114 protein-coding genes, 1 tRNA gene, 2 pseudogenes and 1 riboswitch (1 of these 118 cut by a window edge) are annotated in these 111241 nt (G+C 74.7%); of the genes and pseudogenes, 52 read left to right on the forward strand and 65 right to left on the reverse strand.

Annotated features, from left to right (window positions below):
• On the reverse strand, positions 1–230 hold a 230-nt coding region (locus MY526_RS05705), incomplete at its 3' end, for an alcohol dehydrogenase catalytic domain-containing protein (RefSeq protein ID WP_436703433.1).
• A gap of 207 nt (positions 231–437) precedes the next feature.
• Between MY526_RS05705 and MY526_RS05710 the strand changes: the two genes are divergently transcribed.
• Both MY526_RS05710 and MY526_RS05715 read left to right on the forward strand, forming a co-directional pair.
• Positions 438–1853: an OFA family MFS transporter gene (locus MY526_RS05710; protein WP_436695265.1), complete on the forward strand. Its 1416-nt coding sequence runs from the start codon at positions 438–440 to the stop codon at positions 1851–1853.
• Positions 1850–1999 carry an MFS transporter small subunit gene (locus tag MY526_RS05715; RefSeq protein WP_436695266.1) on the forward strand — a complete coding sequence of 50 codons (150 nt, stop codon included), beginning with the start codon at positions 1850–1852 and terminating at the stop codon, positions 1997–1999. Before MY526_RS05710 ends, MY526_RS05715 begins: the two co-directional genes overlap by 4 nt.
• Positions 2000–2032: 33 nt before the next feature.
• Here the strand turns inward: MY526_RS05715 and MY526_RS05720 are convergent, their stop codons facing one another.
• The 7 genes from MY526_RS05720 to purB all read right to left on the reverse strand — a co-directional run bounded on the left by MY526_RS05720 (position 2033) and on the right by purB (position 8706).
• Complete coding sequence (locus tag MY526_RS05720; protein WP_436695267.1) at positions 2033–2410, reverse strand: sterol carrier family protein; 378 nt, start codon at positions 2408–2410, stop codon at positions 2033–2035.
• A complete protein-coding gene (gene purL, locus MY526_RS05725; RefSeq protein ID WP_436703434.1) occupies positions 2410–4776 on the reverse strand; it encodes a phosphoribosylformylglycinamidine synthase subunit PurL in 2367 nt (788 codons plus the stop codon). The genes MY526_RS05720 and purL overlap by 1 nt, the downstream gene beginning before the upstream one ends.
• Entirely contained in the window at positions 4773–5444 is a 672-nt protein-coding gene (purQ, locus tag MY526_RS05730) for a phosphoribosylformylglycinamidine synthase subunit PurQ (protein ID WP_436703435.1), read from the reverse strand. The genes purL and purQ overlap by 4 nt, the downstream gene beginning before the upstream one ends.
• Before the next feature lie 11 nt (positions 5445–5455).
• Entirely contained in the window at positions 5456–5695 is a 240-nt protein-coding gene (gene purS, locus MY526_RS05735; RefSeq protein ID WP_436695270.1) for a phosphoribosylformylglycinamidine synthase subunit PurS, read from the reverse strand.
• A 62-nt stretch (positions 5696–5757) separates the two neighbouring features.
• Positions 5758–6519, reverse strand: coding sequence for an alpha/beta fold hydrolase (locus MY526_RS05740; RefSeq protein ID WP_436695271.1), 762 nt, complete (start codon positions 6517–6519; stop codon positions 5758–5760).
• A 1-nt stretch (position 6520) separates the two neighbouring features.
• A complete protein-coding gene (locus MY526_RS05745) occupies positions 6521–7384 on the reverse strand; it encodes a phosphoribosylaminoimidazolesuccinocarboxamide synthase (RefSeq protein WP_436703436.1) in 864 nt (287 codons plus the stop codon).
• Positions 7381–8706: an adenylosuccinate lyase gene (gene purB, locus MY526_RS05750; RefSeq protein WP_436695273.1), complete on the reverse strand. Its 1326-nt coding sequence runs from the start codon at positions 8704–8706 to the stop codon at positions 7381–7383. Before purB ends, MY526_RS05745 begins: the two co-directional genes overlap by 4 nt.
• Before the next feature lie 86 nt (positions 8707–8792).
• Between purB and MY526_RS05755 the strand changes: the two genes are divergently transcribed.
• Positions 8793–10217 carry an AI-2E family transporter gene (locus tag MY526_RS05755; protein ID WP_436703437.1) on the forward strand — a complete coding sequence of 475 codons (1425 nt, stop codon included), beginning with the start codon at positions 8793–8795 and terminating at the stop codon, positions 10215–10217.
• A gap of 79 nt (positions 10218–10296) precedes the next feature.
• Here the strand turns inward: MY526_RS05755 and purD are convergent, their stop codons facing one another.
• Both purD and rsgA read right to left on the reverse strand, forming a co-directional pair.
• Positions 10297–11553, reverse strand: a complete 1257-nt coding sequence (gene purD, locus MY526_RS05760; RefSeq protein WP_436703438.1) for a phosphoribosylamine--glycine ligase — start codon at positions 11551–11553, stop codon at positions 10297–10299.
• Between the two features lie 21 nt (positions 11554–11574).
• Positions 11575–12597 (reverse strand): ribosome small subunit-dependent GTPase A, encoded by a 1023-nt coding sequence (gene rsgA, locus MY526_RS05765; protein WP_436703439.1) that lies wholly within the window; start codon positions 12595–12597, stop codon positions 11575–11577.
• 104 nt (positions 12598–12701) lie between these two features.
• On the opposite strand from rsgA, the gene MY526_RS05770 reads away from it, so the two are divergent.
• Entirely contained in the window at positions 12702–13745 is a 1044-nt protein-coding gene (locus tag MY526_RS05770; RefSeq protein ID WP_436703440.1) for a glycerophosphodiester phosphodiesterase family protein, read from the forward strand.
• A gap of 3 nt (positions 13746–13748) precedes the next feature.
• Here the strand turns inward: MY526_RS05770 and MY526_RS05775 are convergent, their stop codons facing one another.
• Positions 13749–15038, reverse strand: a complete 1290-nt coding sequence (locus tag MY526_RS05775) for an adenylosuccinate synthase (protein ID WP_436703441.1) — start codon at positions 15036–15038, stop codon at positions 13749–13751.
• Positions 15039–15105: 67 nt separating this feature from the next.
• On the opposite strand from MY526_RS05775, the gene MY526_RS05780 reads away from it, so the two are divergent.
• The 3 genes from MY526_RS05780 (at position 15106) to MY526_RS05790 (ending at position 17674) form a co-directional block, all read left to right on the forward strand.
• The gene (locus MY526_RS05780) at positions 15106–15720 is read left to right on the forward strand and encodes a hypothetical protein (RefSeq protein ID WP_436703442.1); all 615 of its coding nucleotides are present in this window, start codon (positions 15106–15108) and stop codon (positions 15718–15720) included.
• An 89-nt stretch (positions 15721–15809) separates the two neighbouring features.
• A complete protein-coding gene (locus MY526_RS05785) occupies positions 15810–16871 on the forward strand; it encodes an ABC transporter permease (protein ID WP_436703443.1) in 1062 nt (353 codons plus the stop codon).
• On the forward strand, positions 16868–17674 hold the full coding sequence (locus MY526_RS05790) for an ATP-binding cassette domain-containing protein (protein ID WP_436695281.1): 807 nt from the start codon (positions 16868–16870) through the stop codon (positions 17672–17674). Before MY526_RS05785 ends, MY526_RS05790 begins: the two co-directional genes overlap by 4 nt.
• A 61-nt stretch (positions 17675–17735) precedes the next feature.
• On the opposite strand, the gene MY526_RS05795 is transcribed toward MY526_RS05790, so the two are convergent.
• From MY526_RS05795 to clpB, 12 genes are all read right to left on the reverse strand, one after another.
• The gene (locus MY526_RS05795) at positions 17736–17879 is read right to left on the reverse strand and encodes a GPGG-motif small membrane protein (protein WP_436703444.1); all 144 of its coding nucleotides are present in this window, start codon (positions 17877–17879) and stop codon (positions 17736–17738) included.
• Between the two features lie 161 nt (positions 17880–18040).
• Positions 18041–18634 (reverse strand): hypothetical protein, encoded by a 594-nt coding sequence (locus tag MY526_RS05800; RefSeq protein ID WP_436703445.1) that lies wholly within the window; start codon positions 18632–18634, stop codon positions 18041–18043.
• Between the two features lie 82 nt (positions 18635–18716).
• Entirely contained in the window at positions 18717–19139 is a 423-nt protein-coding gene (locus MY526_RS05805; protein WP_436695284.1) for a DUF3151 domain-containing protein, read from the reverse strand.
• Positions 19139–20173 (reverse strand): class II fructose-bisphosphate aldolase, encoded by a 1035-nt coding sequence (gene fbaA / locus MY526_RS05810; protein ID WP_436695285.1) that lies wholly within the window; start codon positions 20171–20173, stop codon positions 19139–19141. Before fbaA ends, MY526_RS05805 begins: the two co-directional genes overlap by 1 nt.
• Before the next feature lie 61 nt (positions 20174–20234).
• Positions 20235–20861: a pentapeptide repeat-containing protein gene (locus MY526_RS05815; RefSeq protein ID WP_436703446.1), complete on the reverse strand. Its 627-nt coding sequence runs from the start codon at positions 20859–20861 to the stop codon at positions 20235–20237.
• Positions 20862–20864: 3 nt separating this feature from the next.
• A complete protein-coding gene (locus MY526_RS05820; protein WP_436703447.1) occupies positions 20865–22217 on the reverse strand; it encodes an FAD-dependent oxidoreductase in 1353 nt (450 codons plus the stop codon).
• 12 nt (positions 22218–22229) lie between these two features.
• Positions 22230–22499, reverse strand: coding sequence for a hypothetical protein (locus tag MY526_RS05825; RefSeq protein ID WP_436703448.1), 270 nt, complete (start codon positions 22497–22499; stop codon positions 22230–22232).
• A gap of 4 nt (positions 22500–22503) precedes the next feature.
• A complete protein-coding gene (locus tag MY526_RS05830) occupies positions 22504–23895 on the reverse strand; it encodes an FAD-binding oxidoreductase (protein WP_436703449.1) in 1392 nt (463 codons plus the stop codon).
• Positions 23896–23970: 75 nt separating this feature from the next.
• Positions 23971–24525, reverse strand: a complete 555-nt coding sequence (gene pyrE / locus MY526_RS05835; protein ID WP_436695290.1) for an orotate phosphoribosyltransferase — start codon at positions 24523–24525, stop codon at positions 23971–23973.
• A 71-nt stretch (positions 24526–24596) separates the two neighbouring features.
• Positions 24597–25232 (reverse strand): fasciclin domain-containing protein, encoded by a 636-nt coding sequence (locus MY526_RS05840; RefSeq protein ID WP_436703450.1) that lies wholly within the window; start codon positions 25230–25232, stop codon positions 24597–24599.
• Between the two features lie 82 nt (positions 25233–25314).
• Positions 25315–25968, reverse strand: a complete 654-nt coding sequence (locus MY526_RS05845) for a hypothetical protein (protein ID WP_436695292.1) — start codon at positions 25966–25968, stop codon at positions 25315–25317.
• A gap of 151 nt (positions 25969–26119) precedes the next feature.
• Positions 26120–28705, reverse strand: coding sequence for an ATP-dependent chaperone ClpB (clpB, locus tag MY526_RS05850; RefSeq protein WP_436703451.1), 2586 nt, complete (start codon positions 28703–28705; stop codon positions 26120–26122).
• 188 nt (positions 28706–28893) lie between these two features.
• Here clpB and MY526_RS05855 point away from each other — a divergent pair, with 188 nt between their 5' ends.
• Both MY526_RS05855 and MY526_RS05860 read left to right on the forward strand, forming a co-directional pair.
• On the forward strand, positions 28894–29337 hold the full coding sequence (locus tag MY526_RS05855) for a MarR family winged helix-turn-helix transcriptional regulator (RefSeq protein ID WP_436703452.1): 444 nt from the start codon (positions 28894–28896) through the stop codon (positions 29335–29337).
• A 63-nt stretch (positions 29338–29400) separates the two neighbouring features.
• Positions 29401–29838, forward strand: a complete 438-nt coding sequence (locus MY526_RS05860) for an OsmC family peroxiredoxin (RefSeq protein ID WP_436703453.1) — start codon at positions 29401–29403, stop codon at positions 29836–29838.
• Between the two features lie 60 nt (positions 29839–29898).
• On the opposite strand, the gene MY526_RS05865 is transcribed toward MY526_RS05860, so the two are convergent.
• The 7 genes from MY526_RS05865 to dnaK all read right to left on the reverse strand — a co-directional run bounded on the left by MY526_RS05865 (position 29899) and on the right by dnaK (position 36929).
• The gene (locus MY526_RS05865) at positions 29899–31503 is read right to left on the reverse strand and encodes an MDR family MFS transporter (protein ID WP_436694341.1); all 1605 of its coding nucleotides are present in this window, start codon (positions 31501–31503) and stop codon (positions 29899–29901) included.
• A 52-nt stretch (positions 31504–31555) separates the two neighbouring features.
• A complete protein-coding gene (locus MY526_RS05870; RefSeq protein WP_436694342.1) occupies positions 31556–32032 on the reverse strand; it encodes a MarR family winged helix-turn-helix transcriptional regulator in 477 nt (158 codons plus the stop codon).
• Between the two features lie 117 nt (positions 32033–32149).
• Positions 32150–32632, reverse strand: a complete 483-nt coding sequence (locus tag MY526_RS05875) for a MarR family winged helix-turn-helix transcriptional regulator (RefSeq protein WP_436694343.1) — start codon at positions 32630–32632, stop codon at positions 32150–32152.
• Entirely contained in the window at positions 32629–33087 is a 459-nt protein-coding gene (locus MY526_RS05880) for a heat shock protein transcriptional repressor HspR (protein WP_436694344.1), read from the reverse strand. The genes MY526_RS05875 and MY526_RS05880 overlap by 4 nt, the downstream gene beginning before the upstream one ends.
• Positions 33084–34298, reverse strand: a complete 1215-nt coding sequence (gene dnaJ / locus MY526_RS05885) for a molecular chaperone DnaJ (protein WP_436694345.1) — start codon at positions 34296–34298, stop codon at positions 33084–33086. The genes MY526_RS05880 and dnaJ overlap by 4 nt, the downstream gene beginning before the upstream one ends.
• 19 nt (positions 34299–34317) lie before the next feature.
• Positions 34318–35049, reverse strand: coding sequence for a nucleotide exchange factor GrpE (gene grpE / locus MY526_RS05890; RefSeq protein ID WP_436694346.1), 732 nt, complete (start codon positions 35047–35049; stop codon positions 34318–34320).
• Positions 35046–36929 (reverse strand): molecular chaperone DnaK, encoded by a 1884-nt coding sequence (gene dnaK, locus MY526_RS05895; RefSeq protein ID WP_436694347.1) that lies wholly within the window; start codon positions 36927–36929, stop codon positions 35046–35048. Before dnaK ends, grpE begins: the two co-directional genes overlap by 4 nt.
• A 214-nt stretch (positions 36930–37143) precedes the next feature.
• Between dnaK and MY526_RS05900 the strand changes: the two genes are divergently transcribed.
• From MY526_RS05900 to MY526_RS05910, 3 genes are all read left to right on the forward strand, one after another.
• Positions 37144–38142: a type IV toxin-antitoxin system AbiEi family antitoxin domain-containing protein gene (locus tag MY526_RS05900; RefSeq protein WP_436703454.1), complete on the forward strand. Its 999-nt coding sequence runs from the start codon at positions 37144–37146 to the stop codon at positions 38140–38142.
• Between the two features lie 210 nt (positions 38143–38352).
• The gene (locus tag MY526_RS05905) at positions 38353–40644 is read left to right on the forward strand and encodes a heterodisulfide reductase-related iron-sulfur binding cluster (RefSeq protein ID WP_436694350.1); all 2292 of its coding nucleotides are present in this window, start codon (positions 38353–38355) and stop codon (positions 40642–40644) included.
• An 84-nt stretch (positions 40645–40728) separates the two neighbouring features.
• Positions 40729–42063: a CynX/NimT family MFS transporter gene (locus MY526_RS05910; RefSeq protein WP_436703455.1), complete on the forward strand. Its 1335-nt coding sequence runs from the start codon at positions 40729–40731 to the stop codon at positions 42061–42063.
• Here the strand turns inward: MY526_RS05910 and dcd are convergent.
• Positions 42029–42619, reverse strand: coding sequence for a dCTP deaminase (gene dcd / locus MY526_RS05915; RefSeq protein ID WP_436694352.1), 591 nt, complete (start codon positions 42617–42619; stop codon positions 42029–42031). The two genes, MY526_RS05910 and dcd, sit on opposite strands and share 35 nt — an antisense overlap.
• 293 nt (positions 42620–42912) lie before the next feature.
• Between dcd and MY526_RS05920 the strand changes: the two genes are divergently transcribed.
• The 5 genes from MY526_RS05920 to MY526_RS05940 all read left to right on the forward strand — a co-directional run bounded on the left by MY526_RS05920 (position 42913) and on the right by MY526_RS05940 (position 48975).
• Positions 42913–45540 (forward strand): ATP-binding protein, encoded by a 2628-nt coding sequence (locus tag MY526_RS05920; protein ID WP_436703456.1) that lies wholly within the window; start codon positions 42913–42915, stop codon positions 45538–45540.
• Between the two features lie 59 nt (positions 45541–45599).
• Positions 45600–45670: transfer RNA gene (locus MY526_RS05925), tRNA-Gly, on the forward strand.
• An 86-nt stretch (positions 45671–45756) separates the two neighbouring features.
• On the forward strand, positions 45757–46536 hold the full coding sequence (locus MY526_RS05930; protein WP_436694396.1) for a putative protein N(5)-glutamine methyltransferase: 780 nt from the start codon (positions 45757–45759) through the stop codon (positions 46534–46536).
• A 221-nt stretch (positions 46537–46757) separates the two neighbouring features.
• On the forward strand, positions 46758–47255 hold the full coding sequence (locus MY526_RS05935; RefSeq protein WP_436694354.1) for a universal stress protein: 498 nt from the start codon (positions 46758–46760) through the stop codon (positions 47253–47255).
• Between the two features lie 97 nt (positions 47256–47352).
• The gene (locus tag MY526_RS05940) at positions 47353–48975 is read left to right on the forward strand and encodes a GAF domain-containing protein (RefSeq protein ID WP_436694355.1); all 1623 of its coding nucleotides are present in this window, start codon (positions 47353–47355) and stop codon (positions 48973–48975) included.
• A gap of 6 nt (positions 48976–48981) precedes the next feature.
• On the opposite strand, the gene MY526_RS05945 is transcribed toward MY526_RS05940, so the two are convergent.
• The 3 genes from MY526_RS05945 to MY526_RS05955 all read right to left on the reverse strand — a co-directional run bounded on the left by MY526_RS05945 (position 48982) and on the right by MY526_RS05955 (position 51510).
• Positions 48982–49614 carry a response regulator transcription factor gene (locus MY526_RS05945; RefSeq protein WP_436694356.1) on the reverse strand — a complete coding sequence of 211 codons (633 nt, stop codon included), beginning with the start codon at positions 49612–49614 and terminating at the stop codon, positions 48982–48984.
• A gap of 95 nt (positions 49615–49709) precedes the next feature.
• Positions 49710–50738: a type III polyketide synthase gene (locus MY526_RS05950; protein ID WP_436694357.1), complete on the reverse strand. Its 1029-nt coding sequence runs from the start codon at positions 50736–50738 to the stop codon at positions 49710–49712.
• A gap of 73 nt (positions 50739–50811) precedes the next feature.
• Positions 50812–51510 carry a methyltransferase domain-containing protein gene (locus MY526_RS05955; RefSeq protein ID WP_436694358.1) on the reverse strand — a complete coding sequence of 233 codons (699 nt, stop codon included), beginning with the start codon at positions 51508–51510 and terminating at the stop codon, positions 50812–50814.
• A gap of 74 nt (positions 51511–51584) precedes the next feature.
• Between MY526_RS05955 and MY526_RS05960 the strand changes: the two genes are divergently transcribed.
• From MY526_RS05960 to MY526_RS06015, 12 genes are all read left to right on the forward strand, one after another.
• A complete protein-coding gene (locus tag MY526_RS05960; protein WP_436694359.1) occupies positions 51585–52061 on the forward strand; it encodes a DUF6328 family protein in 477 nt (158 codons plus the stop codon).
• Between the two features lie 22 nt (positions 52062–52083).
• Positions 52084–53010, forward strand: a complete 927-nt coding sequence (locus MY526_RS05965; RefSeq protein WP_436703457.1) for a ribokinase — start codon at positions 52084–52086, stop codon at positions 53008–53010.
• A gap of 55 nt (positions 53011–53065) precedes the next feature.
• Positions 53066–53212: a hypothetical protein gene (locus tag MY526_RS05970; RefSeq protein WP_436694361.1), complete on the forward strand. Its 147-nt coding sequence runs from the start codon at positions 53066–53068 to the stop codon at positions 53210–53212.
• A gap of 43 nt (positions 53213–53255) precedes the next feature.
• On the forward strand, positions 53256–54269 hold the full coding sequence (locus MY526_RS05975; protein WP_436703458.1) for a TIGR03617 family F420-dependent LLM class oxidoreductase: 1014 nt from the start codon (positions 53256–53258) through the stop codon (positions 54267–54269).
• Positions 54270–54378: 109 nt separating this feature from the next.
• On the forward strand, positions 54379–54519 hold the full coding sequence (locus tag MY526_RS05980; RefSeq protein ID WP_436703459.1) for a hypothetical protein: 141 nt from the start codon (positions 54379–54381) through the stop codon (positions 54517–54519).
• A 171-nt stretch (positions 54520–54690) separates the two neighbouring features.
• A complete protein-coding gene (locus MY526_RS05985; RefSeq protein WP_436694364.1) occupies positions 54691–55317 on the forward strand; it encodes a TetR/AcrR family transcriptional regulator in 627 nt (208 codons plus the stop codon).
• Positions 55318–55353: 36 nt separating this feature from the next.
• Positions 55354–55779, forward strand: coding sequence for a hypothetical protein (locus tag MY526_RS05990; protein ID WP_436703460.1), 426 nt, complete (start codon positions 55354–55356; stop codon positions 55777–55779).
• Between the two features lie 54 nt (positions 55780–55833).
• Entirely contained in the window at positions 55834–55998 is a 165-nt protein-coding gene (locus MY526_RS05995) for a hypothetical protein (RefSeq protein ID WP_436694366.1), read from the forward strand.
• Positions 55999–56035: 37 nt separating this feature from the next.
• Entirely contained in the window at positions 56036–56410 is a 375-nt protein-coding gene (locus tag MY526_RS06000; protein WP_436694367.1) for a lipopolysaccharide assembly protein LapA domain-containing protein, read from the forward strand.
• A gap of 117 nt (positions 56411–56527) precedes the next feature.
• Positions 56528–58402, forward strand: a complete 1875-nt coding sequence (locus MY526_RS06005) for an acyl-CoA dehydrogenase (RefSeq protein ID WP_436694368.1) — start codon at positions 56528–56530, stop codon at positions 58400–58402.
• 108 nt (positions 58403–58510) lie between these two features.
• Positions 58511–58726, forward strand: coding sequence for a hypothetical protein (locus MY526_RS06010; protein ID WP_436694369.1), 216 nt, complete (start codon positions 58511–58513; stop codon positions 58724–58726).
• Between the two features lie 31 nt (positions 58727–58757).
• Positions 58758–58949, forward strand: coding sequence for a hypothetical protein (locus tag MY526_RS06015; protein WP_436694370.1), 192 nt, complete (start codon positions 58758–58760; stop codon positions 58947–58949).
• An 11-nt stretch (positions 58950–58960) separates the two neighbouring features.
• Here MY526_RS06015 and MY526_RS06020 read toward each other — a convergent pair whose 3' ends face one another.
• From MY526_RS06020 to MY526_RS06040, 5 genes are all read right to left on the reverse strand, one after another.
• A complete protein-coding gene (locus MY526_RS06020) occupies positions 58961–59566 on the reverse strand; it encodes a response regulator (protein ID WP_436694371.1) in 606 nt (201 codons plus the stop codon).
• Positions 59563–60768 carry a sensor histidine kinase gene (locus MY526_RS06025; RefSeq protein WP_436694372.1) on the reverse strand — a complete coding sequence of 402 codons (1206 nt, stop codon included), beginning with the start codon at positions 60766–60768 and terminating at the stop codon, positions 59563–59565. The genes MY526_RS06020 and MY526_RS06025 overlap by 4 nt, the downstream gene beginning before the upstream one ends.
• Positions 60769–60815: 47 nt before the next feature.
• On the reverse strand, positions 60816–61616 hold the full coding sequence (locus tag MY526_RS06030; protein ID WP_436694373.1) for an ABC transporter permease: 801 nt from the start codon (positions 61614–61616) through the stop codon (positions 60816–60818).
• A 39-nt stretch (positions 61617–61655) separates the two neighbouring features.
• Entirely contained in the window at positions 61656–62642 is a 987-nt protein-coding gene (locus MY526_RS06035; RefSeq protein WP_436703461.1) for an ABC transporter ATP-binding protein, read from the reverse strand.
• 172 nt (positions 62643–62814) lie between these two features.
• The gene (locus tag MY526_RS06040) at positions 62815–64176 is read right to left on the reverse strand and encodes an MFS transporter (protein WP_436694375.1); all 1362 of its coding nucleotides are present in this window, start codon (positions 64174–64176) and stop codon (positions 62815–62817) included.
• Between the two features lie 251 nt (positions 64177–64427).
• Between MY526_RS06040 and MY526_RS06045 the strand changes: the two genes are divergently transcribed.
• Together MY526_RS06045 and MY526_RS06050 are read left to right on the forward strand one after the other, a co-directional pair.
• A complete protein-coding gene (locus MY526_RS06045; protein WP_436703462.1) occupies positions 64428–65183 on the forward strand; it encodes a 3-hydroxybutyrate dehydrogenase in 756 nt (251 codons plus the stop codon).
• Complete coding sequence (locus tag MY526_RS06050; protein ID WP_436694377.1) at positions 65183–67093, forward strand: helix-turn-helix domain-containing protein; 1911 nt, start codon at positions 65183–65185, stop codon at positions 67091–67093. The genes MY526_RS06045 and MY526_RS06050 overlap by 1 nt, the downstream gene beginning before the upstream one ends.
• A gap of 9 nt (positions 67094–67102) precedes the next feature.
• Here the strand turns inward: MY526_RS06050 and MY526_RS06055 are convergent, their stop codons facing one another.
• Positions 67103–67267, reverse strand: a complete 165-nt coding sequence (locus tag MY526_RS06055) for a hypothetical protein (protein ID WP_436694378.1) — start codon at positions 67265–67267, stop codon at positions 67103–67105.
• A gap of 82 nt (positions 67268–67349) precedes the next feature.
• Here MY526_RS06055 and MY526_RS06060 point away from each other — a divergent pair, with 82 nt between their 5' ends.
• The 3 genes from MY526_RS06060 (at position 67350) to MY526_RS06070 (ending at position 71296) form a co-directional block, all read left to right on the forward strand.
• Positions 67350–68255: a 3-methyladenine DNA glycosylase gene (locus MY526_RS06060; protein WP_436703463.1), complete on the forward strand. Its 906-nt coding sequence runs from the start codon at positions 67350–67352 to the stop codon at positions 68253–68255.
• A gap of 93 nt (positions 68256–68348) precedes the next feature.
• The gene (locus MY526_RS06065; RefSeq protein WP_436703464.1) at positions 68349–70241 is read left to right on the forward strand and encodes an ATP-binding protein; all 1893 of its coding nucleotides are present in this window, start codon (positions 68349–68351) and stop codon (positions 70239–70241) included.
• A 209-nt stretch (positions 70242–70450) separates the two neighbouring features.
• Positions 70451–71296 carry a tyrosine-protein phosphatase gene (locus MY526_RS06070; protein ID WP_436694381.1) on the forward strand — a complete coding sequence of 282 codons (846 nt, stop codon included), beginning with the start codon at positions 70451–70453 and terminating at the stop codon, positions 71294–71296.
• Positions 71297–71308: 12 nt separating this feature from the next.
• Here the strand turns inward: MY526_RS06070 and MY526_RS06075 are convergent, their stop codons facing one another.
• On the reverse strand, positions 71309–73363 hold the full coding sequence (locus MY526_RS06075) for a diguanylate cyclase domain-containing protein (RefSeq protein ID WP_436694382.1): 2055 nt from the start codon (positions 73361–73363) through the stop codon (positions 71309–71311).
• Positions 73364–73580: 217 nt separating this feature from the next.
• Here MY526_RS06075 and MY526_RS06080 point away from each other — a divergent pair, with 217 nt between their 5' ends.
• The gene (locus MY526_RS06080) at positions 73581–74057 is read left to right on the forward strand and encodes a DUF4396 domain-containing protein (RefSeq protein ID WP_436694383.1); all 477 of its coding nucleotides are present in this window, start codon (positions 73581–73583) and stop codon (positions 74055–74057) included.
• Positions 74058–74165: 108 nt separating this feature from the next.
• On the opposite strand, the gene MY526_RS06085 is transcribed toward MY526_RS06080, so the two are convergent.
• Together MY526_RS06085 and MY526_RS06090 are read right to left on the reverse strand one after the other, a co-directional pair.
• Entirely contained in the window at positions 74166–74315 is a 150-nt protein-coding gene (locus tag MY526_RS06085; RefSeq protein WP_436694384.1) for a hypothetical protein, read from the reverse strand.
• Positions 74316–74449: 134 nt separating this feature from the next.
• Positions 74450–76159, reverse strand: coding sequence for a phosphoenolpyruvate--protein phosphotransferase (locus tag MY526_RS06090; protein ID WP_436694385.1), 1710 nt, complete (start codon positions 76157–76159; stop codon positions 74450–74452).
• 161 nt (positions 76160–76320) lie between these two features.
• On the opposite strand from MY526_RS06090, the gene MY526_RS06095 reads away from it, so the two are divergent.
• Genes MY526_RS06095 through MY526_RS06110 form a run of 4 tightly spaced genes read left to right on the forward strand, consistent with a single transcriptional unit; the run spans position 76321 to position 80563 of the window.
• Positions 76321–77088, forward strand: a complete 768-nt coding sequence (locus MY526_RS06095; RefSeq protein ID WP_436703465.1) for a DeoR/GlpR family DNA-binding transcription regulator — start codon at positions 76321–76323, stop codon at positions 77086–77088.
• A complete protein-coding gene (locus MY526_RS06100; protein WP_436703467.1) occupies positions 77085–78122 on the forward strand; it encodes a 1-phosphofructokinase family hexose kinase in 1038 nt (345 codons plus the stop codon). The genes MY526_RS06095 and MY526_RS06100 overlap by 4 nt, the downstream gene beginning before the upstream one ends.
• A 22-nt stretch (positions 78123–78144) precedes the next feature.
• Positions 78145–80253, forward strand: coding sequence for a PTS fructose transporter subunit IIABC (locus tag MY526_RS06105; RefSeq protein WP_436703469.1), 2109 nt, complete (start codon positions 78145–78147; stop codon positions 80251–80253).
• Between the two features lie 49 nt (positions 80254–80302).
• The gene (locus tag MY526_RS06110; protein ID WP_436694389.1) at positions 80303–80563 is read left to right on the forward strand and encodes an HPr family phosphocarrier protein; all 261 of its coding nucleotides are present in this window, start codon (positions 80303–80305) and stop codon (positions 80561–80563) included.
• A gap of 112 nt (positions 80564–80675) precedes the next feature.
• Here the strand turns inward: MY526_RS06110 and MY526_RS06115 are convergent, their stop codons facing one another.
• The 5 genes from MY526_RS06115 to pdhA form a co-directional block, all read right to left on the reverse strand.
• The gene (locus tag MY526_RS06115; protein ID WP_436694390.1) at positions 80676–81143 is read right to left on the reverse strand and encodes an SRPBCC family protein; all 468 of its coding nucleotides are present in this window, start codon (positions 81141–81143) and stop codon (positions 80676–80678) included.
• A gap of 94 nt (positions 81144–81237) precedes the next feature.
• Positions 81238–82404: an AGE family epimerase/isomerase gene (locus MY526_RS06120; protein ID WP_436703470.1), complete on the reverse strand. Its 1167-nt coding sequence runs from the start codon at positions 82402–82404 to the stop codon at positions 81238–81240.
• A gap of 4 nt (positions 82405–82408) precedes the next feature.
• Positions 82409–83896 carry a dihydrolipoamide acetyltransferase family protein gene (locus MY526_RS06125; protein ID WP_436694392.1) on the reverse strand — a complete coding sequence of 496 codons (1488 nt, stop codon included), beginning with the start codon at positions 83894–83896 and terminating at the stop codon, positions 82409–82411.
• A gap of 2 nt (positions 83897–83898) precedes the next feature.
• Complete coding sequence (locus MY526_RS06130; protein ID WP_436694393.1) at positions 83899–84876, reverse strand: alpha-ketoacid dehydrogenase subunit beta; 978 nt, start codon at positions 84874–84876, stop codon at positions 83899–83901.
• The gene (pdhA, locus tag MY526_RS06135; RefSeq protein ID WP_436694394.1) at positions 84873–86015 is read right to left on the reverse strand and encodes a pyruvate dehydrogenase (acetyl-transferring) E1 component subunit alpha; all 1143 of its coding nucleotides are present in this window, start codon (positions 86013–86015) and stop codon (positions 84873–84875) included. The genes MY526_RS06130 and pdhA overlap by 4 nt, the downstream gene beginning before the upstream one ends.
• A 213-nt stretch (positions 86016–86228) precedes the next feature.
• Between pdhA and MY526_RS06140 the strand changes: the two genes are divergently transcribed.
• Together MY526_RS06140 and MY526_RS06145 are read left to right on the forward strand one after the other, a co-directional pair.
• A complete protein-coding gene (locus tag MY526_RS06140; protein WP_436694395.1) occupies positions 86229–86702 on the forward strand; it encodes an Lrp/AsnC family transcriptional regulator in 474 nt (157 codons plus the stop codon).
• Positions 86703–86825: 123 nt separating this feature from the next.
• A pseudogene (locus tag MY526_RS06145) lies at positions 86826–87785 on the forward strand (DUF222 domain-containing protein); the annotation flags it as partial.
• 265 nt (positions 87786–88050) lie between these two features.
• On the opposite strand, the gene MY526_RS06150 reads toward MY526_RS06145, so the two are convergent.
• Positions 88051–88338 (reverse strand): DUF3253 domain-containing protein, encoded by a 288-nt coding sequence (locus MY526_RS06150; RefSeq protein WP_436703504.1) that lies wholly within the window; start codon positions 88336–88338, stop codon positions 88051–88053.
• A gap of 36 nt (positions 88339–88374) precedes the next feature.
• Here MY526_RS06150 and MY526_RS06155 point away from each other — a divergent pair, with 36 nt between their 5' ends.
• Positions 88375–88947: a hypothetical protein gene (locus MY526_RS06155; protein WP_436694102.1), complete on the forward strand. Its 573-nt coding sequence runs from the start codon at positions 88375–88377 to the stop codon at positions 88945–88947.
• Positions 88948–88961: 14 nt separating this feature from the next.
• Positions 88962–89447 carry a hypothetical protein gene (locus MY526_RS06160; protein WP_436703472.1) on the forward strand — a complete coding sequence of 162 codons (486 nt, stop codon included), beginning with the start codon at positions 88962–88964 and terminating at the stop codon, positions 89445–89447.
• Between the two features lie 12 nt (positions 89448–89459).
• On the opposite strand, the gene MY526_RS06165 is transcribed toward MY526_RS06160, so the two are convergent.
• The 3 genes from MY526_RS06165 to MY526_RS06175 are packed head-to-tail and all read right to left on the reverse strand — an operon-like array spanning position 89460 to position 91732.
• Entirely contained in the window at positions 89460–90785 is a 1326-nt protein-coding gene (locus MY526_RS06165; RefSeq protein ID WP_436694100.1) for a serine hydrolase domain-containing protein, read from the reverse strand.
• A gap of 27 nt (positions 90786–90812) precedes the next feature.
• Positions 90813–91139, reverse strand: a complete 327-nt coding sequence (locus MY526_RS06170) for a DUF3817 domain-containing protein (protein WP_436694099.1) — start codon at positions 91137–91139, stop codon at positions 90813–90815.
• Positions 91139–91732, reverse strand: a complete 594-nt coding sequence (locus MY526_RS06175; RefSeq protein WP_436694098.1) for a hypothetical protein — start codon at positions 91730–91732, stop codon at positions 91139–91141. The genes MY526_RS06170 and MY526_RS06175 overlap by 1 nt, the downstream gene beginning before the upstream one ends.
• Before the next feature lie 6 nt (positions 91733–91738).
• On the opposite strand from MY526_RS06175, the gene MY526_RS06180 reads away from it, so the two are divergent.
• On the forward strand, positions 91739–92305 hold the full coding sequence (locus MY526_RS06180; RefSeq protein WP_436694097.1) for a hypothetical protein: 567 nt from the start codon (positions 91739–91741) through the stop codon (positions 92303–92305).
• On the opposite strand, the gene MY526_RS06185 is transcribed toward MY526_RS06180, so the two are convergent.
• Both MY526_RS06185 and MY526_RS06190 read right to left on the reverse strand, forming a co-directional pair.
• Positions 92283–92660: a DUF2568 domain-containing protein gene (locus MY526_RS06185; protein WP_436703474.1), complete on the reverse strand. Its 378-nt coding sequence runs from the start codon at positions 92658–92660 to the stop codon at positions 92283–92285. The two genes, MY526_RS06180 and MY526_RS06185, sit on opposite strands and share 23 nt — an antisense overlap.
• 130 nt (positions 92661–92790) lie before the next feature.
• Positions 92791–93846 carry a C40 family peptidase gene (locus MY526_RS06190; RefSeq protein ID WP_436694095.1) on the reverse strand — a complete coding sequence of 352 codons (1056 nt, stop codon included), beginning with the start codon at positions 93844–93846 and terminating at the stop codon, positions 92791–92793.
• Between the two features lie 15 nt (positions 93847–93861).
• Positions 93862–94005, reverse strand: a riboswitch (cyclic di-AMP (ydaO/yuaA leader).
• 351 nt (positions 94006–94356) lie between these two features.
• Here MY526_RS06190 and MY526_RS06195 point away from each other — a divergent pair.
• Together MY526_RS06195 and MY526_RS06200 are read left to right on the forward strand one after the other, a co-directional pair.
• Positions 94357–95913 carry a phytoene desaturase family protein gene (locus tag MY526_RS06195; protein ID WP_436694094.1) on the forward strand — a complete coding sequence of 519 codons (1557 nt, stop codon included), beginning with the start codon at positions 94357–94359 and terminating at the stop codon, positions 95911–95913.
• Positions 95914–95915: 2 nt separating this feature from the next.
• A pseudogene (locus MY526_RS06200) lies at positions 95916–96668 on the forward strand (YhjD/YihY/BrkB family envelope integrity protein); the annotation flags it as partial.
• 71 nt (positions 96669–96739) lie between these two features.
• Here MY526_RS06200 and MY526_RS06205 read toward each other — a convergent pair.
• From MY526_RS06205 to MY526_RS06220, 4 genes are all read right to left on the reverse strand, one after another.
• Complete coding sequence (locus MY526_RS06205; RefSeq protein WP_436703475.1) at positions 96740–99172, reverse strand: transglycosylase domain-containing protein; 2433 nt, start codon at positions 99170–99172, stop codon at positions 96740–96742.
• A 123-nt stretch (positions 99173–99295) separates the two neighbouring features.
• Positions 99296–99481 carry a hypothetical protein gene (locus tag MY526_RS06210; protein WP_436694092.1) on the reverse strand — a complete coding sequence of 62 codons (186 nt, stop codon included), beginning with the start codon at positions 99479–99481 and terminating at the stop codon, positions 99296–99298.
• 71 nt (positions 99482–99552) lie between these two features.
• Positions 99553–101562 carry a HelD family protein gene (locus tag MY526_RS06215; protein ID WP_436694091.1) on the reverse strand — a complete coding sequence of 670 codons (2010 nt, stop codon included), beginning with the start codon at positions 101560–101562 and terminating at the stop codon, positions 99553–99555.
• 12 nt (positions 101563–101574) lie between these two features.
• The gene (locus tag MY526_RS06220; protein WP_436694090.1) at positions 101575–102243 is read right to left on the reverse strand and encodes an acVLRF1 family peptidyl-tRNA hydrolase; all 669 of its coding nucleotides are present in this window, start codon (positions 102241–102243) and stop codon (positions 101575–101577) included.
• A 62-nt stretch (positions 102244–102305) separates the two neighbouring features.
• Between MY526_RS06220 and MY526_RS06225 the strand changes: the two genes are divergently transcribed.
• On the forward strand, positions 102306–103361 hold the full coding sequence (locus MY526_RS06225) for a nitronate monooxygenase (protein ID WP_436694089.1): 1056 nt from the start codon (positions 102306–102308) through the stop codon (positions 103359–103361).
• Between the two features lie 2 nt (positions 103362–103363).
• Here the strand turns inward: MY526_RS06225 and MY526_RS06230 are convergent, their stop codons facing one another.
• The 3 genes from MY526_RS06230 to MY526_RS06240 all read right to left on the reverse strand — a co-directional run bounded on the left by MY526_RS06230 (position 103364) and on the right by MY526_RS06240 (position 106968).
• Positions 103364–103768: a rhodanese-like domain-containing protein gene (locus MY526_RS06230; RefSeq protein WP_436694088.1), complete on the reverse strand. Its 405-nt coding sequence runs from the start codon at positions 103766–103768 to the stop codon at positions 103364–103366.
• Positions 103765–104979, reverse strand: a complete 1215-nt coding sequence (locus MY526_RS06235) for an MFS transporter (RefSeq protein WP_436694087.1) — start codon at positions 104977–104979, stop codon at positions 103765–103767. The genes MY526_RS06230 and MY526_RS06235 overlap by 4 nt, the downstream gene beginning before the upstream one ends.
• A 183-nt stretch (positions 104980–105162) precedes the next feature.
• The gene (locus MY526_RS06240; RefSeq protein ID WP_436694104.1) at positions 105163–106968 is read right to left on the reverse strand and encodes a phosphoenolpyruvate carboxykinase (GTP); all 1806 of its coding nucleotides are present in this window, start codon (positions 106966–106968) and stop codon (positions 105163–105165) included.
• 244 nt (positions 106969–107212) lie between these two features.
• Here MY526_RS06240 and MY526_RS06245 point away from each other — a divergent pair, with 244 nt between their 5' ends.
• The gene (locus tag MY526_RS06245; protein ID WP_436694086.1) at positions 107213–107626 is read left to right on the forward strand and encodes a hypothetical protein; all 414 of its coding nucleotides are present in this window, start codon (positions 107213–107215) and stop codon (positions 107624–107626) included.
• On the opposite strand, the gene MY526_RS06250 is transcribed toward MY526_RS06245, so the two are convergent.
• Both MY526_RS06250 and MY526_RS06255 read right to left on the reverse strand, forming a co-directional pair.
• Complete coding sequence (locus MY526_RS06250; RefSeq protein WP_436694085.1) at positions 107616–108140, reverse strand: SRPBCC family protein; 525 nt, start codon at positions 108138–108140, stop codon at positions 107616–107618. The genes MY526_RS06245 and MY526_RS06250 overlap by 11 nt on opposite strands.
• Positions 108137–108466 carry an ArsR/SmtB family transcription factor gene (locus MY526_RS06255; protein WP_436694084.1) on the reverse strand — a complete coding sequence of 110 codons (330 nt, stop codon included), beginning with the start codon at positions 108464–108466 and terminating at the stop codon, positions 108137–108139. The genes MY526_RS06250 and MY526_RS06255 overlap by 4 nt, the downstream gene beginning before the upstream one ends.
• Positions 108467–108539: 73 nt before the next feature.
• Here MY526_RS06255 and MY526_RS06260 point away from each other — a divergent pair, with 73 nt between their 5' ends.
• Positions 108540–108749 carry a hypothetical protein gene (locus tag MY526_RS06260; RefSeq protein WP_436694083.1) on the forward strand — a complete coding sequence of 70 codons (210 nt, stop codon included), beginning with the start codon at positions 108540–108542 and terminating at the stop codon, positions 108747–108749.
• A 76-nt stretch (positions 108750–108825) separates the two neighbouring features.
• Positions 108826–109068 (forward strand): acyl carrier protein, encoded by a 243-nt coding sequence (locus MY526_RS06265; protein WP_436694082.1) that lies wholly within the window; start codon positions 108826–108828, stop codon positions 109066–109068.
• A gap of 49 nt (positions 109069–109117) precedes the next feature.
• Here the strand turns inward: MY526_RS06265 and MY526_RS06270 are convergent, their stop codons facing one another.
• Together MY526_RS06270 and MY526_RS06275 are read right to left on the reverse strand one after the other, a co-directional pair.
• Positions 109118–109810, reverse strand: coding sequence for a DsbA family oxidoreductase (locus tag MY526_RS06270; protein ID WP_436703477.1), 693 nt, complete (start codon positions 109808–109810; stop codon positions 109118–109120).
• Between the two features lie 47 nt (positions 109811–109857).
• On the reverse strand, positions 109858–110235 hold the full coding sequence (locus MY526_RS06275; RefSeq protein ID WP_436694080.1) for an FKBP-type peptidyl-prolyl cis-trans isomerase: 378 nt from the start codon (positions 110233–110235) through the stop codon (positions 109858–109860).
• 88 nt (positions 110236–110323) lie between these two features.
• On the opposite strand from MY526_RS06275, the gene MY526_RS06280 reads away from it, so the two are divergent.
• Positions 110324–110728, forward strand: a complete 405-nt coding sequence (locus MY526_RS06280; protein WP_436694079.1) for a VOC family protein — start codon at positions 110324–110326, stop codon at positions 110726–110728.
• 39 nt (positions 110729–110767) lie between these two features.
• Positions 110768–111241, forward strand: partial view of a glycoside hydrolase family 13 protein gene (locus MY526_RS06285; RefSeq protein WP_436694078.1) — the beginning only. 1233 nt of this gene lie beyond the right edge of the window; only the first 474 of its 1707 coding nucleotides appear in the window; its start codon is at positions 110768–110770; the stop codon falls past the right edge of the window.

Genomic DNA, 111241 nt, shown 5'->3' on the forward strand with positions numbered 1-111241 from the left:
GTGACGCCGGCGCCGACCGCGGAGACGGTCCCGGCGGCCTCGTGGCCGAGCAGGAACGGGAACTCGTCGTTGATCCCGCCCTCGCGGTAGTGCAGGTCGGTGTGGCAGACGCCGCACGCCTGGACGTCGACGACCGCCTCACCCGGCCCGGGGTCGGGCACGATGATCGTCTCGACGGTGACCGGAGCACCCTTGCTGCGGGCGACGACGCCCTTCACCTCATAGGCCATGCGGCGAGCCTAGAACGGGCGTCCGCGGCCTCCACGGGGACTCCCGGCATGCGGAAGCCGCGCGGGCGGTCGTTGAGTTCGCAACGAAACGGTCTCGGCCGGCGCGCGGTACGTCTGAGCTGGACGTAGCGTTCGCGCGGGTTCGTGACCCTGCGCGCGTGCCCGCCCGGGGCACCCCCGGGACGCCCCCCGACCGGAGGTCCGTCCGTGGCAGTACCGAGCTTCCTGGCCCGCGACAGAATCGTGGCCCGTCCGGGGTTCAACCGGTGGTTGATCCCGCCGGCCGCCCTGGCGGTGCACCTCTGCATCGGCCAGGCCTACGCGACCAGCGTCTACAAGACCGCCCTCGTCGAGCACTTCGACTCGAGCCTGACCGCGATCGGCATCATCTTCTCGATCGCCATCGTCATGCTCGGCGTCTCCGCGGCGTTGTTCGGCACCTGGGTGGACAAGAACGGCCCCCGCGCCGCGATGTTCACCTCCGCCTGCTTCTGGGTGGCCGGCTTCCTGGTCGGATCGCTGGGGATCGCGACCGAGCAGCTGTGGCTGCTCTACCTCGGCTACGGCTTCCTGGGCGGCATCGGGCTGGGGATCGGCTACATCTCCCCGGTCTCCACCCTGATCAAGTGGTTCCCCGACCGCCCGGGTCTGGCCACCGGTATGGCGATCATGGGCTTCGGCGGCGGCGCGCTCATCGCCTCGCCGCTGTCCCGCCAGCTGATGGACGTCTACGACCCGGCGTACGACGGCAGCGCGGGCACCGTGCCCAGCGGCAGCGCCGTCGCCCTGCTCTTCCTCACCCTGGGCCTGGTCTACCTGGTCTTCATGATGTTCGGCGCGTTCATCGTGCGGGTGCCGGCCGACGACTGGCGCCCCGACGGCTTCGACCCGGCGTCGGTGAAGAAGAAGGCGCTGGTCACCACGGAGAGCGTCTCGGCGAACAACGCGATCAAGACGCCGCAGTTCTGGCTGCTGTGGATCGTGCTGTTCTGCAACGTCACCGCGGGTATCGGCATCCTCGAGCAGGCCGCACCGATGATCCAGGACTTCTTCCGCGAGAACGGGTCCTCGGCCGTCGCCGCGACGGCCGCGGCCGGGTTCGTGGGCCTGCTGTCGCTGTTCAACATGGGCGGCCGGTTCGTCTGGTCCTCGACGTCGGACTACATCGGCCGCAAACCGATCTACATGATCTACCTGGGCGTCGGCATCGTCCTGTACATCATCCTGGCCACGCTGGGCAGCACCGCGACCTGGATCTTCGTCCTCACCGCCGCGGTGATCATCAGCTTCTACGGCGGCGGGTTCGCCACGATCCCGGCCTACCTGCGCGACCTCTTCGGTACCTACCAGGTGGGCGCCATCCACGGCCGGCTGCTCACCGCGTGGTCGGCCGCCGGCATCGCGGGGCCGCTCATCGTCAACGGCGTCCTGGACACCCAGGGCACGCCCGGCGAGCTGGTCGCGGCCAACTACCGGCCGGCGCTGTTCATCATGGTCGGCCTGCTGGCGATCGGGTTCGTCGCGAACCTGCTGGTCCGGCCGGTCGCCGCCACCTGGCACGAGCCGAAGGCCGCCGACCCCGCCACCGCTCGCGCCAACCCGGAACGGAGCGCCACCCGATGAGCTCGAGCCCGTCGCCGTCCCCGTCCCAGCAGCCGGCGCACACCCCGACCGGGCTGATCGCCCTCGCCTGGGCCCTGGTCGGCGTCCCGCTGGCGTACGGCCTCTACAACACGGTGAAGACCGCGATCACCCTCTTCACCGGCTGAGCCCGGGCGGGGCAGAAATGGCCATTTCTGCCCCTACCGGAGCGGGGGCAGGGGCAGGTGCGGGGAGAGGTCGGCACGGTTGCCGCTGGCGGTGAGCCGGCCCTCCGCGACCGCGGTGCCCCAGTCCAGCCGGCCGCTGGCCAGCCGCAGCCAGGTGGCGGCGTCGGTCTCCACCACGTTCGGCGGGGTCCCCCGGGTGTGCCGTGGACCGGGCACGCACTGGACGGCGACGTGCGGGGGCACCCGCAACTCCACCGAGCGGCCGGGCACCTGCTGGGCCAGCCAGCGGGCGGTGGTCTTCACCGCCGCGCCGACCACCGACCGCGGCGGCTGCTCCGCCTCGCCCGCCAGCCACGCCAGCGTGGGTTCCAGCGCCGCCCGCAGCTCCTCGGCGGAGATGGGGGCGGGCATCAGCTGGTGGGGACGGTCCCCGCGGGGACGGCGCCGACCGTGGCCTCCGGCGTGCCGAACAGCGCCGGGAGGGTGGCGCTCCAGGCGGCGCGGAGCTCGGCCAGCGACAGGTCGGCCACGCCCTCGACGAGCAGCGCGTCGCCGCCCGTCGTCCCGAGCTCGGTGACCGGCACCCCGGCCTCCTCGGCGGCCCGCCGCACCGCGTGGGGGTCGCCCGTCGTCACCACGGCCCGCGCCGCGGACTCGCTGAACAGCGCGGTGAAGGCGTCTCCGGTCAGTGCCAGCCGGGCGCCGACGCCGTGCCGCAGGGCCGACTCGGCCAGCGCCTGTGCCAGGCCGCCGTCGGCGAGGTCGTGCGCGGAGCCGACGACGCCCTGACGGCTCAGCGCGGCGAGCAGCTCGCCGAGGGACCGCTCGGCCGCCAGGTCGACCGCCGGCGGGCGGCCGCCGAGATGGCCGTGCACGACCGACGCCCAGGCCGAACCGCCGAACTCCGGCCGGGTCTCGCCGAGCAGCAGCACGGTCTCCCCCGCCGTCCGCCAGCCGGTCGGCACCCGCGTGCGGACGTCCTCGTGCACGCCGAGGACGCCGATGACCGGCGTCGGGTTGATCGCCACGTCACCGGTCTGGTTGTAGAGGCTGACGTTGCCGCCGGTGACCGGCAGGCCCAGGTCGCGGCAGGCGTCGGCCAGCCCGCGGACGGCCTCACCGAACTGCCACATGACCTCGGGCTCCTCCGGCGAGCCGAAGTTGAGGCAGTTGGTGACCGCCAGCGGCCGCGCGCCGGAGACGGCGACGTTGCGGTACGCCTCGGCCAGGTTGAGCTGCGCGCCGGCGTACGGGTCGAGGCGGGCGTAGCGGCCGTTGCCGTCGAGGGCCAGCGCGATGCCGCGGTGGCTCTCCTCGTCGATGCGGACCACGCCGGCGTCGTCGGGCTGGGCCAGCACGGTGTTGCCGCGGACGTAGCGGTCGTACTGCTCGGTCACCCACGTCTTGTCCGCGCCGTCCGGGCTGGCGACGACGGCCAGCCAGTGCGCGGCGAGCTCGTCGGGCGTCCGCGGGCGGCGCAGCGCCGCAGGGTCGTCGGCCTGCAGGTCGTCGAGGTCGGCCGGCCGCTGCATCGGGCGCTCGTAGACCGGGCCCTCGTGGGCGACGGTGCGCGGCGGGACGTCGACGATCCGCTCCCCGTGCCAGTCGACGGTCAGCCGGTCGCCGTCGGTGACCTCACCGATGACGGTCGCGAGCACGTCCCACTTGCGGCAGACGGCGAGGAAGGCGTCGACCTTGCCCGGCTCGACGATCGCGCACATGCGCTCCTGGGACTCGCTCATCAGGATCTCGGCCGGGGTGAGCGTCGAGTCGCGCAGCGGGACGGCGTCCAGGTCGACGTGCATCCCGCCGGTGCCGGCGCTGGCCAGCTCGCTGGTGGCGCAGGAGAGCCCGGCGCCGCCGAGGTCCTGGATGCCGGTGACGAGGTCGGCGGCGAAGATCTCCAGGCAGGCCTCGATGAGCAGCTTCTCGGTGAACGGGTCGCCCACCTGCACGCTCGGGCGCTTGGCCGGCCCCTCCTCGTCGAAGGTCTCGCTGGCCAGCACGCTGACGCCGCCGATCCCGTCGCCGCCGGTGCGGGCGCCGAACAGGATCACCTTGTTGCCGACGCCCTCGGCCTTGGCCAGCCGGACGTCCTCGTGCTTCATCACGCCGACGCACAGCGCGTTGACCAGCGGGTTGCCGGCGTAGCAGTCGTCGAACAGCAGCTCGCCGCCGATGTTGGGCAGGCCCAGGCAGTTGCCGTAGCCGCCGACGCCGGCCACGACCCCGGGCAGCACGCGGGCGGTGTCGGGGGCGTCGGCCCGGCCGAAGCGCAGCGAGTCCATGACCGCGATCGGCCGCGCGCCCATGGTGAGGATGTCGCGGACGATGCCGCCGACCCCGGTGGCCGCGCCCTGGTAGGGCTCGACGTAGCTGGGGTGGTTGTGCGACTCGACCTTGAAGGTGACCGCGTAGCCGTCCCCGACGTCGACCACGCCGGCGTTCTCGCCGATGCCGACCAGCAGGGCGTCGCTGGGCGGCAGGTCGCCGAACCGGCGCAGGTGCACCTTGGAGCTCTTGTAGGAGCAGTGCTCGCTCCACATGACCGAGTACATCGCCAGCTCGGCGGTGGTGGGCCGGCGGCCGAGGATGCCGCGGATCCGGTCGTACTCGTCGGACTTCAGCCCGAGCTCGGCCCACGGCTGCTCGTCGTCGGGGTTCTTCCCGGCGATCTCGACGGTGTCGACACCCGCGCCTCGACTCCGACCTCGTTCCGCTCCTCGCTCGCTGGCGCTCGCTGCGATGCTCGCTCGGGCGTCGTCTTCGGAGTTCACGCGTTCACGACCGCCTTCAGCACGGAGGTGAAGAAGCCCAGCCCGTCGGTGCTCGGGCCGGTGAGGTCTTCGACGGCGTGCTCCGGGTGCGGCATGAGCCCGACCACGCGCCCGTTCTCGCTGGTGACACCGGCGATGTCGTTCGAGCTGCCGTTGGGGTTGCCGTCGACGTAGCGGACGGCGACCCGGCCCTCGGCCTCGAGCCGCTCGAGGTCCGCCGGCGCGGCGACGTACCGGCCCTCGCCGTTCTTCACCGGGACGACGATCCGCTGGCCGGCCTCGTAGGACGCCGTCCACGCGGTGTCGGCCCGCTCGATGCGCAGCACCTGGTCGCGGTTGCGGAAGTGCAGGTGGCTGTTGCGGGTCAGGGCGCCCGGGAGCAGGCCGGCCTCGCAGAGCACCTGGAAGCCGTTGCAGATGCCGAGCACGGGCATGCCGTCGCGCGCGCGGTCGACGACGTCGCGCATCATCGGCGCCCGCGCGGCGATCGCGCCGGCCCGCAGGTAGTCGCCGTAGGAGAAGCCCCCCGGCAGGACGACGGCGTCGACCCCCTGCAGGTCGTGCGACGCGTGCCAGAGCGCGACCGGCTCGGGGCCGGCCAGCCGCACCGCGCGTGCGGCGTCGACGTCGTCCAGGGAGCCCGGGAAGGTGATGACACCGATGCGCACGAGGATCTCTCTCAGTCGGTGGGGAGGTGCAGCTCGACGTCCTCGATGACGGGGTTGGCCAGCAGCGTCTCGGCGATCTGCCGCAGCTCCGCCTCGTCGGGCGTCCCGTCGACCTCGAGCACGAAGTGCTTGCCCTGGCGGACGCTGCGCACGCTGTCGTGGCCGAGCCGGCCCAGCGCTCCCAGCACCGCCTGACCCTGGGGGTCGGAGATCTCCGGCTTCAGGACGACGTCGACGACCACCTGGGACACGCGGACGAGGGTACCGGGGTGGCGTGGCCCACTCGCCGCGATGCGGGTGACGCTCCCCACGGTCACGGGGCGAGCAGCGACCAGACCGCCTCGGGGGCCTCCCAGTGGGCGTTGTGGCCGGCGCCCTCGAGCAGCACCGCGCCGGGGTCCACGCGGCGCATCGCGTCGAGGCCGACCATCGGGTCGGCCGCGCCCGCGGCCAGCCGCAGCGGCGCCACCGCCCGGGCCAGCACCTGCTCGACCGGCGGGCCGACGGCGCCGAACGCCCGCGGGTCGAGCGCCGCGGCGAACCCGCCGTCCACCTCCCGGACGCCGGCCCGCGCGACCGGGTCCTCCGGTGCCGCCAGCCCGGCGAGGCCGGCCAGCCGCAGGTGCCGGTCGGCGGCCTCGGCGGCGGTCGGGAAGACCTGCGACGGGCGGGCGGCCATCGACCGCGCGCGGGCCTCCTCCTCGGGCGTCCAGTCGATCTTCACCCCGACGGCGACGACGCGGGCGACGTCCACGCCGTACCAGCCGCCGGCCAGCACCGCGCCGACGACGCCGCCGAACGAGTGCCCCAGCACGGTCACGCGGGACGCCCCCGTCGCGACCGCCACCGCCGCCATGTCGGCGGCGTGCGCCGCGTAGCCGTACGGCGGCTCGGCCACCGAGCGGCCGTGCCCTCGCAGGTCGGGCACCGCCCAGGAGCCGGGCCACGACGCCTCGACCACTGGCAGCAGCCGGTCCCACACCGCGCCGGTGGCGCCCAGCCCGTGCAGCAGGAGCAGCAGGTCCTCCCCGGACCCGCCGGAGCGGTACGCGATGCCCGCGCGCGTCTCGGCCACGTCAGCGGAAGGTCGTGCCGGTCAGCCGCTCGTAGGCGGTGACGTACCGCTCCCGGGTCGCCTCGACGACGTCGGCGGGCAGCTCCGGCGGCGGGGAGACGCGGTCCCAGCCGGAGTCGGTCAGCCAGTCGCGGACGTACTGCTTGTCGTACGAGGGCTGCGCGGCCCCCGGCGACCACAGCGTCGCCGGCCAGAAGCGGGACGAGTCCGGCGTGAGCACCTCGTCCCCGAGGGTCAGCCGGCCGTCGGCGTCCAGGCCGAACTCGACCTTGGTGTCGGCGAGGACGATGCCGGCCTCCAGCGCGATCTCCGCCCCGCGGCGGTACAGCGCCAGGGTCAGCTCGCGCAGCTCGCCGGCGCGGGCCTCGCCCACCGCTGCGACGACGGCGGCGAAGTCGATCGCCTCGTCGTGCTGGCCCACCTCGGCCTTGGTCGACGGCGTGAACACGGGCTCGGGCAGCTGCGAGCCCTCCACCAGCCCGGCGGGCAGCGGGACGTCCCGGATCGACCCGGTCCGCTGGTACTCGACCGTCCCGGAGCCCGACAGGTAGCCGCGGGCCACGCACTCGACCGGGAGCATCTCCAGCCGGCGGACCAGCATCGCCCGGCCGGCGACCTCCGCGGGGACGTCGGTCGCCGACAGCAGGTGGTGCGCGGCCCCGAACGACGACAGGACCGGCGTCAGCTGCTCGAACCACCACACCGACAGCGCGGTGAGCACCCGACCCTTGTCCGGGATCGGCGTCGGCAGCACGTGGTCGTACGCGGAGATCCGGTCCGACGCGACCAGCAGCAGCCGGTCCGGGCCGGCGTCGTAGATCTCGCGCACCTTCCCCCGCGCGACGAGCGGCAGGTCCACGCTCACGTGAGGGCGGCCAGCCGCTCGAACAGCGGGTCAAGCTGGGCCACGTAGCGCTCCGGCCGGCAGATCTCGTCCAGCCGGGCCTCGTCGAGGGTCACCCCGGAGGCCGCGGCGCGGTCGCGGAGGGTCTGCCGGAACGGCGTTCCGGTGTTCCACGTCTCCATGGCCGCGCCCTGCACCAGCGCGTAGGCGTCCTCGCGGGAGAGCCCGCCCTCGACCACCTCCAGGAGCACCGACGACGTGTAGATGAGCCCGCCGGTCGACTCCAGGTTGGCCCGCATCCGGCCGGCGTCCACCACCAGGCCCTCCACCAGGCCGGTGGTGAGGTGCAGCAGGTAGTCGGTGGTGATCGCGGCGTCGGGCAGGAAGACCCGCTCGGTGGAGGAGTGCGAGATGTCCCGCTCGTGCCAGAGCGGGATGCCCTCCATCACCGGCACGACGGCGGCCCGCACCACGCGGGCCAGGCCCGCGATGCGCTCCGACCGGATCGGGTTCTTCTTGTGCGGCATGGCGCTGGAGCCCTTCTGGCCGGAGCCGAAGGCCTCCGACAGCTCCCGCACCTCGGTCCGCTGACCGTGCCGCACCTCGAGCGCGATGGTCTCGCAGACCGTGGCGATGATCGCCAGCGCGGAGACCCACTCGCTCACCGAGTCGCGCATGACGACCTGCGTCGAGGCGTCGGCCGGCCGCAGCGACAGCGCCTCGGCCACGGCGACCTCGACCGACGGGTCGATGAGCGAGTACGTGCCGACCGCGCCGGAGATGGCGACGACGCCGACCCGGTCGCGGGCCGCCCGCAGCCGGTCGCGGGAGCGGGCCGCGGCGAAGGCGATGTCGGCGACGCGGTGGCCCCACACGACGGGCTCGGCGTGCACGCCGTGGGTCCGGCCGACCTTGATCGTGTGCCGGTGCTCCAGACCGTGGTCGCGCAGCACGGCCACCAGCCGGTCCAGCCGCGCCAGCAGCAGGTCGGTCGCCTCGGTCAGCTGCACCGCCAGCGCCGTGTCCAGCAGGTCCGACGACGTCATGCCGTGGTGCACGTAGGCGGCCGCCGACCGGGGCGTGGTGTTGTCCGCCCACGCGGTGAGGAAGGCGATGACGTCGTGCTGCGTCGTCTCCTCGATCTCCGCGACCCGCTCCGGCGTGGGTGGCGGCGCATCGCGCACCGGCGCCACCACGTCGGCGGGCACCCGCCCGGCCGCGGCGTGCGCCTCCAGCACGAGGGTCTCCACCCGGCACCAGAGCTCGTACTTGTGCTGGTCGCTCCAGACCCGTCCCATGTCGGGGAGGGTGTAGCGCTCGATCATGCGGGTACCGCCCGCCACCGGTCAGCTCGTCGCACCACGGGCACAGTGTCCCGTAGGGCTAACGTGATCATGGACGGGCCCCAGAGCCCGGGCGGAGGTACACGATGCTGCGACGCGCGGGCTCCCTGGTGGCGCGGGCCCGGGAACGCATCCGCGCCGCCGCGGAGCACGACCCGTACCACTGGCCCGAGCGCGACGGCGACCGGGCGATCCTGGTCCACGACGACGTCCCGGCCGACGCCGACCCCGAGCCGTCCGGCGAGGAGGCGCCCGGGGACGAGCCCGCCGACCGGCCCCCGCTGGGCAGCCCCGAGCCCGGTGCTCCCGACCTCGACAGCCCCGGCGGCGTCAGCGGGCCACCCCCTGGCGGGCGCCCGCAACGCACCGGCCACCACGTCCGCCGGCTGACCGGCGCCGACCGCGTCCCCGCCGTCGACGCCGCCGTCCCGGCCGGGCTGCGGATCGCCGCGTCCTGGTCGTGGCGGCTGATCGCGGTCATCGCCGGCGTCTACGTGCTGCTCTACGCCGCCGCGTACGTCGCCGTCGTCGTCGTCCCGGTGTTCGTGGCGCTGCTGCTGGCCGCGCTGCTGCAGCCGGGCGCCGCGGCGCTGGTTCGGCACGGCTGGCCCCGGTCGCTGGCCGCGCTGGCCATGCTCGTCGTCGGCCTCGGGGTCGTCGCCGGGATCATCACGCTGGTCGTGGAGCGGTTCACCGCCGGCTTCTCCGACCTCGCCGACCAGGTGAACCAGGGCCTCACCCAGATCCGCGACTTCGTCGTCGACACCTTCCCGGTGTCGCAGCGGCAGATCGACGAGGCGCTGACGGCCGCCCAGGAGGCGCTCGTCGCCAACCAGGACACGCTCACCTCCGGGGCGATCACCACCGCGGCGACCGTCGGCGAGGTGTTCGCCGGCATCGTCCTGGCGCTGTTCACGCTGTTCTTCTTCCTCAAGGACGGCCGGTCGATCTGGCTCTGGCTGGTGGGGCTGTGCCCGGCCGACGCCCGCGCCTACATCGACGAGGCGGCCCGCCGCTCCTGGCGCACGCTGATCTCCTACGTGCGCGCCACCGTCGCCGTCGCGCTGGTCGACGCGGTGGGCATCGGCATCGGGCTGGCGATCCTGCAGGTGCCACTGGTCATCCCGCTGGCCGCGCTGGTGTTCCTCGGCGCGTTCATCCCGATCATCGGGTCGTTCCTCGCCGGGACGGTGGCGGTGCTGGTGGCGCTGGTGGCCAACGGCCCGATCACCGCGCTGATCACGCTCGCCGTCGTCGTGCTGGTGATGCAGCTGGAGGGGCACGTCCTGCAGCCGCTGCTGCTGGGTCGCGCCGTCCGCGTGCACCCGCTGGCCGTCGTCCTGGCGATCGCCGCCGGGCTGCTCATCGCCGGCATCTTCGGCGCGCTCATCGCCGTGCCGATCGTGGCGTGCGCCAACGTGGCCGGCACCTACCTGGCCCGGCGGCACGACGGGCCGCGGCCACCCGAGCCGCGCCCCGACCGGGCGCGCCCGGCCGTCACCGTGGAGTAGGAGAAGGACCCCGTCCCACCCACCCCTCGCAAGCTCGGGGCGGTGCCCTGGACGGTGCCAGTCGCGACGTCCTGACCTGTCAGCCGACGGCGACCCTGCCCTCGACAGCGGCCAGCGCGATGTCGGTGCGCCAGTGCGCGTCGGCCAGCCGGACGCCGGCCACCCGCTCGTAGGCCAGCTGCCGGGCCGCGGCGAGGTCGGCGCCCACAGCGGTCACCGCCAGCACCCGCCCGCCCGCGGACCGTACCGTCCCGTCCGCGTCGGCGGTGGTGCCCGCGTGCAGCACCCCCGCGCCGTCGGCGCCGGTGATCGGGTCGCCGGTGCGCGGCCGCTCGGGGTACCCCGGCGCGGCGACGACGACCGTGACCGCGGCGCCCGCGCGCCAGCGCAGCGGCGGGTGGTCGGCCAGCGTGCCGGTGGCGGCGGCGTGCAGCAGCCCGGCCAGCGGGGTCTCCAGCAGCGGCAGCACGACCTGGGTCTCGGGGTCGCCGAAGCGGGCGTTGAACTCGACCACCCGCAGGCCGCGGGAGGTCAGCGCGAGGCCGGCATAGAGCAGCCCCGAGAACGCCTCGCCGCGGCGGGCCATCTCGTCGACGGTCGGCTGGAGGACGGTGGCCAGCACCTCGTCGACCAGCCCGGCCGGCGCCCACGGCAGCGGCGCGTAGGCCCCCATCCCGCCGGTGTTCGGGCCGGCGTCGCCGTCGTCGCGGCGCTTGGCGTCCTGCGCGGGCACCAGCGGCAGCACCGTCGTCCCGTCGGTGACGGCGAACAGCGACACCTCGGGGCCGTCGAGGTACTCCTCGACCAGCACGGCGCCGCCGGCGTCGAGGACTCGGTGCCCGTGGGTGACGGCGGCGGCCCGGTCGGTGGTGACGACGACGCCCTTGCCCGCGGCCAGGCCGTCGTCCTTGACCACGTACGGCGCCCCCGCCTCGTCCAGCGCGGTCTCCAGCTCCGCCGGGCCGCCGACCGGCCACGAGCGGGCGGTCGGCACACCCGCGGCGGTCATCACGTGCTTGGCGAAGGACTTGCTGCCCTCGAGCTGGGCCGCCTCGGCGGACGGTCCGAAGCAGGCGATGCCGGCGTCCCGGACCGCGTCGGCCGCCCCGGCCACCAGCGGCACCTCCGGGCCGACGACGACCAGGTCGGCGCCCCAGCCGGTGGCCAGCGCGGCGATCGCGACCGGGTCCGCGACGTCGACCGCGGCCGGCTCGGCGATCGTGCGGGTGCCGGCGTTACCCGGCGCGCAGGCCAGGGCGGTGACCGCCGGGTCGTCGCGCAGAGCGACGCACAGGGCGTGCTCCCGGGCACCGGAACCGATCACGAGCACGCGCACGGACGGCGACCCTACCCACCCTCACCGCATGCGGTTGGGCTGCGCCCGGTAGGCGCGGTACAGGGCGCGGACGCGGGCGTGCTCGGCGGCCCGGGCCCGGGCGTCCGAGCGCAGCGCCTGCCGCCGCGCCTCGGCCTGGAGCTTGCGCCAGGCGGCGTAGCGGGCCGGGTCCAGCCGGCCCTCGGCGATCGCGGCGGCGACGGCGCAGCCGGGCTCCGAGCGGTGCCCGCAGTCGCGGAACCGGCACCGCTGCGCCAGCTCGGTGACGTCGGCGTAGGTGGTGTCGATGCCCTCGTCGTCGACCAGCCCCAGCTCCCGCATGCCCGGGGTGTCCACCAGCAGGCCGCCGCCGGGGAGCAGGTGCAGCTCGCGGGCGGTGGTGGTGTGCCGGCCGCGGCCGTCGCTCCCGCGGATCGCGCTCGTCGCGATCAGCTCCGCGCCGAGCAGCGCGTTGGCCAGGCTGGACTTCCCGACGCCGGAGGGGCCGACCATCGCCGCCGTCCGGCCGGGGCCGATGCGGGCGGAGACCTCCGCCACGCCGGCCCCGCTCACCGAGCTGACCGGCAGCACGTCGACGCCGAGGGCGGACTCGGCGACCTCCTGGACCGCGGCGGGCACGTCGTCGCACAGGTCGGCCTTGGTGAGGACGACGACCGGCGTCGCCCCGCTGCCCCACGCGACCGCGAGGTAGCGCTCGACCCGGCGCAGCCGCTGCGGGCCGGCGAGGGCGTCGACGACCAGCACCGTGTCGAGGTTCGCGGCCACGACCTGCGCCGCCGACGTCCGGCCCGCGGTCACGCGGGTGAACGCCGTCCGGCGGGGCAGCACCGCCACGGCCAGCTCGCCGCGCAGGGCCACCCAGTCGCCCACGGCCGCGCCGGTGTCCCCGAGCAGCGCGGTACCCGGGTGCGCGCGCAGCTCGCCGTCGGCGGTCAGCACGGTCAGCCGGCCGCGGTCCACGCGGGCGACCCGCCCCGGGACGCAGTCGGGCGGCAGCTCCCCGGCGCGCTCGGGCGTCCACCCCAGGAGTGAGAGATCCGTCACGTCCGCATGGTGGCGCGCAGGTCAGCACGCTGTCGTCCGAATTGTCCGCGGATCACACCCGCACGTTCGCGTTCTGTTCAGGTGGCTGCGGTGTTCTCAATGACATGCACGCGAGCGAGTCGCTGGCAGTGGACCCGGCGACCGGCCTCCGCCGCCCCGTCGTCGTCGGCCACCGCGGCGCCCCCGCCTACCGCCCCGAGCACACCGCAGGCAGCTACGAGCTCGCCATCGACCTCGGCGCCGAGCTCATCGAGCCCGACGTCGTCGTCAGCCGGGACGGCGCGCTCGTCGTCCGGCACGAGAACGAGCTGTCGCGTTCCACCGACGTCGCCGGCCGGCCCGAGTTCGCCGGCCGGCGCACCACCCGGGTCGTCGGGGAGCGCGAGCGCAGCGGCTGGTTCGCCGAGGACTTCACCCTCGCCGAGCTGCGCACGCTGCGGGCGGTCGAGCGCATGCCCGAGCTGCGCCCGCTGAACACGCCCTACGACGGGCGGTTCGGCGTCCTGACGCTGGCCGAGGTCGTGGAGCTGGCCCGGCGCCGGTCCACCGCCGCCCGGCCCGTCCGCGTGCTCGCCGAGCTGAAGAAGCCGCGCTGGGCCGGCGAGCACGGCCTGCCGATGGTCGACCTCGTCGCCGCCGAGCTGCGCCGGCTGGGGGCGGACACCCCCGACGGCACGGTCGTGCTGCAGTCCTTCGACGCCGCCGCGCTGCGGGAGCTGCGCGCCGAGCTGGGGGACGCCGGGCCGACGATGCTGCAGCTGGTCGACGACGTGGCCGCCGACGACGCGATGGTGACCCCGGCCGGGCTGCGCGAGGTCAGCACCTACGCCCAGGGCATCGCGCCCAGCCGGCACCGGATCCTGCTGCGCGACGCCGACCAGGCGATGACCGGCGTCTCCACCCTCGTCAGCCAGGCGCACCGGGCCGGGCTGCTGGTGGTGCCGTGGACGCTGCGCCCCGAGAACGCCTTCCTGCCCCGCCACCTGCGCCGCGGGGAGGACCCCGCCGCCCCCGGCGACATGCAGACCGAGGCCCGGCTGCTGTTCGCCCTCGGCGTCGACGGGCTGATCACCGACGCGCCCGAGATCGGCCTCCGGGCACGTCAGGAGCTGGTCACCGCGCGGGACCGCACCCCGACGACCAGGTGACGTTCAGTTCAGGAGGTCGTGGACGACGACGTTCTCGTCGCGGCCCGGGCCGACGCCGATCACGCTGACCCGCGCGCCGGAGAGCTCCTCCAGCCGCCGCACGTAGGCCTGCGCGTTGGCCGGCAGCTCGTCGAAGGTGCGGCAGTTCCGGAGGTCCTCGAACCAGCCCGGCATCTCCTCGTACACCGGCGTGGCGTGGTGGAAGTCGGTCTGGGTCATCGGCATCTCGTCGTGCCGGACGCCGTCCACGTCGTAGGCCACGCAGATCGGCACCGTCTCCAGGCCGGAGAGGACGTCGAGCTTGGTGAGGAAGTAGTCGGTGATCCCGTTGACCCGGCTGGCGTAGCGGGCCACGACGGCGTCGAACCACCCGCAGCGGCGGTCCCGCCCGGTGGTGACGCCCACCTCGCCGCCCTGCTTGCGCAGGTACTCGCCGTTGGCGTCGAACAGCTCGGTCGGGAACGGGCCGGAGCCGACGCGGGTCGTGTAGGCCTTGAGGATGCCGACCACCCGCTCGATCCGCGTGGGGCCGATGCCCGAGCCGGTGGCCGCCCCGCCCGCGGTCGGGTTCGACGACGTCACGAACGGATAGGTGCCGTGGTCGACGTCGAGCAGCGTGCCCTGCGAGCCTTCCAGCAGGACCCACTCGCCGGCGTCGAGGGCCCTGCCGAGCAGCAGCCGGGTGTCGATGATCCGGTGCTTGAGCGCCTCGGCGTACTCCGCGTACTCCTCGACGACCTCGTCGACGTCGATCGCCTTGCGGTTGTAGACCTTGACCAGGATCTGGTTCTTCTCCTGGAGCGTGCCCTCGAGCTTCTGCCGGAGGATCGACAGGTCGAGGAGGTCCTGCACGCGGATGCCGGTGCGGGCCACCTTGTCGCCGTACGCCGGGCCGATGCCGCGGCCCGTGGTGCCGATCTTCCGCTTGCCCAGGAAGCGCTCGGTGACCTTGTCGAGGGCCCGGTGGTGCGGCATGATCAAGTGCGCGTCCGAGGAGATGACCAGGCGCGAGGTGTCCACCCCCCGCTCCTCCAGGCCGGCCAGCTCACCGATCAGCACCTCCGCGTCGACGACCACGCCGTTGCCGATGACCGGCGTGCACCCGGGGGTGAGGATGCCCGACGGGATCAGGTGCAGGGCGTAGCGCTCCCCGTCGGGCGTGATCACCGTGTGGCCGGCGTTGTTGCCGCCCTGGTACCGCACCACGTAGGGCACCCGGCCACCGAGCAGGTCGGTGGCCTTCCCCTTGCCCTCGTCGCCCCACTGGGCCCCGATCAGCACGACTGCCGGCATCTCGCTGTCGATCCCCTCAAGCGTCGGCACCGGCGGATGACCGGCTGGCAGGTGGCAGGGTATCCGCATGTCGCTCGCCGAGTTCGACCTGCGCGGCCTCGGGCCCGGCCAGGCGCCGTCCCGGGACGCCGTCGCGCCGGCGGCCGAGGCGGACGCGGTGCTGGTGAAGGGGCCGGTGGCGGCGCTGGCGGCGGTGCTCGCGGTCCTGCACAAGGCCGGTCGCACCGCGCTGGTCCCGGTGTCGTGGGAGCCGGCCGACGACACCTCCTCGACCGGCCTGGCCCGCGCGCTCGGCGTGGGCACCGGCGACGTACGGGAGCTGAGCCTGGTGCGCGACGACCACGGAGGGGTGCTGCTGCACCACGGCCGGCTCGAGGCGGCCGGCGAGGAGCGCCGTCGGCTGGCCCGGCGGTTCGGGGCGCAGGCCCACAACGACGCGGTGAAGGTCGCCGACGGGCGGATCACGCGGATCGACGTCCGGCCCGACTGGCGGCAGGCGGACACCCTGGGCGTCGTCGTCATGACGCTGCCGCTGCGGCCGGCCCGGCGCACGTCCGGCCGCGCGGTGCAGATCGCCTGCGACCCGGCGCGGGTGGTCCGGGACGGCGTCCCCTACCCGCGACCGGTCAGCCGGTGGACCTGGTACGCCGACGACCGGGTGCGCTGGCGGTTGCAGCCCTGACACGGGAGGGAGCCGGAGCCGGGCGTCTCGTGGACACTGAGCACCTCCCTCCCCGAGGAGGCCCCGCTGCCGACGTCCCGTCCCGGCCCGTGACCGCCGACGGTCTGCCCTCGTTCAGGCCGCACCCGGCCGCGCTGACCCCTGCCCGGCGTCGGCTGGTCGACCGGGCTCTGGCCCGCCCCAGCCTGGCGGCGTTCGCGGGCCTGGCGGTGGTGGTGGCGTTCTTCGGGGCGCAGGCGCCCGAGCTGCTCACCACCGGTGGGCTGGCCAGCGTCCTGGACGCCGCGGCGCTGCTCGGCATCGGCGGCGTGGCGGTCGCCCTGCTGCTGGTGTCGGGTCAGTTCGACCTCTCGATCGGCATGGTCGCCATCGGCAGCGCGCTGGTCACCGGACTGCTGATCGGGCAGGCCGGCTGGAGTGCCTGGCCGGCGCTGGTGGCGTCGCTGGCCGCGGCGCTGGCGGTCGGGGTGGTCAACGGCCTGATCGTCGTCCGCAGCGGGCTGCCCAGCTTCCTGGTGACGCTCGCGACCTTCCTGGTGCTGCAGGGGGTGGCGCTGGCCGGCACCCGGGCGATCACCGGGTCGGTGCGCATCGAGGGTCTGGGGTCGGCCCCGGACTGGTCGTCGGTGACCGCGGTGTTCGGGTCCACGGTGCAGGTCGGCGACGGCCGGTTCCGGATCGCGCTGCTCTGGTGGCTGGTGCTCACCGCGGTGGCGTCCTGGGTGCTGTGGCGCACCCGGTTCGGCAACGCGGTCTTCGCCGTCGGCGGCGCCCGCCAGGCGGCCCAGGAGCTCGGGGTACCCGACCGGCGGACGACGATCGTCCTGTTCTGCTGCACCGCGGCGGCCGGCTGGCTCATCGGCACGCTCGGCCTGGTGCGGATCGGCGGCGTCCAGGGCGGCCCCGGACTCGGGACGGCGATCGAGTTCGTCGTCGTCGCGGTCATCGGCGGCTGCCTGCTCACCGGCGGCTACGGCTCGGCGGTCGGCGCCGCGGTGGGCGCGCTGGTCTACGCCGTGGCCCGCCAGGGCGTCGTCCTGGCCGGGTGGGACGCGCGCTGGTTCGAGGCGTTCCTGGGCGTGCTGCTGCTGGTGGCGCTGCTGACCAACGGCGTCGTGCGCAGCCGGCTGCGGGCGGTGCCGCGGTGGTGAGCGAGCCGGCCGGCCCGGTGCTGGAGCTGCGCGGGGTCAGCGTCCACCACGGCAGCGTGCCGGCGCTGGCGCGGGTCAGCGCCGCCTTCGGCCCGGGCGAGATCACCTGTGTCCTCGGGGAGAACGGCTCGGGGAAGTCCACGCTGGTCTCGGTCCTCTCCGGGCTGCGCCGGCACGACGAGGGCGAGCTGCTGCTCGACGGCCGCCCGGTGCGCTTCCGGTCGCCGAAGGACGCGCGCGCCGCGGGCATCGCCACCGTCTGGCAGGACCTCGCCGTCGCACCGCTGCTGTCGGTGTGGCGGAACTTCTTCCTCGGCGCCGAGCCGACCCTCGGTGCGGGCCCGCTGCGCCGGCTGGACCTGGCCACGGCACGGGAGACCACGGTGCGGGCCATGGCCCGGGTCGGCGTGCTGGGGGTCGATCCCGACCAGCCGGCCGCGGCGCTGTGGGTCGGGGGGCGGCAGAGCCTGGCCATCGCCCGGGCGCTGCACTTCGGTGCCCGCGCACTGTTGGTCGACGAGCCCACGGCGCCCATGACGATCGCCCAGCACACCCTCGTCGGGCGGGCGGTGCTGGCCGCCCGCGCCCAGGGGCTGGCGGTCCTCGCGGTCACGAACAACCCGCGCTACGCGCACCTGATCGGCGACCGCTTCCTGCTGCTCGCGCACGGGCACGTGGCGGGCGACCTGACGCGTGAGGACGTCGACGCCGACGTCCTCACGCGCCTGATGGCCGGCGGTGACGAGCTGACCGCGCTCACCACCCGGCTGCGGCAGCTGCACCCGGAGCTCGACGAGCGCTGAGCGGCCCCGTCCCGAGGCTCGCGCCGAGCGGAGCACGGCGTGAGGAGGACGGGGTCCCTGTTCAGGTGAAGATGCTGACGCCGCCCGGCCCCACGAGAAGACCGACGACGATCAGCACGATGCCCCAGAGCAGCTGCCTGCGCAGGAGCGCGACGATGCCGGCGATGACGAGGATGACGGCGAGGATCCAGAGAAGCGTTGCCATGCAGCACCTCCGGTGAGGGGCGTCCGTGCCGGACGCCGGGGACGGAGCGTAACGAGCGGCAGGCGAACGCGCACGTCGAACGATCACACATCGTGACGAAACCGCAACCTGGTGATCGTTCACGACTCCCGGTCGACCCGGCCGGCGCCCCCGGTTCCTGATCACGCCGCGGGGTGGATCAGCCGCTCCAGCAGGTCCACGTGCCAGTCGACGTGGGCCCGGCGGCCGAGGTGCCCGCACGGCCGGACGAGGTCGAAGCGGGTGAGGACGGTGCCGGCGTCGGCCCACAGCAACGCCAGGTGGCCCGCGTGCGGGCGCGGGGCGTCGGGGCGCTCGCCGAGGTCGAGCTGCAGTTGCCGGCTGGGCCTCTGCCGGTAGAAGGCGCGCAGGCCGTCGGTGGCGGCGGCGGGGAGCTCGCCGTCGTCGGAGCGCCACACCCGCAGGACGTCGGTGGGCGTGCGCAGGATGAGACCGCTCATCGGCAGCCCCAGGTTGTCGGTGCCGGTGCCGCCGAGCTCCAGCTGCCGGGCCAGCAGCGGGTCGGAGAGCTCGTCGGGTGAGGCGCCCCAGGGCCGGAGCCGCTCCATCGCCTCCCGGCGGACCAGCTGGTGGTCCAGGTGCCGGTCGGCGGTGGGGTTCCACCCGTGCTCGGCGTGGACGGCCGCGCTGACCGCGACACCGGCCGACAGGGCCTGGTGGACGGCGAGCAGCAGCGGCCGCAGCCGATCGACGACGGCGGCCGGTGAGTGCTCCACGGTGCCCCAGTCTGCCCGGAGGCACCGACGTCCCCGGCACGCTGAGGGGCAGAAATGGCCATCTCTGCCCCTCAGGCCGGGGTCAGGGCGCCAGGTTGGGGTCGCTGTCGAGCAGCAGCTGGGTGCATCGCTCCTGCTCGTCGGTCTCGCCGATCGCCTCGGCGGCCCGGGCCAGCACCGTCAGGCAGCGCAGGAACCCGCGGTTGGGCTCGTGCGACCACGGCACCGGGCCGAAGCCCTTCCAGCCGTTGCGGCGCAGCGCGTCCAGCCCGCGGTGGTAGCCGGTGCGGGCGTAGGCGTAGGCCTCGATCGTGTCGCCCAGCTGGCGCTCGGGGCGGTTGAGCGCCTCCTCGGCCAGCGCCGCCCAGGCCGCGCTCACCGTGGGGTGGTGGGCGGCGACCTCGGCGGCCGGCGTGCCCGCGGCCAGCTCGGCGTCGGCCTCCGGGTTCGGCGGTAGGAGGGTGGCCGGCGGCTCGCCGAGCAGGTTGTGGTGCGCGTGGCTCATCAGTTGCCCTGCGACTGGCCGGCCGACAGCAGGTCCTCGCAGGCCTGGACGATGCGGGCGGCCATGCCGGTCTCCGCGGCCTTCAGGTAGCTGCGCGGGTCGTAGGCCTTCTTGTTGCCGACCTCGCCGTCGACCTTGAGGACGCCGTCGTAGTTGCTGAACATGTGCCCGACGATCGGCCGGGTGAAGGCGTACTGGGTGTCGGTGTCGACGTTCATCTTCACGACGCCGTAGGAGAGGGCCTCGCGGATCTCCTCCTGCGCCGACCCCGAGCCGCCGTGGAACACCAGGTTGAAGGGCTTGCTGCCGTCGGCCTGGCCGAACTCGCGGGCGACGACGTCCTGGCCCATCTTGAGGATCTCCGGGCGCAGCTTGACGTTGCCGGGCTTGTAGACGCCGTGCACGTTGCCGAAGGTGGCGGCGAGCAGGTAGATGCCCTTCTCCCCCAGGCCGAGCGACTTGGCGGTGGCGACGAAGTCGCCCTCGGCGGTGTACAGCTTGTCGTTGATGTCGTGCGAGACGCCGTCCTCCTCGCCGCCGACCACGCCGATCTCGACCTCCAGCACGATCTTGGCCGCGGATGCCTTCTCGATGAGCTCCTCGGCGATCGCGAGGTTCTCGGCGAGGTCGATCGCCGAGCCGTCCCACATGTGCGACTGGAACAGCGGCGCCTGGCCGGCGTCCACCCGGTCCTTGGAGAGGGCGATCAGCGGGCGTACGTAGGAGTCGAGCTTGTCCTTGGGGCAGTGGTCGGTGTGCAGCGCGACGTTGACCGGGTACTTCTCGGCGACGACGTGCGCGAACTCGGCCAGGGCGACTGCACCGGTGACCATGTCCTTGACCTTGGTGCCCGAGGCGAACTCCGCCCCACCGGTCGAGAACTGGATGATGCCGTCGCTGCCGGCGTCGGCGAAGCCCCGCAGGGCCGCGTTGACCGTCTCCGACGAGGTGCAGTTGATCGCCGGGTAGGCGAACCCGCCCTCCTTGGCCCGGCTGATCATGTCGGCGTAGACCTCTGGGGTCGCGATGGGCATGCGAGGCACTCCTTGCGTCGGGGGTGGCGCTTGCTCGGCGGCCAGTATCCCGCCGGTCGGTTCAGTCCGGGGTGTCGGGGCGGACGTCCAGGCCGAGGGCGGTCACCAGGGTGACGGCCTGGGAGACGTCGATCCGCGCGCCGGCGAGCTCGACCGTGCGGGGGTCGACCGCGGACAGGTCCGAACCGCGCAGGTCAGCGCCGCTGAGGTCGGTCCGGTGCAGCTCCGCGCCGGACAGGTCCAGGTGGCGCAGGGTCGCGCCGGACGCCCGCGCGCCGGCGAGGTCCGCCTCGCGCAGCCGCGTCCCGGTGAACGCGGCGCGCCGGAGGTCCGCGCCGGCCAGCCCGACGAAGGACCAGTCGCCCCGGGTGACGGTCATCAGGTCGAAGGTGCAGCGGTCGAACGTGCTGCCGGTGAGCTTGCAGTCGGTGAACTCGGCCCGGGCGAACGAGCAGCCGGTGAAGGTGCAGGTCACGAAGGCCGCGTCGGTGTGCCGGGAGAGTGTGAACCGGCAGTCGCGGAAGACGCACTCGGCGAAGACGGCGCCGACGTCGGTGGTCTCCGACAGGTCCACCCCGCCGAACGCCACCCGGGTGTGCTCCCGGCCGGAGAGGTCCTCGCCGTACCAGTCCCCACCCCGGACGTCGGTCTCCGTCGTCGGCTGCGCCCCGTCCCTGCGGTCGGCCACCGCTCACCCCTGCTCGACGCGGCTGGCCACCCGGGCGGCGACGACGACCGGGTCGTAGGTCGGGGAGAACGGCGGGGCGTAGGAGAGGTCGGAGCCCGCGAACTCCTCCGCGGTCAGGCCGGCCCAGATCGCGGTGGCGAGGACGTCGATCCGCTTGCCGCTGGTCGGCCCGCCGACGATCTGCGCCCCGAGCAGCCGGCCGGAGCCGCGGTCGCTGATCAGCTTCACCGTCATCGGGTCGGCGCCGGGGTAGTAGCCGGCCCGCGTCGTCCCCTCGATCGTCTCGACACGGCAGTCGTACCCGGCCGCCTCCGCCTCGCTGGTGCACAGCCCGGTGCGGGCGACCTCGAGCTCGCCGACCTTGGTCAGCGCGGTCCCGAGGACGCCGGCGAACCGCGCCGGCCGGCCGCCGATGACCGAGCCCGCGACCCGACCCTGCTTGTTGGCGTGCGTGCCGAGCGCGACGTGGGCCGGCTCGCCGGTCAGCCGGTGGTACGTCTGCGCGCAGTCCCCGGCGGCGAACACCTCCGGGTGCGACCGGCTGCGCTGGCTGCGGTCGACGTCGACGGCGCCGGTCTCGCCCAGCCGCAGCCCGGCCTCCTGCGCGAGCCCGGCCTCCGGCCCCATGCCCAGGCCGAGGACGACGAGGTCGCAGGGGTAGCTGCCCGCGTCGGTGCGCACGGCCCGGACCACGCCGTCGGCGTCGGTCTCGACCTCCCGCACCGGCTGGTTCGGCTGGACGTCGATGCCCATGTCCCCCATCGCCTTGCACACCCGCTCACCCATGTCGGCGTCCAGGAGGGACATCGGCAGCGGGTCGGCGAGGACGACGGTGACCGACAGCCCGCGGCCGTGCAGCACGTCGGCCATCTCCAGGCCGATGTAGCCGCCGCCCAGGACCACCGCGCGGCGGGCGCCCGCGGCCACCGCGGCCCGGATGTCGGCGCCGTCGGCCAGCCGGTGCACCCCGTGCACGCCCTCGGCGTCCAGGCCCGGCACGGGCGGACGCAGCGGCCGGCCACCGGTGGCCACGACCAGCCGGTCGTAGCCGAGCATCCCGCCGGTGTCGGTGCGGACGGTGCCGGCGTCGAGGTCGATCGCCTCGGCGCGGGTCCCGGTGCGGACGTCGATGTCCTGCGCGGCGAAGTCCCGCGGGGTGCGGGCGATCAGCCGGTCGCGGTCGGACACCACCCCGCCCACCCAGTAGGGGATGCCGCAGGCGGAGTAGGAGACCTCCGGCCCCTGCTCGAGGACGGTGATGGCCAGCTCGCCGGCCGGCCGCAGCCGCCGGGCCTGCGCGGCCGCGGACATGCCCGCGGCGTCCCCGCCGATCACCAGCAACCGGTCAGCGCTCATGCGGTCAGCGTGTCACCCGGGCGTCCCACCTGCGTGGTCGCGCCGGAGCAGGTCCACCGCCCGGGTGGCGGCGGCCAGCTGGGTGGGCGCCTGCGCGACCGACCAGCGGCGGGTGGCCCGGTCCACGGCGAGCGTCGTCCAGCCCTCCCCGTCCTCACCGGACAGGTGCACGAGCAGGGTCGCGGCGTCGTGCTCGACCCGGCAGCGGTGGTCGGGGCGCGCGGCCTCGTGCAGCGTGCCGCGCCGGGCGGCATCGGCGACGAACGACGTCCAGCGGGCCACGCGGTCAGCCCCGCCGCAGCACCTTGCCGGGGTTGAGCAGGCCGTCCGGGTCGAGCGCGCCCTTGATCGACCGGTGCACCTCCAGGGACACCGGTCCCACCTCTCGCTCGAGCCAGTCGACCTTGATCGACCCGACGCCGTGCTCGCCGGTGATCGTGCCGCCGAGGGCGAGGCCGAGTTCGAGGATGTCGTCGAAGGCGGCGAAGGCCCGCTCGCGCTGGTCGGCGTCGGTCGGGTCGAAGCAGATGGTCGGGTGCATGTTGCCGTCACCGGCGTGGCCGACCACCCCGATGGTCAGCGCGCGCTCGGCGGCGATGGTGTCGCAGCCGTCGAGGAAGGCGGCGATCCGCGAGCGGGGGACGGCGACGTCGTCGATGAGCGTGCTGCCCAGCCGTTCCAGCGCCGGCAGGGCCATGCGGCGGGCGGCGAGCAGCAGGTCGCCCTCGGCCGCGTCGTCGGTGGTGTGCACGAGGTCCGCGCCGGCCTCCCGGCACAGCTGCGCCAGCGCCTCGATCTCCCGCACCGCCGCCTCCCCGCCGGTGTCGGACTGCGCCACCAGCAGCGCGTGCGCGCCGCGGTCGAGGTCGGCGTGCATCAGGTCGTCGACGGCACAGATGCAGGTGTTGTCCATGACCTCCAGCAAGCTGGGCACCAGGCCGCTGGTGACCACGCTCTCGACGACCTGCCCGGTCTGCGCGGTGGTGGTGAACGTGGCGACGAGGGTGACCGGACGCTGCGGCGCCGGGCGCAGCGCGAGGGTGGCCTCGGTGATGACGCCGAGCGTGCCCTCCGAGCCGACGAACAGCCGGGCCAGGTCGTAGCCGGCGACGCCCTTCACGGTGCGCCGCCCGGTGCGCAGCACCCGGCCGTCGGCGAGCACGACCTCCAGGCCGAGCACGTAGTCGGTGGTGACGCCGTACTTCACGCAGCACAGCCCGCCGGAGTTGGTCGAGAGGTTGCCGCCGATCGTGCACCAGTCGTAGCTGGAGGGGTCCGGCGGGTAGAACAGCCCCGACCCGGCGACGGCGTCGCGCAGCTGCTTGTTCACCACGCCGGGCTGGACGACGGCCAGCCGGTCGGCCGGGGACACCTCCAGGACGGCGTCCATCCGGGTCGTCACCAGCGTGATCGCGCCGTCCACGGCGTTGCTCGCCCCGGCCAGCCCGGAGCCGGCGCCGCGCGGCACCACCGGGACGCCGTGCCGCGAGGCGATCCGCATGACCGCGGCCACCTCGGCGGTGTTGCGCGGGAAGACGACGGCCGCCGGGGTCCCCGCGTCGGCGAGCATCGCCTGGTCGCGGGCGTAGGACGCGGTGACGTCGGGGTCGGTCAGGACGCTGTCGGCACCCAGGGCATCGGCCAGCTCGGCCACCCACGCCGTCGTCACGGTGGTCACCGTCACACCGTACGACGGCGTGGCGCCGTCCAGAGGCTCGCCGCGAGCCTGCGAGCGGTGAGGAGGACGAGGTCCCTACGCCAGGCCGAGGTCGGCGAGGGTGAAGGCGGCGCGGTACTCGAGCCCGGCCTCCTCGACCGCGGCCCGCCCGCCCCGGTCGACGATGACCGCCACCGCGATCGGCTCGGCCCCGGCCTCGCGCAGCGCCTCGACCGCGGTCAGCGGGCTGGACCCGGTGGTGGAGACGTCCTCGACGACGAGCACGGCGCGCCCGGCGACGTCCGGTCCCTCGATCCGCCGCTGCAGCCCGTGCGCCTTGCCGGCCTTGCGCACGACGCAGGCGTCGAGGAAGCCCTCCCCCGCCGCGGCCGCGTGCAGCATCGCCGTGGCCACCGGGTCGGCGCCGAGGGTCAGGCCGCCGACGACGTCGTAGCGCAGGTCGCCGGTCAGCTGCCGCATCACCCGGCCCACCAGCGGGGCGCCCTGGTGGTGCAGGGTCAGCCGGCGCATGTCGATGTACCAGTCGGCCTCGCGCCCGGAGGAGAGGGTCACCCGCCCGTGCACCACGGCCAGGTCGACGATGAGCTCGAGCAGCCGGTCACGGTCGGGCGTGCTCGCGGGAGCCGTCATGACGCCGACCCTAGAAGGACCCCGTCCTCGCCACCTTCGCGGGCTCGGGGCGGACCCCTGGACGGGGCCGTTCAGGTGGCCGGGGCGAGCACCTGGTCGACGATGTAGACCGTCGCGTTCGCCGTCTGCACGTTGCCGCAGACCACCGACGCGGGGGCCGCGCCGACGACGGTCTGGTCGGCGCTCACCGTGAAGCTCTCCCCCTCGCCCTCGACGGTGACCTCGTCGCCGCTGAGCGTGGTGTGCGTGCCCGCCAGCTCGCCCGGGGTCAGCCGCCCGGGGATGACGTGGTGGGTGAGCAGCGCGGTGAGCCGCGCCGTGTCGACCAGCAGCGCGTTCAGCGCATCCGCGGGAACGGCCTCGAAGGCGGTGTTCGCGGGGGCGAGCACGGTGATGTCCGGCGTGGTGTTGAACGCGTCCACCAGGTTCGCCGTCTGCACGGCGATGACCAGGGTGGACAGCAGCGGGGTGGTGCCGGCGGCGACGACGACGGGGTCGTCGGCCATCGCGGCGATGCCCTCGGGCGGCACGGCGGCGCACCCGGCGCCGAAGGGTCCCGTCGGCGCCGGCGCGGCACTCGTCGTCGGCGCCGCCGGGGCGGTCGCGGTCTCCGCCGCGGACGAGCCGCCGTCGTCGGAGCTGCACGCGCTCAGCACGACGGCGGAGGCGACGGCCAGGGCGCAGCGGGCGGCGCGGGTGCGGGTCACGAGCGGGGTCTCTCCTTCGTCGGGCCGGGACATTCTCCGGCCTCCCCGCGGAGCCGGTGCGGCCGGACCGCCCGCCGCGGGGTCAGCGCAGGCCGGCGGCCCGTCGCCAGCCCATGGTCCGGTACCACTCGCTCGACTGCGGCCGGGCCAGCAGGACGACGCCGGCGATGAGCACCAGCATCTGACAGACCGAGAGCGCGGTGAGGAACCCGGTGCTCGGCTGGGCCAGCGCCGACAGCCCGCCGATGATGCCCAGCCCGCCGAGGACGAACAGCACGATCCGCGCCCAGTTGCGGCCGTTCCAGGCGAACCAGATGAACAGCGCCTCGAGGGCCACGAGGAGCAGTCCGAGGACGGCGCTGACGATCAGCACGGCCTGGACGGCGTCGTCGGACACGGACACGTCGACGCCGGAGCGGGCCAGCTCCTGGTCGATCAGGGTGTCGATGCTGGCGAAGGTGACGATCGACCCGACCAGGCCGAGCACCAGGCTGGCGATGAAGGCGCCGACCCCGAAGCGCACGGTGTCCGGCCGCGGCGGGGCCTCCTGGGGTGCGTGCCCGGGAGCCGACGGAGCGGCGGCGTAGCCGTACTGCGGCGGCGCGGGCGGCGCCTGCCACCCCTGCTGCTGCGGAGGCGGCGCCTGCCAACCCTGCGGCGGCGGCTGCTGCCACCCCTGGGGTGGCGGTGCCTGCCAGCCCTGCTGCGGGTCCTGGCCGCCCTGCCCTGATGTCATCTGCGCTCCCGTTCCCGTTCCTGCACTCGGCGGCGATGCTCACCCACCGGGCGGCGCGGGACCAGCACCCCGGGCCGATCGAGACCCGATCGGGATCGCGACGCGTCGGGCCCGCCGCTCTCCGGGGGGAGAACGGCGGGCCCGAGCAGCGTCAGCCGCGGGAGACGGTCAGCCCCTCGACGGCGAGGTCGTCCGGCGCGTCGACGACGACCGTGTCGCCGTCCCGGATGTCACCGGCCAGCAGCGCCCGGGCCAGCTGGTCGCCGATCGCCGACTGCACCAGCCGGCGCAGCGGCCGGGCGCCGTAGACCGGGTCGAACCCGTTGATCGCCAGCCACTCGCGGGCGGCGTCGGTGACGTCCAGCGTCAGCCGCCGGGCGGCCAGCCGCCGGGCGAGCACGCCGACCTGGATGTCGACGATGCCGGCCAGCTCCTCGCTGCCCAGGGCGCGGAAGACCACGACGTCGTCCAGCCGGTTGAGGAACTCCGGCTTGAAGTGCTGCCGGACCACCTCGAGCACCGCCTGCCGGCGCCGCTCCTCCTCGACCGACTGGTCGGCGATCAGCTGCGAGCCCAGGTTCGAGGTCAGGATGAGGATGGTGTTCCGGAAGTCCACCGTCCGGCCCTGGCCGTCGGTCAGCCGGCCGTCGTCGAGCACCTGCAGCAGCACGTCGAAGACGTCGGGGTGCGCCTTCTCCACCTCGTCGAGCAGCACGACGGTGTACGGCCGTCGCCGGACCGCCTCGGTGAGCTGGCCGCCGGCCTCGTAACCGACGTAGCCGGGCGGCGCGCCGACCAGCCGGGCGACCGAGTGCTTCTCGGAGTACTCGCTCATGTCGATGCGGACCATCGCCCGCTCGTCGTCGAACAGGAACTCCGCCAGCGCCTTGGCCAGCTCGGTCTTGCCGACGCCGGTCGGGCCCAGGAAGAGGAACGAGCCGGTCGGGCGGTCGGGATCCGACACCCCGGAGCGGGCCCGGCGGACGGCGTCGGAGACGGCACGGACGGCGTCGGGCTGGCCGACCACCCGCAGGCCGAGCTCGTCCTCCATCCGCAGCAGCTTCTGCGTCTCGCCCTCGAGCAGCCGGCCGGCCGGGATCCCGGTCCAGGCCTGCACGACCTCGGCGATGTCGTCGGGGCCGACCTCCTCCTTGAGCATGGAGGTGCCGTCCTCGACCGACGCCTCGGCCTCGGCCAGCGCCTTCTCCAGCTGGGGCAGGCGGCCGTAGCGCAGCTCGGCGACGTGCGCGAGGTCGCCGTCCCGCTCGGCCCGCTCGGCCTCCAGCCGCGCCCGCTCCAGCTCCTCCTTGATCTGCTGGATGCGGACGATGGCGCCCTTGTCCTGCTGCCAGCGGGCGGTCAGCTCGTCGAGCTGCTGGCGCTTGTCGGCCAGATCGGACCGCAGCGAGGCCAGCCGGTCCTTCGACGACGCGTCGTCCTCCTTGGCCAGCGCCATCTCCTCGATCTCCAGCCGGCGCACGGCGCGCTCGACCTCGTCGACCTCGACGGGGCGGCTGTCGATCTCCATGCGCAGCCGGCTGGCGGCCTCGTCGACCAGGTCGATCGCCTTGTCCGGCAGGAACCGCGCGGTGACGTACCGGTCGGACAGGGTGGCGGCGGCGACGATCGCGGCGTCGGTGATCCGGACGCCGTGGTGCACCTCGTAGCGCTCCTTGAGCCCGCGCAGGATGCCGATGGTGTCCTCGACGCTGGGCTCCCCGACGAAGACCTGCTGGAAGCGCCGCTCGAGGGCGGGGTCCTTCTCGATGTGCTCGCGATACTCGTCGAGGGTGGTCGCGCCGACCATCCGCAGCTCCCCGCGGGCGAGCATCGGCTTGATCATGTTGCCGGCGTCCATCGCCGAGTCGCCGGTGGCCCCGGCGCCGACGATCGTGTGCAGCTCGTCGATGAAGGTGATGACCTCGCCCTCGGCCTCGGTGATCTCGTGGAGGACGGCCTTGAGCCGCTCCTCGAACTCACCGCGGTACTTCGCGCCGGCCACCATCGACGCCAGGTCCAGCGCCATGAGCCGCTTGCCCTTCAGGCTCTCCGGCACGTCGCCGGCCACGATCCGCTGGGCCAGGCCCTCGACGATCGCGGTCTTGCCGACGCCGGGCTCCCCGATGAGCACCGGGTTGTTCTTGGTCCGCCGGGACAGCACCTGCACGACCCGGCGGATCTCGGTGTCGCGGCCGACGACGGGGTCGATCTTCCCGTCACGGGCGCGCTGGGTGAGGTCGACGGCGTACTTCTCCAGCGCCTGGAACGTGCTCTCCGGGTCGGCGGTGGTCACCTTGCGGTTGCCACGGACGGTGCGGAAGGCGGCCAGCAGCGCGTCGCGGGTGGCGCCGGAGCTCTTGAGCACCGCGCCGGCCTCGCCCTCGGACTCGGCCAGGCCGACCAGCAGGTGCTCGGTGGAGACGAACTCGTCGCCGAGCGCACTGGCCTGCTCGCCGGCGGCGTTCATGACCCGGAGCAGCTCCCGGGACGGCGACGGGGCGGGCACGGTCGCGCCGCTGACGCTGGGCATCCGGCGGAGGGCGGCCTCGGTCTTGGCACGGACGTCGGCCGTGTCGGCCCCCACGGCCTTGAGCAGCGGTCCGGCGATGCCGTCGGTCTGCTCCAGCAGCGCGGCGAGCAGGTGCAGGGGCTCCAGGGCGGCCTGGCCACGGTCGACCGCCAGCCGCTGAGCGGCGGCGATGGCCTCCTGCGAACGGGTGGTGAGCTTGCTCTGCATGGTGGGTGGGGACGGTCCTCTCCGGGTGGGCCGGGGTCCGGCCGGGGTTCTCGAGTGGTCCAACGGCGGACGAGTTGAGTCTGTTCCACTCAACCTCGCTGCGTCGCCTCACCGCAAGCGCGGAGGCGGTACCCACGATCGAGCGCAACCCGGGGTAGCGGCCAGAGTGGACCCCTAGACTCCCGGGCGTGACCCGTCTGCCGGCCCCGAGCGCAGTTCTCGAGGACCAGCTCTGCTTCGCGCTCTACGCGGCCTCCCGGGCGATGACGGCGCGCTACCGGCCCATGCTCGACGCGATCGGGCTCACCTACCCGCAGTACCTCGTGATGATGCTGCTGTGGGAGGAGGACCACCAGACCGTCGGCCAGCTCGGTACCCGGCTCTTCCTCGACAGTGGCACGCTCTCGCCGCTGCTGAAGCGCCTCAACACGGCGGGCCTGGTCACGCGCAACCGCCGGCTCGAGGACGAGCGCTCGGTGTCCATCTCGCTCACCGAGGCCGGCCGGGCGCTGCGCGACCGGGCGGAGGCGATCTCCGGCGAGATCATCTGCGCCCTCGACCTGGACCGCGCGGAGTTCTCCGAGCTCAAGGCCAAGCTCCAGCTGGTCACCGACCGGATGACCGCGCACTGACGGGGTTGCCCGCAACCGCCCGGGGTAGGGCGCCTCCGTACGCACTCTGACGGAGGAGATCGCATGCCCACGCGTTCCGCCCGAACCGCCTGGAACGGCTCCCTCATGGAGGGCTCCGGCCAGGTGGAGCTCTCCAGCTCCAAGGTCGGCACCTACGAGGTCTCGTTCCCCAAGCGCACGGCCGAGGAGGCCGACGGCACGACCAGCCCCGAGGAGCTGATCGCGGCCGCGCACTCCGCGTGCTTCGCGATGGCGCTGTCCAGCGAGATCGGAAAGGCCGGCGGCACCCCGCAGGCCCTCGAGGTCTCCGCCGCCGTGACACTGGGCCAGAAGGACGGTGCACCCACCATCACCACGATCAAGCTCACCGTCCGCGGCGAGGTCGACGGGCTCGATGCGGCCGGCTTCGAGAAGGCGGCCCAGGCCGCCAAGGTCGGCTGCCCGGTCAGCAAGGCCCTGGCCGCCGTCGACATCAGCCTGGACGCCGCACTGGACAGCTGACGAGGGACGACGGCGGCCCGTCCCCCGGGGTGGGGGACGGGCCGCCGTCGTCGGTGCGGCTCAGGCGCCGCGGCGCAGCCGCTCCTCGCCGCTCTCGGTGCGCAGCGCGATCTCGCGGATGAACACGATCGCCACCACGGCGACCACCGCGACGACGGCGGAGATGGCGAAGATCCGCCCGGTCGCGTCGCCGTAGGACACCTCGATGAGGGTCCGGATCGCCGGCGGCGCCTCGGCGAGGTCGGCCAGGCCGACCTCGCCGGGGCCCTGGGCGGCCTGCGCCGCTCCCGGGACCCCGGCCAGCCCCTGGCCGATCAGGTCGCCGACCCGCGCGCTGAGCACCGCGCCGAGCACGGAGACGCCGATCGTGCCGCCCAGGCTGCGGAAGAACGCGACGGCGGAACTGGCGGCGCCCAGGTCGCGGGCCGCGACGGTGTTCTGCACCGCGAGCACGAGGTTCTGCATCGTCATGCCGATGCCCACGCCCAGCACGAACAGGAAGACCCCCAGCACGACCATGTCCGTCTCGTGGTCGACGGTGGCCAGCAACCCGAACCCGGCGACGACGAGCAGCGAGCCCGCGACGAGGAAGCGCTTCCACCGGCCGGAGCGGGTGATGAGCAGGCCCGAGACGGTCGAGGAGAGCAGCAGCCCCGCGACCATCGGGATGGTCAGCAGGCCGGCCGCCGTCGGCGAGTAGCCGCGGGAGATCTGCAGGTACTGGCCGAGGAAGACCGACGAGCCGAACATGGCCACGCCGATCGCCATGCTGGCCAGGATCGCCAGCGTCGTCGTCCGGTCCCGGAACAGCCGCAGCGGCACGATCGGCTCCTTCGCCCGGAGCTCGGTGACGACGAAGGCCACGATCGCCAGCACCCCACCGCTGAGGAACAGCGCCGTCTCCGCCGACCACCAGGGGAACGTGCCGCCGGCCAGGGTGACCCAGATGAGCAGCGCGGAGACCCCGGCGGTCAGGAAGGTCGCGCCGAGGTAGTCGATCGAGACGGCGCGCCGGGTCACCGGCAGGTGCAGGGTGCGCTGCAGCAGGACCAGCGCCACGACGCCGAACGGGACGCCCAGGTAGAACACCGACCGCCAGCCCAGCCAGCTGGTGTCGACCAGCACCCCGCCGATGAGCGGCCCGCCGACCGTCGCGACCGCCATGACCGCCCCGATGAGGCCGGAGTACCGGCCCCGCTCGCGCGGGCTGATCATCGCCGCCATCGCGATCTGCACGAGTGCCTGGACGCCGCCCAGGCCGAGGCCCTGCAGCACCCGCCAGGAGATGAGGGTCTCCACCGACTGGGCCAGGCCGGCCAGCACCGAGCCGACGATGAAGATCACGATCGAGATCTGGATCAGCAGCTTCTTGCTGAACAGGTCGGCGAGCTTGCCCCAGATCGGCGTGGACGCCGTGGAGGCCAGCAGGGTCGCGGTGACCACCCAGGTGTACTGACCCTGGGTGCCGCGGAGGTCGGTGATGATCGTCGGCAGGGCGTTGGAGACGACGGTCGAGGACAGGAACGCCACGAACATCGCCAGCAACATCCCGGACAGCGCCGACAGGATCTGGCGGTGGGTCATCGCACCCTGCTGCTCGGCGGGCGCGACGTCGGCGGCGGGGGCGGTGGCGGCCGACGTGCGGTCGTCGAGGGTGCTGGTCACGGATCTCCTGGGCGGTGCGGTGATGGGGTCGAGCGACGCGACGAGGGGCCGGTCACGATGCGGCGCCGGCGAGGGTGAGGTCGGCGAGCGAGCGGTCGAGGTCCGCGGCCAGGCGCTCGAGCAGCTCGCCGAGCTGCCGCGCGTCGTCCTCGTCCCAGCCGGCCAGGGCCGTGGTGGCCCACTCCGAGCGCAGTGCCCGGGTCGCGGCGAGCGCGGCCGTGCCGGCGTCGGTGAGGTGCACGAGGCTCGCCCGCCCGTCGTGCGGGTCGGGACGGCGCTCGACGTAGCCGGAGCGCTCGAGGGCGGCCAGCTGGCGGCTGGCGACGGAGACGTCCACGCCGACGCGGGTCGCCAACGCGCCGCAGCGCTGCTCCCCGTCCTGCTCGAGGGGCAGCAGCAGGGCCCACCCGTAGGAGGGCAGGTCGCCGGAGATGGCGCCGGCGGCGCGGACGCTGAGCTGCCGCCCGGTGCGGACGACCTGGGCGACGCCGGCGGTCAGCCGGTCGCGGGTCTCGGGAGTGATGGGCACGGGGGTTCCTCGCCACGGGGTTACTTGCAGACCGCAACCATACAGTCAGTTGGTTGCGGTCTACAACATTTGTGACGGAGGTGACCCCGGCGGGTCAGCGGCCTGCGGTCCGGCCGGTCAGCCCCCCGGCCGGAGCTCCCGCGCGAGGTCGTCCCGCGCCTCACCCAGGCGGTTCAGCCGCGAGAGCAGCTCGGCGAGGGTGGCGACGTCGTCGGCCGGCCAGTCGGCGAGGTCGGACTCCCAGCGGGCCCGCCGCGCCTCGCGGATGGCGGCCAGCCGGGAGGCGCCCTCCTGGGACGTGCGCAGCACCTGGGCGCGGCCGTCGGCCGGATCGGCCTCCCGGGTGACCATCCCCAGCTCGACCAGGGAGGCCACCTGCCGGCTCACCGTGCTCTTGTCCAGGCCCAGCCGGGCGACCAGGTCGCTGGCCCGCAGGGGCCCGCTGTCCTCGAGCAGAGCCAGCAGCCCGTACGCCGCGCCGTCGAGGTCGGGGTGCAGCTCGCGGGACAGCCGGGCGGAGATGGCGCGGGACCGGCGCAGCAGCAACCCGATCTCCCGCTCCACCTGGACGAACGCGTCGTGCAGAGCGCTCCCGCTCACCGCGCTTCCCTCGGACGCCAGACGACCAGCGCCGACGTCGAGGGCCGCATCGGCACGAGGTCGCCGCCGTAGCCGGCCTGGACGGCGGACTCGGCGGCGATCCGCCGGGTCTCGGCGATCTCCAGCTCGGCCAGCAGCTCCCGCACCCGCAGCTGGAGCGCCTCGACCTGCGACTCGAGGTCGATGATCCGTTTGATGCCCGCGAGGTTGACGCCGTCCTCCTGGGACAGCCGCTGGACCTCGCGCAGCAGCGCGACGTCGCGCGGGCTGTACCGCCGGCCACCGCCGGCCGTGCGACCCGGCCGCACCAGGCCCAGCCGGTCGTACTGGCGCAGGGTCTGCGCGTGCATCCCGGCGAGCTCGGCGGCGACCGAGATGACGAAGACCGGGGCGTCCTCGGCGACGGCGCGGCCGGCGTCCTGCCGCGCCCGGCCACCCTCGGCGGGGGCGCTCACCGCGCTCCCCCGCCCTGGACGGCGGCGGTGATCCGGGGCCGCGGGTCGCCGAGCTCGGCGTCGAGCACCTTGACCGCCTCCTGGGCGGCCGGGCTGAGCTTCTTGGGCACGGCCACCTCGACGGTGACCAGGAGGTCCCCCGCCCGGCCCTTGCCCGGCACGCCCCTCCCCCGGACGCGCAGCGTCTGGCCGCTCGCCGTGCCGGGGGGCACCTTGAGCGTGACGTTGCCGTCGAGGGTGGGCACCGTCAGCGTCGCGCCCAGGCTGGCCTCGGCGAACGTGATCGGCACGGTCAGCGTCAGGTCGTTGCCCTTGCGGCCGAACAGCTCGTGGTCGGCGACGTGCACGACGACGAACAGGTCGCCGGCCGGGCCCCCGCGCCGGCCCGGTGCCCCCTTGCCGGCCAGCCGGATGCGCTGGCCGTCCTTGACGCCGGCCGGGATCCGCACCGTGATGGTGCGGGTCTGGGTGGTCACGCCGTTGCCCGCGCAGGTCGGGCAGGGGTCGTCGACCACCTGGCCGGTGCCGCGGCAGTTGCGGCACGGCTCGGAGAAGGCGAACGCGCCCTGGCTGCGGCTGGTGACGCCGGCCCCCTGGCAGACCGGGCAGGTGTGCGGCGAGGTGCCCGGCCGCGCCCCGCTGCCGGAGCAGGTGGGGCAGGTGCCGGGGCTCTGCATCCGCAGCGGCACGGTGACGCCGAGGACGGCCTCGTCGAAGGAGAGGGTCGCCTCGGTCTCGACGTCCTGGCCGCGGGCCGGTCCGGACGCCGCCTGGCTGCGGGCCCGCGCCGAGCCGCCGGTGCCGGCCCCGCCGCCGAAGAGCCCGCCGAACAGGTCGCCGAGCCCGCCGGTGCCCCCACTCCGCGGAGCACCACCGGCGGCGCCGAACAGGTCGCCGAGGTCGAACGGCTGCCCGCCGCCGGCACCGCCGGGGAACCCTCCGGGGAAGCCCGCGCGGGCTCCCGCGCCGCCGGCCCCGAACAGCCGGCGGGCCTCGTCGTACTCGGCCCGCCGCTTGGTGTCGGAGAGGACGTCGTAGGCCTCCGACACGTCCTTGAACTTGGCCTCCGCCTGCGTGTTGCCCGGGTTCTTGTCCGGGTGCAGGTCACGGGCGAGCTTGCGGTAGGCCTTCTTGATCTCCGCGGCGTCGGCGCTCTGGGGGACGCCCAGCGCGGCGTAGTAGTCCTTCTCGATGAAGTCCCGGGTGCTCATCGGGCGCCCTCCTCCCGTCTCAGTCGGACGCCGCCGCCGGGCCCTCGCCCGGCTGCGCCGCGGCGGGGTCGCCGGCCCCGTCCGCCGGCACCGGCGCCGGCGCCGGGGTCTCCGGGTCGGTCACCGCGACCATCGCCGTCCGCAGCACCCGGTCGCCGCGGCGGAAGCCCTGCCGCAGCACCGTCGTGGCCGTCGGGACGTCGACCTCGGCCGAGGTGTCGTGGATGACGGCCTCGTGCAGCGACGGGTCGAAGGGGTCGCCCGCCGTCCCGAACGCCGCCACGCCCAAGCCCTCGAGCAGGCCGAGGACCCGGTCGGCGACCAGCTTGAACGCGCCGGTCAGGTCGCCGTGGTCACGGGCCCGCTCGATGTCGTCGACGATCGGGAACAGCTGCGCGGCGAACCGCTCGGCGGCCTGGTCGACCACCAGCTGCCGGTCCCGGTCCACCCGGCGGCGGTAGTTGGCGTACTCGGCGGTGACCCGCTGGAGGTCGTCCGTCCGCTCCGCCAGCTGGCGGCTCAGGTCGTCGTCCGCCGCCGGCTGCCCGGCGACGGTCTCGTGCTCGCTCATCTGCTCCCCTTGCGCTGCCCAGCTCGGCGCTGGACCCGGCGCGGTCCGGTCGGGCACGTCTGCGCCCGTGCGGGCGCCGGCCGGCTGCTCGCCGGCCGGCACCCGCACGGTGCCGCTGATCGGGTCGATGCGCCGCTTGTCGCGGATGACGACCCGCGGCTCCTCTTCCCTGGCTGTCATCGGCGGTCGTTGTCCTCGTCGACGATCTCGGCGTCGACGACGTCGTCCTCCGTCGTCGTCGTACCCGACGCACCGGCGTCACCGGGGGTTCCCGCGCCGGCACCGGGGCCGGCCTGGGCGCCGGCCGCGCTCGCCTCGGCCTGCTGGGCGTAGAGCGCCCCGCCGACCTCCTGGGAGACGCGGGCGACCTTCTCCTGGGCGGCCTTGATCGCGGCGATGTCGGACCCGCCGAGGGCCGAGCGCAGCTCGGTGAGCGCCTCGCCGAGCTCCTCCTTCTTCTCGGCCGGGATCTTGTCGCCGTTCTCGGCCAGGAACTTCTCGGTCTGGTACTGCAGCGACTCGGCGAGGTTGCGGGTCTCGGCCTCCTCGCGGCGGCGCTTGTCCTCCTCGGCGTGCGCCTCGGCGTCCTTCATCATCCGCTCGATGTCGTCCTTCGGGAGGGCCGAGCCGCCGGTGATGGTCATCGACTGCTCCTTGCCCGTGCCGAGGTCCTTGGCGTGGACGTGGACGATGCCGTTGGCGTCGATGTCGAAGGCCACCTCGATCTGCGGGACACCACGCGGCGCCGGGGGCAGACCGGTCAGCTCGAACATGCCGAGCTTCTTGTTGTAGGCGGCCATCTCGCGCTCGCCCTGGAAGACCTGGATCTGCACGGACGGCTGGTTGTCGTCGGCCGTCGTGAAGATCTCGCTGCGCTTGGTCGGGATCGTGGTGTTGCGCTCGATGAGCTTGGTCATGATCCCGCCCTTGGTCTCGATGCCCAGGGACAGCGGGGTGACGTCGAGCAGCAGGACGTCCTTGACCTCGCCGCGGAGGACGCCGGCCTGCAGCGCGGCGCCGACGGCGACGACCTCGTCGGGGTTGACGCCCTTGTTGGGCTCCTTGCCGCCGGTGAGCTCCTTCACCAGGTCGCTCACGGCCGGCATGCGGGTGGACCCACCGACGAGGACGACGTGGTCGATCTGGCCCACGGAGATGCCGGCGTCCCGGATGGCCTGGTTGAACGGCGCGCGGGCGCGGTCGAGCAGGTCCTGGGTCAGCCGCTGGAACTCGGCGCGGGTGATGGTGACGTCGAGGTGCAGCGGGCCCTCGGCGCCGGCGGTGATGTAGGGCAGGTTGACGTTGGTCGACTGCGCACCGGACAGCTCGATCTTGGCCTTCTCCGCGGCCTCGCGGAGGCGCTGCATGGCCAGCTTGTCCTTGGACAGGTCGATGCCGTTGGACGCGTTGAACGTCCGGACCAGGTGGTCCATGACCTTCTGGTCCCAGTCGTCGCCGCCGAGGTGGTTGTCACCGGCGGTGGCCTTCACCTCGATGACGCCCTCGCCGATCTCGAGCAGGGAGACGTCGAAGGTGCCGCCGCCGAGGTCGAAGACGAGGATCGTCTGCTCGGTCTCGCCCTTGTCCAGGCCGTAGGCCAGCGCGGCCGCGGTCGGCTCGTTGACGATCCGCAGGACGTTGAGGCCGGCGATCTCACCGGCTTCCTTGGTGGCCTGGCGCTGCGCGTCCTCGAAGTAGGCCGGGACGGTGATGACCGCGTCGGTCACCGGCTCGCCCAGGTAGGTCTCGGCGTCCCGCTTGAGCTTCTGCAGGACGCGGGCGCTGATCTCCTGCGGGGTGTACCGCTTGCCGTCGATCTCCGGCGACTTCCAGTCGGTGCCCATCTCGCGCTTGACGCTGCGGATGGTGCGGTCGACGTTGGTGACCGCCTGGTTCTTCGCCGACTGGCCGACCAGGACCTCGCCGTTCTTCGCGAACGCGACGACCGACGGGGTGGTGCGCGAACCCTCGGAGTTGGCGATGACCGTCGGCTCGCCGCCCTCCAGGACGGTGACGACGGAGTTGGTGGTGCCGAGGTCGATACCGACCGCTCGAGCCATGGAGATGGCCTCTCTTCCGTGTGTACCGGGGTGGTTCTGTTGTCTGCAGGAGCTGAGTGCCCATCTTGCGCGGGGTCCACTCAACTTTCCTGCCCACCCTAACGGCACCCCGAGCGAAACTGTTCCCGGGGGCCTGTGCGGCCAGCCCTCGTGGCCGTCCACAGATCCGCCGGGAGCCCTCCCGTCCACCTGGGACAACGGCACGGTCACCGGCGTGCACCCTCTCCTCCGCGCCGTCGCCGAGCGTCAGCACGGCCTGTTCACCGCGACCGACGCCCGTCGTGCCGGCTACGGCGAGCCCGAGATCCGCCACCTCTGCTCGTCCGGCCGATGGGTCCGCGTCCGTCGCGGCGTCTACGTCCCGGCCGACGTCCTCGCGGTCCACGAGGAGGACGGCGGGCGGCACCTCGTGGACGCGGTGGCCGTGCTCCTGAGCATCGACCGCCCGACTGCCGCCCTGAGCCACGGGACGGCTGTCCGCCTCCGCGGGCTGCCGGTGCCGCGGGACCTCGACGCGACCGTCCGCCTCACCGACCCGCTCCAGTGGCGGCGCGGGCCCGGCTACCTCATGAAGGCCGCCCCGCTCGCCGCGGCCGACGTCACGACGACCGGACCGCTCCGCGTGACGTCGACGTCGCGCGCACTGGTGGACTCCGCACGCGAGTGGCCGCTGGAGGACGCGGTGGTGGCGGCCGACGCCGCCCTCCTCGGCGGACGGACGACGAACGCCGAGCTGCAGCGGGTGCTCGACACGGTCCGGCACTGGCCCGGCGCAGCACGCGCCGTGCGGGCGATCGGGCTGGCCGACGGGCGCGCCGAGTCGCCGCTGGAGACCCGGGGCCGGCTGCGCATCGTCGGCGCCGGGTTCCCGTCTCCGGAGCTGCAGGTGGAGATCCGCGTCGCCGGCCGGCTCGTCGCGGTGGTGGACGCCTGGTTCGACGAGGCAGCCGTGGCCGTCGAGTTCGACGGCCGGGTGAAGTACAGCGACCCCTGGCGCGGCCGCACGCCGGAGCGCGTCCTCTGGGAGGAGAAGCGGCGCGAGGACGAGCTGCGGGCGCTCGACGTCCGGGTCGTCCGCATCGCCGACGCCGACCTGGACGCCGGCTGGCCACCCGTGGAGGCGCGTCTGCGGGCGCTGCTCGCGGCACCGGGCCCCGCGGTGCGGTCCTTCTCGGCCACACCGCGGGCCCGCGGTGTGCGCCGTGCCGGATGACCCGTGATCGCCGCCCTCACCTCCCGGGCGCCGCCCTCGCGCTGCACCGCGCCGACGGCGACGGTGCGGTGAGGACGGCAGGCCATGCAGGGGTTACCGGTGAGTAGCCTGTCGGCACGGCGGCTATCGTGCGGACGGTGGTGAGCGCCGTCCGCCCTGCCGGCGTCGGCGGATCAACGGACGCCGCACCGGTGTCCGGGAGGGAAGTCGATGGGCCCCTTGCAGATCGTCCTCGGGACGATCGCGGTGCTGTTCCTCGTCGTGGCGGTCGTGTTCGCCTACCGGGCGGTCCGCGCGATGATCCGGATCATCCGGACCGGGCAGCCGGACGCCACACGGTCCGGCCCCCTCGGCCCGCGGCTCAAGACGTTGGTCACCGAGTCGCTCGGGCACACCCGGATGCTCAAGTGGTCGTCGATCGGCGTGGCCCACTGGTTCGTCTTCGTCGGCTTCTACGGCCTGTTCCTCACCCTGGTCGAGGCCTTCGGTGAGGTCTGGAACCCGGCGTTCCACCTGCCGATCATCGGCGAGTGGAGCCTGTGGAACCTGTTCGCCGACATCATCGGCACCGGCACGATCCTCGGCATCCTGTACCTGATCTACCGGCGCCAGAAGGACCACCCGCGCCGGCAGGGCCGGTCCAGCCGGTTCGCCGGGTCCAACGAGGGCCGCGGCTACTTCGTCGAGGCCGTCGTCCTCGTCGTCGGCGTCTGCATCCTGCTGATCCGGGCGCTGAAGGTCTCCTCCGACCTGACCGAGGCGCCGGCCTGGTCGCACCCGGTCTCCGGCGCCCTGGCGACCGTGCTGCCCGACAGCCCGGACCTGCTGTCGGTCGTCGCCTTCGTCAAGATCGTCGTCTCGCTGATCTGGCTGGTCGTGGTCTCCCGGCTGCTCAACATGGGCGTGGCCTGGCACCGGTTCAGCGCGTTCTTCAACATCTACTTCAAGCGGGAGGACGACGGCGGCGTCGCCCTCGGCCCGCTGCAGCCGATGACCTCCGGCGGCAAGCCGATCGACTTCGAGGACCCCGACGAGGAAGCGATCTTCGGTCGCGGCAAGATCGAGGACTTCACCTGGAAGGGGATGCTCGACTTCACCACCTGCACCGAGTGCGGGCGGTGCCAGAGCCAGTGCCCGGCCTGGAACACCGGCAAGCCGTTGTCGCCGAAGATGCTGATCATGGACCTGCGGGACCACCTGTACGCCAAGGCCCCGTACCTGCTCGGTGAGAAGACCGCCGGCGAGACGGCGCCGGACTACGACGTCCTCAAGCCGAGCGACGAGCAGGTCTGGGCGTCGGGCTACGCCCGCATCGAGGGCACCAACGAGGCCCAGGCGCACCGGCCGCTGGTCGGCACCCTCGAGGAGGGCGGGGTCATCGACCCCGACGTCCTGTGGAGCTGCACGAACTGCGGCGCCTGCGTGGAGCAGTGCCCGGTCGACATCGAGCACGTCGACCACATCGACGACATGCGCCGCTACCAGGTGCTCATCGAGTCCAACTTCCCCTCCGAGGCCGGCGTGATGCTGCGCAACCTGGAGAACCGCGGCAACCCGTGGGGCGTCCAGGCCAGCACCCGCGACGACTGGATGAAGGAGCTGGACTTCGAGGTCCGGCAGGCCGAGAGCCCGCTGCCCTACGAGGTCGAGTACCTGTTCTGGGTCGGCTGCGCCGGCGCCATCGACGACCGCGCCAAGAAGGTCACCAAGGCCGTCGCCGAGCTGCTGCACACCGCCGGCGTCGAGTTCGCCGTCCTCGGTTCCGGGGAGACCTGCTCCGGGGACCCGGCCCGGCGCATGGGCAACGAGTTCGTCTTCCAGATGCTCGCCCAGGAGAACGTCGAGACGCTGAACGGCGTCTTCGAGGGCCGGGTGCCGGGGATGCGCAAGATCGTCGCCACCTGCCCCCACTGCTTCAACTCCCTGGGCCGGGAGTACCCGCAGGTCGGCGGCCACTACGAGGTCGTGCACCACACCCAGCTGCTCGGCCAGCTGGTGGCCGAGGGCCGGCTGACGCCGGTCACCCCGGTCGACCGCAAGGTCACCTACCACGACCCGTGCTTCCTCGGCCGGCACAACAAGGTCTACACGCCGCCCCGGGAGATCCTCGACTCCGTCCGGGGCCTGTCCACCCAGGAGATGCACCGCTGCAAGGACCGCGGCTTCTGCTGCGGCGCCGGCGGTGCCCGCATGTGGATGGAGGAGAAGATCGGCAAGCGGATCAACATGGAGCGCACCGAGGAGGCCCTCGAGCTCGACCCCGACGTCATCTCCACCGCGTGCCCGTTCTGCATCACGATGCTCAGCGACGCGCTGACCACCAAGAAGCAGAACGGCGAGGCGGGCGAGCACGTGGAGGTGCTCGACGTCAGCCAGATCCTGCTGCGCTCCCTGGCCCCGGTCGGCACGCCCGGCACCGGGTCCGGCCCCGACGTGGGCCGGGCGGGCGACGACGTGGCCGGAACGGGCTCGGCGGCGACGGAGCACGGCGCCCAGAACTGAGGAGCACCCCCGCCGGGCCCCGGTCGTTGCCCGGGGAAACGACCCGGTGGCCGCCGGCCGGGACAGCGGGGGGACCATCGACGGGTGACCCGCACCGCCCCTTCCCTCCCCGCAGCCGCCGCCTCCGGGTCGGACCGCCGCCGGGGACTGCGGTTGATCGCGGTGGCCATCGTGCTCACCGGCTTCAACCTGCGGACGGCGGTCAACAGCGTCGGACCCGTCCTCGAGGAGCTGGAGCAGGGGCTGTCGATCTCCAGCGGGCTGGCCGGGGTGGTCACCACCATGCCGGTGCTGTGCTTCGCGCTCATCGGCTTCGCCGGCCCGCCGCTGGCCGCGCGGTACCGCGACGGCCACGTGCTCGCCGGCGCGCTGCTGGCCATGGCGGCGGGCACGGTCCTGCGCGTGGTGACCGACGCCTTCTGGCTGTTCCTGGTGGGCACCGTGCTGGCGATGGTCGGCGGGGCGCTCGGCAACGTGCTGCTGCCCAGCCTGGTCAAGCGCTACTTCCCCGAGCGCACCGGGCTGCTCATCGGCGCGTACAGCGTCTCGATGGCCGTCGGCGGGGCGATCGCGTCGGTCAGCGCCGCACCGATCGCCGCCGCGACCGGCGCCGACGGCTGGCGCTGGGCGCTGGGGGTGTGGGCGGTGTTCGCCGCGGTCACCGCCCTGCCCTGGCTCTCCGTGCCGGCCCGCCCGGGGGCCTCGCGGGAGGCGCACCGGCGGGTGCGGATGCGCTCGCTCCTCCGCAGCCGGATGGCGCTGGCGCTCGCGCTGTTCTTCGCGATGCAGTCGATGCAGGCCTACGTCCTCATCGGATGGACGGCGCAGTACCTGCGGGACGAGGGCCTCAGCGCGGCGACCGCCGGCCTGCTGCTCGGCATCAACACGATCGTCGTCATCCCGCTCAACGCGATCGTCCCGACGCTCACCGTCCGCCCGCACCTGCAGCGGCCGCTGCTGGCCGGCTTCTGCGTCAGCTACGTCGCCGGCTGGGTGGGGCTCATGGTCGCGCCGCGCGGCGTGCCGTGGCTGTGGATGGGCCTGCTCGCGCTCGGCACGGGCACCTTCGCCATGGTGCTGACCCTCATCGGGCTGCGGGCCCGCACGCCGGAGACCACCGCGGCGCTGTCCACCACCACGCAGGGCTGGGGGTACCTGCTGGCCGGGGCAGGGCCGCTGCTCGTCGGCGTCCTGCGCGGCAGCACCGGCAGCTACACCGGCATGTTCGTCGTCGTCCTCGCCGGCGTGGCCGTGCTGGCGGTCACCGGCTGGTTCGTGACCCGCGAGCGGTACGTCGACGACGAGGTGCCCGGCTGGGGGTCGGACGCCCACCACGGCGACGTCATCGAGGTGGCCGGCACGGAGCCGCCGGTCACCGTGCACGTCACCGAGCCGGGCGGCGGGTCTCCGCGCGGGTGAAGTTGCGGAACGACCGGGACGGCGTCGGGCCGCGCTGGTCCTGGTAGCGCGAGCCGTACACCGCCGACCCGTACGGGTGCTCGGCCGGCGTGGTCAGCCGGAACAGGCACAGCTGCCCGATCTTCATCCCCGGCCACAGGGTGATCGGCAGGTTCGCCACGTTGGACAGCTCCAGCGTGATGTGGCCGGAGAAGCCCGGGTCGACGAAGCCGGCCGTCGAGTGGGTGAGCAGGCCCAGCCGGCCCAGGGAGCTCTTGCCCTCCAGCCGCGCGGCCAGGTCGTCGGGGACCGTGACCACCTCCAGCGTGGACCCCAGCACGAACTCCCCCGGGTGCAGCACGAACGGCTCGTCACCGGCGGGCTCGACCAGGGTGGTCAGGTCGTCCTGCTGGAGCGCCGGGTCGATGTGGGTGTACCGCGCGTTGTTGAAGACCCGGAAGTAGCGGTCCAACCGGACGTCGATGCTCGAGGGCTGCACCAGTCCCTTGTCGTAGGGCTCGATCCCGAGCCGTCCCTCGGCGATCGCAGCCGTGATGTCGCGGTCGGACAGCAGCATGCGCGGGAGTCTAGGGACCGCCCTCCGCTCACCACTCCGGGCGAACCCGCGCCCGGGCCCGTCGACCCGGACGCGGGCGGGAACGGTGGCCGCGCCGGTCCTGTCGAGCGGCTGTGCGGTGACCTCCCGGGCACCGTGGGGTCTGACGGTGCGGGCCTGCCGCCGGGGTAGCCTCCCCTCCGGCGTCCGGCCCCGGCCGGACCAGTGGCCGGGCGTGCGACGCGAGCCGCCCCGGCCACCGGCCCAGGATCGGATCGGGGAGGGAAGCCAAGGACGTGAGCGGAGGACCCGACGTGCCCTCGGCCCCCGGGGACGGAGAGCTCTTCCGCGACGGCGGCGAGAACGGCCGGCTGATGGCCGCCTTCGACTGGTCGGCCACACCGCTCGGCCCGGTGTCGGGCTGGCCGGCGAGCCTGCGGCACGTGGTGCGCACCGTCCTCGCCTCCCGCTTCCCGATGATCCTCGCCTGGGGCCCGGGCTACACCCAGATCTACAACGACGCCTACGCCACCCTCATCGGCGCCAAGCACCCCGCCGCGATCGGCGACGACCTGCGGGTCACCCTCGCCGAGGGCTGGGCCGCGCTGCAGGGACCGGTCGAGCACGCGATGGCGGCCCGCGAGCCGTCCTGGATCCCCCAGCTGCTGCTCCTGCTCGAACGGGCCGGCTACCGCGAGGAGACCTACTTCACCGTCTCCCACGCCCCCGCCTTCGGCGACGACGGCCAGGTCGCCGGCATGCACGCGGTGTGCACCGAGGTGACCCGGCAGGTGCTGGCCGAGCGCCGCCAGCGGCTGCTGCACGACGTCGCGTCGTCGGCCGGGCTGCTCGGGGACGACGTCGCCGCCGTCCGGGAGATGACCGGCGCCCTGGCCGGGGACCCGCTCGACGTGCCGTTCGCGGCGGTCTACCTGAGCCGACCCGGCGAGACCGGGCTGCACCGGGCGGCGGTGACCGGGTGCGACGCCGGGCTGCTGCCCGCCGTGGCCGCCGGGCCCGGCGACCTGCTGCCCGCCGAGGTGGCGCGGCTGCGGCTGACCGGCGGCCCGTGGGGCGACCCGGTCACCGCGGCCGTCGCGCTCCCGTTGAACGGTGGCGCCGGCGCGGAGCCGGTGGGGGCGCTGGTCGTCGGCGTCAACCCCAACCGGGCGCTCGACGAGGAGTACCGCTCCTTCCACGAGCTCCTGGCCGGCCAGTTCGCCGGCGCGGTGGTCAACGCGCGGGCCTACGCCGCCGAGCGGTCGCGCGCCGAGTCGCTGGCCGAGCTCGACCGGGCCAAGACCGCGTTCTTCGCCGACGTCAGCCACGAGCTGCGCACGCCGCTGACCCTGCTGCTCGCCCCGATCGGCGACGCGCTGGCCGACGGCGACGCCGCGCTGCCGGACACGGTCCGCGAGCCGCTCACCCTGGCCCTCCGCAACGGGCAGCGGCTGCAGCGGCTGGTCAACGACCTGCTGGAGTTCGTGAGCATCGAGGCCGGCCGCACCGCCGCCGTCCGGGTGGAGACCGACCTCGCCGCCTACACCGCGGAGCTGGCCGGCGTGCTGCGCGCGGCCGCCGAGCGGGCCGGTCTGCGGCTCACCGTCGACTGCCCGCCGCTGCCGCGCCCGGCCTACGTGGACCCGCGGATGTGGGAGAAGATCGTCCTCAACCTGGTCGCCAACGCGGTGAAGTACACCTTCGTCGGCGGCATCGACGTCACCCTGCGGGCGGACGGCGACCGGCTGGTGCTGCGGGTGTCGGACACCGGGGTCGGCATCCCGGCCGCGGAGCTGCCGCACCTGTTCGAGCGCTTCCACCGGGTCGCCGGGTCCGCCGCCCGCAGCCGCGAGGGCACCGGACTCGGGCTGGCGCTGGTCCGCGAGCTGGCCGGCCTGCACGGCGGCACGGTCGAGGCGGCCGGCGCGCCCGGCGTCGGCAGCTCCTTCACCGTCGCGGTGCCGTTCGGGGCCCCCGACGCCGAGGCCGACGGCCCGGCCACGCCGACCACCGGCAGCGCGACCGTGGCCCCGTGGGACGACGACCTCGGCTGGCCGGCGCCGCCCGGTGCCCCCGGGGCGACCGTGCTGGTGGTCGACGACAACGCCGACATGCGCGCGTACCTGACGCGCGTGCTGTCGCGGCACTGGACGGTGCGGACCGCTGCCGACGGCGAGCAGGCGCTGGCCGGCATCCACGCCGCGCGGCCCGACGTCGTCCTGACCGACGTGATGATGCCGGGCCTGGACGGCTTCGGCCTGCTCCGCGCGCTGCGATCTGACCCCGCGACCCGCAGCGTGCCCGTGGTCATGCTCACCGCGCGGGCCGGCCAGGAGGCCGCCGTCGAGGGGTTCGACGCGGGCGTGGACGACTACCTGCCCAAGCCGTTCGAGTCCGCCGAGCTGGTCGCGCGGCTGCGGACGGTCCTGGACCGCGCTGCCGGCCGCCCGACGAGCGGCGCGCCCCCGGCCGCCCCGGCTCTCCGTCCGGCGATCCTGCGGCCCGAGCCGGCGGGCGGCCCGCCGCGGCCCCGCCGTCCGCTGGCCTCCGACCCCGAGACCTCCCCCGAGGCGACGCCGGTGAGCGGCCGCTGGCGCTTCCCGTCGACCACCGCCTCCGTCCCGGCGCTGCGCCGGCGGCTGCGGGCGCTGTTCGCCGAGGCGCGGCTCGGCGAGGACCTCGCCTACGACCTGGTGCTGGCCACCTGCGAGGCGGCCACGAACGCCGTCGAGCACGCTCAGGACCCGGCCGAGCCGTACATCGACGTCGCCGCCGAGGTCGTCGGCGGGCGGGTGGAGATCGCCGTCCGCGACTACGGCCGGTGGCGGGAGCGGGTGCCGAGCATGGACCGCGGCCGTGGCTCGATGCTGATGAGCGCGGTCGGCGAGATCACCGCCACCCCGAGCCCGGCCGGCACGACGGTGGTCATCCGCACGGCCTGAGGCGAGCGGGGGGCCTGCTCACGCCCTCCGGGGCTCTCCGGTAAGCTCGGCACGTCCCCGCGGGTGTAGTTCAATGGTAGAACATCAGCTTCCCAAGCTGACAGTGCGAGTTCGATTCTCGTCACCCGCTCTCCTCGCCTCTCCGGGCGGCCGCGCCTCGTCCAGGAGGTCCCGGTTCCCGTCTCCCTCCCGCCGGCCACGGCGCTCGTCCCGCGGCTGCGCGCCGCCGGCTGCGTCTTCGCCGAGGAGGAGGCCGCCGTCCTGCTGGCCGACGCCGCCGACGCCGGCCACCTCGAGGCCCTGCTCGCGCGCCGGGTGGCGGGCGAACCCCTGGAGACGGTGCTCGGCTGGGCGGCGTTCTCCGGGCTGCGCGTGGGCGTGGAACCCGGCGTCTTCGTGCCCCGCCGCCGCACCGAGTTCCTCGTCGAACGGGCCGTCGGCCTGCTGCGCGGCACGGACCGGCCGGTCGTGGTGGACCTGTGCTGCGGCTCCGGGGCCGTGGGGCTGGCGATCGCCTCCACGCGCGGCGGCGTCGAGCTGCACGCCGCCGACATCGACCCGGTGGCGGTGCGCTGCGCCCGGCGCAACCTCGCGCCCGTCGGTGCCCGCGTGCACCGCGGCGACCTCTACGCCGCGCTGCCCGGGCACCTGGCCGGCCGGGTGGACCTGCTCGCGGTCAACGCCCCGTACGTGCCGACGGCGGCGATCGCGGGCATGCCCCCGGAGGCGCGCGACCACGAGCCCCGGTCCGCCCTGGACGGCGGAGCCGACGGCGTCGACCTGCACCGCCGGGTCGCGGCCGAGGCGCGGCGGTGGCTCGGTCCCGGCGGCACCCTCCTCGTGGAGACCAGCGCCGCGCAGGCCCCGCTGACCGCGGCCGCCGTCGAGGCCGGCGGACTGTCCGCGGAGGTCGCCCGGGACGACGACCGGGACGCGACCGTCGTCGTCGGCGTATCCCGCGGCCAACTGTGTGTGGCCGGTCACACAGCGGAGTGACACGCACAGCGCGCCTTCCGGAACGGTCCCGTAACCCCTGAACCGGCGGCCGGTCAGGCCCTTGGTCCCTGCCGTCCCCCCGCGCCGGCGGCCACGATCCCTGCCAGACCGACGCGCGCCGGCTCAACGGAGAGCCGGTGACACGGCGGCGGCCACCACGGCCGTCCGGCAGTCGGACGACGGCGCATCAGCGCACTGGGGGCGACATGCCGGAGGACAGGGTGCCCGAGACGGCGCAGCCGCTCGCCGCGGAGGCCGAGGGCGCGGAGGAGGCCAGGCCGCGCGTGGAGCCGATGCGGCTGAGCCCGCTGCTCCCCCGCCGGCAGAGCCCCTGGCTGATCGTCGACGTCGACGGCTCACCGCACGGCCACGGCGCGCTGGTGTGGGCCCTGCGCGAGGCCGCCCGCCGCGAGGCCACCGTGATCGCGGTCAGCGTCCTCGACGGGGACGACGAGGACCCGCTGAGCGGGCTGACCCGCCCGTCGCGCCCGGCCGTGGCCGCCGCCCTGGAGCGGCTGGAGGCCCAGGTCCTGCGGGCCATCGCCGAGACCGGCGTGGTCGGGCGCACCCGCACCACCGTCCTGGAACGACCGGTCTTCGACGCCCTGACCAGCGCCGCCCGGGGAGCCGACCTGGTCGTGGTGGGCGAGCACGGCAAGACCCTGCTGCGGCCCGCCGTCCCCCGGCTGCCCGCCCGTCGCCTGGCCCGAGGCGCCTGACGGAGGCCGGTACGCCCATCCCGACGACTGCCGCCCCCTCGACGGCCGGGCCGTGACCCCGCCCGGTCCTCTCCCGCGTGACGCCTCTCCGGCCGCGGTGCCCCTGCTGGCCGCCGGCGTGCAGGCGGCGGCGCACAGCGACCACCTCGAGGCGACGCTGGAGGGCGTCGTCCGCGTGGCCGTCGAGCAGGTCGACGCCACCTTCGGCGCCCTGGGCGTGCTCGATCGCGACGGCACGGCGATCGAGCGGTTCGTGGTGGTCGGGATGGACGCCTCCGACCGTGACCGCATCGGCCGGCTGCCCACCGGGGCAGGCGTGCTCGGCGTGCTGACCCACACGCCGTTGCCGCTGCGCCTGGAAGACCTGCGGGAGCACCCGCAGTACCTCGGTTTCCCCGACGGGCACCCGCCGATGGACAGCTTCCTCGGCGTGCCGGTGCGCGTCGGAGGCCGGGTGTTCGCCAACCTCTACCTGACCGCCCGGCGCACGGGGGGACCGTTCACCGCGGCGGACGAGAAGGCCGCCCAGGCGCTGGCCACGGCGGCCGGCCTGGCGATCGAGAGCGCCCAGCTGTACGAGCGGGCCGAGCACCGGCGGGCCTGGGCCCAGGCGGGCAGCGACATCGCCACCGCGCTGCTGTCCGGCGCCGACCCCGACACCGTGCTGCGGTCCATCGCCCAGCGGGTCGCCGCGCTGGCCGCCGCCGACACCGCGGGCGTCCTGGTGCCCAGCCCCGGAGCCGACGACGCCCTCACGGTCGTCGCGGCCGTCGGCCTGGACGACGAGGACGTCGAGGGGGTGCGGGTGCCCCTGGCCGACAGCCAGCTCGGCGCGGCGCACCGGTCCGGGGTCCCCCGGCTGATCGACGACGCGAGCTCGACGGCCCCCGGCGGCGGGCGCGACCCGGTGCTCAGCGAGCTGGCCCGGGACTACGGGCCGACGCTGATGATCCCGCTCGGTGGCCGGCCGGCGCTGGGCACCGTGGTGGCGATGCGGCTGCGCGGCCGGGAGCCCTTCCAGCCGGCGACCCTCGAGCTGGCCTCGGTCTTCGCCGCCCAGGCCGCCGTCGCACTCGAGCTGGCCCGCACCCAGCAGCGGGAGCGCCGGCTGCAGGTGGAGGCCGACCGCGACCGGATCGCCCGCGACCTGCACGACCACGTCGTCCAGCGGATCTTCGCCACCGGCCTGGCGCTGGACCGGATCAGCCGGTCGCTCACGGAGAGCCATCCGGAGGCGGCCGCGCGGCTCGCCGAACGGGTCGACGAGCTCGACGGCACGATCGCCCGCATCCGCTCGGCCATCTTCGAGCTGCACGAGGCCGACGACGCCTCGCCGGACGCCGTCCGCACGCGGATCGTCGACGTCGTCCGGTCCATCACCGGCGGGCACGGCCTCCGGCCCGACGTCCGGCTGCGCGGCGGCTTCGAGGACCTGCCCGCCGTGCTGATCCCCGACGTGGTGGCCGTCGTGCGGGAGCTCGTGACCAACGTCGTCCGGCACGCCCGGGCGAGCCGCGTCACCGTGACGCTCACCGTGGACAGCGAGGTGCGCGTGGTGGTGACCGACAACGGGGTCGGGCTGCCGGCGGTCACCGTGCGCAGCGGGCTGACGAACCTGGCCGACCGCGCCGAGCGGCACGGCGGCCGGCTGACCACCTCCGCAGGTCCGGCGGGGACCCAGGTGCGCTGGTCGGTGCCGATGCCCGCGCCGGACGCCTGAGCGGGGTCAGCCCGACGGGTCGAGCCGGTCCCGCAGCTCCGTGGCGAGGATCGCCGCCTGGGTGCGCCGCTCGAGGCCGAGCTTGGCGAGCAGGTGGCTGGTGTAGTTCTTCACCGTCTTCTCGGCCAGGCCCATGCGCTCGCCGATCTGCCGGTTGGTCAGCCCCTCGCCGATCAGCGTGAGCACCGTGCGCTCCTGCTCGGTCAGCACCGACAGCCGGCGGTCCCGCTCGGCCGGCCGCCGGCGCGACGGGGTCGGCGCGGGCATCCCGACGTCGGCGCCGAACAGCGTCCCCCCGTCGGCCACCGTCCGCACCGCCGAGACGAGGGCGGACCCGCGGACCTGCTTGAGGAGGTACCCCGAGGCGCCGGCCTCGACCGCCGCGGCGACGGCGTCGTCGTCGGGGTAGCTGCTCAGCACGAGGAAGCGCAGCTCGGGGTGCTGGTTCCGCAGCGTGCGGCAGACCTCCGCGCCGTCGCCGTCGGGCAGGCGCATGTCGACGACCGTGACGTCGGGCAGGACCGCGGGCACGCGGGCCAGCGCCTCGGCGACCGACCCCGCCTCCCCGACCACGGTGATGTCGGCGTCCTCCTCGAGCAGCTCCGCCACCCCGCGCCGGACCACCTCGTGGTCGTCCACGAGGAAGACACGAACCCCGGCGCCCGGTTCCACCGCGCCCCCTCCGGAGAGTGATCCAGCTCACAGAGCGTACTGGGCGGTCCGCGTTTCCTCGATCAGGGGTCGAGCAGCAGCGCCGCGTAGAGCGTCAATCCCGGCCCGAAGGCCATCGCCACGACCGGCCCGTCGACGTCGGCGAGCTGCTCGAGCACCAGGAGCACCGTCGCCGAGGAGCAGTTGCCGTGCTCGGCCAGCACGTGCCGGGACGCGGCCAGCTGGGACTCGGCCAGCCCGAGCTCGTCCCGGACGACGTCGAGGATGCGCGGGCCACCCGGGTGCACCGCCCACCCCGCGACGTCCTGGGGACGCAGGCCCGCGCCGGTGAGCAGCTCGTCGACGACGTCCCCCACGTGCCGGGAGAGCACGTCGGGAACCCGCGGGGACAGGCCCATGCGGAAGCCGAGGTCGGTGACGTCCCAGGTCATGTGGTCGGCGGTGGAGGGGTCGGTGCGGGCGACCACCGCGGCCAGCCGGCGGCCCCGGGCCGCACCCGGCTCCAGGACGACGGCGGCCGCGGCGTCGGAGAACAGCGCGTGCGCGACGACCTGCTCCAGGTCGGCCTGCGCCGGCTGCACGTGCAGGCTGGTCAGCTCGCAGCAGAGCAGGACGGCGGGGCGCGAGCGGGCCGTGACGTAGTCGCCGACCGCGGCCAGGCCCGGGATCGCCGCGTAGCAGCCCATGTGACCCACGTGCAGCCGCTGCAGCCCGGGCGGCATGCCGAGGTCGCTGGCCAGCCGGATGTCCAGCCCCGGCGTGGCGTACCCGGTGCAGGTGGCCACGGCGAACAGGCCGACGTCCCCCGGCGCCAGGCCGGCGGAGTCCAGCGCCCCCGCGACGGCCTGCTTGCCCAGCGGCAGCGCCTCCTGGATGTAGCGCTGCATGCGGGCGCCGGTGCCCCAGGCGCTGAGGTCCTCGTCCATCGGGTTGGCCACCGCGTGCCGGCGGCGCACCCCGGCCGAGGCGAAGATCCGGCGGGCCGCGCGCACGCCGGCGTAGTGCTCGGCGAAGAAGCCGTCCCAGACCGCGTCCTGCTCGATGGTCGTCGGCAGCGCGGCGCCCGCGCCGGTCACGACCGCGGTGCTCACCAGTGCCGCTCCGCGGCGCACGGGCTCGGCGTCATGGCCCCGACGGTACGTGCGACCTGGGCCTTCCGCCGCCTCACCGCTTGCGCCCGTACCCGGCGAAGACGACCGCGGTCGAGCGGATCGGCTTCATCCGGACCGTCCGGCGGCGGCCGAGTCGCCAGGCGATCGCCTCGCGCACCGAGGGTCGCAGCCCCACCAGCCGGAGGTCCAGGCCCACCGAGTCCGCGGCGGCCAGCAGGGCACGCCGGTCCACGAACAGCGCGGGGTCGTGCAGACCCGGCGGGGGGCCGCCGGGCAGCCGCTCGGCGACGGTCACCATGAGGAAGCGCCCGATCCGGGTCGCCGCCAGCGCGTCGACGACGAGCGTGCCGCCCGGGCGCAGCAGCCGGGCGCACTCGGCCAGCACGGCGGCGTCGTCCGCGACGTGCTCGAGGATCTCCCCGGCGACGACGACGTCCGCGCACCCGTCGGCCAGCGGGACGGCGGTCACCGAGCCCTGCACGGCCAGGACACCGTGTCCGCGGGCCACCGCCACGCAGCTGTGCGTGAGGTCGACGCCCACGTGCACGTAGCCCAGGCGGGCCGCGTGCGGGGCCATCAGGCCACCGCCGCAGGCGAGGTCGACCAGGACCGCGCCGGGTGCCGCCGGCGGGATGTGGTCGGCGCGGGAGGCGGCCAGCCAGTGCAGCGCGGCGAGCCCGCCCGCGTCCTCCCACCACTGGTCGGCGAGCAGGTCGTACTGGGCCGGGTCGTTGCGGCGCAGGCCGGTCATGGCAGCCGGTCCTACCAGGTGTCGGGCCCGGGCGGCTGCGGTACCGCAGCGCCGTGGCGCGGAGACGGACGGACGTGGACGGGACCGCGGTGGCCCGGGGACAGACGCCCGAGGAGGTGCTGGACCGCAACCTCGCCGAGCTGCTCCAGGAGATGCGGGTGGTGATCACCGGCGTCCAGGTGCTGTTCGCGTTCCTGCTGACGATGGCGTTCACCGCCCGCTTCGAGGAGCTGGGGACGTTCGGGACGACGGTCTACACGGTCACCCTGCTCAGCACCGCGAGCGCGACCCTGCTGCTGATCGCCCCGGTCTCCTTCCACCGCACGCTGTTCCGTCAGCAACGCAAGGCCGAGCTGGTCGCCTTCGCCGACGCCACCCTGCTGATCGGCCTCGCCCTGCTGTTCCTCGGCATCGCCAGCGCCGTCCTGCTCGTGCTCGACGTCGTCCTCGGCCGCGGCCCGGCGATCGCGGGGTGCGCCTTCGTCGTGCTGCTCGGCACGGTCGCCTGGTACCTGTTCCCCCTCCGGCACTGGCGCAGGCACGAGGGCTGAGGCGGTCTGGTACAGCTGACCCGTGTCCGTCACCGTCGTCGGCAGCCTCAACGAGGACGTGCTCGTCCGTGTCGACCGGCTGCCCGGTCGCGGGGAGACCGTGATCGGCCGGGACACCGCGCTCGCCCCCGGGGGCAAGGGCGCGAACCAGGCCGCGGCGGCCGGGCGCCTGGGCGGGACGGTGGCCATGGTGGGCCGGGTGGGCACCGACCCCGCCGGGGAGCGCCAGCTCGCCGCGCTGGCCGACGCCGGCGTCGACGTCGGCCACGTGCGGCGCACGCCGGACGCGCCCACCGGCAGCGCCACCATCCCGGTCGAGGACGGCAGCGGCGAGAACCTGATCGTCGTGGTGCCGGGGGCCAACGGGGCGCTCGAGCCCGGGGACGTCGACGTCCCGCCGGTCCGCGAGGCCCGGGTGGTGCTGCTCCAGCTGGAGGTCCCGCTGGCCACCGTGCAGGCCGCGGCCGAGGTCGCCCGCGGCACCGTCGTCCTCACCCCAGCACCGCCCCGGCCGCTGCCCGCGGCGCTGCTGGCGCGGGTGGACGTGCTGGTGCCGAACGAGCACGAGCTGGTCCAGCTGGCCGGCGCGGCACCGGCCGACCGCTCGCCGGAGGAGCTCGCCGCGCTGGCCCGGACCCTGCGGGCCGCCACGGTCGTGGTCACGCTCGGCGCCCGAGGCGCGCTGCTCGTGGCCGCCGACGGCCCGGCGCTGCTGCAGCCGCCACCCCCGGTCGAGCCGGTGGACACCACCGGTGCCGGCGACTGCTTCTGCGGCGCGCTCGCGGTCGCGCTGGCCTCCGGCGCCGCACCGGACGAGGCGGTCGCCGCCGCAGTCACGGCCGCGGCGCTGTCGACCACCGGGCCCGGCGCCCGCGGCGCGCTGCCGGACGCCGACGCGGTGGCGCGGTCGCGCGCCCGGCTGCCCGCGGCCGCCGAGCTGCGGGGTTGAGCCACCGGTCCGCCGGGCACAGGCCGGGCGAGGCCCCCGACCGAGGAGGACGACGATGACCGACCCGGACCGACCGCCGCGCAGCGCCGAGCGCGCCGAGGGGGACCCGCCCGACGAGGAGCCGGGCGACGGCCGCACGCCGCACTCCGGGGATCCCGCCGAGGGCCAGGACCTCCCCGACGAGGGCGCCGGCGCCTCCTGAGCCGCTGGCGGGTGGGGTGGCGGGTGCGGCAGGCTCGGCAACCGTGCTGCTCGACGCCGCCCTGCCGGCCGACCTCGACGACGTCCCGGCGATCGCGCGCGACCTGGAGGAGCGCGGGTACGCCGGCGTCTGGACCTCCGAGACCGCGCACGACCCCTTCCTGCCGCTGCTCCTCGCCGGCCGGGCCACCACCCGGCTCCAGGTGGGGACGGCGATCGCGGTGGCCTTCGCCCGCTCGCCGATGACCGTGGCGACCACCGCCCACGACCTGCAGCGCCACACGCACGGCCGGTTCGTGCTCGGCCTGGGCTCGCAGGTGCGCGCGCACGTGGAGCGGCGGTTCTCCATGCCCTGGAGCGCGCCGGTGCCGCGGATGCGGGAGTACGTCGCCGCGCTGCGGGCCATCTGGGCGGCCTGGCAGCAGGGCACCCGGCTGCGCTTCCAGGGCGAGCACTACCGGCACACCCTGATGACGCCGGTGTTCACCCCCCGGCCGCACGAGTGGGGCGGCCCGCCGGTGCACCTGGCGGCGGTCGGGCCGGCGATGACCCGGCTGGCCGGTGAGGTGGCCGACGGGCTGCTCGCCCACTCGTTCACCACCGCCCGCTACCTGCGCGAGCGCACCCTGCCGGCCCTGGCCGAGGGGCTCGCGGCCGCCGGCCGCTCCCGCGACGCGGTGACCGTGAGCCTGCCGGGCTTCGTCGTCACCGGCGCGACCGAGCCCGAGCGCGCCGAGTCCGCCGCCGCGACCCGCGCGACGATCGCCTTCTACGGCAGCACGCCCGCCTACCGCCCGGTCCTCGAGCTGCACGGCTGGGGCGCGCTCGCCGACGAGCTGCACGCCCTGTCGGTCGGCCGCCGCGAGGACCGGTGGGACGCGATGCGCGACCTGGTCGACGACGACGTCCTGGGGGCGTTCGCCGTCGTCGCCGACCCCGCGGACGTCGGACGCGAGGTCAGGGCGCGGTTCGAGGGGCTGGTCGACCGCTTCAGCGTGTACGCCGCGGCGCCGTCCCGGCTGGACCTGTGGGAGCCCCTGGCCGCCGCGCTGCGGTGATCGGCGGACTCCGCGATGCACGCAGAGTGACTGATCTCTCAGCGTTTCGGCTTCAACTCACCGGATCGGGTCTGTTTCCGACACGCCCGTTCGGGGGACGCTGAGTGGCATGGAGGACACGCACAGCGAACCCCGAGTAACTGACGAAACGCCCACCGGGCAGCAGGCCGACGAGTCGCAGGCTCGACAGGCCTCCGCCGTCCAGCTGGGCCGGATGCTGGCCAACCCCCGCCGGGTGCGCCGGGCCTGAACCCCGCGGGGATCGGTGGTCGCCGGACGAGCACGCATCGTCACACGGGTCCCACCGATCCCCGGGGTCCCGGCCTGCTCGGGAACCCCTCGTCACTCACTGCAACCATCCGTCGGGGGGACCCGGCGTGCCGCGAACTGATCCGTCACGCGCTGGGGCAGCATCCGGTCCGTGACCGCAGCCGCCCTCCCTCTCGCCGCCGACGACGCCGTGGCTCCTCTCCGCCGGAGCCGGGCCGAGCGGCAGACCATCGTCCTGGACACCGCCGAGCGGCTGTTCGCCACGCGCAGCTCCCGCAGCGTCGGCATGGACGAGCTGGTCCGCGAGACCGGCCTGGGCAAGATGACCGTCTACCGGCTCTTCAAGAGCAAGGACGACCTGGTCGGCGCCTACCTCGCCCGCAAGGCCGCGACCGTCCTCGCCTTCGTCGACGCCGAGCTGGTCCGCCTGGAGGGCGACGCCCGCGCCGCGCTCCTCGCGGTCGTCGACGCCGTCGAGCGCGACGTGACCCGCGCCGGCTTCCGCGGCTGCCCGTTCACCAACGTCAGCAGCGAGTACGACGACCCGCAGCACCCGGCCCGCAGCGCCGCCGCCGACTACAAGTTCGAGCTGCACGCGCGGCTGGAGCGCCTGGCCGACCAGCTCGTGCCGGGTGCCGGCGAGGACCTCGCCGCCCAGATCCACCTGATCATCGACGGCATGTACCTCTCCGGCGGGCTGCTCGGGCCCGACGGCCCGGCCGCGCACGGCCGCGAGCTCGCCGAGCGGCTGGTCGACGCCGCGGTCGCCGGTCGCTGACCTGCGGCCGGACCGGTCGCACCGCACGATGGGGCGGTGAGCACCGACCGCAGCCGGCCCGACCTCGACGACACCACCGTGGAGGGCCTCGGCAAGCTCTCCGAGGCCCTCGAGACCATCGAGCAGGCCCGCGGCCAGCTCTACGGCTTCCACCAGCACTCCGGCAAGGCCGACCTCCTGCTCCAGGACGCCGTCGAGCTGTTCCGCACGGCCGGCCACACCCGGCTGGCCGACGACCTCGACCGCGACCTGGTGGGCCGCAACGTCGTCGCCGACCGCTGGACCTTCCAGATCGTCGAGGACTACGACGCCAACTACTGGTCGGTCTTCCGCGACTTCGACGAGCGCGCCCGCACCGAACTCGCCGGCGGCGACCGGCACGTCTACGAGGCCCGGATGAAGCAGCGCGAGCGGACCAGGGGCCACCCCCGCCACGAGGCCGGCCCCGTCCTCGAGGAGTGACGGGAGCGATCCCCTCGGTCGCCGGGCCGGCCGGCAGCCCGCAGACTCGGCTCCATGACCATGCCCGAGCCCGACGCCGAGCGCGACGCCCAGCCCCTCGGTGCCGAGGTGGCGCCGCCGGCCGACCCGGAGTCGCAGGGCGGTGCGGACGGACCGGCCGCCGGCACCGCCGGCCCCAGCTACCCGCCCGGCGAGACCGAGCCCGACGCCCGCGGCTGATCGTGCACCCGGGGCAGGTGACCAGGAGAATCGACCTGTGACGTCTCCCGGCCCCGATCCCCTCCGCGCGCCGTCCGGCAACGCCGCCCCGACGTCCTCGGGCGGCGTCCCCGGTCCGGCGACCGGACCGGCTGCCGCCGGCGCGCCAGCCCCCACCGCCGGCCGGACGACGTCGTCGGCGCGCGCGGCGGGCCGGACGGTCGGCCGTTCCCTCGCGCTGGCGCTGCTGGTGTTCGTGACCGTCCTGCTCGTGCTGTTCGTCGTCTTCAACACCCAGACCGTCGGCGTGAGTCTGGTGTTCGGGAACGTCGACCTGCCGCTGGTGGTGGCGCTGCTCATCGCCGCCGCCCTCGGCGGGCTGCTGGTCTGGCTGGCCGGCCTGGTCCTGCGCGCCCGCCGCCGCACCCGCTGAGGACCCCTCCCGGGGGACTCCCGGGGTCGGTGCTTGCTCTGGTTACCCGCCGGTAATACCGTTTGTTACCGGCGGGTAGAAGCCCGCTGAGCAGCACGGAGCACGGGAGCCACGCGCATGAGCCACTACACCGCGAACCTGCGGGACCTCGAGTTCAACCTCTTCGAGTTCCTCGACACCAAGGACGTCTTCGGCACCGGGCCGTTCGCCCAGATGGACGCCGGGACCGCGCGCGGCGTGCTCACCGAGATCCGCCGGCTCGCCGAGGGGCCGCTCGCGGCGTCCTTCACCGACGCCGACCGCAACCCGCCGGTGTTCGACCCCGCCACGCACTCGGTCACGCTGCCCGAGTCGTTCAAGAAGTCGGTCCAGGCGATGCACGACGGCGAGTGGTGGCGGCTGGACCTGCCCGAGGAGCTCGGCGGCGTCGGCGCGCCGGCGGCGCTGGCCTGGGCGGCGTTCGAGATGGTGCTGGGCGCCAACCCGGCGGTGTTCATGTACGGCTCGGGCCCCGCCTTCGCCGCGACGCTGCACGAGCTGGGCACCCCCGACCAGCGGCGGCTGGCCGAGCTCATGATCGAGCGCGGCTGGGGCGCCACGATGGTGCTCACCGAGCCCGACGCCGGCTCCGACGTCGGCGCCGGCCGCACCAGGGCCGTGCAGCAGCCCGACGGCTCCTGGCACGTCACCGGCGTGAAGCGGTTCATCACCTCCGCCGAACACGACCTGTCCGACAACATCGTGCACCTGGTCCTGGCCCGCCCCGAGGGCGCGAAGCCGGGCACCAAGGGCCTGTCCCTGTTCGTCCTGCCCAAGTTCCACGTCGACCTGGCGACCGGGGAGCTCGGCGAGCGCAACGGCGTGTACGTCACCAACGTCGAGAAGAAGATGGGACTGAAGGTCTCCACGACGTGCGAGGTGACCTTCGGCGACGGACCGGTCCCGGCCCGGGGCTGGCTGGTCGGCGACGTGCACGACGGCATCGCCCAGATGTTCCGGATCATCGAGTACGCCCGCATGTTCGTCGGCACGAAGGCCATCGCGACGCTGTCGGCCGGCTACCAGGTGGCGCTGGACTACGCCAAGACCCGCGTTCAGGGTGCCGACCTCACCGCGACCAGCAAGGACGCGCCCCGGGTGACGATCACCCACCACCCCGACGTCCGCCGCTCCCTGATGCTGCAGAAGTCCTATGCCGAGGGCATGCGGGCGCTGTACCTGTACGCGGCCAGCTTCCGCGACCGGCTGACCGAGGCCGAGGCCGCCGGGAGCGCCGACGGCGAGGAGGCCCGGCTGGCCGCCCGCGTCCACGACCTCCTGCTCCCGGTGGTCAAGGGCTTCGGCTCGGAGCGGGCCACCCAACTGCTCACCGCGGAGTCGCTGCAGACCCTGGGTGGGTCGGGCTACCTGCAGGACTACCCGATCGAGCAGTACATCCGCGACTCCAAGATCGACACCCTCTACGAGGGGACGACGACGATCCAGGGCCAGGACTTCTTCTTCCGCAAGATCGTCAAGGACGGCGGCGTCGCGCTGACCTGGCTGGCCGGCCGGATCCAGGCCACGATCGACGGCGAGGCGGGCGAGGGCCGGGCGGGCGACGGCTGGGCGGGCGACGGCCGGCTCAAGGAGGAGCGCGGGCTGCTGGCCGCAGCGCTCGGCGACGTCCAGTCGATGCTGACCGCGATGTTCGGCCACCTGGCCGCGGCGCAGGAGGACATCACCTCGCTGTACAAGGTCGGCCAGAACACCAGCCGGCTGCTGCTGGCCACCGGCGACCTGGTGACGGCCTGGCTGCTGGTCCGCCAGGCCGAGGTGGCCCTGACCGCGCTGGCCGGGACGGTCGGCGAGCGGGACCGGCGCTTCTACGAGGGCAAGCTGGCCGCCGCCCGCTTCTTCTGCACCCAGGTGCTGCCGCGGCTGGCCTCGGACCGGGTCGTCGTCGAGAACACCGACAACGCGCTGATGGAGGTCGACGAGGCGGTCTTCTGACCCGCGCCCGCCCTCCTCGGACTTTCCGCGCGGAGAGTCCGGGGGGGGCATGGCCGGGCTCCGGCCCGGGCATGAGCGGGGGACACCGCCGTCGCAGAGGAGGCTCCCGTGACCGATCCCCAGGGCAGCGACCGGATCCAGCAGGGCGTCCCGACCGCGTCGGGCACCGGGGACGACAGCAGCACCGGTACCGGCTTCGACGACGTCCCCCTCACCCGTGAGGAGGCCGTCGAGCGCGACGCGACCCAGCCCGACGACCTGCCGGCCAAGGCCGAGTCCGACCCCGCGCGGGCCGAGCGCGGCGGGGCCGGCGGCGCCCTCTGACCCCCGACCACCAGCGACGCGGAGGACCACGATGAGCGAGCCCGACCCCACCGGCTACGGCGAGTCCGCCGACACGGCGGACGCCCCGTCCAGCAGCAACCTCGTCGACGGCGTCCCCGGCGAGGACCGGGCCGACGCCGGCGAGCAGGACACCGTCCTCACCACGGACGACGACGCCCAGCGCGACGACCTGCCCACCCGCCCCGGCAACAGCGCGGGCTGAGGCGGAACTCCTCAGATCCACCCGTGCCGGCGCGCCGCCTCCACGGCGGCGTGCCGGTTGGGCGCGCCCAGCTTGGCCGCCGCCGCCGACAGGTGGTTGCGGACCGTGCCGGGTGACAGGTGCGCCCGGGCCGCGATCTCCTCGACCGGCGCGCCCCCGGCCGCGAGCTCCAGGACGTCGGCCTCCCGCGGGGTCAGCGGGCTGTCGCCGGCGCTGATCGCCTCGGCGGCGAGCTCCGGGTCGACGTAGCGGCCGCCGCGGTGCACCGTCCGCACGACGTCGGTGAGCACCGGCGCGCTCACCGTCTTGGGCAGGAACCCCCGCACCCCTGCCTCCAGCGCCCGCTTGAGGTGCCCGGCCCGGCCGTGCCCGGTGACGATGACGACCGCGCAGCCGGGCACCGCGGTCGCCAGCTCGCCGGCCACGGTGATCCCGTCGCGGTCGGGCATCTGCAGGTCGAGGACGGCGACGTCCGGGGTGTGCGCCCGGGCCATGGCCAGGGCCTCGGCGCCGGAGGCGGCCTGGGCGACGACCTCGAGGTCCTCCTCCAGGCCGAGCAGCGCGGCCAGCGCCGACCGGATCAGGTTCTCGTCGTCGGCCAGCAGGACCCGGATCACGCCGTCACCCGCACCGGGACGGTCGCGGTGAGCACGAAGCCGTCGGCGACCGGCCGGGCGGTCAGCCGCCCACCGGCGCCGGCCAGCCGCTCGGCCAGACCGGTGAGCCCGCTCCCCCAGCCCCCTGGGACCCCGCTCACGCCGTCGTTGGTCACCTGCAGCTCGGCCTCCCCGCCGGTCGCGCGCAGGGCGATCGTGCAGGACGTCGCCCGGCTGTGCCGCAGCACGTTGGTCACCGCCTCCCGCACCACCCAGCCCAGCGCCGCCTGAACCGGCTCGGGCAGCCCCTCGCCGGCCTCCTCGCCGTCCACCGTGCAGCTCACCCCGGCGGCTCGCAGCACCGAGCGGGCGCCGGCCAGCTCGCCGGCCAGGTCGGTCCGGCGGTAACCCCGGACGACGTCGCGCACCTCCCGCAGCGACTCCTCGGCCACCCGGCTGATGTCGACCAGCTCCTCGGCGGCGCCCTCGCGGCCGCGGCGCACCAGCTCGGCGGCCAGCTGGCTCTTGACCGCGATCGCCGAGAGGTTGCGGCCCATGACGTCGTGCAGGTCGCGGGCGAAGCGCAGCCGCTCCTCGGCGACGGCCAGCTGCAACTGCACGCCGCGGCTGCGCTCCATCTCGCGCACCACGTCGAGCACCCACACCGAGAACCGGAACGCCAGGGCGAGGAACGTGACCGTGGCCCCGACGACGAGGCCGAGGGCCACCGCCACGCCGACGGGGGTGTCCGCCGCCCGGATGGCGAGCCCGGTGACCGCGCCGACGCCGAACCCGGCCCAGGTCAGCAGCGGTGTCGGCCACACCGTGGAGGCCGCGGCAAGGGCCATCGCCAGCGGCATCGCCACACCCCACGCCAGCGCCGGGCTGTCCGGGCCGTCGGCCAGGAACGGCGGCACCGCGGCCACCGCCGTGGCGACGGCGGCACCGAAGGCGGCCAGCAGCGGCCCGCGCGGCAGCGCCCGGCCCTCCTGGTGCGCGGCGAGCCCGGCGCGGGCCAGCAGCACGGCGGTGACGGCCACCGCGACCGAGCCGAGGAGGAAGACCGTCGTCGCCGGCCGGGTCGGCGGCCGCGCGGCCGACCCGACGACGCCGAGCGCCAGCAGCGGGGTCGCCGCCAGCCAGATGTAGAACGACCACCGGGTGTAGAGCTCGATGCGCTGCGGCGCGGAGCGGTCCTCCCACCAGCGGACGACGGTCGGCACGGCGCTCATGCTGCCGTACCGGCCGCGCCCGTCCGGGTCGCCGGAACTCACCTTCGCGGCGCCCAGCGGAACACCCGGCCGGCCACCAGGGCGCCGACGACGGTCCACGCCACCAGCAGCGCCAGCGGGAGCAGCGCCGCGGACCACGCGCCGGCGAGGTCGACCGCCCGGCCGTCCCAGGTCCGCCCGGCCAGGCCGAGCTGGGCCAGCTCCACGACCGGGGCGAGGGGCAGGAGGCGGAGCACGCCGGCCAGTGCCTCGGGGAACGCCGTCAGCGGGAAGAACAGCCCGGACAGCGACGTCGCGACCAGCACCAGCGGCAGCGTGGTGATCTGCGCGCTCTCGGCCGTCCGCGTGAACGACGTGCTGGCAGCGGCGAGCACGCCCATGAGCGCGGCGCCGCCGACGAGGGCGAGCAGCGGCAGGACGACGTCCACCGGCGCCGCCCACTCGCCGATCACGGCCACCCCGACGGCGACCAGCGCGACCTGGGCGACGGTGACCAGCAGGGTGGGCACCGCCGTGCCCAGGAGGATCTCCGGCCCGGTCAGCTCGCCGGTGCGCATCCGCTGGAGCACCAGCTCCTCGCGGCGGGCGACGTAGGTGGTGACCAGGTTGTAGTAGGTGAGGAACACCAGGGTGATGCCGAGCGCGGTGGCGACCAGCTGGGGGCCGCCGGCGGTGGGCAGGCCGATCACGCGCACGGCGGCGACCAGCAGCAGCGGCATGACGACGGAGTTGACGACGGCGGTGCGGTTGCGCAGCAGCAGCCGGGTCTCCGCGGATGCGAGGGCGAGCACGCGGCGGCGGGCGCCGGGAGCGGCGGGGGCAGGGGCGAGGGCGGTCACGACGGTCTCCTGGGTTTCGTGGGGGGCAGGCGGCGACGGTCAGGCGGCGACGGGATCGGCATCGGATGGCTCTGCGTCGGATGGCTCTGCGTCGGCGACGGCGAGGAAGGCCTGCTCGAGCGAGGCGGAGCGGGCCTGCAGACCGGTCAGCTCCACGCGGTGCTCGGCGGCCCAGGTGAGCAGCGCGGTGAGCGCCGGCTGGAGGGCGCGGGTGTGCAGCTCGACGTCCGGGCGGCCGGCGTGGGTCCGCACCGCCGGGAGGGAGGGCAGCGGCGGGGCGTCGGCCGCCAGGGTGAAGGTGATGGTGGCCGGCTGGGTCGAGGCGATCTCCTCGCGGGTGCCGGCCAGCACGATCCGGCCCTCCCGCATGACGGCGATCCGGTCGGCGAGCTCCTCGGCCTCCTCCAGGTGGTGGGTGGTGAGCACGACGGCCGCCCCGTCCCCCACCAGGCCGCGGACCAGCTCCCACACCGTTCGCCGGCTCTCCGGGTCCAGCCCGGTGGTCGGCTCGTCGAGCACGAGCACGCTCGGGTGGCCGAGCAGCGCGAGGGTGAGGTCCAGTCGGCGGCGCTCGCCGCCGGAGAGGCTGCGCACGCGGACACCGGCGCGCCCGGTGAGGCCGACCATCTCCAGCGCCTCGCCGACCGGCCGCGGATCGGTCAGCGTCTGCGCCCAGGTCCGGACGGTCTCGGCCACGGTCAGGTCACCGGGCAGGCCGCTCGACTGCAGCAGGACGCCGAGGTGACGCCGGACGGAGGCCCGCTCGCGCTGCGGATCGCGGCCGAGGACCCGCACCGAGCCGCCGGACGGGGCGGCCAGGCCCTCCAGCACCTCCAGCGCCGAGGTCTTCCCCGCCCCGTTCACCCCGAGCAGCGCCAGGACCTCACCCGGGGCCACCTCGAAGGAGATGCCGCGGATGGCCTCGAAGGAGCCGTAGCGGCGCCGCAGGTCGACGACCTCCACGGCGGGCGGCGCAGGCGACTCCGGCGTCGGGCGCGGCGGGGCGGGCGCGTCGGTCGGGTGCACGGGGACCTCCTCCGGTGCGCCCGCCGGCCGCGGTCGGCCGGTGCTACCGGGCGCACCTCCGAGGCTGCCGCCGTCCCGGCTCCGGCACAGGTGCCGGTTCTCACGACTTCCGGCCGGAACGCCACGGGCCGCCCATGACACGTGTCATGGGCGGCCCGTGGGCGGTGCGACCTCAGACCGAGGTGGGGCGGCGCTCCTTCACCACGACGGCCTTGTCCTCGCCCAGGTCCCGCGTCCGCGTCTCGCTGTAGGACCAGACGGCGATGAGCGTGATCACGGCGCAGGCGACGATGTAGAACCCAACGGCGGCGACGTTGGGTTCGTCGAAGCTGCCCAGCAGGGCCAGGGCGATCAGCGGGGCAGGCGCGCCGGCCACCAGTGAGGCCAGCTGGGCGCCGACCGAGACGCCGGTGTACCGGGCCTTGGTGCCGAACAGCTCCGAGAAGAACGCCGCCTGCGGCCCGTACATCGCACCGTGGAACAGCAGCCCGACGGTGATCGCGACGACGGCGAGGAAGAAGGTCCCCGTGTCGAGCAGCCGGAAGAAGACGAACGCCCACACGCCGACGCCGGCGGCGCCGAACAGGTAGACCGGCTTGCGGCCGATCCGGTCGGAGAGCGCGCCCCACATCGGGATGGTCACCAGGTGCACCGCCGAGGCGATGAGCACCGCGTTGAGCGCGAAGGAGGAGTCCAGCCCGCCGACGTTGGTCAGGTAGGTGAGGCTGAAGGCAGTCAGCAGGTAGAAGGAGACGTTCTCCGCGATCCGCGCCCCCATGGCGGTGAGCACCTCGCGCTTGTAGCGGGTGAGCACCGTGACGATCGGCGCCGCCTCGGCCACCCCGCTCTCGGCCGCCTTGGCCTCGGCCTCCCGCTGGGCCTCGAGGAATACCGGCGACTCGCTCACGCTCAGCCGCACCCAGAGCCCGACGATGATCAGCACCGCCGACAGCAGGAACGGGATCCGCCAGCCCCAGGCCTCGAACGCCTCGTCGGACTGGAAGGTGGCCAGCAGCGCCAGGACGCCGGTCGCCAGCAGGTTGCCCGCGGGGGCCCCGGCCTGCGGCCAGGAGGCCCAGAAGCCGCGGTGCTCGGGCTTGCCGTGCTCCGAGACGATGAGCACCGCGCCACCCCACTCGCCGCCGAGGGCGAAGCCCTGGATCAGGCGCAGCGCGATGAGGAGGACCGGCGCGAGCACGCCGACGCTGTCGTAGGTGGGCAGCAGGCCGATGAGGAAGGTCGCCGACCCCATCATCATCAGCGAGATCACGAGCAGCTTCTTGCGGCCGAGGCGGTCGCCGTAGTGGCCGAAGACCAGCGCGCCGACCGGGCGGGCGAAGAAGCCGACGGCGTAGGTGGCGAAGGCGGCGAGGACGCCGACGAAGTCGTCCTGCTCGGGGAAGAACAGCGGGCCGAAGACCAGCGCCGCGGCCGAGCCGTAGAGGAAGAAGTCGTACCACTCGACGGTGGTCCCGATGATGCTCGCGCCGACGACGCGGCCGAAGCGCGCGCCGGAGTGCGCAGGTGCGGACATGGTCGTCTCCCGGAGGTGGTGGGTCAGTCCCGCCGAACGCTAGGGAGCCGGGACACTGCCCGCCATGTGCCCCGCAACCCCAGTTGTGACACCAGGCATGTGGCCCGCAGCCATGAAGCGTCGACGGCCGTGGCGCCGCCCGATGCGGGTGAACGGGGGGCTGCCGGTGTAGCCCACCCCCATGCCCCTCGCCGCAGGTGTGTGCCCCCCGGCCGTGTGCCCGGCCACCACCACGGCCTACGGTCCCCGCCATGACGAACCCGACTCCGCTGTCCGGCCGCCGCGCACTCGTCACCGGTGGCGCCTCGGGGATCGGGCGGGCCTGCGCCGTCCGCCTCGCCGAGGCCGGCGCCGCCGTCGTCGTGCTCGACCGGGACGAGGCCGCCGCCCGGGCGGTGGCCTCGTCCGTCGGCGGCACCGCCGTCGCGGTCGACCTCACCGACTTCGACGCGATCGACGCCCTCGACCTGGACGTGGACGTGCTGGTCAACAACGCCGGGCTGCAGCACGTGGCACCCATCCACGAGTTCCCGGCGGACCGGTTCTCGCTCATCCTCCGGCTCATGCTCGAGGCGCCGTTCCGGCTGGTCCGCGGGGCGCTCCCGCACATGTACGGCCGCGGGTGGGGCCGCGTGGTCAACGTCAGCTCGATCCACGGGCTGCGCGCCTCGGCCTACAAGAGCGCCTACGTCACCGCCAAGCACGGCCTCGAGGGGCTGTCGAAGGTGATCGCACTGGAGGGCGCGCCGCACGGCGTGACCTCGAACTGCGTCAACCCCGCCTACGTCCGGACGCCGCTGGTCGAGGGGCAGATCGCCGACCAGGCCCGCGCGCACGGGCTCTCCGAGGACGAGGTGGTGGAGCAGGTCATGCTCGCCCCGGCCGCCGTCAAGCGGCTGATCGAGCCGGCGGAGGTGGCCGAGGCGGTCGCCTACCTCTGCTCCCCCGTGGCGGACTCGATCACCGGCAGCTCGCTGGTCATGGACGGTGGGTGGAGCGCCCACTGATGAACGCGCCCCTGGCCCCCGCCACCCCCCAGCTCGGCGGCGCGGCGGAGTACCTCACGCTGCTGCTGGAGGAGGCCGCGGCCATCGAGTTCGAGGGCCCGGCCGTGCGCGCGCGGGCGGCGGGCGCCGACGGGGCGGCGCTCGCCGAGCTGGAGCGGGCGAAGCTGCTGGCCCTCCAGGTGCGGGAGGCGTTCGCCGCCCGGCGCCGCCGGGAGTCCGAGCTGGCGGCGCTGTTCGACACGGCCGGGGACCTCGCCGCGCTGCGCAGCGTCGACGAGGTCCTGACCGCGATCGTCCGGCGGGCCCGGCAGCTGCTGGGCACCGACGTCTCGTACCTGACGCTCAACGACGACGCGCGCGGCGACACCTGCATGCGGGTGACCGACGGCTCGGTCTCGGCCCGGTTCCAGACGCTCCGGCTGCCGATGGGCGCCGGGCTCGGCGGGCTCGTGGCCCAGACCGCCGCCCCCTACGCGACGGCGAGCTACTTCACCGACCCGCGGTTCCAGCACACCGACGACATCAACGGCGGCGTCCGCGAGGAGGGGCTGGTCGCCATCCTCGGGGTGCCGCTGGTCCGGGGGTCCCGGGTGATCGGTGTGCTCTTCGCCGCCGACCGCAGCGAGCGGCTCTTCGAGCGCTCCGAGGTCTCGCTGCTCGGGTCGCTGGCGGCACACGCCGCGATCGCCCTCGACAACGCGCGGCTGCTGGAGGAGACCAGCGTCGCGCTGGAGGAGCTGTCGGCCGCGACGAGGGAGCTGCGCGCGTACACCGCGTCGGTCGAGCGGGCGGCCGGCGCGCACGACCGCTTCATCGACATCGTGCTGCGCGGAGGTGGCGTGGAGGACGTCGCCGCCGCGGTGACCGAGGCGCTGGGCGGCCGGATCACCACGCTCGACGAGGAGGGCCGCGTGCCGCCGTCCCCCGGGGGCGGTTCCGACGTCGACCTGCCCGCCGAGCCGGCACGCGCGCTCGCCCTGGCCCGGTCGACCGGCCGGACGGTGCGCGACCGGAGCTGGTGGACCGCGGCGGTGACCGTGGGCAACGACCTCCTCGGCGGGCTGGTGCTGCACCGGGACGACGAGCTGTCGGACTCCGACCAGCGGATCCTCGAGCGGGCCGCCCTGGTCACCGCCCTGCTGCTGCTGATCCGGCGCACCGCGAGCGAGGCCGAGGGCCGGGTCCGCGGCGAGCTGCTCGAGGAGCTGCTCGCGCCGTCGCTGCGCGACCCGGAGGGGCTGCGGGAGCGGGCCCGGCGACTGGGCGCCGACCTCGACCGGCCGCACGCGGTCGTCGTCGTCCTCGTGGACGAGCCGGCCCGGAGCCGGGCGCTGGCCGCCGCGACCCACCTCGCGGCCACGCGGGGCGGTCTGGCCGGGCTGCACGACGGCCGCATCGTGCTCTGCCTCCCCGACCAGGCACCCGGCGCCGCGGCGGCGCTGGTCCGCCGCGAGCTCTCCGGCGCCACCGGCCGGCCGGTGACCGCCGGCGGCGCGGGGCCGGCGGAGGGTCCGGGAGCGGTGGCCACCGTCCGCATCGAGGCCCAGCGCTGCGCCTCGACGCTCGTCGCCCTGGGCCGCGGCGGGCAGTCGGCGAGCGCGGAGGAGCTGGGCTTCGTCGGGCTGCTGGTCGGCGAGGGGCGGGACGTGCCCGCCTTCGTCGCGGCGACGCTCGGACCGGTCCTGGAGTACGACGCCCGGCGCGGCACCGACCTCACGGGCACGCTGCGCGCCTGGTTCGAGGCCGGGGGCTCGCCCGCGCGGGCGGCGGAGTCGCTGCAGGTGCACGTGAACACCGTGACCCAGCGGCTGGACCGGGTCGGCCGGCTGCTGGGCCGCGAGTGGTCCAGCCCGGACCGGGCGCTGGAGGTGCAAGTGGCCCTGCGGCTGCACCGGCTCGCCGGCGCCTGACCGGGGCGGTCAGCCGCCGACGAAGCCGGGCGGAACGCCGTCCGTCGTCAGGTGGCGCTGCCGACCGCACACCCGGCACACCTGGTGATCCGGGCCCTCGAACCGCTCGTCGACCGGGTGCCGGCGGACGTAGGCGTGGAGACCGAGCCGGCAGCGGAGGGGCTTGCTCGCCATGGCGCGATGCTCCGCGCGACCCGGCCGGACCGGCCAGGGACGAAGGACACCCGCCCGGGGCGGGGCCGCCTACGCTGGCCGGGTGCGTCGCGAGCCCGTCCGACTGGCCGCGGAGGTCTGGACGGCACGGTCGGCGGCGCACGCCGCGCGGGCCGACGCGCTGACCGCCGGGCACCGCGAACGGCGGGCCACCGGCCGGTCGCACCCGGTCGAGGACTTCCTCTACGAGTACTACTCGACCCGCCCCGCGGTGCTGCGGCGCTGGCACCCCGGCGCCGGGACCGCGCTGGCGCCGTCGGCCGCCGGCCCCGCCCCGCACGCCGGCCGCCGCTGGTACGCCACGGACGACGACGGGGCGGTCGTCCTCGACTCCGAGGCGTTCCTCGCCGACCGTGGCGACACCGTCCGCTTCGTGCGGGACCTGCTGGCCGCGACCGCCGGCCGGCCGGCCTTCCTCGGCTGCTTCGGCCTGCACGAGTGGGCGATGGTCTACCGGCAGGACGAGCACCGGCACCCGCTGCCGCTGCGGCTCGGCCAGGCCGGCACCGACGCGGTGGTCGAGGCGCACCCGATCCGGTGCAGCCACTTCGACGCCTTCCGCTTCTTCACCCCGGCCGCCGTGGGCCTCAACCGGCTGCGGCCCACCCGGGCCACCCAGCCCGACCTCGAACAGCCCGGCTGCCTGCACGCCACCATGGACCTCTACAAGTGGGCGACCAAGCTCGGCCCCGCCGTGCCCGGTGAGCTGCTGCTCGACTGCTTCGAGCTGGCCCGCGACGTCCGGGAGCTGGACATGCGCGCCTCGCCCTACGACCTGCGCGCGCACGGGCGGACGGCGGTGCGCATCGAGACGCCCGAGGGCCGGGCCGAGTACGCGGCTGCCCAGCGCGGGTTCACCGAGCGCGGCGCCGTGCTTCGAGCGACCCTGTCCGACTGGTGCGACCGGATCTTGGGGAGAGAGTCCTGTTCGTCGACATCGGGCACGTAGCGTCGAACGCACCGTGAACGGGGGCCATCTGTGGCGGAGATCGAGCTCGAGGTCGCAGACAGGAAGTTGCAGGGATACGCACGGAGACTGCCGATGGATGCTGTTGCCGAGCTGGTCTGGAACGGGCTCGACGCAGGCGCCAGTCGGGTCTCCGTAACGCTTGAGCGCTCGGCCTGGGGGCCCATCACGGCCATCACGGTCAACGACGACGGTCACGGGATGACTCCCGAAGACGCCGTTTCCTCGTTCCGTCAGTACGGTGACACATGGAAAGCGGACCGCAGGTACCGAACCGGAACCCGGCGCAGTCTCCATGGCCGAAAGGGCGAGGGCAGACTTTTCGCATTCACCCTGGGGAACAGTGCCACCTGGACCACGACTGCGGATACCCCAGCCGGCCGCCAGACGACTCGGATCGACGCGAACAGCAACCACCCTCGCCGGTGGCACATCGGCGATCCCGTCAGCACGGAAGACGCGCCTGGGACATCGGTCAAGATCATCGTCCCTCAGGGCAAGAACCTCAGGAGCCTCGAGCGCGATGATGCACATGAGGAGCTGCTCGCGCGCTTAGCGCCATACCTGCTGGCTTACCCTGGTATCACCGTCGAGTTCGACAACCACCCTCTCAACGCTGCTGCAGCGATAGCGCAGACGACAGATCTGCCCCTCCAACTGCCAGCGCGTTACGCGGATGACGATCCCCCGCCATTCGTCCGCTTCGTTGAGTGGGACAGCAAGCGGACGACCCAGCGCGGCATGTGGGCCTGCACGGTCGATGGCGTGGCCATTGCATCTCTCGAGCAGCATTACAGCTACAGCGATCCACTCATCCGCTTCACGCCTTATGTGCATACCGAACGCTTTCTCGAGGCAGAGGACCCGCACCTCATCCTCATGGCTTACGCAGACCTTCTGGCCGCAGCAGACGTTGCGGTCAAGCGACACCTGGCCCTGCGCCGTCGGGTGGTGGCAACGGAGGTCATCCGAGAACTCAAGGATCAAGACCTGTACCCGTACGACGAGCGAGACACCGATCCAACCCGCGTGCTGGAAAGACGGACCTTCGACCTGGTGGTGACCGTCGCAAGGGACGCGCTACCGAAGCAACTCACCCAGCGCGACCTGTCAGTTCGCCTGATCAAGACTGCACTCGAGAAGGACCCCACCGATCTCAGTCGCATCCTCGAGAGCGTCCTGCATCTTCCGGCGGGGGAGCGCCGCGCTCTGGCCAATCTCCTGGACCGCACAGACTTGTCCCACGTCATTCGAGCCGCGACAGTTGTCAGCGAGAGACTCGACTTCATCGCCTCACTCCGATCCATCTTCGCTGACGACGTGAGAAGATCAGCTCTTCGAGAGGTCGACCAACTCCATCCTGCCATTGCAGCGAACGTCTGGCTCTTCGGGGAGGAGTGGCCGATCACGGGCTCGGAAGTCGGCCTGACGTCCGTTCTGCGGCAACACCTCGACGAACTCGGGGATCAGGTGGAACTGGAGGACCAACTGGACGCCGTGATGAGAGATGACGGTCGATCAGGACGCGTCGACATCCTCTTGTTCCGCACGGGCGGCAGCGAACAGCGCACCGAACGGCTCATCGTCGAACTGAAGCGACCCACCGTTCGCATAGGGAAGCGAGAAGTCGACCAGATCAAGTCATACGCCCGCGCGATCGTGGACAACCCGCAGTATCGCGACGTCGACTGCAGATGGCAGTTCTACCTGGTCACCTACGACTACGACCGCAGGGCCATCGAACGGGACATCAGACAGCGTGACAAGCCTCCGGGACTCGCCGATGACCAGAACGAGTACCAGGTGTGGGTCAAGACGTGGGGAGAGTTGTTCGACGCGGCCGAACGAAAGCTCTTGTTCTTCAAGAAGCAATTGGCGATCGAGGCGGGCGACTCTGCTACGACGAACAAGATCGACACGACTCTGACCCAACTGATCAATCCGACCAGTCCTGGATCGGGCGGCTAACGGTGCGAGCTGGACGACGTGGCTGCGGGGAAGGAGCCCGCGGCTTGCCGGTTTCTCAGGTGGGAGAACCAACCGGCGGAGCGGCCGAAGTGCTTGATCCCTGAGCGCAGTGCCGCCCTCCGCGGCCGCCTGCTGGCCGTCACCTCGGCGTTGATCGCCGTCTCCCCGGCCCGCGCCGGGACGTCGGCGGCGAGTCGTACCGTCGGAGGGTGACCTCGATCCCCACCGACCACCTGCGCACCGACCGCTGGCTGCGGCTCGACGGCACCACCAACACCCGCGACCTCGGCGGGCTGCCGACCGTCGACGGCGGGACGACGCTGCCCGGCCGGATCCTGCGCAGCGACAACCTGCAGACGCTCAGCGAGGGCGACGTCCGCCGGTTGTCCGAGGAGGTGCGGCTGCGCGAGGTGATCGACCTGCGCACGACGGCCGAGGTGCTGCTCGAGGGCCGCGGCCCGCTGCGCGCGGTGACGGAGGTCACCCACCGGCACTTCAGCCTGCTCCCCGAGCGCGGCCACCACACCGACGTGTTCGCCGTCGAGGAGACCGACGTCCCGGAGCTCCCGGCCGACTGGGCCGAGTCCCTGCTGCCCCGGCAGGTGGCGGCGGACGACGAGGCCGAGCCGCCGGCCGTGCGCTCGTACCTCGGGTACCTCGCGCACCGGCCGGAGAACGTGCTCGGCGCGCTGCGCGCCCTGGCCGCCACCCCGGACGGCGCCTCCGTCGTGCACTGTGCGGCCGGCAAGGACCGCACCGGCGTGGTGGTGATGTTCGCCCTGGCGGTGGCCGGCGTACCGCACGAGGAGATCGTCGCCGACTACGCCCTGACCGCCACGGTCATCGACGCCCTGGTCGCCAAGCTCGCCGCCTCGCCTACCTACGCCGAGGACATGGAGCGGCGCGACGTCGCCGTCCACACCCCGCGCGCCGAGACGATGGACCGGCTGCTCGCGCTGCTCGACGAGCGGCACGGCGGTCCGGTCGGGTGGCTGACCGGGCACGGCTTCGGGCCCGGCGAGCAGGCCGCCCTGCGGGCCCGCCTGCGCAGCTGAGTCGCGGGGTCCTCAGCCCTCGGCGGGCTCGGGACCGTCGCGGCCGACGTGCTTGTGCCGGTACATCGCCGCGTCCGCGGCGCGCAGCAGGACGTCCGCCGTTCCCCACTCCCCGCTGTGCACGGCGACGCCGATGCTCGTGCCGACGGCGGCGTCGGTGCGGTCGAGCCGGAACGTCTCGTCGAAGCAGCCGAGCACCCGCGCGACCACCCGGTCGGCGTCCTCGGGCCGGCCGAGGCCGGGCAGGATGACGGCGAACTCGTCGCCGGACAGCCGGCCCACGGTGTCCCCCGGGCGGACGGCGGCGCGCAGCCGCGCGGCCACCTGGCGGAGCAGCTCGTCGCCGGCCGCGTGCCCGAGCGTGTCGTTGACCGCCTTGAACCGGTCGAGGTCGCAGAAGAGCACGGCCACGTGCTGGTCGGGTCGCGTCGTGGCCAGCGCCGTGCCGAGCCGGTCGAGGAAGAGGGCCCGGTTGGGCAGCCCGGTGAGCGCGTCGTGAGTGGCCTGGTGGCGGACGGTCTCCAGGAGGCGGGCCTTTTGCAGGGCCGTCGCCGCCTGGTCCCCGACACCACGCAGCCGCGCCAGCGCGTCGCCGTCCAGCCGAGGCGGGACGTGGCCGGGCGCCCAGCTCGCGGTCGCCACCCCGAGGAAGGTGCGGCCGGCCAGCAGCGGAACGGCCACCGCCCGGCCGACCTCCAGCCGGGTCAGCAGCTCGGCGAGGACGGGGCCGGCCGTCGCCGGGTTCAGGAAGAGGGGCTCGCGGTGGGTGAGCATGTCCACCAGCTCCGGGGTGTCCTCCGCCGACAGCGAGGTGGCCAGCAGCAGCTCGCGCTGGGCGCCGACGTGGCCGGCGGCGGCCGCGGTCACCAGGGAGCCGGCGGCCGGTTCCCACAGCATCATCGCGCCGTTGTCGCAGCCGACGATCCGTGGCAGCGCCTCGGCGACCACCCGGCAGACGGCGGCGGCGTCCTCGGTCTGGGCCAGCTCGTGGGCCACGGCGAGCAGCGCCCCGGCGCGGTGTGCCTCCTGCCGGGAGCTCTCCAGCGCGAAGAGCAGGTCGAGCGCGGCGGCCGCGTGGCCGGCATAGGCGGCGAGCATGCTCCGCTCGTGCCCGAGCGCGCCGTCGCCGGGGCGGTAGACCGCGGCCAGGCGGCCGTGCACACGGCGGGCCGAGGCCACGTCGACGGCGACCACGTTGGGACCGGGGTCCGCACCTGCCAGCAGGTCGGCCGCGAGCCCGTCGACCTCCGCGGAGGGCAGGCCGGCGCTGCGCACGAGGGCCGGTCCCCCGCCGGGGTCGGTGACGGCGAGGACGTGGCCGGGAGCCAGCACCGCCTCGGCCGCACGGGCCACGATGCGCTGCAGGGCCGAGTCGACGTCGTCGCTGCCGACGAGGTCGGCGGCGGCGGACTGGAGGATGCGCAGCTGGTCGCGCAGCGCGTCCAGCTCGGGGGCGACGGCGAGCCGGCCCCGGCGCAGCCGGCGACGGTGCTGCCAGCGCAGGTGGTAGAGGCAGGAAGGCTCGCCGTCGGACTGGCACGCGCTGTGCAGCAGCTCGGCCGGGGGCAGCCCGAAGACGGAGGGCACCATGCTGATCAGGCCCTGCGCGTAGGCGCAGTCGAGCCGTGAGTGCTCGTAGCCGGGGAGGAGGGTGAGCCGGACCGTCGCGTGGCCGGCCCCGGCCTCCAGGATCTCCATCGTCGACGTGGTGGAGAACTTCGCGACCGCCCGGGGCAGCTGCCGGTAGACCTGCCGCGGCGAGCCCATCGCGCGCACGAGCAGCACCACCGCGGGGTTCAGGCCGTGGCCGAGCGCCTCGCGCCCCACCCGGAACATCGTCTCCGGGTCGCCGAGCACCTCGGTCGCGGCGGCGAACAGCCGGATCCGGGTGTCGTAGCTGGTCCAGTACGACGGGCGGGCGAGATCCTCGGCGGTGTGCGGCACACCGGCGCGGCCGAGGACCGCCTCGACGGCGGCGTCCCCGCCCCTGGCACGGACGTACCCGAGCACCAGCGCGGTGGTCGCCCCGGAGGTCTCGCGGGGCTCCGCGGGCAGGTGTGCGCTCATCGCCTCCACCCCTTCTGCACCGGTGACCGCCGCGCGGACGGCGGATCCGCCCGGTTCCGATCTCACGGCGCCCATCGGCAGCCCGGGCCGGCGGATTGAGCCGTCCACCCCCAAGGGGGGACCGCAGGGCGGGACCGCCTCTTGCTCCCGGCACCGCCGAGGAGTACAACGTGTTCCATACCCCATGGGGGTATGGGACACGCAGGGAGGCACTCCGATGCAGACGACAGCACACCAGGAGCACGCCGGAGCGCCCGCGCCCGCCTCGTGGGCGATGGCCGCCGCGGCGACGCTGCACTGCCTCACCGGCTGCGCCATCGGCGAGGTGCTGGGCATGGTGATCGGGACGTCGCTGGGGCTGTCGGACGGCGCGACCGTCGCCCTGGCGGTGGCCCTGGCGTTCGTCTTCGGCTACGCGCTGACCATGCGAGGGGTGCTGCGGGCCGGACTGCCGTTCCGGCGGGCCGTGCGCATCGCCCTGGCGGCCGACACCCTGTCCATCGCGGTGATGGAGATCGTGGACAACGCCGTCATCCTCGCCGTCCCGGGCGCGATGGAGGCCGGCCTCACCAGCGCGCTGTTCTGGCTGACGCTGGCCGGGGCGCTGGCGGTGGCGTTCGTCGTCACGCTGCCGGTCAACCGCGTGATGATCAGCCGCGGGAGGGGGCACGCCGTCGTCCACGGACTGCACTGAGAAGGGCCCCCCACCCCCACCGCTCGCGTCGGGACCCTGCAGGGGGCCGGACGCAAGCGACCCCGGTCTCCGTCGGACGGAGGCCGGGGTCGCGCGGTGTCGTGGCGCTCAGCGGGCGAGGAAGCCGCTGCCGTTCGCCATGGTGAGCAGCTCGTCGCGCATGGCCGGGCTGCTGCTCCGCGCGAGGGCGCGGTCCAGCGCCCGCCGCGTCCGGGCCGCCTGCCGACGCTGCCGCCAGCTCGCCGTCACGCTGTTCATCTCCGCTGCCTTCTCTCTTCGGTTCGTGTCCCTACACCCTCTGCAATGCAGGTGAGAGCCAGAGTATTCCGAAGAAAGCCAGGAAACGAGCCCGCCACGGCGAGGGACCTTCACCCTGGAGGGTGAGATCCGCCTCATCCGCCGGCCAGCACCGCCCGCGCCGCGGCCCGAGCGGCCTGCGGGTCGTCGGTGGCCAGCGCCGCCTCCGCGGCCGCCTGGCAGTCGGCCAGGTCGACGCCGGCCAGCCGGGCACCCACGCCGGGGATCGACGACGCCGCGCAGGACAGCGAGGTGATGCCGAGGCCGACGAGGACGCAGGCGAGCAGGGGGTCGGCCGCCGCCTCGCCACAGACCCCGACCGGCCGGTCGGCGCGGGCGCCCGCCGCGGCGGTCAGCTGCACCAGGGCGAGCAGCGCCGGCTGCCACGGGTCGGTCAGGTCGGCGAGGTCGGCCGAGAGCCGGTCGGCGGCGAGGGCGTACTGCGACAGGTCGTTGGTGCCGATCGACAGGAAGTCGACGTGCCGGAACAGCCGGTCGGCCATCAGCGCGGCCGAGGGCACCTCGATCATGACGCCGGGGACCAGCCCGCGGTCGCGCACCTGCCGGGCGAAGTCCGCCGCCTCACCGACCGTCGCGACCATCGGGGCCATGACCCACGGCTGCGCGCCGGTCGACCGCGCGGCCTCGGCGATCGCGTCGAGCTGCCGCTCGAGCAGGCCGGGGTCACGACGGGCCACCCGCAGGCCGCGGACGCCGAGCGCGGGGTTCGCCTCGTCCGGCGGCGTGGCGAAGGCCAGCGGCTTGTCCGACCCCGCGTCCAGGGTGCGGACGACGACCCGCCGTCCCTCGAACGCGGTGAAGACGTCGGCGTAGCCGCGGGCCTGCTCGTCGACGGAGGGCTCCTCCGCACGGCCGAGGAAGGCGAGCTCGGTGCGCAGCAGGCCGACCCCCTCCGCGTGCGCCGCGGCGGCCGCCCGGGCCCCGGCGCCGTCCTGGACGTTGGCCAGCACCTTGACCGCCACGCCGTCGCGCGTGCGGCCCGGCCCCCGGTAGCCGGCCAGCGCCTCGGTGGCCAGCCGGGCGGCGGCGACGCGCGCCTGCGCCTCCTCGGGGTCGGGGTCGATGGTCACCGTGCCGCGGTCGCCGTCGAGCAGGACGGTCGCACCCGCGGGGACGTCCTCGAGGTCGGCGATCGCGACCACGCAGGGCAGGCCGAGCTGGCGGGCGATGATCGCGGTGTGGCTCGTCGTGCCACCGAGCCGGGTACCCAGCCCGATCACCCGCGCCGGGTCGAGACCGGCGGTGTCGGCCGGCGCGAGGTCGTCGGCGAGGAGCACCGACGGCACCTCGGGGCTGGGCACGCCGGGCTCGCCCTGCCCGGTGAGCTGGGCGACGATCCGGTCGCGGATGTCGCGCACGTCGGTGACCCGCTCGGCCATCAGCCCGCCGAGGCTGGTGAACAGCTCGACGAACTGCTGGGCGGCCTGCACGGTCGCCACCGCGGCCGGCGCTCCGGCGTCGATCCGCTGCTCGACGGCCGACAGCAGCCCCCGGTCCCGGGCCAGCCCGGCCGTGGTGCTCAGCACCTCGGCACTGACCCCGGTGGCGACCGAGGCCCGCTGGGCGAGCCGGTCGGCGACCACGTCGGCGGCGGCGACGAAGCGCTCCCGCTCCCCCGCCCGCTCCTCCTCGGGGACGACCACACCCTCGTCGGCGGGCAGGCGCACCGCGCCCGAGGGGCGGATCACCGGGCCGAACGCGACGCCGGGCACGACGGGGGTGCCGGGCAGCACGACCGGGCCGGAGCCGACGGAGGGAGCCGTGGTGCCAGGAGCGGTGGACATGGGTACCTGCCTAGGGCCGAGGTGGTCAGGAGCGGACGGACACCGGCGTCCTCCGGTGACCACCGTCACCGAAAAGTGTTGACTTGTCAACGGATCACACGTAGAACAACAGCATCACAACTGCAAAGCCACACAAACGGGCATAGCTGAGGGGGTGGACGGTGTACGCAGAGGAACGCCAGCAGGCGATCGCCGGGCTGGTGGCTGATCGTGGCCGCGTCGCGGTGACCGCGCTGGCCGAGGAGTTCGGGGTGACCACGGAGACGGTGCGGCGCGACCTCGCCGTCCTGGAGCGGGCCGGCATGCTGCGCCGGGTGCACGGCGGCGCGGTGCCCGCGGGGGCGCTCACCTACGTGGAGACGGCCCTCAGCGAGCGGCACGGCACGCGCGGCGAGCAGAAGCGCAAGATCGCCGCGGCCGCCCTCGATCTTCTACCGGGCGCCGACGGCAGCCTGCTGCTCGACGGCGGCAGCTCCACCGCCGCCCTCGCCGAACTGCTGCCCGGCGACCGCCGGCTGTTCGTGGCCACCCACTCCGTGCCGCTGGCCGCCCGCCTGAGCACCATGCCCGGCGTCTCCCTGCACGTCGTCGGCGGCCGGGTCCGCGGCCTCACCCAGTGCGCGGTCGGCGAGCAGGCGATCTCCACCCTCGCCGACCTGCGGGTCGACGTCGCCTTCCTCGGGGCCAACGGCATCACGGCCGACCACGGCTTCAGCACGCCCGACGAGGCCGAGGCGTCGGTCAAGCGGGCCATGATCCGCGCCGGGCAGCGGGTGGTCGTCCTCGCCGACAGCAGCAAGCTCGGCCGCGAGCACCTGGTCCGGTTCGCCGCCCCCGCCGACGTCGACGTGCTGGTCACTGACGCCGACGTCGACCCGGCGCTCGTGGTCCGGCTCGAGGACGCCGGCGTCGAGGTCGTGGTCGCATGAACGGCGGCCGGATCGTCACGCTGACCGCCAACCCGAGCCTGGACCGCACGCTGGCCCTCCCCGGCCGGCTCGAGCGCGGGAGCGTCGCCCGGCTCGCGCCGAGCTCCACCGAGCCGGGCGGCAAGGGGGTCAACGTCGCCCGGGCGGTGGCCGCGGCCGGCGGGGACGTCGTCACCGTGCTCCCCGCCGCGGACGACGACCCGATCGTCGCCGCGCTGCACCGGCTGGGCCTGCCGCTGGCCGCGGTGCCGGTGGAGGCCCCGGTGCGCACCAACTACACGCTGGCCGAGCCCGACGGCACGACCACCAAGCTCAACGAGCCCGGTGCGGCGCTGGACGACGCCACCCGGGCCCGGCTGACCGCGGTCCTCCACGAGCACGCCGCGGGCGCCCGTTGGGTGGTGCTGTCCGGGTCACTGCCGCCGGGCACGCCGGTGGACTGGTACGCCGACCTGGTCCGCTCGCTGCGGGACACCGGCGCCAAGGTCGCCGTCGACACCTCCGAGGCGCCCCTGCTGGCCCTGCTGGCCGCCGGCCCGGACGCCGCGCCGGACCTGCTCAAGCCGAACTCCGAGGAACTGGCCCAGCTGACCGGCGCCAGCGAGGCCGAGCTGACCGCAGACCGGGACGCCGCCCTGGCCGCCGTCGCCACGCTGCACGAGCGCGGCGTCGGCGAGGTGCTGCTCACCCTCGGGGCGGACGGCGCGCTGCTGTCCTGCGCCGACGGCGTGTGGTCGGCCCTCCCCCCGCCGATCGCCGTCCGCAGCACGGTCGGCGCCGGCGACTGCAGCCTGGCCGGTCACCTGCTGGCCGACCTGGCCGGCGCCGAGGCGCCGGACCGGTTGCGCTCCGCCGTCGCCTACGGGGCGGCGAGCGCGTCCCTGCCCGGATCCGCCGTCCCGACGCCGGCCCAGGTCGACCGAACCGCCGTCGAGGTCACCGCCGTCTCGGGGCCCGTCCCCGCGGCAGCACCGAGCACCACCCCCGCACCGCCCCGCTCCGCCGTCCCGGCCGCCGGCCGCGACGTCCGCTGACGCCTCCGGAGAGGTCCCATCCATGCCCGCCTTGATCACCCCTGACCTGGTCGCGCTCGACGCCGACCTGGGTGCCGACAAGAGCACGGTCGTGCGCCGGCTGGCCGCGCTCGTCGCCGGCGACGGACGCGCGACCAGCGCCGACGGCCTGGCCGACGACGCGCTGGCCCGCGAGGCCCAGGCGGCCACCGGCCTGCCCGGCGGCATCGCCATCCCGCACTGCCGATCGGAGTCGGTGACCGAGGCGTCGCTGGCCTTCGCCCGGCTCTCGCCCAAGGTCGACTTCGGTGCCCCCGACGGCCCGGCCGACCTGGTCTTCCTCATCGCCGCGCCGGCCCACGGCGACGCCGACCACCTGACCCTGCTCACGGCGCTGGCCCGGGCGCTGGTGCGGCCGGAGTTCGTCGCCTCGCTCCGGGCCGCCGGCTCCGACGCCGAGGTGGTCGCCCTGGTGCAGGAGGTCGTGGCCCCGGAGCCCGCGGCCGCGCCCGTGGGGTCCCCCGCCGGTGCGCCCGCGCCCACCCCGGCGCCCGCGGCCCAGCCGCAGGCCGCCGGCCGGCGCAGCCTGGTCGTCGTCAGCGCCTGCCCGACCGGCATCGCGCACACCTACATGGCCGCCGACAAGCTCACCGCCGCGGCGCAGGCCGCCGGGATCGACCTGCACGTGGAGACGCAGGGGTCCTCCGGCTCCACCCCGCTCGCCCCGGAGGTCATCCGGAACGCCGACGCGGTCATCTTCGCCGTCGACGTGGGGGTCAAGGACCGCGACCGGTTCGCGGGCAAGGCGCTCGTCCAGTCGGGCACCAAGCGGGCGATCAACGAGCCGGACGTCATGATCCGCGAGGCGCTCGCCGCCGCGGACGACCCGAACGCCCGCCGGGTGCCCGGTGACGGCGCCGCGGGAGAGGCGGCCGCCGCGTCGTCCGCGGGCGGCCCCAGCACCGGCGCGGAGATCCGCCGCTGGCTGCTGACCGGCGTCAGCTACATGATCCCGTTCGTGGCGGCCGGCGGCCTGCTCATCGCCCTGGGCTTCCTGTTCGGCGGCTACCAGATCGTCACCCCGAACCCCGATGTCGAGGGCCAGAGCTACGCCCTCAGCTGGCTGCAGAACAACTCGTTCCTCAACCTGCCCAGCGCCCCCGGCGTCGAGGGCCTCAACGACGGCTTCTGGGGCTACCTCGGCGCGATCTGCACCGTCCTCGGCCAGGCCGCGTTCGGCTTCCTGGTCCCGGCGCTGGCCGGCTACATCGCCTACGCGATCGCCGACCGCCCCGGCATCGTCCCCGGCTTCGTCATCGGCGCGGTCTCCGTCACCCTGGACGCCGGCTTCCTCGGTGGTCTCGTGGGCGGCATCATCGCCGGGTTCGCCGCGCTCTGGATCGGCCGCTGGAAGCTGCCCGCCGGGGTCCGCGGCCTGCAGCCGGTCGTGATCATCCCGCTGCTCGCCACGCTGATCTCCAGCGGCATCATGGCCGTCTTCCTCGCCCGCCCGCTGGCCGCCGCCGTCGAGGGACTGGGCAACTGGCTCAACGGCCTCAGCGGGAGCTCCGCCATCCTGCTGGGCATCATCCTCGGCCTGATGATGTGCTTCGACCTGGGCGGCCCGGTCAACAAGGCGGCCTACCTGTTCGCCACCGCGGGCCTGGCCTCGCAGACCAGCGGCTCGCTGATCATCATGGCCACGGTCATGGCCGCGGGCATGGTCCCGCCGCTGGCGATGGCGCTGAGCACGGCGATCCGCCCGAAGCTGTACACCCCCGCCGAGCGCGACCAGGGCAAGGCCGCCTGGCTGCTGGGCCTGTCCTTCATCTCCGAGGGTGCCATCCCGTTCGCCGCGGCCGACCCGCTGCGGGTCATCCCGTCGATGATGCTGGGCGGCGCCACCACCGGCGCCATCGTGGCGGCCAGCGGCGTCGAACTGCGAGCTCCCCACGGCGGCATCTTCGTGTTCTTCGCGATGAGCAACGTGCTGGTGTTCGTGGTCGCCCTCGTCGTGGGGACGATCGTCGGCGCCCTCGCCGTGACGATCGCCAAGAGCATCGGCCGCCGCAAGACCGAGGAGGTCCCCGAGGACGCCGTCGACCTGCAGCACGCCCACGTCCCCGCGCACACCCCGCCGGTTCGCGCCTGACCTGGCGGGCTACAGACCCACCACCGTCCCCGGAGCGAGGAGAAACTCCATGCCCAGTCAAGTCGTCACCGTCGGGTCGCGCGTCGGGCTGCACGCCCGCCCGGCCGCGCTCATCGCCGAGGCCGTCGGCAAGGCCGGGGTGCCGGTCACCCTGGCCACCGCCGGCGGCGCCCCGGTGGACGCCGGCTCGCCCCTGATGATCATGACTCTCGGCGCCAAGAAGGGCATGGAGGTCGTCGTCACCAGCGACGACCCGGCCGTGCTCGAGCAGATCGCCGGCCTCGTCGAGCAGGACCTCGACGCCGAGTAGCCGGCCACCGGACGACGGCGCCCGTTCCCTGCAGAAGGGAGCGGGCGCCGTCTTCGTGTCCGGCCTCGCCGCCCGGTCCGCCGTCGACCGGCGGGCGGGCAGGGGCGTGCTCCTACGGCTGGTCGGGGCGGGACACCTCGCCGCGCCAGGCACCGGTCTCGGTGCCGCGGCTCTCGATGAACTCCTTGAACCGCTTGGCGTCGGCCTTGACCTGCCGGTCGTCGAAGCCGAGGGCCGCGCCGGCCTTCTCCACGAGCCCCTCGGGCTCCCAGTCGATCTGGATCATCACGCGGGTCTTCGCGTCGTCGAGCCGGTGGAAGGTCACCACGCCGGCGTGCTTGGCCTCGCCGCTGGTGCTGGTCCAGGCCACCCGCTCCTCGGGGCGCTGCTCGGTGATCTCGGCGTCGAACTCCCGCTTCACGCCGTCGATGCTGGTGACCCAGTGGGTGTGCGTGGCGTCGAGCTGGGTGATCCGCTCGACCCCGCCCATGAACTGCGGGAAGGTCTCGAACTGCGTCCACTGGTCGTAGGCGACCCGGATCGGGACATCGACGTCGATGGCTTCCTGCACGCTGGCCACGGGTTCTCCTCTGTCTCGGGGACTCGGTCGTGCACCACCTACCCACGCCGTCCGGCCCGGACACGTCGCGGAGGAGCCGCCGCGAGTCCGGACGTCAGCGCAGGGCGGCCGCCACGCTCCCCCGCACCGGCCGGCCCTCGGACAGCAGCAGCATCTGGGTGAGGTGGTAGGCGTCGGGCTGGCCGTCCCAGGTCCCCGACGTCACCTCCCCGGTCGGCGCCAGCTCGTGGTGCCAGCTGCCGGTGACCGGATCGGCGAACCGCTCCTCCCCGTGCTCCCGCCACCGCCGGGCGAGGTCCCGGTACCGCTCCTCGCCGGTGACCTCGGCGAGCACCGCGGCCGCGGCGATCGCCTCGCACAGCACCCAGTGCATGCGGGCGCCGACGACAACGCGGTCGTCCCAGTCGAGGGTGTACGGGAAACCGTCGTGCCCGTCGGCGGCCCAGCCCCGCTCGGCGGCGGCGTCGAACAGCCCGACGGCGTCCTCCAGCAGCCACGGCGGGGGCTCGGAGGTCACCGCCCGCACGTGCAGGGCGAGCCGGGACCACTCGAACTGGTGCCCGATCGTCACGCCGAACGGCCGGAACTTGTGCGCGGGGTCGTCGCGGTTGTACTCGGGCAGCGGCGTCCACCCGGGGGTGAAGTGCTCGGGCAGCCGCCAGTCGCGATCCCGCGCCCAGCCGTGCAGCACCCGCTCGGTGGTGCGCAGCGCCTGGGCGCGCAGCTGCGCGGCCATCGAGTCCTCGCCGAGCGCGTCGGCGGCGGCCAGCGAGGCCTCGACTCCGTGCATGTTCGCGTTGACGCCCCGGTACTCCGACAGCTCGGTCCAGCCGGCGTCCCACTCCTCGACCGCCAGCCCGGGTGCGTCGTCCCAGAACCGGGTCTGCCAGACGTCGAGGGCCTCGTCGAGCAGCGCCCGGCCGCCCGGGTCGCCGACCGCGGTGGCCGTGGCCCCCGCGAGGACGACGAAGGCGTGCACGTACGCGGACTTCGTGTCGTCCTCGGCCGTGGCCCGCCAGCCGCCGTGCTCGCGGTCGCGCAGGGGCCCGTCGGTCAGCGCCTCGACGCCGTGACGGACCAGTTCGCCCGCCCCGGGCCGGCCCAGCAGGTGGGCCAGCCCGAAGACGTGCGTCTTGCGCGCGGTGATGAAGGTCATCAGCGGACGGTCGGCGAACACCTGCCCGTCGGCGCCGAGGAAGCCGAACCCGCCGGGCACCGCGGAGCGCTCGGCGAAGTCGAGCAGCCGCTGCAGATCGGTCATGCGCTCAGAAGGCCAGCGCGGTGCCGGGGTCGGACAGCAGCGCGCCGACGTCGGCCAGGAACCGGCTGCCCAGCTCCCCGTCGATGATCCGGTGGTCGAACGACAGCGCCAGCTGCGTCACCTGCCGCGGCTTCACCTTGCCCTTGTGCACCCACGGCATCTCGCGGACGGCACCGAAGGCCAGGATCGCCGACTCGCCGGGGTTGAGGATCGGGGTCCCGGTGTCGACGCCGAACACCCCGACGTTGGTGATCGTGATCGTGCCGCCGGTCATGTCCACCGGGGCCGTCCGCCCTGCCCGCGCCGTCTCGGTCAGCTCGGCCAGGGCCGCGGCCAGCTCGGTCAGCGTCAGCCGGCCGGCGTCCTTGACGTTGGGCACGATCAGGCCGCGCGGGGTGGCGGCGGCGATGCCCAGGTTCACCTGCCCGTGGACGACGATCTCCTGCGCGGCCTCGTCCCAGGAGCTGTTCACCATCGGGTGCCGGCCGACGGCGAGCAGCAGCGCCTTGGCCACGAACAGCAGCGGGCTGACCTTGAGACCGGCGAACTCCGGCCGGGCGGCCAGCCGCTCACGCAGCTTCGTCATCCGGCTGACGTCGACGGTCAGGAACTCGGTGACGTGCGGCGCGGTGAACGCGCTGGCCACCATCGCCGCCGCGGTGTGCTTGCGGACCCCCTTGATCGGGATCCGCTGCTCCCCGTGCGGACTCTCGGCGCCGGAGGTCCGGTGGAGGACCGTCGCGGGCGCCGCGGCCGGAGCCGCCCCGCCGGCCGCCGCCTCGACGTCGGCGCGGGTGATGACCCCGCCCGCGCCGCTGCCGGTCAGCGTGGTCAGGTCGACGCCGAGGTCCCTGGCCAGCTTGCGCACCGGCGGCTTGGCCAGCGGCCGCGCCCGCCCCCGCCCGGGCTGGGCGACCAGCGCGGTCGCCGCCTCCTCGACCGCGGCGTGCGCCTCGGCGGCCCGGCCGACCTCCAGCCCGCCGTGCCGCACCGGCTTGGTGCGGGCGTCGGGCGCGGTGGTGAGCAGCGGGGTGCCGTGCGCGTCGTCGGTGGACCCGGCCAGCGGCGCCGGGCCGGCGGGCGAGTGCACGGCGCGGCGCGGGCGTCGGCGGGCCTCGGTCGTGCGCGGGCCGTAGCCGACCAGCACCGCCGTCCGGCCACCGGGCGCGGCGCCCCCGATCAGGCCGGCGGCGGGCTCGGCGGCGGCGTCCCCCGCCGGGGCCGGGGTGGGCGCGCTCGGCGCCTCGCCACCGATGTCGATCGTGATGATCGGCGTCCCGACGTCGACCGTCTCGCCGGCCTCGTGCAGCAGCGCGGTGACCGTGCCCGCCCACGGCGAGGGCAGCTCGACGGCGGCCTTGGCCGTCTCCACCTCGCACAGCGGCTGGTTGATCGTGACCGTGTCGCCGACGGCGACCAGCCAGTGCAGGATCTCGCCCTCGGTCAGCCCCTCGCCGACGTCGGGCAGCTTGAACTGCCGGAGCTCCCCCATCCTCAGAACCCCATCGCGCGGTCGACGGTGTCGAGCACGCGGTCGAGGTCGGGGAGGTACTCCTCCTCCAGCTTCGACGGCGGGTACGGGGTGTCGTAGCCGCCCACGCGCAGCACCGGCGCCTCCAGCGAGTGGAAGCAGGTCTCGGTGACCCGAGCGGCGATCTCGGCGCCGAGCCCGAGGGTCAGCGGCGCCTCGTGCACGACGACGCAGCGGCCGGTGCGCCGGACGGAGTCGTAGACCGGGTCCAGGTCGAGCGGGGAGAGCGTGCGCAGGTCGACGACCTCGAGCGAGCGCCCCTCCTCGGCGGCCGCCTCCGCCGCCTGCAGCGCGGTCTTCACCATCGGACCGTAGGCGAGCACGGTCACGTCGTCGCCGCCGCGGACCACCCGGGAGGAGAACAGCGGCGCGGGCGTGCCGTCGGTGTCGACCTCGGCCTTCTCCCAGTAGCGGCGCTTCGGCTCGAGGAAGACGACCGGGTCGGGGTGGGCGATCGCCTGCTGGATCCCCCAGTAGGCGTCGACCGGGTTGCTCACCGCCACGACCTTGAGGCCGGGGGTGTGCGCGAAGTACGCCTCGGGGCTCTCGCTGTGGTGCTCGACCGCACCGATGCCGCCACCGAAGGGGATGCGGATGACGATCGGCATCGCCAGCTTCCCGCGCGAGCGGGCATGGATCTTGGCCACCTGGGTGACGATCTGGTTGTAGGCAGGGAAGACGAACCCGTCGAACTGGATCTCGCAGACCGGCCGGTAGCCGCGCATGGCCAGGCCGACGGCGGTGCCGAGGATGCCGGCCTCGGCCAGCGGGGTGTCGACGACGCGGTCCTCGCCGAAGTCCTTCTGCAGGCCGTCGGTGATCCGGAAGACACCGCCGAGCCGGCCGATGTCCTCGCCCATGAGCACGACCTTCGCGTCGTCCTCCATGGCCCGGCGCAATCCGAGGTTGAGCGCCTTGCCGATCGTGAGGACCTGGCTCATCGCTCCTCCCCTCCCTCGAAGCTCGCCTGGTAGGCCTCGAACTCCGCCTGCTGGGCGGCGAGGTGCGGGGTCTGCTCGGCGTACACCCGGTCGAAGATCGCCGTCCCCGGCGGGTCGGGCATCTCGACGGTGCCGGTGCGGATCCGGTGGGCCAGCTCGTCGGCCTCGGCCTCGACCGCGTCGAAGAAGTCGTGGTCGACGGCGCCGGAGCGCGACAGGTGCGCCTTGAGCCGGGCGATCGGATCGCGCAGCTTCCACTCCTCCAGCTCGCTGGCCAGCCGGTAGCGGGTGGGGTCGTCGGAGGTGGTGTGCGCGCCCATCCGGTAGGTGAACGCCTCGATGAACGTCGGCCCCTGGCCGTCGCGGGCGGCGGCCAGCGCCGCGCGGGTGACCGCCAGGACGGCGAGGACGTCGTTGCCGTCGACCCGGACGCCGGGGAAGCCGAACCCGGCGGCGCGCTGGTAGAGCGGCACCCGGGACTGTCGCTCGAGCGGGACGCTGATCGCGTACTGGTTGTTCTGGCAGAAGAAGACGACGGGCGCGGAGAAGCTCGCCGCCCAGATCATGGCCTCGTTGACCTCACCCTGGCTGGTCGCGCCGTCGCCGAGGAAGGCCAGCGCGGCGGTCTCGGCGCCGTCGCGCTGCAGGCCCATCGCGTACCCGGTGGCGTGCAGGCACTGCGCGCCGATGACGACGGTGTACAGGTTGAAGCCGGTGGCGACCGGGTCCCAGCCGCCGTTGTCGACGCCGCGGAACAGGCTGATCACGTGCAGCGGGTCGACGCCGCGGGTCCAGGCGACGCCGTGCTCCCGGTAGGTGGGGAACGCCGTGTCGTCGGGCTGCATCGCCCGGCCGGCGCCGATCTGGGCGGCCTCCTGCCCGAGCAGCGACGCCCAGATGCCCAGCTCGCCCTGGCGCTGCAGGGCCGTGGCCTCGACGTCCCACCGGCGCACGAGCACCAGGTCGCGGTACAGGCCGCGCAGCTCGTCGGGTCCGATGTCGAGGGAGTACTCCGGGTGCTCGACCCGCTCGCCTTCCGGCGTCAGGAGCTGGACGAGGTCGGGTTGCTGCGGCAGGTGGGGCGCTCCGGCACCGGGTACCGGATCGACCACCTCGGTGGTCACGCTCGACACGGACACACGTCTCTCCTCGCCGTCGGCCGCTGCCCGGGGTCGCCGGAACGGGCGGTACTGGACGTCTCGTGGCACCGGGGTGTGGCGCCACTCACACATCGTGGCACGACTCCCGTCCCCGCGAGAAGATCACCGCTCCTGCGGCATGCGCAAGAGGGATCCCGTCGAGTGCGCAGATTGCTCGGTACTAGGACGTCCTCACATGTCAGACTGAGCACCGTGCCGGCCGTAGACGCCACCGACGCCCGCCTGCTGCAGGCCCTGTCCGAGGACCCGCGCGCGACCGTGATGGCGCTGTCGCAGCGACTCGGGTTGGCGCGCAACACCGTGCAGGCGCGGCTGACCCGGTTGGAGAGCAGCGGCGCGCTCGCCCCGTACGAGGCGCGGGTCCACCCGGAGGCCCTCGGCTACCGCCTCGGCGCCTACGTGACGGTGCAGGTGGTGCAGCGCAGCCTGGCCGACGTCGGCGACGCGCTCGCCCACATCCCGGAGGTGCTCGAGGTGACGGCGCTCTCCGGCGTCGCCGACCTGCTGGTGCGGGTGGTGGCCACCGACGCCGACGACCTGTGGCGGATCACCGAGCGGGTGCTGGCCATCCCCGGCGTGCAGCGCACGGACACCGCCCTGGCGCTGCGCCGGCTGGTCGACCACCGGATGGGCCCGCTGCTGGAACGCGCCGCCGGGACCGAGTGATCGGTGCTGTCAACCCGTCCGCGCGATCTGTGGACAGGGTCCTGACCTGTGGATTCGCTCCGCCGGCTCGTGCGTGCCGCGGTAGACTTCGAACACCTGATCGAAGCGTGCTGGGAGGTGGTCGTGGACGAGCTGACGGTCGCACTGGACGGGCTCGCCGGCACGGACCTGTCACCGTTGTTCGGTCCGGCGCTGCTGGAGCGGTTGCGCCGGTTGCTGCTGGCGCAGAACCGGCTGGCCGCCGAGATCACCCGCACCGTGCGGCAGTGCGAGCGGACCGGGGCCGCCGAACACGACGGGCTCAAGACCATGCAGTCCTGGCTGCGCGGCCACGCCGGGCTCTCGCCGTCCTCGGTGGGGCACCTGGTGCGGAATGCGAGGGCGCTGGAGCATCTGCCGGCGGTGGCCGCCGGGTTCGCCGCCGGACAGATCACCGCCGATCAGGTCTCGGTGGTCGCCCCGATCACCCGCGCGGACCGGCGCGCCGCGGCCACCGCGGCAGGAGTGCAGCTCGCCGAGACCGACGCCGTTCTCGCGCGGGTGGCCGTCGAGCAGCCGATCGCGGCCCTGGGCGAGGCGGTGCGGCGCTACCTGGCCCACCTCGAGCCCGACGGCGCCGAACCGGACCCCACCGTGGGCCGGTCGCTGACGATCGCCAAGCACCCCGACGGGTCGATCACCGGCCGCTTTGAGCTCGATGCCGTCGGCGGGGAGAAGCTGCAGACCGCGCTGGAGGCGATCGTGCAGGCCGGCCGGTGCGCCGGAGACATCCGCACCCGCGCCCAGCAACTCGGCGACGCCCTGGTCCAGCTCTGCGACAACCAGTTGGCCACCGGCGGCCTGCCGGTGCTGCGGACGGTGAAGCCACACCTGGTGGTCCGGATCGACCTGCCCGACCTCGCCGGCCCGGGCACCGGCCGGCACACCGCCGAGCTCGGCTTCGGCGCCACCGTCTCCGCGGCCCGGGCCCGCTGGCTGGCCTGCGACGGCGCGGTGTCCCGGATCGTGCTGGGCCCCGACGGCGCGCCGCTGGACCTGGGCCGGGAGAAACGGGTGGTCACCGCGCACCTGCGCCGGGCGGTCGAGCACCGCGACCGGTGCTGCGTGTTCACCGGCTGCGGCGCGCCCACCCACTGGTGCGACGTCCACCATCTCCTGGAGTGGATCAACGGCGGCCCGACCAGCCTGGAGAACAGCGCGCTGCTCTGCGAGCGGCACCACACCAAGGTCCACCACGGCTTCCGGATCGAACGACAACCCGACGGCCGATGGCGCACCTGGCGCCCCGACGGCACCGAGATCCTCATCCACCCACCGCTGGACGCGGCCGCGTCATCACCGACGGCGGCTACCCCGGCCGGCGCACCCGGACCGGACCACGAGCGACCCGCACGTCCACGACCTCGCCCCGCTGGGTCACCTCCGCGCGGCCGGCGGCGGCCAGCCGCCCGGCAGCGGCGCGAGCGGCGGGCATCAGCTCCCGCCAGTCGTCAGGGTCGACGGCCCGGGCGGCCTCCGAGGGGCAGATCGACGCGCCCGCCTGCCGGTCGTCGAGCAGCTCCTCGATCGTTCGCTCGAGCCGGGCGTCGACGTCGTCCACACCGGTAGGGTGCGGGTGCGCCCGCGCCGCCGCCACTGGTGCCGGCAACCCCGCAGGAGCACGCTCGGAGCCGTGCGCCGGACGACGACCTGCCTGCTCACCGCGGTGGTGCTGCTGATGGCCGGGTGGGTCCTGGCCGTCCCCGCCTCGGCGTGCAGCTGCGCCGGTGAACCGCTGACCGCGCAGGTGGAGCGGGCCGACGCCGTCTTCACCGGCCGGCTGCTGTCCCGCGAGGTGGGCGGCGGGTCGAGCAGCACCGACCCCGCGCTGCACGTCTTCGCCGTCGACACGGTGTGGAAGGGCAGCGTGGCCGCGGAGCAGGGCGTCGTGTCCGCGGCGTCCGGGGCCAGCTGCGGGCTGGAGCTGGCCGGGGACGGTCCGTTCCTCGTCCTGGCCACCCGGTCGGCCGACCTCGACGAGGGGCAGCTGGCGGCCGACCTGTGCGGCGGCACGGCGCCGTGGGCACCCGAGCTGGCGGCCGAGCTCCAGGCCGCCACCGGCAGCGACGGGTCCGCCGGCCCGCAGCCCAGAGCCCCCGGCACGGAGCCGGCCGGTGGCGTCCGCGCCTGGGGGCTGGCCGCCGGCGCCGTCGCCGCCGGTCTCGTGGCGGGCCTCCTCCTGTTGGCCCGGCGGGCCGCGCGGTGAGGAACCACCACGCCGTGGCGGGCGACGGGGGCACCAGCCTGCTCGGCTGGGCGGTGCGCGGGGCGGCCGCCGGCGCGGCCGGCACCACCGCGCTCAACGCCGTCACGTACCTCGACATGGCGGTGCGCGGCCGGCCCAGTAGTTCCACGCCCGAGCGGACGGTGGAGACCCTGGCGGAGAAGGCACACGTGCCGATCCCCGGGGACGGCGCGACGCGGCAGAACCGGGTGCAGGGGCTGGGCCCCCTGACCGGGCTGGTCGCGGGGGTCGGCGTGGGTGTCCTGGTCGGGCTGGTGCGGGCGGCCGGCTTCCGGTCCCGGCCGCTGGTCGGCACGCTGCTCGTCACGGCCGGCGTCCTCGTCTCGACCAACGGCCCGATGACCGTGCTCGGCATCACCGACCCGCGCACCTGGTCGGCGACCGACTGGGTCAGCGACCTGGTGCCGCACGTCGCCTACGGCGCGGTGGTGACGACGACCTTGGACGCCTTCGACCGCTGAGGTGACCGCCGCTCAGTGCCGCCAGCCGCGCTCGTCCACCCCGCCGGGCACCGGGGCCTCCGGGTCGTAGGGCGTGCGGGTGAACACGAAGGTGCCGAGGTCGAGGTGGTCGTCGGCGATCCGCAGGGGCTCGCCGGCGTAGTACCCGTCCAGCCCGACCCAGGTGCCGTCGTCGTCACGGGTGAAGCGGCTGGCCCGCCCGGCCCGGCCGGGCATCGGGCCCAGGTGCAGCAGCCCCCCGGGCAGCGCGCGCAGCACGTGCGGCGCCGGGCCCCAGAACCAGACCCCGAGGCTCTCCAGCGGAACGGGAGGCGGTGACGGCGTCCACGGGTCGACGACCCGCGGCTCGGCGGCGCGCAGGTCGGCCAGCAGCCCGAACGCCACCGGCTCGGGGCCGCTCGTCGCATTGGCCAGCGAGACCGCCCCGGCACCCTCCTCGCGGTCGACGAACACGCCCGCGAGGAAGCCCGGCATAGAGCCGCCGTGGCCGACCAGCGTCCGCCCGTCGACCCGCATCACCTGCAGGCCCAGCCCGTAGGACGACCAGCCCGGCGCGGAGGCGTCCACCCCGGCAGGCACCGTCATCTCCTCGAGCGTCCCGGGATCGAGCACGTCACCGGTGTCGCCGAGCAGGAACACCGCGAAGCGGGCGAGGTCCGCCAGCGTGGCCCAGAGCTGCCCGGCGGCCGCCATCACGCCGGCGTCGTGCTCGGGCTCGGGGAGGACGACGTCGGCCCACGGGTGCACCGCGTGGCCGTCGGCGGCGGGGGCGACCGGCCGCAGCGTCGTCCGGCTCATGCCCAGCGGCGCCAGCACCTCGGCGCGGACGACCTCCTCCCAGGACCGGCCCCGGGCGCGCGCGACGAGCTCGCCGAGCAGACCGAAGCCGAGGTTGGAGTAGTGGAACCGGCGCGCGGCACCGAGGACGACGTGCTCCTCGCGCAGCTCCAGCTCCGCCAGCGAACCACCCGGCGTGCGCTCCCACCACCCGCCGGGGCTCTCCGCGGCCGCGCCGGCGACGTGCGCGAGCAGCTGCCCGACGGTGCGGCTGCCCAGCGGCGTGCCGGGCACGTGCCGGTCCAGCGGGTCGTCGAGGTGCAGCCGGCCCTCGTCGCGCAGCCGCAGCACCGCGACCGCGGTGACCGTCTTGCTGATCGAGCCGAGCCGGTACTGGACGTCGGTGTGCGGTTCGGGCACCGCCCCGCGCCCGGCCGACCACGCCAGCCCGCCGTCCCGGACCACGCCCGCGACGAGGCTGGGCGCCCGCCCGTCCCGCTGCACGCGGGCCACCCGGGCGAGCAGCTGGCGGGCGGTGGACGGCAGGACGGGCTCGGGCATGACCCGGAACGGTAGCGAGCCGCCGCGTCAGGAGGTCGGCACGGGCTCCGGCAGCGGCAGCCGCCCGGTGCGGGTGGCCCAGCGGTCGAACCAGAGCGTGGCCAGCGGCGGTACCGAGGCGGCGAGCGCGAGCAGTGCGGTGCGGGCGTTCCAGCGGAGCACCCGCGCGGCAAGCAGCGCCACGAGCACGTAGGCGACGAAGATCCCGCCGTGGATCGGGCCGAAGATCTGCACGCCGCGCTCGGAGGTCGCGAGGACCCACTTCACGAACATGCCGAACAGCAGGCCCACCCAGGAGCAGGCCTCGGCGAGGGCGACGGCGCGGAAGGCGAGGGCGACGGCGTGCGGTCTCATCACCCCCCATCCTCCCTGACGCGCCCGTCGCGGTACGCCGCGCCCCGCGGGGACAGCTCGTAGCCGACGGCGAGGCTGCGGGTCAGCCCGAGCTCTTTCAGCCGGCGGACGTCGCGCTTGAACGGCAGCGTCTCCCGGCCCAGCACGGCCGCCAGGTCGGGAGCGCGCACCCCGGGCCGCTCGGCGATCAGGTCGAGCACGGTGCGCGTCCACGGCCCGTCGGCGCGGGCGGCGTCCCACCGGTCCAGCCGGGCGTCGAGGGCGGCCCGCTCCTCCGGCGAGAAGGTCGCCCGCTCGCGCAGCGCCACGCGGGGGTCGGCGCCGGCGGCCCGCACCCGCATGCGGTAGACGTGCGTGCCGGGACGACGGTCGAGGAGGCGGAGCAGCCGGTCCCGCGAGGGGACGCCGGCGGCCGCGGCGTCGTCATCGGTGATGTCGGCGAGGTCCACCTCGGTGACGTCGACGATCTCGACCACCCCGGCCGGCGTGCGCTGGGTGCTGCCCGGGTGCATGCGCGGCCGGTCCCACCGGCGGAAGGCGAGCGTGACCGACCCGTCCATGATCGCGGCGGCGGTGGCCGGTGGGATCAGCACGGACGGATGCTGGCAGGGTCGACCGGCGTGCGGGGTCTGGCGCGGCGGGAGTTCTGCCTCGTCCTGCTCCGCCGGATGGCCGACGTCCGCCCCGATCTGGTCGCCGCGGCGCTGCCCCGGCTGGGCGCCACCCGGGGAGAGGCCCATGCCGCGCACACCCGCTGGCAGGCGCTGCAGCACTCGCCCCGGGCGCCGCGCGGGCTGGCGCTGCGGACCGCCGTCCTCGGGCCGCCCGACGAGGTGGAGGACCGCCGCTTCGGGGACCTCGACGTCCAGGTGCGGCGCTGGCCCCTGCCGCTGTGGCCGCACCTGTACTGGGAGGTGCTGTCCGGCCCCGGCGGGTCCGTGCTGAACGAGCACCTGGTGCCGGCGCCCGGCTCCCCCGTGCCGCCGGCACGGGCCGGCCGGCTGCTGGTCTGGGAGCACGTCCTCGACGACGTCGTCGGCCTGCCCGGCGCGGTGAGCGTCGACCCCGGCGTGGGAACCCGCTGGGAGGTGCACCTGCCCGGCGGAGTGCGGGCGCAGTTCGTGTGGGGGCTGCTCCAGCAGGTCAGCGGGCCGCCGCCGCGCTGACCGCGCTGACCGGGGCCTGCGACGTCAGCGGGCCGGACAGCAGCGAACCCAGCACCGCCGCGACCACGAGGAGGACCGCCAGGCGCGGCGAACCCGTCGCGAGCAGCGCGGCCGCCGCCGCGCCGAAGACCACCACCTTGGTGAGGACGGCGAGCACCGCGACCTGCACGACCGCCTGCGGTGCCGCGAACAGGCCCCACAGCAAGGCCGCGACCAGCGGCGCGCCGAGGGCGAACAGCCACCGGGTGGCCGTCGAGTCGCCCGCGGTCGCCCCCCAGTGGCCGAGGGCCGCCAGGGCCGCGAGTTCGGCGGCGAACGCGACGCCGGCCCACATCCACTGCCATCCCTGCGCCATGGTCGGCTCCTCTGCGATCATCGATCTGCTTCGAGAGCAGTGTTCACACCGCAGGACGCGACGTCAAGACCCGGACACAGCGGAGCCCCGGACGCACGCGGCGTCCGGGGCTCCGGGAGCGGACGGGGTCCTAGCCGGCGATGCGGTTGAAGCGCGGGGTCGCCCCCATGTCGTCGACGCTGGCGACCTTCACGACGTCGCCGGAGGTCGGCGCGTGGACCATCTGGCCGTTGCCCAGGTAGATGCCGATGTGGCTGACCGGGCTGTAGAAGGCGACCAGGTCACCAGGGCGGGCCTCGGCCCGCGAGACCGTCCGGCCCATCTGCGACTGCAGGCGGCTGGAGTGCGGCAGGCCGATCCCGGCTGCCTTGTAGGCGTAGAGCACCAGACCGGAGCAGTCGAAGGAGCCCGGCCCCTCGGCGGCCCACACGTAGGGCTTGCCGCGCTGGGCCATGGCGGCGTCGATCGCCTTCTGGGCGGCGGCGCTGTCGGCCACCACCGGACCGGCGGCGGCCGGCTCCTCGCGCTCCGTGCGGCTGGCCCGCTCCTGGCCGGCTCCGTGGGCGGTGGCCGCGGCCGCCAGGGCGGCGCGTCGCTCGTCGGCGCTGAGCCGCGCGTAATCGGCCTGGTAGGCGGTGATCTGCTCCTGCAACTCGGCCTGCTGGGCGGCGACGGCGTCGTACTGCTGCTGGGCCTCGTCCGCCGCCCGGTCCGCCTCGGCCTGCGCCTGCGCGGCGACCTCACCGGCGGAGGCGGCCTGCTCGATCAGCCCGTTCTGGTGGCCGGCGACGGCGTCGAGCAGGTTCACCCGGTTGACGAACTCGTCAGCCGAGCCGCTGGTCATCAGGGCCCGCAGCGAGCCCATGCTCTCGCCGGTGAACGCGCTGCGGGCGATGCCCCGCACCTGCTCCTGCGCGGCGGCCACGACCGCCTGCGCCTCGGCGACCTGCGCCGCGGCGGCCTGGGCGGCGGCCTGCTGGGCCTCGAGCTCCGAACGCGCCTCGTTGAACTGCTCGGTGACGACCTCCAGCTCGTGGCCGCGGGCGGCGACGAGGGCGGCGGCCTCCTGCGAGGAGCCCGGCGCGGCACCGGCCACGGCCGGGAGGAGCGAGACGCCGATGGCGCCGACGAGGACGACGGCGGCCCGTCGCCAGGCAGCGCGACGGGACGCGCGAGGGGTCGCCATGGTGCGGCGGCTCTCCGTTCTTCCGCAGGCCGCCTACCGGGTTAGCTGACGGGTTCGGACGGGAAGTCGCCCGGCGCGGCCGGCCGGAGGCCGGGCGCGCTTCACCCCAGTGCTGCGGTGGGTCCCCGGCCCGCACCCCCGGGGAGGAGGGAGAGGCTCGGCGGCGTCCGGGGAGTGTCACCCAGGGTGGTGACGGAGCGCCCCGCCGGACATACACACCGTAATGGCCGGAACTCCGCGGTGACAATTACCTGGATGTGATTTCGTGGACTCTCGCCTCGACTCCGCAGGCGGGTGGAGCACCTGGGACCGGTGGTGCGGGTGGGGTTTGGGCGGCCGCCCACGGGAGCACGGGGACCGCATGGATCTGCAGCGACCCCTCGTGGTGCCGGCCTCGTCGGGGCGCTCGCAGGGTGCGGCAGCACCGAGACCGGCGGCCACACCGACGCCGTGCGCCACGAGCAGGACGCGACCAGGGAGGACGGCTGACCGGCCGGTTACGGTCCGCCGGTGAGCGCGCGGAGCAAGTACGACGCCGTGGTCGTCGGAGCGGGGCACAACGGCCTGGTGGCCGCGGCCTACCTGGCGCAGGGCGGCTGGTCCGTCCTGGTCCTGGAGCGGCTCGAGCGGGTGGGTGGCGCCGCGGTCAGCCAGCAGGTCTTCCCGGGCGTCGACGTCCGGCTGTCGGCCTACTCCTACCTGGTCAGCCTGCTGCCCGACCGGATCGTCGCCGACCTCGGCCTGCAGCTCACGCTGGCCGACCGCGCGGTGGCCTCGTACACCGCCGTCGCCGGGGGGCGCGGCCTGCTGGTCGAGCGCGCCGAGGGACCGGCCACCACCGCGTCCTTCCGCGAGCTGACCGGCTCGGACGCCGAGCTGGCGGGCTGGCGCCGGTTGTACGGCCGGCTGGCCATCCTCGCCGAGGACCTCGCGCCCACGCTCACCGAGCCGCTGCTCTCCCCCGCCGAGCTGACCGGCCGGCTGCGCGACCCGCGGCTGTTCACCGACCTCGTCGAGCGGCCGCTGGCCGACGTGGTCGCCGACGACCTGCACCACGACGTCGTCCGCGGGGTCGCGCTCACCGACGGGCTGATCGGCACCTTCGCCGACGTCCACGCCGCCGACGGCCTGGCCGGGCGCTGCTTCCTGTACCACCTGATCGGCAACGGCACCGGGCTGTGGCGGGTGCCGGTGGGCGGGATGGGCGCGGTCACCGGGGCCATGGCCACCGCCGCCCGCGGCGCCGGCGCGGAGCTGGTCACGCGGGCGACGGTCACGGCGATCGAGCCGCGCGCCGACAGGGTGACCGTGCACTGGACCGACGGCGACGGCGCGGAGCGGGCGGCCGACGCCCGGTTCGTCGTCTCCGGCGCGGCACCCGAGGTGCTCGACCGGCTGACCGGCGCGGCGCCGCGGACGACGCCGGACGGCGCCCAGCTCAAGGTGAACATGGTGCTGGCCCGGCTGCCCCGGCTGCGCTCGGGCGTCGACCCCGCCGTCGCCTTCGCCGGCACCTGCCACGTCGACGAGGCGGCCGGCCGGCTCGACGCCGCCTACGCCCAGGCCGCCGCGGGGGAGCTGCCCGACGTCATCCCGTTCGAGGTCTACTGCCACTCGCTGTCCGACCCGTCGATCCTCGGGCCGGCCGAGCGCGCCGCCGGGTACCAGACGCTCACGCTCTTCGGCCTGCACACGCCGGCCGGGCTGTTCCGCGCCGACCCGGTGGGCACCCGCCGCGAGGCGGTGCGTCGGGTGGTGGCGCAGCTCGACGCGCACCTGGAGGAGCCGCTGCTGGACTGCCTGGCCCGCGACGCCTCCGGTGAGCCGTGCCTGCAGGCGGCCTCCCCGCTGGACGTCGAGGCGTCGCTGGCCATGCCGGGCGGCCACATCTTCCACGGCGACCTCGCCTGGCCGGTCGCGCCGACGCCGGCGGAGGCCGGCACGTGGGGCGTGGCGACGCCGCACCCGCGGATCGTGGCGGCCTCCTCCGGGGGCACCGTGCGCGGCGGGGCGGTCAGTGGCCTGGGCGGCTACGCCGCCGCCCGGCACCTGCTGGACCGGCGCTGAGGATGGGGTCGGCCGCGCGGCTGCGGACCGAGGCGTCGTCCCTGGTCCGCGGGGCGGGGCGGCGGCTGCGCGGCCGCGACCTCGCGCTGATCGCGGCCGGGCTCACCTTCTACGCCGGCGTCGCCGTGGTGCCGCTGCTGCTGGTGGCCTTCTCGCTGACCGCGCTGCTCACCTCGCCCGGCACCGTCCGTGACCTGGCCGGCCGGCTCGCCGACCTGCTGCCGCCCCAGCTGGGAGCACCGGAGGCGCTCCGGGCCCTGGCCGACGCGGGCGTCGCCATGGGCCCGCTCGACTTCGCGCTCGCGCTGCTCCCGCTCTCGCTCTACGGCGAGGGGCTGCGGCGGGCGCTGCTGCGGTTCACCCCGCGCCGGGACACCGACACGCTCACCGGCTGGCGCGGCCGGCTGCTCGGCCTGCCCCTGGTGCTGGCCACGCCGCTGCTGCTGTACCCGCTGCTGCTGGCCGCCTCCGCCATGGCCGACCTCACCGAGCGCGGCAGCGTGCTCGGGAGCTTCGCGGTCGGCTACTACTCGGTGCTGTTCGCGCTCACCGTGCCGCTGCTGTGGGGCTTCGGCGTGGTCGCCAGCGGGCGGCCGCGCTGGTCGGCCCTGGTGCCCGGGGCGCTGTTCACCGCGGCCTGCCTGTCGGGCTTCCTGCAGGGCTTCGTACTGTTCCTGTCCCTGCCGCTGGCGCTGGGCGCGCCGTTCGGCGGGCTGACCGTGGTCGGTGCGGTGGTGGCGATCAGCCTCTGGCTGTTCCTGTTGCACCTGGTGCTGATCGGCGGCTGGCTGCTCACCCAGTCCCTCGACGAGCGGATCCGCTCCGGTCAGCCGTCCCCGTCGTCCCCGTCGCCGTCCCCGTCGCCGTCCCCGTCTCCGTCGCCGTCGGCCGGTTCGGCAGGGGCGACCGGCGGGCCGCCACCGTCCGCGGGCGGTCCGGCGTCCTCGGGCGGAGCCTCCTCCGGTGGCGCCGGCTCGTCCGCCGGTGGCGGCTCCTCGGGCGTCGGCTCCGGCTCTGGTTCGGGCTCGCGCCGTGGCGCGACGTAGTCGGAGCCGTTGCTGACAAGGATCGAGACGACCTGCCCCTGCACCGCCCGGCCGCCGCGCGGCGGGCTGGTGCCCAGCAGGGTCCCGGCGGGACGGTCGCTGTCGATCCGGACGGTGGAGTGCTGGAAGCCCGCGTCGGACAGCGCCGACTCGCAGGCCCGGACCGAGGAGCAGCCGGGGACCGGCCGGGTGTTGCCGTTCTGCACGACCTCGTCGGCCGGCGGGAACTCCCCGCTGCCGCGGGCCTCGAGGATCGGGGCCATCGCGTCGCGCCAGATGGTGGCGCCCTTGCCGCCGCCGAACCCGCCGACGTCCTCGTTGCGCTTCGGGTTGAGCACCATGACGCTGGCGGTGATCTCGGGGGTGTAGCCGACGAAGGCGACCGAGAAGTTGTCCTGCGACGTCCCGGTCTTGCCGGCGATCTGGTGGCCGGGGACGTAGGCGCGGGTGCCGGTCGCCCCCGGGTTCCCGGGCTCGACGTCCTTGCGCAGCATCTGGTTGAGCGTGGTGGCCACCCCGGGGGGGATCGCCTCCGGGGTGCAGCGGTCGCCGACCGCCAGCGGCTCGCCGTCGGTCCCGACCGCCGGGTCCCCGTGCTGGTCGAGGACGGCGGTCACCGGGACGACGTCGCACTGCGTGCCGCTGGCCGCCAGCGTCGAGTACGCGCTGGCCAGGCCGAGCGGGCTGGTCGGCTCGGGACCGAAGGTGAACGACCCCCGGTTCTCGTCGATGACCCGCTGCGGCAGCTCGGGGTCGTTGAACTGGAACAGGCCCATCCGCTCGGCCATCCGCACCGGCTCCTCGACGCTGCCGAGAGCGTCCTCGAGGGCGAGGAAGTAGGTGTTGGACGACTGGTAGAGCGCGGTGGTCAGGTCCAGCGTCGGGCGGTAGGTGCCGGCGTTCTCCACGTCGTAGCGCCCGGCGCCGTCCCGGTAGACCCGGGAGACGTAGGGGTCGGACGTGGTGAGCGTGTAGAAGCTCGAGTAGCCGCGGGCCAGCGCGGCCGCCGCGACGAACACCTTGTAGGTGGAGCCCGAGCCCTGGCTGGGCGCGACGTTGAGGTTGAAGGACTCCTGCGCCGGGTCGTTCTTGTCGTAGCCGAAGACGCGGTTGACGCTCAGCGCCAGCAGGTGGCCGGTGCCCGGCTCCACCGCGCTGAACATGCCGGCCAGCGAGTCGCCCATCGGCAGGGTGTTGAGGACGGCGGCGTCCCCGGCGCGCTGCAGGTCGACGTCCAGGGTGGTCTGGATGACGTAGCCGTTGTTCTCCAGGGCCTCCTGGGTCAGCCCCAGCTCCTGGATCAGGTAGCGCTGCACGAAGTCGCAGACGAAGGCGCCGACGCTGGCCTGGACGCAGCCGCGGCGCGGCGCCGGGCTCGGGGCCAGGCCCAGCGGCGCGGCCTGGGCCTCCGTGGCCTGCGCGACGGTGACGTACCCCTGCTCGGCCATCCGGGAGAGGACCTCGTTGCGCCGCTGGGTCGCCGCCTCCGGGTTGGTGAAGGGGTCGTCGGCGGTGGGGCTCTGCGCCAGCCCGGCCAGCAGGGCGGCCTGGGGCAGGGTGAGCGCGGCCGCGTCGATGCCGAAGAACGCGCGGGCGGCAGGCTGCACCCCGTAGGCGTTCTGCCCGAAGTACACGATGTTCAGGTAGCGGGTGAGGATCTCGTCCTTGGAGTAGGTGTCCTCCAGCGCGAGCGCGACCCGCGCCTCGCGGAGCTTGCGGCCCACCGTCTGCTCGGTGGCGGCGCGGCGCTCCTCGGGGGTGTTCGCCGTCTGCAGCAGGGTCTGCTTGACCAGCTGCTGGGTCAGCGTCGACCCGCCCTCCTGCACGCCGCCGGCGGCCAGGTTGGTGAGCAGCGCCCGCATCGTCCCCTGGACGTCGAGGCCGTGGTGCTCGAAGAAGCGGGCGTCCTCGATGGCGACCATCGCCTGCTTCATGACGTCGGAGATTTGGTCGTGCTGGACCGGCGCACGGTTCTCGTCGTAGAAGTAGGTGATCGGCTCACCGTTGGCCGCCAGCAGCACCGTGTTGGCCGGCGGCGTGTCGATGGTGAGCTCCGTGGGGAGGTCACCGAGGAGGCTGGTCGACTGCTGGGCGGCCGCCAGGGGACCACCGACCCACGGGAAGAGGAGTCCTGCGACGAGTGCCCCGGCCGCGACGATGGTCGCGAGCAGCTTCAGCAACGTCGTGACCCGTGCGTCCGAGCGCAGGTCCATGGGCCCCCTTCCGTGGAGGCCCCCACTGGAACAGAGAAGCGCGTTGTCCACAACCACCCGCGCCGGATGCGCGGGAGGCTGATGTCGAAGCGTGAGGGGCCGCGGACGGCGGGTGGGGGAAGGCTACCGGCGCGTCACCCCCGGCCTCCCCAGCTGCTGGACCCGCGGCACCGCGAGGGCCAGCAGGACCGCGACGGCGAGCAGGACGGCCTTCTCGGCCGGCCCGGTGCCCACCGCGAAGACCAGCGAGACGGCCGTGACCAGCAGAACGGCGACGACGACGAGCAGTGCGGCGCGCACGACGGCCATGCCGGCATGGTGCTCTCCCCCGCCGCGGCCGACCAGGGCCGCAGGCCCCGTCCTCTGGACGCGGTCACCTCTCATTCCGCGAGCAGCGGGGGCAGGTCGCCCCGGTGCACCACGACCAGGGTGCTCACCGCCCGGGTGAGGACGACGTACAGCCGGTGCAGCCCGCGCGGCTCGGCGGCGGCGATCGCGGCCGGGTCCACGACGACGACCGCGTCGAACTCCAGGCCCTTGGCCAGCGACGCCGGGACGACGGTCAGCCGCTCCGCCTCGCCGTCCTCGGTGAGCACCGCGGCGGGCAGCCCGGATGCGGCGAGCGCCAGGGCCACCTCGGGGGCGGCGTCGTCGGCGCAGACGACGCCCACCGAACCGGGCGCGGCGACCAGCTCCCGGACGGCGTCGGCCACCGCGCCCCCGGGTCGGATCCGCAGCGACCCGGGTCCGCGGCGCACCGCCGTCGCCGCGGCCAGGCCCGGGGCGATGACCGGCAGCAGCCGGTTGGCGTAGTCCAGCACCTCGCCGGGCACCCGGTAGCCCCGGGTGAGCGGGCGGACGACGGTGTCCGGGCGGCCCAGGCCGGCGAGGGTCCGCCCCCAGTCGGCCGCCGCCCAGGGGCTGGTCGCCTGCGCCAGGTCGCCGAGCACGGTCAGGGAGCCCGCGGCCAGCCGGCGGGCGACGGCCCGGCACTGCATCGGCGAGAGGTCCTGCGCCTCGTCCAGCACGACGTGCCCGTAGCCACCGGTGCGCTCGATCAGCCCGGCCACCTCGTCGACGAGCACGGCGTCCGCGGCGGTCCACGGCGCGGTCCGCAGCGGGCCGGCCGGGCGGAGCAGCAGCTCGTGCTCGCCGTCGTCGAGCACGGTCCGAGCCGACCGCGCGAGTTGCGCCGGGTCGGTGAGCAGGGCGTGCACCAGCTCCGCCGCGTCGCGGGCCGGCCAGACCGCGTCGCAGAACGCCCGGACCTCGGGGCTGCGCGCGGCCCGGCGGGTCTCGGCGTCCGTCGGGCTGCCCCCGGCCTCCTCGGCCTGCCGGCGGGCGTCCTCGGCCAGGCCCATCGCCAGCCGGTCGCGGCCGGCGGCGTAGTGCACCGCGCGCTGGTCGTCGGCGGCCCGGCCGCGGCGGCGCAGGTCGTCGACGGCGCGCTTGAGCCGCTCGACCGGGACCCGGTACCGGCGCCCGGCCAGTGGCACCGCGACGTCGCCGGCCGGCTTGGCGATCGCGCCCCACAGCGCGCGGTGCAGCACCTCGGCCATGCGGGCGTCGCCCTTGAGGACGGCGGCCGCGGGCGGGTCCGCGGCCCGCACCGGCACCCGCGCGGTGAGCTCGGCGAGCGTCGTCTGGTCGACGTCGACCGCGCCGAGGGTGGGCAGCACCTGCTCGATGTAGCGCAGGAACGCCCGGTTCGGCCCGACGACGAGGACGCCGGTGCGGGCCAGCTGCCCGCCGTGCGTGTAGAGCAGGTACGCGGCCCGGTGCAGGCCGACGGCGGTCTTCCCGGTCCCCGGGGCGCCCTGCACGCAGATCGACTCGGCCAGCGGAGCCCGCACGATCGCGTCCTGGTCCGGCTGGATGGTGGCCACGATGTCGCGCATCGGCCCGCTGCGCGGCCGCTCGATCTCCTCCCGGAGCACCCGGCTCTCGCCGTGCGGCGAGCCCAGCAGCTCGTCCTCGTAGCCGGTGAGCTCGCCGTCGGAGAACCCGAACCGGCGGCGGCGGACCAGCCCCTGCGGATCGGCGGGGCCGGCCTGGTAGAACGGCCGGCTCATCGGTGCCCGCCAGTCGATGACGACCGGCCGGCCGGACTCGTCCCGGACGTGCCGGCGGCCGATGTGGAAGGTCTCCGTGCCGGTGTCGGTGCGGCCGAAGAACGGCGGCACCCCGGGATCGGCGGCCAGCGCGCGCAGCCGCTCCGCGCGGGCGGCGCCGAGTCGCTCGGCGGACCAGGGGTCGACGCCGGCGTCGTCGACCGCGCGGGTGGCGGCGCGCATGGCGGTCAGGCAGTCGGCCGCGTGCGCCAGGTGGGCGCGCTCGGCGGTGAGGACGGGATCGGGGGCGGGAGTCGTCTCGCTCGCTGCGGAGGACACGGTCGGAGGACGTTACGCCGTTCTGTCGCCGGGCTCCACGATGTGCACCTGCACCGCCCGGAACTGCTCGGGGGTGGCCAGGAGCACTGCCTTGGTCGGCTCCCCGACGTCCAGCGCCGGCTCCTGGCGCCGCGTGGCCAGGGCCCGCAACCGGGGGTCGGCAAGGACGGCGTCGACCAGCCCGCGGTCGCCGCCGGTGAACAGCGCCGCCACCTCCGCGGCGTGCGGGAGGAGCACGCGGACCGCGGTCTCGACGGCGGCGGTCACGACGGCATCGGTCTGGTGCCCGCGGCGGCGGGCGAACCGCTGCTGGCTCCACCCGCCCGCGGCGGTGCGGCCCTGGACCAGGCGGGCGTCGACCTTGGAGACGACCAGGTCGGCGCCGTCGAAGACACCGACCGCCCACCGCCCGCGGCGGACGAGCAGGACCGCCGCCCGGCGCGGGTGCCGGGCGGCCGCGGTGAACGACGTGAGCAGCGCCGGACCCGGCCGCCAGTCGAACGGCGCGCGCAGGGTCACCGTGGTGGTGTCCGCGCACACGAGCCGGACGGCGCCGTCGTCGGCCGCGACCCCGGTGAACGCCCCGTGCCGGTCGGCCACGCCGTCCAGCCAGCGGCCGAGCCGCTCGGGCGGCACCCCCAACAGGCGGCCGCCGCCGGCAGCTGGTCGGGGGCGGGTCACCGGCGGATCGTAGGCCGGGCCGGGGGTGGCCCGGGGCCGCCCGGGCCCGGCACGCTGGCGGGGTGACGACGCCCCGCCCGCTGCCCGACGTCCCCACCCGCATCGTCGCCGCCCCCATGGCCGGCGGCCCGTCGACCGTCGCCCTGGCCGAGGCGGTCGGGTCGGCCGGCGGGCTGGGCTTCCTGGCCGCCGGCTACCGCAGCCCCGAGCAGGTGGTCGGGGAGGTCGAGGCGCTGAGGGAGCGCAGCCGGGCGCCGTTCGGCGTCAACGTCTTCGCCCCCGTGCCCGAGCGGCCGGAGGAGGTGGCGCGGCTGGGCGCGTACGCCGAGCGGATCGCGGCCCGCGGCGCGCGGTTCGGCGTCCGGCCGGGCGCCCCCGAGCACTCCGACGACGCCTTCGCCGCGAAGGTGGAGCTGCTCGCCCGGTGGCGCCCGGCCGTCGTCTCCTTCGTCTTCGGCCTGCCTCCGGAGGCCGCGGTCGCCGCGCTGCACGACGCCGGCGTCCCGGTGTGGGTGACGGTCACCTCGCCGGAGGACGCCGCGGCGGCCACGAGCGCCGGTGCCGACGCGCTCGTCGTCCAGGGGTGGGAGGCCGGGGGGCACCGTGGCGGGTTCTCCGACGAGGAGCCGGCGCAGCTCGGCCTGCTGCCGCTGCTCGCGCGGGTCCGGCGGGTGAGCCCGCTGCCGCTGGTGGCGGCCGGCGGCATCGCCGACGGCGCGGGCGTCGCCGCCGTCCTGGCGGCGGGCGCCGCACTGGCCCAGCTCGGCACCGCCTTCCTGCGGACGCCGGAGGCCGGCACGTCGCCGGTGCACTCCGCCGCACTGGCCGAGCAGCGCCCGACCACGGTCACCCGCGCGTTCACCGGCCGCCGGGCCCGGGCCCTGGTGAACGACGCCGTCCGGGAGCTGGAGGGCGACGCGCCCGCCGCCTATCCGGAGGTGCACCTGCTCACCCTGCCGGTGCGGGCGGCGGCCCGCGCCGCCGGCGACCCCGAGGACGTCCACCTCTGGGCCGGCCAGAGCGCCGCCCTCGCCGAGGAGGTGCCGGCCGGCGAGCTGGTGCGGCGGCTGGCCGCCGAGGCCCGGGCGGCGCTGGACGCGGCGCCGCGGCCGCGCTGAGCTCAGTCCCGCGTGGTGGGCAGGCCGGCCGCCCGCCAGGCCTGGTAGCCGCCGACGACGTCGGTGGCGCGGTGCAGGCCGAGGGACCGCAGCGAGTCGGCGGCGAGGCTGGAGGAGTAGCCCTCGTTGCAGAGCACGATCACCTCGACGTCGTAGTCCGTCGCCTCCGGCAGCTTCGCGTCGCTGGCCGGGTCGAACCGCCACTCGATGTGGTTGCGCTCCACGATGAGCGCGCCGGGCACCTCCCCGTCGGCGTCCCGCTGGAACGCCGGGCGGGTGTCGACGAGGACGGCGCCGTCGGCCACGTGCGCGGCGGCCTCGGCCGGCTCCAGCCGGTGCAGGCGGGCGCGGGCCTCGGCGAGGACCTCGTCGATCGTCCTGGCGCCGGGCGGGCGCTCGGTGCTCATCGGGCCATCGCCGGCTCGGCGGCGTGCTCGGCCGGCACGTGCAGCACCCGCTGGTAGGCGCAGACGACGACGGCGGCGACCGCGGCGGCGACCGTGGCCACCAGGAAGGAGGCGTTGGCCCCGACCGAGTCGACGACCTTGCCCGCGATCGAGGTGCCGACCGCCACCCCGACGGCCAGCGAGGTGCCGAGCCAGGTGAACGCCTCCGTGGTCGCCGACCGGGGGACCAGCAGCTCGGCGAGGGTGAACGAGCTGATCAGCGACGGCGAGACGGCGACCCCGGCGATGATCACGAACGGGATCATGACCCACACGTCCTGGACGAGCAGGAGCGGGATGCTCAGCACGGTCATCAGGATCAGCACGACGGCCAGCCGGACCCGCAGCGGCGAGTGCCAGTGCACCGTGCCCCACCCGATGCCGCTGGCCATCGACCCGACGGCGAGGGCGGCGATCAGGACGCCGGACAGCGACTTCGCCCCCACTTCGTCGGCGAACGCGACCAGGGCGATCTCCAGCGTGCCGAGGATGGCGCCGACCGCCGCACCGACGACGAACAGCACCCGGATGCCGGCGGAGCGGATCGCCGAGGGGCCGGTGCGGGCGGCGTGCCCGTGCGGCGGCGGCTCGGTGCGGCCCTGGGCGGCGAACAGCAGGCTGCCGACCACGGCGAGGGTGAAGGCGGTGACCACACCGGACGTGGAGTGCCCGGTGGTCGAGAGGAAGGTGACCAGCACCGGGCCGACGATGAAGACGAACTCGTCGACCACCGACTCCATGGCCAGGGCGGCCGGCAACCGGTGGGTGCCGCGCAGCAGGTGGGTCCAGCGGACGCGGATCATCGAGGAGACCGGCGGGATGCACGCGCCGGCCACCCCGGCCGAGACGAAGACGATCCACAGCGGCCAGTCCTGCTTGACCGCCGGGAGGAACACGCAGCCGGCGGCCACGAACACGGCCACGACCGGGAGCAGCGTGCGGCGCTGCCCGTGGGTGTCGGCCCAGCGCCCGATGAGCGGACCGGAGATGGCGGTGGTCACCGCGCCGGTCGCGGCCACCACGCCGCCGAGGCCGTAGGACCCGGTCTCCGAGGCGATCAGCAGCACCGAGCCCAGGCCGACCATCGACAACGGCAGCCGGCCGACGAACGCGGCCAGCACCATCGGCACCGCGTGCGGGGTGCGCAGCACGTGCAGGTACGGATTGGGCACGGGGAGGGGCCTGTCGTCTCAGGAGGCGGTACGTCCGATCACGCTAACGGACCTGCCGCGCCGCGGCCGGTCGGCGCACGAACGCTCCGCCCGGCGCCGCTTCTGCGCGCCGACGGTGGCCCGGACAGCACGAGGCCCCGCTCCGGTCGCCGTTGACCGGAGCGGGGCCTCGTCAGGCCGGCTCTAGGCGAGCCGGTGCTCCAGGATGGCGAGCTCGTCCCACATCGTGCTGGGGAGCTTGTCGCCGAACTTCTCGAACCACTCGGTGATCTGCGGGACCTCGGCGCGCCACTCGTCCTTGTCGACGGCGAGCGCCTTCTCCACCTGCTCCAGGGTCATGTCCAGGCCGGAGATGTCGAGGGCGTCGGCGGTCGGCACGTGGCCGACCGGCGTCTCGACGGCGGCCGCGGTGCCCTCGAGCCGCTCGACGACCCACTTGAGGACCCGGCTGTTCTCGCCGAAGCCCGGCCACAGGAAGCCGCCGTCGGAGTCCCGGCGGAACCAGTTCACGTAGAAGATCTTCGGCAGCTTGGCGGCGTCGTGCGCCTTGCCGGTCTCCACCCAGTGCCGGAAGTAGTCACCGGCGTTGTAGCCGATGAACGGCAGCATCGCGAACGGGTCGCGGCGGACGACGCCGACCGCACCGGTGGCCGCCGCGGTCGTCTCGGAGGAGAGCGTGGCCCCCATGAAGACGCCGTGGTTCCAGTCGCGGGCCTCGGTGACCAGCGGGATCGTCGTCTTGCGGCGGCCGCCGAAGAGGATCGCCGAGATCGGCACGCCCTTCGGGTCCGGGTACTCCGGCGCCAGGATCGGGCACTGGGTGATCGGGGTGCAGAACCGGCTGTTCGGGTGGCTGGAGGGCTCGTCGCTCTCCGGCGTCCAGTCCCGGCCCTTCCAGTCGGTGAGGTGGGCCGGCGCGTCGTCGGTCATGCCCTCCCACCAGATGTCGCCGTCGTCGGTCAGGGCGACGTTGGTGAAGACCGAGTTGCCCTGCGCGATGGTGCGCATCGCGTTGGGGTTGGTGTCCCAGCCGGTGCCCGGCGCGACGCCGAACAGGCCGTACTCCGGGTTGAGGGCGTAGAGCCGGCCGTCCTCGCCGAAGCGCATCCAGGCGATGTCGTCGCCGAGGGTCTCGACCTTCCAGCCGGGGATGGTCGGCTCGAGCATCGCCAGGTTGGTCTTGCCGCAGGCCGACGGGAAGGCGGCGGCGACGTAGTAGGTCTTCTGCTGGGGGCTGGTCAGCTTGAGGATCAGCATGTGCTCGGCGAGCCAGCCCTCGTCGCGGGCCATGACCGAGGCGATCCGCAGCGAGTAGCACTTCTTGCCCAGCAGGGCGTTGCCGCCGTAGCCCGAGCCGTAGGACCAGATGGCCCGCTCCTCGGGGAAGTGCACGATGTACTTGGTGTCGCTGCAGGGCCAGGGGACGTCCTGCTGCCCCTCGGCGAGCGGGGCGCCCAGGGAGTGCATGGCCGGCACGAACGGGCGGTCGGTGCCCAGGGCCTGGAGGACGGTGCTGCCGATGCGGGCCATGACCCGCATGGAGACGACGACGTACTCCGAGTCGGTGAGCTCGACGCCGAACATCGGGTTCTCGGCCTCGACCGGGCCCATGCAGAACGGGATGACGTACATCGTCCGGCCGCGCATGCACCCGCGGTACAGCTCGGTCATGACCGACTTCATCTCGTCGGGGGCCATCCAGTTGTTGGTCGGCCCGGCGTCGGCCTCGTCGACCGAGCAGATGTAGGTGCGGTCCTCGACCCGGGCGACGTCACTGGGGTCGGAGGCGCACCAGAACGAGTTGGGCTTCTTCTCCAGGCGGGTGAACGTGCCGGCGTCCACGAGCTTCTGGGTGAGGCGCTCCCACTCCTCGTCCGTCCCGTCCACCCAGACGACCTGGTCGGGGGTCGTCAGCTCGGCCATCTCCTGCACCCACGCGAGCAGGCGGGCGTGCGTGGTGGGTGCGGAGTCGAGACCGGGGGTGGCCACGGAAGTCAACGGCGTCTCCATCCTCTGGGGAGCGACGGGCGGGAACCCGACAGGGGGTTGGTGCGGGTGACGGTCGGCCGGTCCGCCACGCCTCGCGCGGCGACCAGGACCTGGTGCGTCGAGGTTAGCGGCGCGACACCGGCCTGTAACCGTGAGAGATGTTACGTATAGGACGTCTACCCGATGGGCCCTAGGTCCCTGGTGTTCGCCCGGTCGTGTTCCCCGGGGCCCTACGGTGGGCGCCATGGCGCACCGGAGGGCGCTCGTCGCCGTCTCAGCGGTCCAGCTCGCGGCCGGCCTCGTCGGCCAGGTCCTCGCCCTGCGGCGGCGCCGCGCGTACGACGTCCCGTTCATGCACGGCGACCCGGCCCACGTCGGCCGGGACTCGCTGTGGTTCGGCACGTCCTACAGCGCGCCCTCGTACATGCTCGCCGCGCAGGCGTGGGCCGTCGCCCGCCTGGCCGCCGGACCGCACGAGCCGGCCCGGCAGGCGCTCCGGGTGCTCGGCACCGGGATGATCTCGGGCTACCTCATGGAGCGGTTCAACCGGCGGCTGCTGACCCCCGCGGGGCTCGACCCGGTCGAGACACCGATCGTGGTGGTCGGGCTGGCGGGCGCGGTCGCGATGGCCGTGCTGGGCCGGCCGGTCAGCCGGTGACGTCCCGACCGTAGCCCGGCCCGACCTCGGCCCAGAACGGCTCCCACGGCCCCGGCCCGTCCGCGCCGGTGATCTCGGCGTCGAGCATGTCGAGGTACCAGTGCCAACCGCCCGCGACGTCGGCGACGTCGGTCTCGGGGGCGAACCGCTGGCGGAACACCAGCACCGTGCGGCCGCCCTCCTCCGCCAGGTCCAGCTCGAGCCGCCAGGTCTCCCCCGGCCCCGCCGTGTCGACGACGAGACGCCGCGGTGGCGCGCACTCGACGATCGTCGCCGGCGAGCCGTCGGGCTCATCGACGCCTTCGTGGGTCATGAAGAAGAGGCCCTGCCCACCGGGCCCGCGCTCGCCCTCGTACCGGCCGATCCACCGGGCGAGCCGCTCGGGCTCGGTGACGGCGGCCCAGACGTCGTCGATCGGATCCGGCCAGGACCTGCGGAACTCCAGCAGCTGGCGGCCGTCGGCCTCCGCCGTCACCGTGCCCCGACGGTCACCGGCGGTCGCGTGCTCGCTCATGGGCGCTCTCCGTTCCTTCGTGCCCGCCGGCCGCGGGCGATCTCGGTGTCCAGTGCGTCCAGCCGCTGGGCCCACAGGTCCCGGTAGGGCTCCAGCCACTCGTCGAGCTCCCGCAGCGGGCTCGGATCGAGCCCGTAGAGGCGGCGGCGACCCTCGACCCGGCTGTGCACCAGCCCCGCCTCCCGCAGCACCCGCAGGTGTCGGCTGATCGCCGGGCGGCTCACCGGGAACCGGTCGGCGAGCTCGCCGGCGGCCAGCTCACCCCGCGCGAGCAGGGCCAGCAGCTCCCGGCGGGTCGGGTCGGCAATGGCCGCCAGCGCCTCCACGGGTTGATGTGTAACACGTTTGTTACCCGTTGGCCAGCGGTTGGCGTGCCGGGCCCTGGGGCACGGGCCGGGCATGACCGTCACCGACCCGGACGTCCCGGACCCGCTCAACGACCCCCGCACCCTGCAGGCCGACCCGGGCGCCTACGGCGAGGGCGAGGACCTCGCCTCCGCCCAGGACGACCCCGTCGCCAGCGGGGAGGAGGAGCTGGCCGCCGGGCGCGCGGACGCCGACGACGCCGGTGGGCGGGACGTTCCCGGCGAAGCCGCGTCGTCCGCCTGAGACGGATCGGTCCGTTTCACACCGCTCGGTCGGGGAATGTGAGCCGCACCACATCCCCTGAGACGAGGAGGTCATGATGGCTACCGGTGAGACCGGGTTCGAGGACGTCGCGTACGACCTGATCTCAGTCCAGTACCACTCGCTCAAGGCAGGGCACGACTACGGCCAGTACGTCCGGGACGCGGACAACGCCGGGCTGAAGGACATCGCGGACTTCTTCCGCGAGGTCATGGAGCAGGACTCGGCGCGCGCGAAGCGGTGCCACGAGTTCCTGCGGAAGATCTCCGGCACCGACCAGGGCGGCCCCGCCACCCGGTAACAGGAGCAGGACCCCTCCAGGGCCCCCTCGGGGTGCCCCTGGAGGGGCGCTACCGGGCGCAGCTGTCGTCGGTGCAGCCGTCGGCGGCGGGCACCGTCTGCAGCGGGTTCGCCTCAGCCCACGCGCGCTCGAGCAGCTGTAGCAGCAGCTCCGCCGGCTGGGCGCCGGCCGCGCCGTACTTCCGGTCGACGACGAAGAAGGGGACGCCGGTCGCGCCGAGGGCCTGCGCCGTCCGGACGTCCTGGCCGACGGCGTGCCGGTACCGGCGGTCGGCCAGCGCCGCGCGCACCTCGGCCTCGTCCAGGCCCACCTCGACGGCGAGCGGAACGAGCGCGTCGACGTCGAACACCGACCGCCGCTCCTCGAAGTGGGCGTGCAGCAGCCGCTCCTTCATCGCGCCCTGCAGCCCGTGCTCCGCAGCGAGGTGGATGAGCTCGTGCGCGAGCAGGGTGTTCCCGCTCAGCCCCTCGGCCAGGTCGTAGTCGAGGCCCTCCGCGGCGGCGATCTCCTCGACGCGCTGCTGCATGTCCCGCATCTCCTCGACGCTGCGCCCGTACTTGGCGGCCAACGCCGGCAGTGTCGGGTGCGTCTGGCCCTCGGGCACCGTGGGGTCCAGCTGGTAGGAGCGCCAGACGACCTCGACCGCGTCGCGGTGCGGGAACCGCGCCAGGGCGGTCTCCAGCCGGCGCTTGCCGATGAAGCACCACGGGCAGACGACGTCGGACCACACCTCGATGCGCACGGAAGCAGCCAACCCGGCGCCCGCGCGGGTCATTCCGGGCCTGCTCGTCAGCGCACCCCGACGAGGTCGACGACGAAGACCAGCGTCGCGCCGGGCTTGATGACCCCGCCCGCGCCGCGGTCGCCGTAGGCCTTGTGCGCCGGGATGGTCAGCCGCCGGCGGCCGCCCACGCGCATGCCGGCGATGCCCTCGTCCCAGCCCTGGATGACCATGCCGACCCCCAGCCGGAACTCCAGCGGGTCCCCGCGGTCCCAGGAGGCGTCGAACTGCTCGCCGCCCTCGTGGGTGACGCCGACGTAGTGCGCGCTCACCAGGTCACCGGCCTTCGCCTCGGCCCCCTCACCGACGACGAGGTCCTCGATCACCAGGTCGGCGGGCGCGGGGCCGGTCGGCGGCTCGACGTCGGGGCGGGTGAGCTCGGCCATCGGTTCTCTCCTCGGGTGGCGCTCGAACGGACCCGCCCATCCAAACAGCGGTTCCCGCGGGCCGCCGTCCGGGCTACCTTCCGGCGGCGTGATCGACCACCTGGGACTGCAGGTCGCGGACGTCGCCGTCGCCGCGGCGTTCTACACGAGGGTCTTCGGACCGATCGGCCTGCGCGAGGCGATGCGCCACGAGACGCCGAACGGCGCGGTCGTGGGGTTCTGCGGCCCCGACGGGCACCCGCAGCTGTGGCTGAGCCTGCTGGCCGAGGGCGCCGACCGCCCGGTGCACCTCGCGCTGACGGCGCCGTCGCGGGCGGCGGTCGACGAGGTGTTCGCCCTCGCGCGGGAGGCCGGCGCGGAGGTGCTGCACGAGCCGCGGATCTGGCCGGAGTACCACCCCGGCTACTACGGCGCGTTCTTCCGCGACCCGGACGGCAACAACGTCGAGGCGGTGCACCACACCCTGCCGCCGGGACCGCCGCCGCAGGACTGACGGCGTGCGGCACCCCGCCCGCCGTGCTGGGCTGGGGCCGTGCCCGAGCAGCCCCCGTGGTGGACCCGCGCCGTCGTCTACCAGATCTACCCGCGCTCGTTCATGGACTCCGACGGCGACGGGATCGGTGACCTCGGCGGCGTGCTCCAGCGCCTGGACCACCTGGCCGACCTGGGCGTCGACGTGGTCTGGCTCTCCCCGGTCTACCCGTCGCCGCAGGCCGACAACGGCTACGACATCAGCGACTACCAGGACGTCGATCCGCTGTTCGGCAGCCTGGCGCAGCTCGACGAGCTGATCGCCGCGCTGCACGGGCGCGGGATGAAGCTGGTGATGGACCTCGTGGTCAACCACACCAGCGACGCGCACGCCTGGTTCGTCGAGGCGCGGTCGTCGGTGGACTCGCCCAAGCGGGACTGGTACTGGTGGCGGCCGCCGCGCGCCGGCATGGCGGCCGGGGCGCCGGGGGCGGAGCCGACCAACTGGCACTCGTTCTTCTCCGGCCCCACGTGG

Origin of the sequence: Geodermatophilus sp. CPCC 205761 (assembly GCF_051383655.1) — a bacterium.
Taxonomy (GTDB): Bacteria; Actinomycetota; Actinomycetes; order Mycobacteriales; family Geodermatophilaceae; genus Geodermatophilus.

What these genes read in the sequence shown, in the direction of transcription:
- MY526_RS06245 (WP_436694086.1), top strand. Translation starts at nt 107,213, where the DNA reads ATGGCGCACCGGAGGGCGCTCGTCGCCGTCTCAGCGGTCCAGCTCGCG.
- MY526_RS06130 (WP_436694393.1), bottom strand. Translation starts at nt 84,876, where the DNA reads ATGAGCCAGGTCCTCACGATCGGCAAGGCGCTCAACCTCGGATTGCGC.
- MY526_RS06250 (WP_436694085.1), bottom strand. Translation starts at nt 108,140, where the DNA reads ATGAGCGAGCACGCGACCGCCGGTGACCGTCGGGGCACGGTGACGGCG.
- MY526_RS06110 (WP_436694389.1), top strand. Translation starts at nt 80,303, where the DNA reads ATGCCCAGTCAAGTCGTCACCGTCGGGTCGCGCGTCGGGCTGCACGCC.
- MY526_RS05795 (WP_436703444.1), bottom strand. Translation starts at nt 17,879, where the DNA reads ATGGCAACGCTTCTCTGGATCCTCGCCGTCATCCTCGTCATCGCCGGC.
- MY526_RS05860 (WP_436703453.1), top strand. Translation starts at nt 29,401, where the DNA reads ATGCCCACGCGTTCCGCCCGAACCGCCTGGAACGGCTCCCTCATGGAG.
- fbaA (WP_436695285.1), bottom strand. Translation starts at nt 20,173, where the DNA reads ATGCCCATCGCGACCCCAGAGGTCTACGCCGACATGATCAGCCGGGCC.
- MY526_RS06055 (WP_436694378.1), bottom strand. Translation starts at nt 67,267, where the DNA reads ATGGCGAGCAAGCCCCTCCGCTGCCGGCTCGGTCTCCACGCCTACGTC.
- MY526_RS05995 (WP_436694366.1), top strand. Translation starts at nt 55,834, where the DNA reads ATGACCATGCCCGAGCCCGACGCCGAGCGCGACGCCCAGCCCCTCGGT.
- MY526_RS06230 (WP_436694088.1), bottom strand. Translation starts at nt 103,768, where the DNA reads ATGAGCACCGAGCGCCCGCCCGGCGCCAGGACGATCGACGAGGTCCTC.
- MY526_RS05805 (WP_436695284.1), bottom strand. Translation starts at nt 19,139, where the DNA reads ATGAGCCACGCGCACCACAACCTGCTCGGCGAGCCGCCGGCCACCCTC.
- MY526_RS06170 (WP_436694099.1), bottom strand. Translation starts at nt 91,139, where the DNA reads ATGAGACCGCACGCCGTCGCCCTCGCCTTCCGCGCCGTCGCCCTCGCC.
- MY526_RS05845 (WP_436695292.1), bottom strand. Translation starts at nt 25,968, where the DNA reads ATGACATCAGGGCAGGGCGGCCAGGACCCGCAGCAGGGCTGGCAGGCA.
- dnaJ (WP_436694345.1), bottom strand. Translation starts at nt 34,298, where the DNA reads ATGAGCACCCGGGACTTCATCGAGAAGGACTACTACGCCGCGCTGGGC.
- MY526_RS05980 (WP_436703459.1), top strand. Translation starts at nt 54,379, where the DNA reads ATGGAGGACACGCACAGCGAACCCCGAGTAACTGACGAAACGCCCACC.
- MY526_RS06105 (WP_436703469.1), top strand. Translation starts at nt 78,145, where the DNA reads ATGCCCGCCTTGATCACCCCTGACCTGGTCGCGCTCGACGCCGACCTG.
- MY526_RS06050 (WP_436694377.1), top strand. Translation starts at nt 65,183, where the DNA reads ATGAACGCGCCCCTGGCCCCCGCCACCCCCCAGCTCGGCGGCGCGGCG.
- MY526_RS06180 (WP_436694097.1), top strand. Translation starts at nt 91,739, where the DNA reads ATGCTGGCAGGGTCGACCGGCGTGCGGGGTCTGGCGCGGCGGGAGTTC.
- MY526_RS06185 (WP_436703474.1), bottom strand. Translation starts at nt 92,660, where the DNA reads ATGGCGCAGGGATGGCAGTGGATGTGGGCCGGCGTCGCGTTCGCCGCC.
- MY526_RS05780 (WP_436703442.1), top strand. Translation starts at nt 15,106, where the DNA reads ATGTCGCTCGCCGAGTTCGACCTGCGCGGCCTCGGGCCCGGCCAGGCG.
- MY526_RS05955 (WP_436694358.1), bottom strand. Translation starts at nt 51,510, where the DNA reads ATGACCGGCCTGCGCCGCAACGACCCGGCCCAGTACGACCTGCTCGCC.
- MY526_RS05905 (WP_436694350.1), top strand. Translation starts at nt 38,353, where the DNA reads ATGGGCCCCTTGCAGATCGTCCTCGGGACGATCGCGGTGCTGTTCCTC.
- MY526_RS06265 (WP_436694082.1), top strand. Translation starts at nt 108,826, where the DNA reads ATGGCTACCGGTGAGACCGGGTTCGAGGACGTCGCGTACGACCTGATC.
- MY526_RS06210 (WP_436694092.1), bottom strand. Translation starts at nt 99,481, where the DNA reads ATGGCCGTCGTGCGCGCCGCACTGCTCGTCGTCGTCGCCGTTCTGCTG.
- MY526_RS06015 (WP_436694370.1), top strand. Translation starts at nt 58,758, where the DNA reads ATGAGCGAGCCCGACCCCACCGGCTACGGCGAGTCCGCCGACACGGCG.
- MY526_RS06205 (WP_436703475.1), bottom strand. Translation starts at nt 99,172, where the DNA reads ATGGACCTGCGCTCGGACGCACGGGTCACGACGTTGCTGAAGCTGCTC.
- MY526_RS05755 (WP_436703437.1), top strand. Translation starts at nt 8,793, where the DNA reads ATGCTGCGACGCGCGGGCTCCCTGGTGGCGCGGGCCCGGGAACGCATC.
- MY526_RS06165 (WP_436694100.1), bottom strand. Translation starts at nt 90,785, where the DNA reads ATGCCCGAGCCCGTCCTGCCGTCCACCGCCCGCCAGCTGCTCGCCCGG.
- MY526_RS06190 (WP_436694095.1), bottom strand. Translation starts at nt 93,846, where the DNA reads ATGGCGACCCCTCGCGCGTCCCGTCGCGCTGCCTGGCGACGGGCCGCC.
- clpB (WP_436703451.1), bottom strand. Translation starts at nt 28,705, where the DNA reads ATGCAGAGCAAGCTCACCACCCGTTCGCAGGAGGCCATCGCCGCCGCT.
- MY526_RS05820 (WP_436703447.1), bottom strand. Translation starts at nt 22,217, where the DNA reads ATGAGCGCTGACCGGTTGCTGGTGATCGGCGGGGACGCCGCGGGCATG.
- pyrE (WP_436695290.1), bottom strand. Translation starts at nt 24,525, where the DNA reads ATGACGGCTCCCGCGAGCACGCCCGACCGTGACCGGCTGCTCGAGCTC.
- MY526_RS06080 (WP_436694383.1), top strand. Translation starts at nt 73,581, where the DNA reads ATGCAGACGACAGCACACCAGGAGCACGCCGGAGCGCCCGCGCCCGCC.
- grpE (WP_436694346.1), bottom strand. Translation starts at nt 35,049, where the DNA reads ATGACAGCCAGGGAAGAGGAGCCGCGGGTCGTCATCCGCGACAAGCGG.
- MY526_RS05720 (WP_436695267.1), bottom strand. Translation starts at nt 2,410, where the DNA reads ATGCCCGCCCCCATCTCCGCCGAGGAGCTGCGGGCGGCGCTGGAACCC.
- MY526_RS06005 (WP_436694368.1), top strand. Translation starts at nt 56,528, where the DNA reads ATGAGCCACTACACCGCGAACCTGCGGGACCTCGAGTTCAACCTCTTC.
- MY526_RS05715 (WP_436695266.1), top strand. Translation starts at nt 1,850, where the DNA reads ATGAGCTCGAGCCCGTCGCCGTCCCCGTCCCAGCAGCCGGCGCACACC.
- MY526_RS06085 (WP_436694384.1), bottom strand. Translation starts at nt 74,315, where the DNA reads ATGAACAGCGTGACGGCGAGCTGGCGGCAGCGTCGGCAGGCGGCCCGG.
- MY526_RS06125 (WP_436694392.1), bottom strand. Translation starts at nt 83,896, where the DNA reads ATGGGGGAGCTCCGGCAGTTCAAGCTGCCCGACGTCGGCGAGGGGCTG.
- MY526_RS06065 (WP_436703464.1), top strand. Translation starts at nt 68,349, where the DNA reads ATGGATGCTGTTGCCGAGCTGGTCTGGAACGGGCTCGACGCAGGCGCC.
- MY526_RS06045 (WP_436703462.1), top strand. Translation starts at nt 64,428, where the DNA reads ATGACGAACCCGACTCCGCTGTCCGGCCGCCGCGCACTCGTCACCGGT.
- MY526_RS05775 (WP_436703441.1), bottom strand. Translation starts at nt 15,038, where the DNA reads ATGCCGGCAGTCGTGCTGATCGGGGCCCAGTGGGGCGACGAGGGCAAG.
- MY526_RS06260 (WP_436694083.1), top strand. Translation starts at nt 108,540, where the DNA reads ATGACCGTCACCGACCCGGACGTCCCGGACCCGCTCAACGACCCCCGC.
- MY526_RS06090 (WP_436694385.1), bottom strand. Translation starts at nt 76,159, where the DNA reads ATGTCCACCGCTCCTGGCACCACGGCTCCCTCCGTCGGCTCCGGCCCG.
- MY526_RS06100 (WP_436703467.1), top strand. Translation starts at nt 77,085, where the DNA reads ATGAACGGCGGCCGGATCGTCACGCTGACCGCCAACCCGAGCCTGGAC.
- MY526_RS06075 (WP_436694382.1), bottom strand. Translation starts at nt 73,363, where the DNA reads ATGAGCGCACACCTGCCCGCGGAGCCCCGCGAGACCTCCGGGGCGACC.
- MY526_RS06040 (WP_436694375.1), bottom strand. Translation starts at nt 64,176, where the DNA reads ATGTCCGCACCTGCGCACTCCGGCGCGCGCTTCGGCCGCGTCGTCGGC.
- MY526_RS06120 (WP_436703470.1), bottom strand. Translation starts at nt 82,404, where the DNA reads ATGACCGATCTGCAGCGGCTGCTCGACTTCGCCGAGCGCTCCGCGGTG.
- MY526_RS06275 (WP_436694080.1), bottom strand. Translation starts at nt 110,235, where the DNA reads ATGGCCGAGCTCACCCGCCCCGACGTCGAGCCGCCGACCGGCCCCGCG.
- MY526_RS05970 (WP_436694361.1), top strand. Translation starts at nt 53,066, where the DNA reads ATGACCGACCCGGACCGACCGCCGCGCAGCGCCGAGCGCGCCGAGGGG.
- dnaK (WP_436694347.1), bottom strand. Translation starts at nt 36,929, where the DNA reads ATGGCTCGAGCGGTCGGTATCGACCTCGGCACCACCAACTCCGTCGTC.
- dcd (WP_436694352.1), bottom strand. Translation starts at nt 42,619, where the DNA reads ATGCTGCTGTCCGACCGCGACATCACGGCTGCGATCGCCGAGGGACGG.
- MY526_RS05770 (WP_436703440.1), top strand. Translation starts at nt 12,702, where the DNA reads ATGCACGCGAGCGAGTCGCTGGCAGTGGACCCGGCGACCGGCCTCCGC.